This window comes from Microbacterium flavescens, assembly GCF_018588945.1.
GTDB lineage: Bacteria > Actinomycetota > Actinomycetes > Actinomycetales > Microbacteriaceae > Microbacterium > Microbacterium flavescens.
On the sequence record NZ_JAFIWA010000006.1, the window covers coordinates 228,543 to 317,882 of the forward strand.

The 89,340-nt window shown below is 70.2% G+C and carries 86 protein-coding genes and 1 tRNA gene (1 of these 87 cut by a window edge); 44 read left to right on the plus strand and 43 right to left on the minus strand.

Going from position 1 to position 89,340, the window contains the following annotated elements; translation table 11 throughout:
* From JX005_RS13140 to JX005_RS13160, 5 genes are all read right to left on the minus strand, one after another.
* Positions 1 to 3,313 carry the 5' portion of an efflux RND transporter permease subunit gene (locus JX005_RS13140; protein WP_307858586.1) on the minus strand. The gene continues 281 nt to the left of window position 1, outside the view, so 3,313 of the gene's 3,594 nt are visible here — the first part of the coding sequence; the start codon lies at positions 3,311 to 3,313; its stop codon lies off the left edge, out of view.
* 115 nt (positions 3,314 to 3,428) lie between these two features.
* Positions 3,429 to 3,824, minus strand: coding sequence for a fluoride efflux transporter FluC (locus tag JX005_RS13145; protein WP_214468089.1), 396 nt, complete (start codon positions 3,822 to 3,824; stop codon positions 3,429 to 3,431).
* On the minus strand, positions 3,821 to 4,243 hold the full coding sequence (locus tag JX005_RS13150; protein WP_214467995.1) for a fluoride efflux transporter FluC: 423 nt from the start codon (positions 4,241 to 4,243) through the stop codon (positions 3,821 to 3,823). The genes JX005_RS13145 and JX005_RS13150 overlap by 4 nt, the downstream gene beginning before the upstream one ends.
* Positions 4,244 to 4,263: 20 nt before the next feature.
* Positions 4,264 to 5,232, minus strand: a complete 969-nt coding sequence (locus tag JX005_RS13155) for a DNA topoisomerase IB (protein ID WP_214467996.1) — start codon at positions 5,230 to 5,232, stop codon at positions 4,264 to 4,266.
* A 46-nt stretch (positions 5,233 to 5,278) separates the two neighbouring features.
* Positions 5,279 to 5,548: a DUF7218 family protein gene (locus JX005_RS13160; RefSeq protein WP_214467997.1), complete on the minus strand. Its 270-nt coding sequence runs from the start codon at positions 5,546 to 5,548 to the stop codon at positions 5,279 to 5,281.
* Positions 5,549 to 5,784: 236 nt separating this feature from the next.
* On the opposite strand from JX005_RS13160, the gene JX005_RS13165 reads away from it, so the two are divergent.
* The gene (locus tag JX005_RS13165; protein ID WP_191765153.1) at positions 5,785 to 5,949 is read left to right on the plus strand and encodes a hypothetical protein; all 165 of its coding nucleotides are present in this window, start codon (positions 5,785 to 5,787) and stop codon (positions 5,947 to 5,949) included.
* Positions 5,950 to 6,025: 76 nt separating this feature from the next.
* Here JX005_RS13165 and JX005_RS13170 read toward each other — a convergent pair whose 3' ends face one another.
* Positions 6,026 to 6,805, minus strand: a complete 780-nt coding sequence (locus tag JX005_RS13170; RefSeq protein WP_214467998.1) for a MerR family transcriptional regulator — start codon at positions 6,803 to 6,805, stop codon at positions 6,026 to 6,028.
* A 138-nt stretch (positions 6,806 to 6,943) separates the two neighbouring features.
* Between JX005_RS13170 and JX005_RS13175 the strand changes: the two genes are divergently transcribed.
* Together JX005_RS13175 and JX005_RS13180 are read left to right on the plus strand one after the other, a co-directional pair.
* The gene (locus JX005_RS13175) at positions 6,944 to 7,837 is read left to right on the plus strand and encodes a DUF4097 family beta strand repeat-containing protein (RefSeq protein ID WP_214467999.1); all 894 of its coding nucleotides are present in this window, start codon (positions 6,944 to 6,946) and stop codon (positions 7,835 to 7,837) included.
* On the plus strand, positions 7,834 to 8,442 hold the full coding sequence (locus tag JX005_RS13180; RefSeq protein ID WP_214468000.1) for a PadR family transcriptional regulator: 609 nt from the start codon (positions 7,834 to 7,836) through the stop codon (positions 8,440 to 8,442). The genes JX005_RS13175 and JX005_RS13180 overlap by 4 nt, the downstream gene beginning before the upstream one ends.
* A 134-nt stretch (positions 8,443 to 8,576) precedes the next feature.
* Here JX005_RS13180 and JX005_RS13185 read toward each other — a convergent pair whose 3' ends face one another.
* The gene (locus tag JX005_RS13185) at positions 8,577 to 9,119 is read right to left on the minus strand and encodes a universal stress protein (RefSeq protein ID WP_214468001.1); all 543 of its coding nucleotides are present in this window, start codon (positions 9,117 to 9,119) and stop codon (positions 8,577 to 8,579) included.
* Positions 9,120 to 9,278: 159 nt separating this feature from the next.
* On the opposite strand from JX005_RS13185, the gene JX005_RS13190 reads away from it, so the two are divergent.
* Positions 9,279 to 9,455, plus strand: a complete 177-nt coding sequence (locus tag JX005_RS13190) for a DUF3073 domain-containing protein (RefSeq protein WP_214468002.1) — start codon at positions 9,279 to 9,281, stop codon at positions 9,453 to 9,455.
* Positions 9,456 to 9,493: 38 nt separating this feature from the next.
* Here the strand turns inward: JX005_RS13190 and JX005_RS13195 are convergent, their stop codons facing one another.
* From JX005_RS13195 to purM, 3 genes are read right to left on the minus strand one after another with little or no spacing between them, the layout of a single operon-like run.
* Positions 9,494 to 10,723, minus strand: a complete 1,230-nt coding sequence (locus JX005_RS13195) for an MFS transporter (RefSeq protein ID WP_214468003.1) — start codon at positions 10,721 to 10,723, stop codon at positions 9,494 to 9,496.
* A gap of 43 nt (positions 10,724 to 10,766) precedes the next feature.
* Positions 10,767 to 12,227: an amidophosphoribosyltransferase gene (gene purF, locus JX005_RS13200; RefSeq protein ID WP_214468004.1), complete on the minus strand. Its 1,461-nt coding sequence runs from the start codon at positions 12,225 to 12,227 to the stop codon at positions 10,767 to 10,769.
* Positions 12,228 to 12,233: 6 nt separating this feature from the next.
* Positions 12,234 to 13,388 (minus strand): phosphoribosylformylglycinamidine cyclo-ligase, encoded by a 1,155-nt coding sequence (purM, locus tag JX005_RS13205; RefSeq protein ID WP_214468005.1) that lies wholly within the window; start codon positions 13,386 to 13,388, stop codon positions 12,234 to 12,236.
* A 185-nt stretch (positions 13,389 to 13,573) separates the two neighbouring features.
* Between purM and JX005_RS13210 the strand changes: the two genes are divergently transcribed.
* Positions 13,574 to 14,185 (plus strand): zinc-binding alcohol dehydrogenase, encoded by a 612-nt coding sequence (locus JX005_RS13210; RefSeq protein WP_214468006.1) that lies wholly within the window; start codon positions 13,574 to 13,576, stop codon positions 14,183 to 14,185.
* A 12-nt stretch (positions 14,186 to 14,197) separates the two neighbouring features.
* Here the strand turns inward: JX005_RS13210 and JX005_RS13215 are convergent, their stop codons facing one another.
* Both JX005_RS13215 and JX005_RS13220 read right to left on the minus strand, forming a co-directional pair.
* Positions 14,198 to 14,533, minus strand: a complete 336-nt coding sequence (locus tag JX005_RS13215; RefSeq protein ID WP_214468007.1) for a potassium transporter Trk — start codon at positions 14,531 to 14,533, stop codon at positions 14,198 to 14,200.
* A gap of 174 nt (positions 14,534 to 14,707) precedes the next feature.
* On the minus strand, positions 14,708 to 15,073 hold the full coding sequence (locus tag JX005_RS13220) for a sterol carrier family protein (protein ID WP_214468008.1): 366 nt from the start codon (positions 15,071 to 15,073) through the stop codon (positions 14,708 to 14,710).
* A 113-nt stretch (positions 15,074 to 15,186) separates the two neighbouring features.
* On the opposite strand from JX005_RS13220, the gene purD reads away from it, so the two are divergent.
* Positions 15,187 to 16,458: a phosphoribosylamine--glycine ligase gene (gene purD / locus JX005_RS13225; protein ID WP_214468009.1), complete on the plus strand. Its 1,272-nt coding sequence runs from the start codon at positions 15,187 to 15,189 to the stop codon at positions 16,456 to 16,458.
* 270 nt (positions 16,459 to 16,728) lie between these two features.
* Here purD and JX005_RS13230 read toward each other — a convergent pair whose 3' ends face one another.
* Positions 16,729 to 18,291, minus strand: coding sequence for a DHA2 family efflux MFS transporter permease subunit (locus JX005_RS13230; RefSeq protein ID WP_214468010.1), 1,563 nt, complete (start codon positions 18,289 to 18,291; stop codon positions 16,729 to 16,731).
* 83 nt (positions 18,292 to 18,374) lie between these two features.
* Here JX005_RS13230 and JX005_RS13235 point away from each other — a divergent pair, with 83 nt between their 5' ends.
* The 4 genes from JX005_RS13235 to JX005_RS13250 all read left to right on the plus strand — a co-directional run bounded on the left by JX005_RS13235 (position 18,375) and on the right by JX005_RS13250 (position 22,092).
* A complete protein-coding gene (locus JX005_RS13235) occupies positions 18,375 to 18,761 on the plus strand; it encodes a hypothetical protein (RefSeq protein WP_214468011.1) in 387 nt (128 codons plus the stop codon).
* Positions 18,758 to 19,717 (plus strand): phosphoribosylaminoimidazolesuccinocarboxamide synthase, encoded by a 960-nt coding sequence (locus tag JX005_RS13240; protein WP_214468012.1) that lies wholly within the window; start codon positions 18,758 to 18,760, stop codon positions 19,715 to 19,717. Before JX005_RS13235 ends, JX005_RS13240 begins: the two co-directional genes overlap by 4 nt.
* A gap of 98 nt (positions 19,718 to 19,815) precedes the next feature.
* A complete protein-coding gene (locus JX005_RS13245) occupies positions 19,816 to 21,150 on the plus strand; it encodes a uracil-xanthine permease family protein (RefSeq protein ID WP_214468013.1) in 1,335 nt (444 codons plus the stop codon).
* Between the two features lie 51 nt (positions 21,151 to 21,201).
* Positions 21,202 to 22,092: a VOC family protein gene (locus tag JX005_RS13250; RefSeq protein ID WP_372447344.1), complete on the plus strand. Its 891-nt coding sequence runs from the start codon at positions 21,202 to 21,204 to the stop codon at positions 22,090 to 22,092.
* Between the two features lie 186 nt (positions 22,093 to 22,278).
* On the opposite strand, the gene JX005_RS13255 is transcribed toward JX005_RS13250, so the two are convergent.
* From JX005_RS13255 to JX005_RS13275, 5 genes are all read right to left on the minus strand, one after another.
* The gene (locus JX005_RS13255) at positions 22,279 to 23,292 is read right to left on the minus strand and encodes a LacI family DNA-binding transcriptional regulator (protein WP_214468015.1); all 1,014 of its coding nucleotides are present in this window, start codon (positions 23,290 to 23,292) and stop codon (positions 22,279 to 22,281) included.
* A gap of 25 nt (positions 23,293 to 23,317) precedes the next feature.
* On the minus strand, positions 23,318 to 24,787 hold the full coding sequence (locus JX005_RS13260) for a glycoside hydrolase family 1 protein (RefSeq protein ID WP_214468016.1): 1,470 nt from the start codon (positions 24,785 to 24,787) through the stop codon (positions 23,318 to 23,320).
* A gap of 59 nt (positions 24,788 to 24,846) precedes the next feature.
* Complete coding sequence (locus tag JX005_RS13265) at positions 24,847 to 25,764, minus strand: carbohydrate ABC transporter permease (RefSeq protein WP_214468017.1); 918 nt, start codon at positions 25,762 to 25,764, stop codon at positions 24,847 to 24,849.
* Positions 25,761 to 26,783, minus strand: a complete 1,023-nt coding sequence (locus JX005_RS13270; protein WP_214468018.1) for a carbohydrate ABC transporter permease — start codon at positions 26,781 to 26,783, stop codon at positions 25,761 to 25,763. Before JX005_RS13270 ends, JX005_RS13265 begins: the two co-directional genes overlap by 4 nt.
* A gap of 140 nt (positions 26,784 to 26,923) precedes the next feature.
* Entirely contained in the window at positions 26,924 to 28,198 is a 1,275-nt protein-coding gene (locus tag JX005_RS13275) for an ABC transporter substrate-binding protein (protein ID WP_214468019.1), read from the minus strand.
* Positions 28,199 to 28,457: 259 nt separating this feature from the next.
* Between JX005_RS13275 and purS the strand changes: the two genes are divergently transcribed.
* Both purS and purQ read left to right on the plus strand, forming a co-directional pair.
* Complete coding sequence (purS, locus tag JX005_RS13280; RefSeq protein WP_191765111.1) at positions 28,458 to 28,706, plus strand: phosphoribosylformylglycinamidine synthase subunit PurS; 249 nt, start codon at positions 28,458 to 28,460, stop codon at positions 28,704 to 28,706.
* On the plus strand, positions 28,703 to 29,410 hold the full coding sequence (purQ, locus tag JX005_RS13285) for a phosphoribosylformylglycinamidine synthase subunit PurQ (RefSeq protein WP_214468020.1): 708 nt from the start codon (positions 28,703 to 28,705) through the stop codon (positions 29,408 to 29,410). Before purS ends, purQ begins: the two co-directional genes overlap by 4 nt.
* 143 nt (positions 29,411 to 29,553) lie before the next feature.
* Here purQ and JX005_RS13290 read toward each other — a convergent pair whose 3' ends face one another.
* Positions 29,554 to 29,991: a DUF1761 domain-containing protein gene (locus tag JX005_RS13290; RefSeq protein WP_214468021.1), complete on the minus strand. Its 438-nt coding sequence runs from the start codon at positions 29,989 to 29,991 to the stop codon at positions 29,554 to 29,556.
* Between the two features lie 100 nt (positions 29,992 to 30,091).
* Here JX005_RS13290 and JX005_RS13295 point away from each other — a divergent pair, with 100 nt between their 5' ends.
* Positions 30,092 to 31,009 carry a 2-hydroxyacid dehydrogenase gene (locus JX005_RS13295; protein WP_307858587.1) on the plus strand — a complete coding sequence of 306 codons (918 nt, stop codon included), beginning with the start codon at positions 30,092 to 30,094 and terminating at the stop codon, positions 31,007 to 31,009.
* Between the two features lie 195 nt (positions 31,010 to 31,204).
* Here JX005_RS13295 and JX005_RS13300 read toward each other — a convergent pair whose 3' ends face one another.
* Entirely contained in the window at positions 31,205 to 31,648 is a 444-nt protein-coding gene (locus JX005_RS13300; protein WP_214468022.1) for a hypothetical protein, read from the minus strand.
* 35 nt (positions 31,649 to 31,683) lie between these two features.
* Positions 31,684 to 32,199: an adenine phosphoribosyltransferase gene (locus JX005_RS13305; RefSeq protein WP_214468023.1), complete on the minus strand. Its 516-nt coding sequence runs from the start codon at positions 32,197 to 32,199 to the stop codon at positions 31,684 to 31,686.
* A gap of 100 nt (positions 32,200 to 32,299) precedes the next feature.
* On the opposite strand from JX005_RS13305, the gene JX005_RS13310 reads away from it, so the two are divergent.
* The 3 genes from JX005_RS13310 to JX005_RS13320 all read left to right on the plus strand — a co-directional run bounded on the left by JX005_RS13310 (position 32,300) and on the right by JX005_RS13320 (position 36,420).
* Positions 32,300 to 33,982 carry a glycoside hydrolase family 13 protein gene (locus tag JX005_RS13310; RefSeq protein ID WP_214468024.1) on the plus strand — a complete coding sequence of 561 codons (1,683 nt, stop codon included), beginning with the start codon at positions 32,300 to 32,302 and terminating at the stop codon, positions 33,980 to 33,982.
* A gap of 71 nt (positions 33,983 to 34,053) precedes the next feature.
* The gene (locus JX005_RS13315; protein ID WP_214468025.1) at positions 34,054 to 35,073 is read left to right on the plus strand and encodes a LacI family DNA-binding transcriptional regulator; all 1,020 of its coding nucleotides are present in this window, start codon (positions 34,054 to 34,056) and stop codon (positions 35,071 to 35,073) included.
* A 102-nt stretch (positions 35,074 to 35,175) separates the two neighbouring features.
* A complete protein-coding gene (locus JX005_RS13320; RefSeq protein WP_214468026.1) occupies positions 35,176 to 36,420 on the plus strand; it encodes an amidohydrolase in 1,245 nt (414 codons plus the stop codon).
* Here the strand turns inward: JX005_RS13320 and JX005_RS13325 are convergent, their stop codons facing one another.
* Positions 36,421 to 37,515, minus strand: a complete 1,095-nt coding sequence (locus JX005_RS13325; RefSeq protein ID WP_307858588.1) for a VanZ family protein — start codon at positions 37,513 to 37,515, stop codon at positions 36,421 to 36,423.
* Between the two features lie 154 nt (positions 37,516 to 37,669).
* On the opposite strand from JX005_RS13325, the gene JX005_RS13330 reads away from it, so the two are divergent.
* Together JX005_RS13330 and sufU are read left to right on the plus strand one after the other, a co-directional pair.
* Positions 37,670 to 38,950, plus strand: coding sequence for an aminotransferase class V-fold PLP-dependent enzyme (locus JX005_RS13330; RefSeq protein WP_214468028.1), 1,281 nt, complete (start codon positions 37,670 to 37,672; stop codon positions 38,948 to 38,950).
* The gene (gene sufU, locus JX005_RS13335) at positions 38,947 to 39,390 is read left to right on the plus strand and encodes a Fe-S cluster assembly sulfur transfer protein SufU (RefSeq protein WP_214468029.1); all 444 of its coding nucleotides are present in this window, start codon (positions 38,947 to 38,949) and stop codon (positions 39,388 to 39,390) included. Before JX005_RS13330 ends, sufU begins: the two co-directional genes overlap by 4 nt.
* Here the strand turns inward: sufU and JX005_RS13340 are convergent.
* Together JX005_RS13340 and JX005_RS13345 are read right to left on the minus strand one after the other, a co-directional pair.
* Complete coding sequence (locus JX005_RS13340; RefSeq protein ID WP_214468030.1) at positions 39,387 to 39,560, minus strand: hypothetical protein; 174 nt, start codon at positions 39,558 to 39,560, stop codon at positions 39,387 to 39,389. The genes sufU and JX005_RS13340 overlap by 4 nt on opposite strands.
* 64 nt (positions 39,561 to 39,624) lie before the next feature.
* Positions 39,625 to 40,527 (minus strand): TerC family protein, encoded by a 903-nt coding sequence (locus JX005_RS13345; protein ID WP_214468031.1) that lies wholly within the window; start codon positions 40,525 to 40,527, stop codon positions 39,625 to 39,627.
* 237 nt (positions 40,528 to 40,764) lie between these two features.
* Between JX005_RS13345 and JX005_RS13350 the strand changes: the two genes are divergently transcribed.
* Positions 40,765 to 41,844 (plus strand): fatty acid desaturase family protein, encoded by a 1,080-nt coding sequence (locus tag JX005_RS13350; RefSeq protein ID WP_214468032.1) that lies wholly within the window; start codon positions 40,765 to 40,767, stop codon positions 41,842 to 41,844.
* A 73-nt stretch (positions 41,845 to 41,917) separates the two neighbouring features.
* Here JX005_RS13350 and JX005_RS13355 read toward each other — a convergent pair whose 3' ends face one another.
* The 3 genes from JX005_RS13355 to JX005_RS13365 all read right to left on the minus strand — a co-directional run bounded on the left by JX005_RS13355 (position 41,918) and on the right by JX005_RS13365 (position 44,206).
* Positions 41,918 to 42,895: an SRPBCC family protein gene (locus JX005_RS13355; RefSeq protein ID WP_214468033.1), complete on the minus strand. Its 978-nt coding sequence runs from the start codon at positions 42,893 to 42,895 to the stop codon at positions 41,918 to 41,920.
* A gap of 3 nt (positions 42,896 to 42,898) precedes the next feature.
* Complete coding sequence (locus JX005_RS13360; protein WP_214468083.1) at positions 42,899 to 43,267, minus strand: ArsR/SmtB family transcription factor; 369 nt, start codon at positions 43,265 to 43,267, stop codon at positions 42,899 to 42,901.
* Between the two features lie 69 nt (positions 43,268 to 43,336).
* Entirely contained in the window at positions 43,337 to 44,206 is an 870-nt protein-coding gene (locus JX005_RS13365) for a hypothetical protein (RefSeq protein WP_214468034.1), read from the minus strand.
* Positions 44,207 to 44,342: 136 nt separating this feature from the next.
* Between JX005_RS13365 and purL the strand changes: the two genes are divergently transcribed.
* The 4 genes from purL (at position 44,343) to JX005_RS13385 (ending at position 48,746) form a co-directional block, all read left to right on the plus strand.
* Positions 44,343 to 46,691 (plus strand): phosphoribosylformylglycinamidine synthase subunit PurL, encoded by a 2,349-nt coding sequence (purL, locus tag JX005_RS13370; RefSeq protein WP_372447345.1) that lies wholly within the window; start codon positions 44,343 to 44,345, stop codon positions 46,689 to 46,691.
* 10 nt (positions 46,692 to 46,701) lie between these two features.
* Positions 46,702 to 46,839: a hypothetical protein gene (locus tag JX005_RS13375; protein ID WP_214468035.1), complete on the plus strand. Its 138-nt coding sequence runs from the start codon at positions 46,702 to 46,704 to the stop codon at positions 46,837 to 46,839.
* 103 nt (positions 46,840 to 46,942) lie between these two features.
* Positions 46,943 to 47,743 (plus strand): hypothetical protein, encoded by an 801-nt coding sequence (locus JX005_RS13380; RefSeq protein WP_214468036.1) that lies wholly within the window; start codon positions 46,943 to 46,945, stop codon positions 47,741 to 47,743.
* 79 nt (positions 47,744 to 47,822) lie between these two features.
* Positions 47,823 to 48,746 (plus strand): hypothetical protein, encoded by a 924-nt coding sequence (locus tag JX005_RS13385; RefSeq protein WP_214468037.1) that lies wholly within the window; start codon positions 47,823 to 47,825, stop codon positions 48,744 to 48,746.
* Positions 48,747 to 48,817: 71 nt separating this feature from the next.
* Here JX005_RS13385 and JX005_RS13390 read toward each other — a convergent pair whose 3' ends face one another.
* From JX005_RS13390 to JX005_RS13400, 3 genes are all read right to left on the minus strand, one after another.
* Complete coding sequence (locus JX005_RS13390; RefSeq protein ID WP_246533940.1) at positions 48,818 to 49,732, minus strand: glycine betaine ABC transporter substrate-binding protein; 915 nt, start codon at positions 49,730 to 49,732, stop codon at positions 48,818 to 48,820.
* Positions 49,733 to 49,797: 65 nt separating this feature from the next.
* Positions 49,798 to 50,742, minus strand: coding sequence for an ABC transporter permease (locus JX005_RS13395; protein ID WP_214468038.1), 945 nt, complete (start codon positions 50,740 to 50,742; stop codon positions 49,798 to 49,800).
* Positions 50,742 to 52,097, minus strand: coding sequence for a quaternary amine ABC transporter ATP-binding protein (locus tag JX005_RS13400; protein WP_214468039.1), 1,356 nt, complete (start codon positions 52,095 to 52,097; stop codon positions 50,742 to 50,744). Before JX005_RS13400 ends, JX005_RS13395 begins: the two co-directional genes overlap by 1 nt.
* A 341-nt stretch (positions 52,098 to 52,438) precedes the next feature.
* Between JX005_RS13400 and JX005_RS13405 the strand changes: the two genes are divergently transcribed.
* Genes JX005_RS13405 through JX005_RS13415 form a run of 3 tightly spaced genes read left to right on the plus strand, consistent with a single transcriptional unit; the run spans position 52,439 to position 54,437 of the window.
* Positions 52,439 to 52,828, plus strand: a complete 390-nt coding sequence (locus JX005_RS13405; RefSeq protein ID WP_214468040.1) for a GntR family transcriptional regulator — start codon at positions 52,439 to 52,441, stop codon at positions 52,826 to 52,828.
* Complete coding sequence (locus JX005_RS13410) at positions 52,825 to 53,745, plus strand: ABC transporter ATP-binding protein (protein ID WP_214468041.1); 921 nt, start codon at positions 52,825 to 52,827, stop codon at positions 53,743 to 53,745. Before JX005_RS13405 ends, JX005_RS13410 begins: the two co-directional genes overlap by 4 nt.
* Positions 53,742 to 54,437: a hypothetical protein gene (locus JX005_RS13415; RefSeq protein WP_214468042.1), complete on the plus strand. Its 696-nt coding sequence runs from the start codon at positions 53,742 to 53,744 to the stop codon at positions 54,435 to 54,437. The genes JX005_RS13410 and JX005_RS13415 overlap by 4 nt, the downstream gene beginning before the upstream one ends.
* Before the next feature lie 173 nt (positions 54,438 to 54,610).
* Here the strand turns inward: JX005_RS13415 and JX005_RS13420 are convergent, their stop codons facing one another.
* A complete protein-coding gene (locus JX005_RS13420) occupies positions 54,611 to 54,904 on the minus strand; it encodes a chorismate mutase (protein WP_214468043.1) in 294 nt (97 codons plus the stop codon).
* 128 nt (positions 54,905 to 55,032) lie between these two features.
* On the opposite strand from JX005_RS13420, the gene JX005_RS13425 reads away from it, so the two are divergent.
* Complete coding sequence (locus JX005_RS13425) at positions 55,033 to 56,241, plus strand: AI-2E family transporter (RefSeq protein ID WP_214468044.1); 1,209 nt, start codon at positions 55,033 to 55,035, stop codon at positions 56,239 to 56,241.
* 17 nt (positions 56,242 to 56,258) lie between these two features.
* On the opposite strand, the gene JX005_RS13430 is transcribed toward JX005_RS13425, so the two are convergent.
* Positions 56,259 to 57,440, minus strand: a complete 1,182-nt coding sequence (locus JX005_RS13430; RefSeq protein ID WP_214468045.1) for a lactonase family protein — start codon at positions 57,438 to 57,440, stop codon at positions 56,259 to 56,261.
* Positions 57,441 to 57,579: 139 nt separating this feature from the next.
* Complete coding sequence (locus JX005_RS13435) at positions 57,580 to 58,866, minus strand: adenylosuccinate synthase (RefSeq protein ID WP_214468046.1); 1,287 nt, start codon at positions 58,864 to 58,866, stop codon at positions 57,580 to 57,582.
* 78 nt (positions 58,867 to 58,944) lie between these two features.
* Here JX005_RS13435 and JX005_RS13440 point away from each other — a divergent pair, with 78 nt between their 5' ends.
* On the plus strand, positions 58,945 to 59,715 hold the full coding sequence (locus JX005_RS13440) for a Pr6Pr family membrane protein (RefSeq protein ID WP_246533941.1): 771 nt from the start codon (positions 58,945 to 58,947) through the stop codon (positions 59,713 to 59,715).
* 34 nt (positions 59,716 to 59,749) lie between these two features.
* On the opposite strand, the gene JX005_RS13445 is transcribed toward JX005_RS13440, so the two are convergent.
* Positions 59,750 to 60,952: a DUF1214 domain-containing protein gene (locus tag JX005_RS13445; protein ID WP_214468047.1), complete on the minus strand. Its 1,203-nt coding sequence runs from the start codon at positions 60,950 to 60,952 to the stop codon at positions 59,750 to 59,752.
* A 90-nt stretch (positions 60,953 to 61,042) separates the two neighbouring features.
* Between JX005_RS13445 and argG the strand changes: the two genes are divergently transcribed.
* Positions 61,043 to 62,485, plus strand: coding sequence for an argininosuccinate synthase (gene argG, locus JX005_RS13450; RefSeq protein ID WP_214468048.1), 1,443 nt, complete (start codon positions 61,043 to 61,045; stop codon positions 62,483 to 62,485).
* Positions 62,486 to 62,711: 226 nt separating this feature from the next.
* On the plus strand, positions 62,712 to 65,330 hold the full coding sequence (locus tag JX005_RS13455) for a penicillin acylase family protein (RefSeq protein WP_214468049.1): 2,619 nt from the start codon (positions 62,712 to 62,714) through the stop codon (positions 65,328 to 65,330).
* Positions 65,331 to 65,544: 214 nt separating this feature from the next.
* Here JX005_RS13455 and mnhG read toward each other — a convergent pair whose 3' ends face one another.
* The 6 genes from mnhG to JX005_RS13485 are packed head-to-tail and all read right to left on the minus strand — an operon-like array spanning position 65,545 to position 71,821.
* Positions 65,545 to 65,907, minus strand: coding sequence for a monovalent cation/H(+) antiporter subunit G (mnhG, locus tag JX005_RS13460; RefSeq protein WP_214468050.1), 363 nt, complete (start codon positions 65,905 to 65,907; stop codon positions 65,545 to 65,547).
* Entirely contained in the window at positions 65,904 to 66,158 is a 255-nt protein-coding gene (locus JX005_RS13465) for an MrpF/PhaF family protein (RefSeq protein WP_246533942.1), read from the minus strand. The genes mnhG and JX005_RS13465 overlap by 4 nt, the downstream gene beginning before the upstream one ends.
* A gap of 11 nt (positions 66,159 to 66,169) precedes the next feature.
* Positions 66,170 to 66,766, minus strand: coding sequence for a Na+/H+ antiporter subunit E (locus tag JX005_RS13470; RefSeq protein WP_307858590.1), 597 nt, complete (start codon positions 66,764 to 66,766; stop codon positions 66,170 to 66,172).
* Positions 66,763 to 68,361 (minus strand): Na+/H+ antiporter subunit D, encoded by a 1,599-nt coding sequence (locus JX005_RS13475; RefSeq protein ID WP_214468052.1) that lies wholly within the window; start codon positions 68,359 to 68,361, stop codon positions 66,763 to 66,765. Before JX005_RS13475 ends, JX005_RS13470 begins: the two co-directional genes overlap by 4 nt.
* The gene (locus tag JX005_RS13480; RefSeq protein WP_214468053.1) at positions 68,358 to 68,903 is read right to left on the minus strand and encodes a Na(+)/H(+) antiporter subunit C; all 546 of its coding nucleotides are present in this window, start codon (positions 68,901 to 68,903) and stop codon (positions 68,358 to 68,360) included. The genes JX005_RS13475 and JX005_RS13480 overlap by 4 nt, the downstream gene beginning before the upstream one ends.
* Positions 68,900 to 71,821 (minus strand): Na+/H+ antiporter subunit A, encoded by a 2,922-nt coding sequence (locus tag JX005_RS13485; RefSeq protein WP_214468054.1) that lies wholly within the window; start codon positions 71,819 to 71,821, stop codon positions 68,900 to 68,902. Before JX005_RS13485 ends, JX005_RS13480 begins: the two co-directional genes overlap by 4 nt.
* A 183-nt stretch (positions 71,822 to 72,004) precedes the next feature.
* Here JX005_RS13485 and JX005_RS13490 point away from each other — a divergent pair, with 183 nt between their 5' ends.
* Positions 72,005 to 73,552, plus strand: a complete 1,548-nt coding sequence (locus tag JX005_RS13490; protein ID WP_307858591.1) for a hypothetical protein — start codon at positions 72,005 to 72,007, stop codon at positions 73,550 to 73,552.
* Between the two features lie 86 nt (positions 73,553 to 73,638).
* Here the strand turns inward: JX005_RS13490 and JX005_RS13495 are convergent, their stop codons facing one another.
* A complete protein-coding gene (locus JX005_RS13495; protein WP_214468055.1) occupies positions 73,639 to 74,682 on the minus strand; it encodes a LacI family DNA-binding transcriptional regulator in 1,044 nt (347 codons plus the stop codon).
* An 80-nt stretch (positions 74,683 to 74,762) separates the two neighbouring features.
* Between JX005_RS13495 and JX005_RS13500 the strand changes: the two genes are divergently transcribed.
* From JX005_RS13500 to JX005_RS13520, 5 genes are all read left to right on the plus strand, one after another.
* Positions 74,763 to 75,992: an MFS transporter gene (locus JX005_RS13500; protein ID WP_214468056.1), complete on the plus strand. Its 1,230-nt coding sequence runs from the start codon at positions 74,763 to 74,765 to the stop codon at positions 75,990 to 75,992.
* A 34-nt stretch (positions 75,993 to 76,026) separates the two neighbouring features.
* Positions 76,027 to 76,722 carry an endonuclease NucS gene (gene nucS / locus JX005_RS13505; RefSeq protein WP_214468057.1) on the plus strand — a complete coding sequence of 232 codons (696 nt, stop codon included), beginning with the start codon at positions 76,027 to 76,029 and terminating at the stop codon, positions 76,720 to 76,722.
* 192 nt (positions 76,723 to 76,914) lie between these two features.
* The gene (locus tag JX005_RS13510; RefSeq protein ID WP_214468058.1) at positions 76,915 to 77,598 is read left to right on the plus strand and encodes an HAD hydrolase-like protein; all 684 of its coding nucleotides are present in this window, start codon (positions 76,915 to 76,917) and stop codon (positions 77,596 to 77,598) included.
* A complete protein-coding gene (locus JX005_RS13515; protein ID WP_214468059.1) occupies positions 77,591 to 78,856 on the plus strand; it encodes a hypothetical protein in 1,266 nt (421 codons plus the stop codon). The genes JX005_RS13510 and JX005_RS13515 overlap by 8 nt, the downstream gene beginning before the upstream one ends.
* 27 nt (positions 78,857 to 78,883) lie before the next feature.
* Positions 78,884 to 80,959 carry a bifunctional lysylphosphatidylglycerol flippase/synthetase MprF gene (locus JX005_RS13520; protein WP_214468060.1) on the plus strand — a complete coding sequence of 692 codons (2,076 nt, stop codon included), beginning with the start codon at positions 78,884 to 78,886 and terminating at the stop codon, positions 80,957 to 80,959.
* A 130-nt stretch (positions 80,960 to 81,089) separates the two neighbouring features.
* On the opposite strand, the gene JX005_RS13525 is transcribed toward JX005_RS13520, so the two are convergent.
* Positions 81,090 to 81,296 (minus strand): cold-shock protein, encoded by a 207-nt coding sequence (locus JX005_RS13525; RefSeq protein ID WP_191765018.1) that lies wholly within the window; start codon positions 81,294 to 81,296, stop codon positions 81,090 to 81,092.
* A 374-nt stretch (positions 81,297 to 81,670) separates the two neighbouring features.
* Between JX005_RS13525 and JX005_RS13530 the strand changes: the two genes are divergently transcribed.
* Positions 81,671 to 82,309, plus strand: a complete 639-nt coding sequence (locus JX005_RS13530; protein WP_214468061.1) for a GntR family transcriptional regulator — start codon at positions 81,671 to 81,673, stop codon at positions 82,307 to 82,309.
* A 27-nt stretch (positions 82,310 to 82,336) separates the two neighbouring features.
* Positions 82,337 to 82,822 carry a GNAT family N-acetyltransferase gene (locus tag JX005_RS13535; RefSeq protein WP_214468062.1) on the plus strand — a complete coding sequence of 162 codons (486 nt, stop codon included), beginning with the start codon at positions 82,337 to 82,339 and terminating at the stop codon, positions 82,820 to 82,822.
* 53 nt (positions 82,823 to 82,875) lie between these two features.
* Here JX005_RS13535 and JX005_RS13540 read toward each other — a convergent pair.
* Positions 82,876 to 82,959, minus strand: a tRNA-Leu gene (locus JX005_RS13540).
* 156 nt (positions 82,960 to 83,115) lie between these two features.
* Between JX005_RS13540 and JX005_RS13545 the strand changes: the two genes are divergently transcribed.
* The 6 genes from JX005_RS13545 to JX005_RS13570 form a co-directional block, all read left to right on the plus strand.
* Positions 83,116 to 83,862, plus strand: coding sequence for an FHA domain-containing protein (locus tag JX005_RS13545; RefSeq protein WP_214468063.1), 747 nt, complete (start codon positions 83,116 to 83,118; stop codon positions 83,860 to 83,862).
* Positions 83,859 to 84,398, plus strand: coding sequence for an FHA domain-containing protein FhaB/FipA (locus JX005_RS13550; RefSeq protein ID WP_214468064.1), 540 nt, complete (start codon positions 83,859 to 83,861; stop codon positions 84,396 to 84,398). The genes JX005_RS13545 and JX005_RS13550 overlap by 4 nt, the downstream gene beginning before the upstream one ends.
* Positions 84,399 to 84,415: 17 nt before the next feature.
* The gene (locus JX005_RS13555; protein ID WP_214468065.1) at positions 84,416 to 85,654 is read left to right on the plus strand and encodes a PP2C family protein-serine/threonine phosphatase; all 1,239 of its coding nucleotides are present in this window, start codon (positions 84,416 to 84,418) and stop codon (positions 85,652 to 85,654) included.
* Positions 85,651 to 87,051, plus strand: a complete 1,401-nt coding sequence (locus tag JX005_RS13560) for an FtsW/RodA/SpoVE family cell cycle protein (RefSeq protein ID WP_214468066.1) — start codon at positions 85,651 to 85,653, stop codon at positions 87,049 to 87,051. The genes JX005_RS13555 and JX005_RS13560 overlap by 4 nt, the downstream gene beginning before the upstream one ends.
* Position 87,052: 1 nt before the next feature.
* Entirely contained in the window at positions 87,053 to 88,510 is a 1,458-nt protein-coding gene (locus JX005_RS13565) for a peptidoglycan D,D-transpeptidase FtsI family protein (protein ID WP_214468067.1), read from the plus strand.
* Positions 88,507 to 89,340 (plus strand): serine/threonine-protein kinase (locus JX005_RS13570; protein WP_214468068.1); only part of this gene is annotated, 834 nt, incomplete at its 3' end. The genes JX005_RS13565 and JX005_RS13570, both read left to right, overlap by 4 nt.

Here is an 89,340-nt window from a genome sequence, read left to right on the forward strand (position 1 = left end):
CTTCCGGCGCGGCGTCGGCTTCAGTCAGCGCCTCACCCTCCGGCTCGACGTCCGGCACGGCCTCGACCGCCGTCGTATCGGCCGGCGCAGAGCCCGCGGCGAGCGCACGCCGCTCGCGCCGCGTCATGACCGCACCGCCGGCGGCGGCTCCGACGAGCGCGGGGTTCGCGGCATCCGCCCCGCCCGTGGGGCTGGAAGACGGAGCGTACGAGCCGCCCGCGTCGCCCTCGTCTCCGCGACGACGCGCGATGCGGCGCTCCCGGGCGCCCTCGACGAGGTTGTACAGGGTCGGGAGCACGAGCAGCGTCAGCACGGTCGACGACACCAGTCCGCCGATCACGACGATCGCCAGAGGCTGCGAGATGAAGCCGCCCTGACCTGTGATGCCGAGCGCCATCGGGGTGAGCGCGAAGATCGTCGCCAGCGCCGTCATGAGGATCGGGCGCAGACGGCGAGAGCCGCCCGCGATCGTCGCGTCGTGGGCGGTGAGGCCCTTCGTCCGGTACTGGTTGACGAGGTCGACCAGCACGATGGCGTTCGTCACGACGATGCCGATGAGCATGAGCACGCCGATGAGCGAGGCGACGCCGAGCGGCACGCCCGTGATGATCTGCAGCAGGATCGCACCGGTCGCCGCGAACGGCACCGAGATCAGCAGCAGCAGCGGCTGCCGGAGCGACTTGAACGTCGCGACCATCACGATGTAGACGATCAGGATCGCGGCGAGCAGCGCCAGGCCGAGCTGTGAGAAGGCGTCCTGCTGCTGCGAGACGACGCCGCCGAGGGAGGCGTCGGCCGAGGCCGGCAGGTCGGCCTCCTCCAGCGCCGTCGTCACCGTGGCGCTGGCCGTGGTGAGGTCGTCGGTGGAGGGCGTCACCGTCACGGTGGCGGTGCGCTGACCGCCCTCGGTGGTGATCGAGGTCGGGCCTTCGCTCTCCTCCACGGTGGCGACGTCCTGCAGCGGGATCGGGCCGGCGGCACTGGGCACCGGCAGCTGACGCAGGTCATCGAGCGAGGCGGGAGTCTCAGGCGCGGCGAGGTAGACCGTCAGCGACGTGTCGTCGATCTCCACCGCGCCGATCGACTGGGGCTGCATCGTGTTGGAGACGAGTGCGCCGACGGCGACCTCCGAGAGACCGAGCGCCGCGGCCTTGTCCCGGTCGACGATCACGGCGATGTACGGGAGCGATGCTGACAGGTTGCTGGAGACCTGACCGACGCCCTCCTCACCGTCGACGGCGGCGACGACCGCGTCGGTCGCCTCCTGCAGCGTCGCGGAGTCGGGCGCCGTGACGTCGATCTCGATATCGCTCGAGCCGAAGCCGCCGCCCGCCGCGGCGACGGTGATCGTGCCGGCGTCGTCGAGATCGGCCACCGCCTCCTGGACCTCTTCGCGCAGCGCGACCTGGTCTACGTCGGGGTCGGTCGTGATCGAGTACGTGATGCCGCTTCCGCCGCCGGTGAAGGCGTCGCGGAGCGCCGAGCCGCTCGAGCCGATCGACACCTGGACGGTCTCGATCCCCTCGATGCCGACGAGCGCATCCTCGACCTGCTCGGCTGCGGCGCTCTCGGCCTCGAGGCTCGGCGCAGCGCCGATCGACTGGGTCATCGTGAACGTGTTCTGGCCCGAGTCGCCGAGGAAGTTCGTCTTCATGAACGGTGCGGCCGCGATGGTCCCGGCGAGCACCAGCACCGCGAGCAGCAGGGTGATCCACGAGTGCTTGAGCGTCCAGCGCAGGATCGGCAGGTAGCTCTTCTGCAGGCGGCTCGGCGGCGCCGCGGGGTGCTCGGGATCGATCGCCTCGCCGTTCGCGTCGAGCAGGGGCTTTCCGGGGCGGAGGAACCAGTAGGCGAGCACCGGCACGATCGTCAGCGCGACGAACAGCGACGCCACCATGGCGATCGTGACGGTCATCGCGAACGGGCGGAACAGCTCGCCCGTGACGTCGCCGACGAAGGCGATCGGCAGGAACACCGCGACCGTGGTGATCGTCGAGGCCGTGATCGCGGCGGCGACCTCGCGCACGCCCAGCAGGATCGACTGCGTCTTGCCGGCGTCGCCCACGTAATGGCGCTTGATGTTCTCGATGACGACGATCGAGTCGTCGACCACTCGTCCGATGGCGATCGTCAGCGCGCCGAGGGTCAGGATGTTCAGCGAGTATCCGAAGGCCTGGATGCCGATGAACGTGATGAGCACGCTGGTCGGGATCGAGATCGCGGTGACGAGCGTCGCCCGCACCGACAGGAGGAAGACGAGGATGACGAGCACCGCGAAGACCAGGCCCAGGAGCCCCTCCTTCGCGAGGGTGTCGATCGACTCCTGGATGTAGGGCGCCTGGTCGAACACGACGGTGAACGTCGCACCGTCGAGCGATTCCTCGAGCGAGGGCAGCACGTCGAGGACTCCGCGCGAGACGTCGACGGTGTTCGCCGCGGGCAGCTTGGTGACCGCGATCGTCAGCGCGTCTTCGCCGTTGACGCGCGAGATGGTCGTGATGGGATCCTGCTCCTGCGCGACGGTCGCGACGTCGCCGATCGTGACCGTCCCGGCCTGCGTCTGCTCGGGCGTCGACGGAACCAGCGGGAGCGCGGCGATCTCGTCGACCGAGGCGATCTTGCTGCCGGTCTGAACTGTGAGCGTCTCGTCGCCCTCCGTGATCTCGCCACCCGGGAAGAGGACGCCGTTCTGATCGAGGGCGTCGCGGATGGCCTGCGTCGTGAAGCCCGCGGCAGCGAGCTCGGCGTCGTCGGGCGTGATGGTGACGCGCTGGCCTGCGCCGCCGACGATCTCCGCCGCGTTGACGCCCGCGACATCCTCGAGATCGGGGATGACGGATGCCTCGAGCTGCGCCTGGATCGTCTCCTCGTCGTCGTAGCCGGTGACGGCCAGCTGGATGACGGGGAAGTCGTCGATGCTCGCCGAGATCACGTTGGGATCGACGCCGTCGGGCAGCTGCGAGCTGATCCGGTTGATCGCCTGCGTCATCTTCTGCTCGGCCGTGGCGAGGTCGGTCCCGTAGGTGAACGACGCCTGCACGATCGACGCGTTCGTCGTGCTGGTCGCCGTGCTCGACTCGAGGCCGGGCACTCCCTGGATCGCGGTCTCGATCGGGGTCGAGACGTCGTTGTTCACGACCTCCGGCGAAGCGCCCGGGTACGTCGAGACGACGATGAGCGCAGGGAACTCGATCGACGGGATCAGCTCCTGCTTGAGGTTCACGAGCGCGAGGCTGCCGAAGATGGCGGCGACGATCGTGACCAGCGCGATCAGTGCGCGGTTCTTGAGACTGAGGACGGCGAGGTTCGACACGGATGCCTTCGCAGGAATGGGGGCGCAGCCAGGCGCGCCGGAACGTGACGGATACGGGAATGTATCGGCCCAAGTATCTCATCCGGTTCTCTGAGCGCGGCCTGTGGATCGGCTGTCAGGCGCCGCCCACGGCGCTCGCGATCCACAGCCCTGCGCCCACGCCCAGGGCCGCGGCGGCCACCGAGAGCACGAGCGTGCCGAGGAGGTCGGCCGCGGCATCCCTCCACCGTCCGCGCTCGGCGAGCAGCACCGAGTCGACGGACACGGCGCTGAAGGTCGTATAGCCGCCGAGCAGGCCGGTGCCGAGCACCAGCGCCAGCTGCGGTGCCACGAGCGCGCCGAGGCCCGTCAGCACGCCGAGCGCGAGCGAGCCGGTGACGTTGACGACGAGGATTCCGAGCGGGAACCGGCCGGCGCCCCGCGTTCCGATCACGCGGTCGAGCACGTAGCGCAGCCCCGCGCCCGCACCTCCGGCGACCGCGATGACGAGAAGCTCCAGCGCCCGGCTCACTCCGCCTCCCCCGGTTCGGCGGCGGTCGCCGAGCGCCCCGCGAGCGCGCGCCCCGTGAGGAGTCCGGCGACCGCGCCGACAACACCGGCGGTGACGGATGCCGCGGCCAGCGCGAGCGCGAGCCCCGGGGACGCCAGCCATACGGCGGTCTCGACCGCGAACGCGCTGTAGGTGGTGAAGCCGCCGAGCACGCCGGTGCCGAGGAAGGCGCGGGTGTGCGGATGCCGGTCGGCGAGGGCGCCGACGACCACGCCGAGCAGGAACGATCCGATGGCGTTGACGCCGAGGGTGACCCAGGGGACCAGCGCGGCGTCGTCGATGAGCGCAAGCAGTCCGGCACGCGCGAGCACTCCGAGTGCGCCGCCGGCGACGACGTATCCGAGGGCGCGCAGCTCGACGGGGTGCCGTCGCGAGGTCATCCCCTCACGCTAGCGGCGCATCAGCGTCGCCCGCGGATGAGAGCGAGGATCGCCGACTCCGGCGAGACCGACAGATCGAGCACATGGCCGTCGCGGTACCGGGCGAACACCCGGGGATCGATGTACGAGCCGCGCGCGACCGCGGGGGTGTTGCCGAGCGCCTCGGCCGTCGCGCGCACCGCCAGGTTCTCGGCGCGCTTGCGCTGGTTCGGTGTGTCGACGGTGCCGATGCGGGCGAGCGCCTCCGCGGCGAGGATGGTTCCCCGCAGCGTGCGGAAGTCCTTCGCCGTGAACCGTCCGCCGGTGAGCGACCGGACGTAGTCGTTGACCTCACCCGGAGTGAGGGCGACACGGCGGCGTCCGCGCTCCCACGCGAGCAGCGGGGACCGCGGGCGGCCCGCGGCGAGCAGCTCCACCACCGCGGCGAGGTCGCCGTCGTCCACCTCGAGGAACTGGCGCTTGCCGCTCTTGCCGGGGAACGAGAGCGTGACGACGGATGCCTCGACCGAGGCATCCCGCCGCTGCAGGGTCGTGAGCCCGCGGCTGCCGTGCGCCGCCAGGTACCGCTCGGAGCCGATGCGCGGAGCCGCCTGGTCGAGCAGCCGGAACGCCGTCGCGAGCACCCGCTCGCGGTCGAGCGCGCTGCGCCGGAGCGACGTCGTCACCCGTGCGCGAGCGCGCGGCAGGGTCTCGGCGAGCTGCAGGGCCCGCGCGAACTTGCGCTTGTCGCGCCCGGCCGTCCATTCCGGGTGGTAGATGTACTGGCGCCGGCCGGCGTCATCGGTGCCGACGGCCTGGATGTGGCCGTCCGCGTCGACGCAGATCCAGACGTCCTCCCACGCCGGCGGGATCACGAGCGCGCGGATGCGCTCCAGATGCCGGTCGGGGACCGCCGTGCCCTTGGCGTCGACGTACCGGAAGCCGGTGCCCGCGCGCCGCCGAAGGTATCCGGGGTCATGGAAGGGGCGCACGCGCGAGAGCTTCGGCATCCGTCACCTTCCTGTTCGTTGCGGCGGCTGCGCCCCCGTGCGCGTGTCAGTGGTTGCGCAGCATATCGATGAGCTGGGACTTCTTCTTGCCCGAGTAGCCCGTGATGCCGAGCTCCTTGGCCCGTTTGCGCAGATCGTCGACCGTCCAGTCTTCGTACGAGCCGGACTCGCCGCCTCGTTCGCCGACCTTCCTGCGGCCGTCGCGCGCTGCCGCGTTCGAGATGCGCGCCGCCTTCTCCTTGGAGGCCCCGTCGTCGCGAAGCTCCTCGTAGAGCTCCGGATCCTTGAGGCTGTTCGAACCGCGTCCGCGAGGCATGGCTCCTCCTCGATCGTTGGGTGGTGACGCCACGCTAGGGCCCCGCGGGGCCCGGTTCCGGGGGCTTGACAGCATGCTCGCACGCGCCTACGCAGGCCCAGCCCGCGGCTATCACCGTCGGCGACGCGCCGTCAAGCCCCTGACAACGGGTCACTGCGGATGCCAAGGTGATCACGTGCCGATAGGGCATCCGATGCGCAGACCCCGCGCACCGACAAAGGAGAAGGAGAACCTCCATGAACCTCGCCTTGATCATCATCATCGTCGTCGCTGTCGTTCTGGCGATCGTCGGAGGCCTGAACAGCGCGCTGAGCTGGCTGCTGTGGGTCGCCCTGATCGTCGGTGTGATCGCACTCATCGCGTTCCTGTTCCGAGTAATCGGCGGCAGCCGACGCGTGTGACACGACTCTCCGGAGTCATCCCTCTGGAAGCACGGATGCCGCAGCCCATCGGGCCGCGGCATCCGCGTTTCTGCTCCTAGAGGTTCGCCTCGGCGTAGACGCGCAGGGCGTCCCGCACGAACTCGGCGCCGGCAGTGCCGCCGGCGCTGGTCGCGTAGTTCGCGCCGAATCGCGGGTCGGACACATACATCTCACCCAGCCCGATCACGTAGCCGCGGACGTCGCCCCCGGGACCCGCGGCGGGTGTGCCGGGGATGCCGGTGAGCCACTCCACGTGACGCCGGGCGACAGCCTGCGCTTCGTCGCTGTCGGGAGCGATCCCGCTCTCGGCGGCCGCGATCCAGTCGCGACCGAGGTCTGCGACGCGCTGCTGCCACGCCTTCTTGTCGTCGGCGCTCATTCCCCGCCACCAGCGGTCGCTGTCGGCGTAGGCCTTCTTGCCCCAGCGCTCTTCGACCTCCCCCTTGTACTGGGTGTGGTCGAATCCGTCGAACATGTTCTCTGCCATCAGTCGTTCACCTCCTCTCAGTGCTGTGATGGTGCTCTCCACCGACGCGACCTGTCGCGCCAGCCGGTCCTGCTCCTGCCGGAGCCACGCGAGGTGACTCTCCAGGGCGTGCGCCTCGGACGCTTCGCGCCCGAGGACGTCCGCGATCTGCGGCAGCCCGAGACCGAGCTCGCGCAGCAGCAGGATGCGCTGCAGGCGCACGAGCGCGGCCTGGTCGTAGTAGCGGTAGCCGTTGGATCCGATGCGCGACGCGGGAAGAAGCCCGATGTCGCCGTAGTGCCGGAGCGCGCGGCTCGTCGTTCCGGCGATCTTCGCGATCTGCTGGATCGACCACTCGTCTGCGTTCATGTGACCCACGGTAAAGGTTGACGTGGCGTCAAGGTCAAGCGTGAATCCTCCCGGTTCTTGACGATCTCGCGATATATCGTGTTACTCTCCACAGACGCGATATATCGCGATAATCCCTCAACACACCTGGAGAGCACCATGACCCTGGAGAAGTGGATCATTCACCCGGGCGAGACGCGCGTCATCGACCTCGAGACCGTCAGCCGCCTCAAGGTCGGCCTGGTCGGAGGCCAGATCGACGTCATCGCCCACGACGAGCCCGGCGCCCGCATCGAGGTGCACGGCGTCACCATCAAAGACCTCCGCATCGAGGTCGTCGGCGATGCGGTCGAGATCGACCACCCGCAGCTGCGGTGGGACAACTTCCTCGAGGTCTTCCGCAACTTCGGCGACGGCGGGCCGAAGGCCGAGATCAGCGTGGCGGTCCCCCGCTCGGTCGCGCTGACACTCGGTGTCGTGAGCGCGAGCGCGCTCGTCGCGGGACTGCACACGGATGCCCGCCTCAACACCGTCTCCGGCGACATCATCGTCGACGGCCTCACCGGCGATCTCACCGTCAACGCCGTCTCCGGCGACGTGCAGGCCCGCGGTCTGGTCGGCTCGCTCAACGCCAACAGCGTCTCGGGCGACGTCGCGGCTACCGGCTCGCTGCGCAAGGCGACCGTCGACACCGTCTCGGGCTCGATGCTCATCGACTCGACCGGCGACCTCCACGCCGTGAACCTCAACACCGTGAGCGGCTCGTCGACCATCCGGCTCGACGAGGGCTATCCCGCCAACTACGTCATGCGCAGCGTCAGCGGTCGCGTGCAGGTCGACGGCGTGCTGCGCTCCGGAAAGGGCACCGGGCCGACGACGAACTTCTCGGGATCGGTCGGCGAGCTCAGCGGCAACTTCGCCGACGTGCGCGCCAACTCGGTCTCGGGCGACGTCACCGTGCTGCGCCGGGCCGCCTCGCCGGCGGCACCGGCCGGGCCGAGCGCACCGGCCGGCGTGGAGTCGACGGACGAGGCCGGGGAGGAGTGGCGATGAGCCCCGTCTTCTCCCACGGCGACCTGCGCCTGTACCTGCTGAACCTCCTCGACGAGGGCCCGCGGCACGGCTACGACATCATGCAGGCGCTCTCCGACCGCACCGGTGGCACCTACACCCCCAGCGCGGGCACGATCTACCCGCGACTGGCCAAGCTCGAGGAAGAAGGACTCGTGACCAAGTCGATCGACGGCCGCAAGACCGTCTACTCGATCACCGAGGCCGGGCACGCCGAGGTGCAGTCCCGCGCCGGTGACCTCGAAGGCATCGAAGCAGGCCTGGCCGACTCGGTCCGCCTGATCGCCGACGAGGTGCGCGGCAGCGTCCGCGAGGCGATGAAGAGCCTGCGGGCCGATCTGGCGGCGGCGAGCGCCGACGAACGCCAGTCCGCGCCGCAGCCTTCCGAGAGCGACGACCCGCGCGTGCTCAGCCGCGAGCAGCTGCATCGAGCGGATGCCGCGATCAGCGAGTTCCGCGCCCGGCTGCGCAGCGACCTCCGGTCTCACGTCGCGCGTGGCGGCGTGCTGGCCACGACGTTCGTGGACGAGCTCGCGAACGACCTGGATCGCATCGCCCGCGATGTGACGCGGGCTCTGAAGGGCTGACGCCACTTCCCGTCTCGCTGCGCTCGTGAACCGGGCGCAGCGGGACGGGTCGTTGAGCGAGCGCAGCCCACCCCCGGGTCGTTGAGCGAGCGCCAGCCCCCGGGTCGTCGAGCGAGCGCAGCGAGACGAAACGCCTACGCCGTCGGCCAGATCTCCTCGTCGTCGGCCACCGGCTCGCCGAGCGGGACGACGAGGATGCTGCGGTGCTGCCGGTGCGCGAGGCGCGCGGCGACGGAGCCGGTGAAGAACTCGCGGATCGACTCGCCGAGCCCACGCTTGCGGGTGCCGACGACGATCAGCTTCGCGTCGAGCTTCTCGGCGAGCTGCTTGATCGCCATGGCCGGGTCGCCGACGAGCTGCCGGACGCTCCACTCGAGGTCATGTCCGGCGAGGAATGAAGTCGCCGTGTCGGTCACTTTGACAAGATCGCCCTCGCCTGCGGCGATGTTGAGGTCGATGGGCGCGGAGTGCACATACCCGTCGGGGTCTTCGTACGTGACGAAGCGCGTGACGTCGACATGGACCACGACGAGCGGCGCGCCGAGGAGCTTCGCATACCGGGCGCCCTCGCCCAGCACCCGCGTGGACTGGTCGGGGATGACCCCCACGATGACCGCTCCGCGCAGTGCCTCATTCGCTGCGGCGGGGGCCGCCTGGTCCGATGCCTCGTCCGTCATGCGTCGTCGCTCCCTCTTGCGCCGGTCCCACACCCAAGGAGGAGCCCGCCGGGGTGCGGAGGCTCCGTGTTATCCTGAATGCTACTCTTACCGGCCTCGAGCCGGCGTCGTTGCGGCGGGCATCCAGAAGCCCGCGACTCACAAATGAGGGGGTCTCGCATGGGGCGTGGCCGTCAGAAGGCGAAGCACACCAAGATCGCCCGCGAACTCAAGTACGACGTGCACAGCGTCAACTACGGAGCGCTCGAGCGCGAGCTCGGGCACCCGTCCGACGAGCAGTACGTCGACAAGTGGGCGGACCAGTACTCCGACGAGTACGAGGACGAGAAGGCGTAGTCGTCACGCCGTCCTTCGGCGACGCCTGAGCGGAAGTCTCACCACGCGCCGTGACGACTCTCCCAGTCGTCTTCGACGGTGTGCTTGCGCGCCGCGACGACTCCGGCGGGGATCGCCGACGCCATGACCGCGGCGAGGATGACCAGCGGGATGGTCCATGACCCGGTGAGCTCGTGAATCAGACCGATCCCGAACGGGAACAGCGCCGCGATCGCGTAGCCGACGCTCTGCACGAAACCGCTGAGGGCCACCGAGCCCTCGTGGGTCCGGGTGCGGAGCCCGAGCAGCACCAGGATCATCGGGAACAGCAGTGGAGCGAGCCCGAGCAGAGCGACCCACAGCCAGGGCACGGTGGTCGGCGCGAAGAGCAGTCCGGCGATGCCCACGAGTCCGGTCACGACGGAGACGCCGAACAGCGCGCGGGTCGCGTTCCCGCGCGTCACCAGCAGCGGCACGAGCAGCGACACCGGCAGGCCCATGAAGGCGAAGAGCGAGAGCAGCATCCCCGCGACCGCCGGTGTGACGCCGGCGACTTCGATGAGGATCGTCGGCAGCCACACGAACGCCGTGTACGCGAGCGAGCTCGACACCGCGAAGCCGACCATGAGAGCCCACGCGAGCGGCAGCCGCCACATGCGGCTGAGCACGCCGGGCGGGGGCTGCTCGATGTCGTCGTCCGCGGTCGCCGCGCGGCGGCGCGCAGCCAGCCCGATCCAGGGCACCATCGCCAGCACGGCGAAGAAGGCCCACAGTCCCAGCGAGAGGCGCCAGCCCGCAGCGTCCGCCACCGGCACGGCGACGAGGGGCGGCACGAACGTCGCCACGGCCATCGTCGTCGAGAACACCGTCGTGAGCAGGCCGATGCGATCGGGGAAGTACCGCTTCACGAGCGGGGGCAGCAGGATGTTGCCGGTGCCGACGGCCGCGAAGATGAGCGCGGTGCCGGCCAGCAGCAGCCCCGAGTTCGGCGCGAGCGCGCGCGCGATCAGCCCGAGGGTCACCACCGCCATCGCCGCCACGGCGAGGCGTTCGAGGCCGAAGCGGCGCTCCAGCGCCGGGGTGAGGAGCCCGAAGATCGCGTAGCAGACCGGCGGCGCGGTGCCGATGAGCCCGATCACCGCGGACGGCACGTCGTACTCGGCCGAGATGTGGTCGAACAGCGGCGACAGCGAGGCGACCGCCGAGCGCAGCGAGAAGGCGAAGAGGACGATCCCGACGAGGGCGAGTGCGCGTCCCTGCCAGAGCGGGCGGGCAGGAGAAGGACTCACCGGTCAAGCCTAGGGGCGACCGAAGGCCTCGGCTCGCCGCGCGTCACGACTCCTGCGAGCCCTCGACCCAGGCCAGGTACTCCTCCGACACGGTGCCCGTGATGTAGCGGCCGTCGAAGCAGCTCATGTCGAGGTCGTCCACGTCGGAGCCCTCCAGGATCGCCGCCTTCAGATCCTCGACCTCCTGGTAAACCATGTAGTCGGCGCCCAGCTCCTCGGCGATCTCGGGGATCGTTCGGCCGTGGGCCACGAGCTCGTGACGCGACGGCATGTTGATGCCGTAGACGTGCGGGTAGCGCACGGGCGGGGCGGCCGACGCGAATGTGACGCTCTTGGCTCCGGCATCCCGCGCCATCTGGATGATCTCCTTGGACGTCGTCCCGCGCACGATCGAGTCGTCGATGAGGAGCACGTTCTTGCCCTTGAACTCGCTCGACATCGCGTTGAGCTTCTGGCGCACGCTCTTCTTGCGCACCGCATGCCCGGGCATGATGAACGTGCGCCCGACGTAGCGGTTCTTGTAGAAGCCCTCGCGGTACTCGATGCCGAGCTTGCGGGCGACCTGCATGGCCGCCGGCCGCGACGAGTCGGGGATCGGCATGACGACGTCGATCGCATCCTTCGGCGTGTACTTGGCGATCGTGTCGGCCAGGCGCTCGCCCATGCGCAGGCGCGCCTCGTAGACGGAGATGCCGTTCATGACCGAGTCGGGACGGGCGAGGTACACGTACTCGAACGAGCACGGCACGAGCTTCGGGTCGGCCGCGCACTGACGGGTGTGGAGGTGGCCGTCGAGGTCGATGAAGACCGCTTCGCCGGGGTCGACGTCGCGGACGACCTCGAACTCACCGTTCTCGAGCACGAGCGACTCGCTCGTGACGACCCACTCGTAGCTGCCGTCCTCGTTCTTGCGCGTGCCGAGGATGAGCGGCCGGATGCCGAACGGGTCGCGGAAGGCGAGAAGGCCATAGCCGGCGATCAGCGCGATCGCGGCGTACGAGCCCTCGACGCGCTCGTGCACCCGGCTGACGGCCTGGAAGACCTGGTCGGGCTCCAGCTCGACGCCGGAGATCGCGCCCTGCAGCTCGTTGGCCAGCACGTTGACCAGGAGCTCGGTGTCGGACGAGGTGTTGAGGTGCCGGCGGTCCTTGTGGAACAGCTCGTCGGTGAGCTCGCGGGTGTTGGTGAGGTTGCCGTTGTGCACGAGGACGATGCCGTACGGCGCGTTCACGTAGAAGGGCTGCGCCTCCTCCTCGCTCGAGGCCGTGCCCTTCGTCGCGTAGCGCACGTGCCCGAGGCCGAGGTTGCCGAGCAGCGCGCGCATGTCGCGCGTGCGGAACGCCTCGCGCACCTGCCCCTTCTCCTTGTGCACGTGGAAGACGCCGTTGGTCTCGGCCGTCGCGATGCCTGTGGAGTCCTGGCCGCGGTGCTGCAGCAGGAGGAGCGAGTCGTAGATCTCCTGGTTGACGTTGCCCCTGCCGACCATCCCGACGATTCCGCACATGGGGTGTTACTTCGCTCCGTTGTTCTCGCTGTATGCGCCGACGAGGCGCACGGCGCCGCCGTCGACGCCCTTGGCGCCCTGCTCGAACTCGCCCTCCGGCCGGCTGCCACCGCGCACCACGCCGACCTGCCAGGTCGCGATGCCCTCGTGAGAGAGAGCGGATGCCGCGGCCTCCGCCTTCTCGGCGGCCACGACCGCGAGGAAGCCGATGCCGAGGTTCCACGTTCCCTCGGTCGACTGAAGATCGAGGTCGCCGAGGTCGGCGAGCACGCGGAAGACGGGCGGCGGCGACCAGGTCGACCGGTCGACCTCGACCCACGTGCCCTGCGGCAGCACGCGCGCGAGGTTGGCCGCGATGCCGCCGCCCGTGACGTGGCTGAGGGCGTGCACGGCGTCCTTCGTCTCGGCGATGAGGCGCAGGAGCGGCTGGGCGTAGAGGCGGGTGGGCTCGAGCAGCGCCTCGCCCCACGTGATGCCGTCGGTGCCGAGGTCGGCGGCGCGATCGCCGTACTGGATGCCGGCGCCGGCGACGATGTGCCGCACGAGCGAGTAGCCGTTGGAGTGGAGGCCCGAGCTGGCGAGTGCGAGGACGACGTCGCCGTCGCGCACGTGGTCGGCACCGAGGACGCGGCCGGCCTCGACGACGCCCGTCGCCGCACCTGCCACGTCGTAGTCGTTGATGCCGAGCAGGCCGGGGTGCTCAGCGGTCTCGCCGCCGATCAGCGCGGTGCCGGTCTCGTGGCAGCCGGCGGCGATGCCGCGGACGATGTCGGCGATGCGCTCGGGGAAGACCTTGCCGCATGCGATGTAGTCGGTCATGAAGAGCGGCTTCGCACCGACCACGACGATGTCGTCGACGACCATGCCGACGAGGTCGAGGCCGATGGTGTCGTGCTTGTCGATCGCCTGGGCGATCGCGACCTTGGTGCCGACGCCGTCGGTGCTCGTGGCGAGGAGCGGCTTGTCGTACGCCTTGAACGCCGACGCGTCGAACAGGCCGGCGAATCCGCCGACTCCGCCCAGGACCTCGGGCCCGTGGGTACGGCGGACGGCCGACTTCATCAGCTCAACGGCGAGGTCGCCAGCGGCGGTGTCGACTCCGGCGGCGGTATAGGGGTTCACCGGCGTGGAGGAGGGGGCATCGGGCGAAGAGGAGGCCACGTATCCAGCCTACCGGCGCGCTGAGCGAGCGGATGCCGCGTGACGGCCCTCCGTCGAGTGTCCAGGGCACGCCGCGCCGCCGGGTCGGGCGACGGCGCGTCCTGGACTCTCAACCGGAGGGGGAAGGGCGATTCGGCAGGCGGGAGAACGGGCTCGATGGGAGTGGCCGGTTCTAGAATGGCGACATGGGCGGCACCGGTGCTCCGGAATGGCTGATCCGCGAAGACGCGGGTCAGCCCGTCCTTCTTGCGCTCTATCTTCGGCAGGTGCTGGGCATCCGCTCCCCTGACGAGCTGCCGTATCTGCGAGGCATCCCACCGCGCGTCAACGACCGGCCCGAAGACGCCCAGGCGCTCCTCGAACGGCAGTGGCGCGAGTATTGGGCGATGACGGTCGAGCCGCAGGCGCACCCGTCGCCGGTTCCACTCGACCTCGTCGAGGGGTACGACACGCTGCTCGCCCTTCCGTCCCACGGAGCAGAGGCGCTGCGCGCGGCCGTCGCACCGCACTCCGCCGAGGCGCTGGCTTTCTCGCAGTCGGCCCATGCCCGCTACCGCCGGGATGCCAGCCCGGGGTCGGGCACGGCGTACCGGGCGTACGCGAGCGCGATCGCCGAGCACGAACGGCAGATCGGCCGTCGCGCCCACTCGTTCGAGCTCAACGTGCAGGTGCTCCCGCTGAATCAGCGAGGAGTGTGGTGGATCGGCTCGCTCACGATCGCCGTCACCGACGGCCTGCGCGGAGACGTCGCGGCGTTCGACGCCGCCATCCATCCGATCATCGCCGAACTGGCCTGAGGCCGGCCGGGGTCAGAGCGCGCGGTCGTCCTCGTCGGACTGCACCGACTCGTGGTCGACCGTGACCTCCCGCGTGTGCGCGCTCGAGCGCCGGTCGAACCAGAGGGCCACGAGCCCGGCCAGCGCGAGCCCGACGGGGATGCAGATGAGCAGGAGGAAGCCGAAGACCTGTCCCTGCGAGTAGACGAGGCCGGTGTTGGGGCTCTTCTCGGCCGATCCGTCGAACGCGAAGGTGAGGATCATCGCGACGACGACGCCGAGGGCTGCGCCGGCGAGGAGGAACACCGCGATCTTCGGCGCGCGGCGCACGCGCACGGTCTCGATGTGGTCCTCGACGTGATCCGGCATGGATCCATTGTCCCACTCCTGCCGCCCGGCGGCGCCTCTGTCATCGAGCAAGCGCAGCGTCCCCCGGGTCGTTGGGCGAGCGAAGCGTCCCGCGGGTCGTTGAGCGAGCGCAGCCTCCCCCCGGGTCGTTGAGCGAGCGAAGCGAGACGAAACGCCCTCTACGCCCGACCGCGCTCAAGGCCGCAGCGGCAGGAGGTCCGAGATGTCGGCGCGGGTGCCCGAGGCGGCGATGCGGCCCTGGGCCGCGGCATCCGTCCACTGTTCTTGTCCTGTCGCGAGCGCGATCCACGTCGCCGGATCCGTCTCCACGACGTTGGGCGGCGTTCCGCGCGTGTGGCGCGGGCCCTCGACGACCTGCACGGCACCGAAGGGCGGCACGCGCACCTCGACCGAGTTGCCCGGTGCCTTCTCGGCCAGCAGCTGCAGCAGATAGCGGACTGCGGTCGCCAGATCGGTGCGGTTGGGGAGGGATGCCTCGCCCGCCGCGTGCACGGCTTCGAGGGCGGAGCGTCCCTCGTCCGTCGTGATCCTTCGCGGCATGACTCAACGCTACGCCGTGCCCACCCCGAGGGATCCGGCCACGCCGCTTTGTCCGGTTCCCGCGTCTCCCGGATCGCCGAAACGGAACGGATGGCCCTCGGTAGGCTGGTCGGGTGAAGATCCTGGTACTCGGCTCGGGCGCGCGCGAGCACGCCATCATCCTCGCGCTGCGCTCGGAGGACACCGAGCACGAGATCTTCGCCGCCCCCGGCAATGCCGGCATCGCGCAGGACGCCGAGGTCGTCCCGCTCGACGCGAACGACCCCGCCGCGGTCACGGTCTTCGCCAACGAGCGCGCCGTCGACCTCGTGGTGATCGGACCCGAGGCTCCGCTCGTCGCGGGCGTCGCCGACGCCCTGCGCGAGCGCGGCATCCCGGTGTTCGGCCCGGGCAAGGCGGCGGCACAGCTCGAGGGCTCGAAGGCCTTCGCCAAGCGCATCATGGATGCCGCGGGCGTACCCACCGGTCGTGCGCTCCGCGCCACGAACCGCGCCGAGCTCGAGGCCGCGCTCGACGACCTCGGCTCCCCCTACGTCGTGAAGGCCGACGGCCTGGCCGCCGGCAAGGGCGTCATCGTGACCGAGGATCGCGACGCTGCGCTCGCGCACGCCGACGCCTATCTGCCCACCGGCCCGGTGCTCGTCGAGGAGTTCCTCGCCGGCCCCGAGGTGTCGCTGTTCTTCCTGAGCGACGGCGACCACGTGCTGCCACTCAGCCCGGCGCAGGATTACAAGCGCCTGCTCGACGCCGACGCCGGGCCCAACACCGGCGGCATGGGCGCGTACTCGCCGCTGCCGTGGCTGTCGGAGCGCTTCGGGGGCGAGGACGAGTTCGTCGACCTCGTCACGCGCGAGGTCGCCGAGCCGGTGATCCGTCGGCTGGACGCCGAAGGTACGCCGTTCATCGGCCTCCTCTACGCCGGCCTCATCCTGACGGACGCCGGCGTCAAGGTCATCGAGTTCAACGCCCGGTTCGGCGACCCCGAGACGCAGGTCGTGCTGCCCCGGCTGGTCGACCCGCTGTCCGAGCTGCTGCTGGCCGCGGCATCCGGCAATCTCGAAAGCCGCCCGCGGCCGGCGTTCGCCGACGCGGTCGCCGTGACCGTCGTGCTCGCGAGCGAGGGTTACCCCCAGTCGCCCGTGACGGGGCGGCCGTTGACCGGATTGGATGCCGCAGCCGCGGTCGAGGGCGTGCACCTCGCGCACGCGGCCACGGCAGAGACGGGCGGCGAGCTCATCGCGACGGGCGGTCGCGTGCTGAATGTGGTGGGGCTGGGCACGACCTTCGCCGAGGCTCGGGATCGGGTCTACCGCGCCGTCGCCGCCATCGGTCTCGAGGGCGGGCAGCACCGCACCGACATCGCCGCGCGTGTGGTCGAGGACTGACGCGGGCTCAGGTCGCGGGGACGGCGCGTTTCGTCTCGCTGCGCTCGCTCAACGACCGGGGTGACGGGTCGCTTCAACCGCGCCGTTCTGCGGCCTCGCGCTCTTCGTGGCGCAATTCGGCGCGGCTGAGCCGAGGAACTGAACGTCCAACCGCGGCATCCTGCGCCTGCCGGGTCGCGACGCACGCACATCGGCGCGGTTGAACGACCGGGGAGGACGCGTTTCGTCTCGCTGCGCTCGCTCAACGACCGGGCGGGGTTGAACCGGGGGCTACGCCGCTTCCTCGGCGGCCTTCCACTCGGAGGTCGGCATCGGCGACGGGCGGCGCAGGAACAGCACAGCGACCACGCCGATCAGCAGCACGGCCGCCGGCAGCAGGATCGCCTGCGACATCGCGGCCGAGAACGGCTCCGCGACCTGCGGCGGCAGCGCGCCCTCGTCGAAGCCGACCGAGGCATCGGCCGCTCCGGGGAGGTTCGCCTCGAGGCGTGCCTGCATGAAGGCGGCGATCGAAGCCGAGCCGAGCACCGAGCCGATGGTGCGCATCGTGTTGTAGATGCCCGCCCCGGCGCCGGCCTGGCGTGGAGCGAGGTTGCGCGTGGCGGTGGTCGCGAGGGGGCCCCACATGCCCGCGTTGCCGACGCCCATGATGAAGGACGGGATCAGGAACGCCCAAATCGGGGTGTCGAGGTTCATCAGAGCGGAGTAGAGCACGAGCGATCCGGTCACCAGCAGCAGGCCGGGCACGAGCAGCACGCGCGGATCGGTGCGGTCGAGCCAGCGCCCGGCGAGCGGCGAGAGCACCCCGGCGGCCACGGCCATCGGCACCAGCAGCAGCGCCGACTCGGTCGGCGTCAGCCCGCGGCCGAGCTGGATGAAGAACATGAGCGGCAGCGACATGCTCGTCACGGTGAAGCCCACCGTTGCGATCCCGACGTTCGCCACCGAGAAATTGCGGTCGCGGAACAGCTCGAGCGGCACGAGCGCCTCGCTCTTCGTCTTCGCCTGCTGCCAGATGAAGAGGGCGAGCACGATGACGCCGGCGATGATCAGCCCCCACACCGTGATGGGGCCCCAGATGACGCCCCAGTCGTAGGTCTCACCCTCCTGCAGGCCGAACACGATGAGGAAGAGCGCGAGGGCGCTGAGCACGACGCCCACCATGTCGAACTTGTGCGGGTGCGTCTCGAGCCTCGGGACGAGGATCCACGCGAGCACGAAGCCGACGATCCCGACGGGGATGTTGATGAAGAAGATCCACTCCCACCCGAAGCCGTCGACGAGCAGGCCGCCGGCGAGCGGTCCGACGAGCATCGCGACGCCTGAGGTGGCGCCCCACAGTCCCATCGCCGCACCGCGCTGGTTCGGCGGGAAGGTGCGGGTGATGACGGCCATCGTCTGCGGCGTCATCATCGCCGCACCGAGTCCCTGCACCGCGCGGAATGCGATGAGCGCCCCGAGCGTCGGCGACAGTCCGCACGCGAGCGAGGCGAGCGTGAACACGGCGAGGCCGATGAGGTAGATGGTCTTCGGTCCGAACCGGTCGCCCAGGCGGCCGGTGATCAGCAGCGGCACCGCGTAGGCGAGGAGGTACGCCGAGGTCACCCACACGACGTTGTCCAGGTTGTTGGTCTCGGGGTCGAGCGCCGCCTTGATCGCCGGGTTGGCCACCGACACGATCGTCGTGTCGACCAGGATCATGAAGAAGCCGATCACCAGCGCCCAGAGCGCCGGCCAGGCGCTGCGCGGAGCTTTGCCGTCGCCGGCGGGAGAGCCGGACGCGCCCGTCGTGCGGCGTCCTGCCGTCGATGCCCGGATGGTCGGTTCAGTCATTGCCCTGCGGCCTTTCGTTGAGCCAGACAGCGTATACCCCTCGCCGGGGCATGGCGTCGGTGGCCGCGAGTACGGTGACGGTTATGACGGATGCCCCGGCCGTGGCCCACGGGCACACGCTGTTCGACCCCCTCGCCGAGCCGTACCTCGCGAGTGCTGATGTCGACATCGGGCCGATGTTCGGCAGCCGAGGACTCCGCGTGCGCGGCAAGGTCTTCGCGTTCGTCGGGCACCTCGGCGACATGGTCGTCAAGCTGCCCGCCGCGCGGGTGGATGAGCTCGACGGCGGCGGCGGTCTCGAGCGCATGGTGATCCGCGAGCGCGTGATGAAGGAGTGGCTGATCGTGCCGGTGACGGCCGCGAAGCGATGGGAGGCGCTGCTGGCCGAGGCGTTCGCCTTCGTCGACGAGATCACCCCGGGGGCGCCGGGCGGTGAGCCTCCGCCCGAGCCCGCGATAATGGGCAGGTGACGACCCCCCTCGAACTGCCCGGCTGGCGCCATGCGTACTCCGGCAAGGTCCGCGACCTGTACGTCCCCGCCGACGCACCCGACGCCGCCTCGGCCGAGCGCATGCTCGTCGTCGCCAGCGACCGCGTGAGCGCGTTCGACCACGTGCTGTCGCCCGGCATCCCCGACAAGGGCGTGCTGCTGACGACCCTCAGCCTCTGGTGGTTCGACCGTCTCGCCGGCGCGGACGGCGGGCGCGGCATCCCGAACCATCTCGCGTCGTCGCACGTGCTCACGCTCGGCGCGGACGGGGAGGCGAACACCGCCGACGATCTGCAGTCGCTGATTCCGGATGCCGTCATCGGGCGCGCCATGGTCGTGAAGAGCCTCGACATGCAGCCCGTCGAGTGCGTCGTGCGGGGCTACCTCACCGGGTCCGGCTGGACGGAGTACCGCGAGAACGGCACCGTGTGCGGCATCGCGCTGCCGTCCGGGCTGGAGAACGGCGACCGCCTTCCCGAGCCGATCTACACGCCCGCATGGAAGGCGCCGATGGGCGAGCACGACGAGAACATCTCGTACGAGCGCACCGTCGAGCTCGTCGGCGCCGAGCGCGCGGCCGAACTGCGCGACCTCTCGCTCGAGATCTACGCGCGCGCCGCCCGCACCGCCGAGGAGCATGGCCTGATCCTCGCCGACACGAAGTTCGAGTTCGGCATCGACGACGACGGCGTGATGAGCCTCGCCGACGAAGTACTCACGAGCGACTCGTCGCGATACTGGGATGCCGCGGTCTGGGCCTCCGGCACGACCCCCGACGAGCGAATGGCGAGCTTCGACAAGCAGATCGTGCGGGACTGGCTCGCCGCGAACTGGGCACCCCCGCGCGAGGGCGAACCGCCGGCGCTTCCCGACGACGTGATCGAGCGCACGCGCGCCCGCTACCGCGAGCTGCTCGAGCGGCTCACCGCCGCCTGACCCGATTCCAGGTCATCGCGCGAGCGCGACGAGACCAAATCGCCCGCCGCGCGTCGCTAGGGTGAGGGACGCAACATTCCCGAGCGCAAGGAGCGCGCATGCCTCTGTGGACCCTTCACGGCAACGGCCGGACCGTCGAGCCCGGCCAGGTGGTCAAGCCCGACGAGCGACTGAACTGGCCCGCGACCGTCGCGATCGGCGCGCAGCACGTCGTCGCCATGTTCGGCGCGACGTTCCTCGTTCCCGTCATCACGGGCTTCCCGGTCTCGACGACGCTCTTCTTCTCGGGCATCGGCACGCTGCTCTTCCTCCTCGTCACCCGCAACAAGCTGCCCAGCTATCTGGGCTCGTCGTTCGCGTTCATCGCCCCGGTCACCGCCGCCACCGCGTCGCAGGGCATGGGCTCGGCTCTCGCGGGCATCGTCGCGGTCGGCGTCCTGCTGGCCGCGGTCGGCTTCGTCGTCCAGTTCGCGGGCATCGGCTGGATCGACAAGCTCATGCCGCCGGTCGTCGCCGGCGCGATCGTCGCCCTCATCGGGTTCAACCTCGCGCCCGTCGCCTGGGACAACTTCGAGCAGCAGCCGGTGACGGCATCCATCACGCTCGTCGCGGTGATCCTGTTCAGCGTGCTGTTCCGCGGCTTCCTCGGCCGCATCTCGATCTTCCTCGGCGTGATCCTCGGCTACGTCGTCGCCCTCCTCTTCGGCGAGGTCGACTTCACGGCCGCCGACAAGGCGTCCTGGTTCGGGCTTCCCGAGTTCCACGTGGCCGACTTCGCGTCTCCCGGCACGTGGAGCGTCATCGCCATGTTCCTGCCCGTGGTGCTCGTGCTCATCGCCGAGAACGTCGGTCACGTGCGCGGTGTGGCGACGATGACGGATGCCTCGGTGAATCAGCACACCGGCCGCGCGCTGATCGCGGACGGCGCGGCCACGACGCTCGCCGGATTCTTCGGCGGCTCGGGAACGACGACCTACGGCGAGAACATCGGCGTCATGGCGGCGACCCGCGTCTACTCCACCGCCGCTTACTGGGTGGCGGGCGTCGTGGCGATCCTGCTCGCGCTGTCACCGAAGATCGGCGCGATCATCGCCTCGGTGCCGCCGGGCGTGCTCGGCGGCGTGACCACCGCGCTGTACGGACTCATCGGCATCATCGGCATCAAGATCTGGGTCGACAACCGCGTGGACTTCTCGCGCCCCGTCAATCAGTACACCGGCGCGGTCGCCCTCGTGATCGCGATCGCCGGCTTCACGATGCAGTGGGGTGACTTCGAGCTCGGCGCGATCGTGATCGGCGCCGCCGCGGCGCTGCTGATCTACCACCTGGGCAATGCGATCGCTCGCTGGCGCAAGACCGGCGCCGATGACGGCGGTCCGATCCCGGCGGTCGGGCCCTTGGGCGGCGACCCCGAGAACGCCCCGGTGCGGTAGCGGTTCGCCGCAGGAGGAATGGGCGACGGATGCTGCGGGTTGTACATGCGTATGAATGAAATGCCCGCGCACTCCGGCGATCGTCTCGCCGCCGACACGTCGATGGGCGCCGTGACGCTCCTCGTCGGCGACCTCGATGCGATGACGGCGTACTACCGCGACGTCGTCACACTCCAGGTGCTGTCGGCCGACGGCGACACGACGACGCTCGGCCGCGCCGGACGCCCGATCGTGATCCTGCGCCACGAACCCGCGCTGCGCCACGCGACCCCCGGTTCGGCCGGCCTCTTCCACACCGCGATCCTCTTCGAGAGCCAGGCCGCCCTCGCGGCGGCGCTCTACTCGGTCGCGCGCCATGCGCCGGGCACGTTCACCGGGTCGGCCGACCACCTCGTCAGCCAGGCGTTCTACTTCACCGACCCCGAGGGCAACGGCATCGAGCTGTACTGGGACCGCGCGCGGTCCGACTGGTCGTGGACGCACGGGCAGGTCGAGATGGCGACGCTCTATCTCGACCCGAACGAGTTCCTGGGCGAGCATCTCACCGAAGAGGCGGCGCTCGGCGCGACGGCCGGGGACGCGGCATCCGTCGGTCACGTCCATCTCTCCGTGGGGGATGTCGCGACCGCCCGCGCCTTCTACGTGGACGCGCTCGGGTTCGATGCGACCGCGGCGCTGGGCGACCAGGCGCTGTTCGTGAGCGCGGGCGGCTACCACCATCACATGGCGATGAACGTGTGGAACTCGCGCGGCGCGGGTCCCCGCATGCCCGCCCTCGGGCTGGGACGCGTCGACCTCGCGCTGCCCGACGCCGACGCGATGGGCGAGCTCGCCGAGCGCCTGCGCCACCACGGGTTCGCGGTGCGCGACGACGGGCGCGACCTGTCGTTCGACGACCCCTGGGCAAACCTGCTCGTCGCCACGTCGCCCGGGCGGGGTTGAGGCGCGTTTCGTCTCGCTTCCCTCGCTCAACGACCCGGGGTAGGGGCGGCGCTCGCTCAACAACCCGGGGTAGGGGCGGCGCTCGCTCAACAACCCGCTGCGCGGCCCGGGCGTTCGCCTGTCACAAAGCACGGGTCGCACCCGCGAATCGCGACAGCCGAGCACGGTGAGTTCGGCCCAGAACCTCTAGACCGACTCGCGGACCACCAGCTCCGTCTCGAGGATCGTGACGTGGCGCGGATGCCGGCCGGCCAGCAGGTCGAGCAGGACCGTGGCCATGCGCTCTCCCTGCGCGAACGACGGCTGGCGCATCGTCGTCAGCTGGGGCGTCACCGACGTGGCGACCGGCGAGTCGTCGAACCCCATGAGGGCGATGTCGTCGGGCACGCGGATGCCGGCGTTGGCCAGAACCGACAGCGCGCCGCGGGCCATGAGGTCGCTCGCGATGAAGATGGCGTCGGGACGCTCGCCCGCTTCGAGGATGGCGCGCATCGCGTCGGCGCCGCCGTCGGCCGTGAAGTTGCCGTCGACGACCATGCCCTCGGGCAGCTCCCAGGCGTGCAGCGCGTCGCGGTAGCCGCGCAGCCGGTCGACGCCGGCGGGCATCGTCAGCGGTCCGGTGATGGTGGCGATGTTCCGGTGGCCGCGCTCGATGAGGTAGGTCGTGGCGTCGTGGCCGCCGCGGACATTGTCGACGTCGACGTAGTAGTCGCGCTCGCGCTCGCGCACGGGTCGGCCGCCGTAGACGACGGGCACGGCGTTGGCGATGCGGTCGATGAAGGTGTCGCTGGTGTGGTGCGACACGATGATCGCGCCGTCGACCGCTCCGCTGCGCACGTAGCTCGTGGTCTTGTCGCCCGGGTCGTCGTTCGCGATGAAGAGGTTCAGGACGTAGTCCGACCGGCTCAGCCGGGCGTTGATGCCCGAGACGATCGCCGCGAAGAAGGGATCGCCGAAGAACCGGGTGGTGTCTTCGGGCACGACGAGCGCGATGGCGTGCGTCTGCCGGCTCGCAAGTGAGCGGGCGGCGCGGTTCGGCACGTAGTTGAGGTCGGAGATCGCGCGCTTGACCGCCTCGAGCGCCTCCGGGCTCACGGCCGTCGACCCGTTCACGACCCGCGAGACCGTCGATCGGGAGACCCCCGCGGCCGCGGCGACCTCCTCGATCGTCACCGATCCGCGTATCGCGTCCGTCGTCATGCCGCCTGCCCTTCCTTCCGGGATGCTACGACCCGACGGTCGCCGTTTCGCGTTCGAGCGCGCGGGCCGCGATGATGCGGCTGTACTCGCGGCCGCTGTCCTTCACCGAGCGCAGCTGGGTGTCGTAGTCGACGCGGACGATGCCGAACCGCTTCTCATACCCCCACGCCCACTCGAAGTTGTCGAGGAGCGACCAGTAGAAGTATCCCCGTACATCGACCCCGGCATCCACCGCATCGAGGATCGCGCCCAGGTGGGCGCGGACGAAGTCGGCGCGATCGGCGTCGTGCACACGCACCTCCCCGTCTTCCACGACGCGCTCGTCGTCGTAGGCGGCGCCGTTCTCGGTGACGAAGAGCACCGTGTCGGTCGGCTGCGCGTACTCGTCCCAGACCCGGCCGAGCAGGCGGGTGAGACCCTCCGGCTGCACCTCCCAGTGCATGGGCGTGCGGGGCAGGCCGCGCTCGTGCCAGTAGATGCCCTCGTGCGATGGGAACGGTGAGGCGCCCGGCCGATCGGTCGGGGCGTCGCCGCCGATCGGTGCGACCGCGGGCGCGTGCCCGCCGACGAGCTCGCCGTGGTAGTAGTTCACGCCGAGCGTGTCGATCGACGTGGCGATGGTCGCCAGGTCTCCCGGACGCACCGCGGACTCCCAGGCGGCGATGGCCGAGGCATCCACCTTCCTGATGTCCTCCACCACGTCTGCCGGGTACTCGCCCCGGAAGATCGGGTCGAGGAACCAGCGGTTGAACTGGCCGTCGATGCGACGCGCGGCGTCGACGTCGGCGGGGTCGTTCTCGTCGACCGCATCGGCCACGGTGAGGTTCAGCGTGATGCCGAGGTTGAGCGATGCGTCGCGTGCGCGCAGCTCGCGGACCGCCTGCCCGTGGCCGAGCATCAGGTGGTGCGCGGCGAGCACGCCCTCGGTGACGCTGTAGTGACCGGGCGCGTGCAGGCCGGCGGTGTAGCTGAGGAACGACGAGCACCACGGCTCGTTGAGGGTCGTCCAGACGTCGACGCGGTCGCCGAGCGCATCGTGCATGTCGAGCGCGTACTCCGTGAACCGATCCGCGGTGTCGCGGTTCGCCCAGCCGCCCTTGTCCTGAAGGGCCTGCGGCAGATCCCAGTGGTAAAGGGTCAGCCAGGGCAGGATGTCGGCGTCGAGCAGCTCATCGACCAGGCGCTTGTAGAAGTCCACGCCCTGCACGTTGACCGGACCGCCGTCGGGGCGCACCCGCGACCACGACGTGGAGAAGCGGTACGTCTGCAGCCCCATCGACTTCATCAGCGCGACGTCGTCGGTGTACCGGTGGTAGTGGTCGCACGCCACGTCGCCGTTGTCGGCGTTGATGACGGCTCCCGGCACGCGGCAGAACGCATCCCAGATGGAGTCGCGGCGGCCGTCCTCGTGGGCGGCCCCCTCGATCTGGAAGGCGGCGGTGGCCGCACCGAAGAGGAAGTTCGACGGGAAGGCGCGCGCAGTGGTCGCGGTCATGCGGACGGCGTCCTTTCTGGAAGTGAGTGCGAAGTGAGGTGGGGCGGGTCGCCGGGCGGTCAGCCCTTGACGGCGCCGGCCATGATGCCGCTGACGAGCTGCTTGCCGGCGAAGGCGAAGAGGATGAGCAGCGGGATGGTCGACAGAAGGACGCCGGCGAGCACCACCGAGTAGTCGACGAAGTAGTTCGACTGCAGCAGCGAGAGCGCGACCGGGAGCGTCGGGTTCTGTCGATCCAGCACGATGAACGGCCAGAAGAAGTTGTTCCAGGCGCCCACGAACGTGAAGAGGAACAGCATCGCGGCAGCCGGTCGCGCCGCCGTCACGCCGATCACCCAGAACGTGCGGATCATGGATGCACCGTCCACGCGAGCCGCCTCGATGAGCTCGTCGGGCACCGACTGCTGCAGGTACTGCGTCATCCAGAACACGCCGAATGCGCTCGTCAGCGACGGGATGATGATCGCGCCGATCTGCCCGGTCCAGCCGAGGTCGGCGAACAGGATGTACAGCGGGACGACGCCCAGCTGCATCGGAACGGCCATCGTCGCGACCACGAAGACGAGCAGGGCCTTGCTGCCGCGGAAGCGCAGCTTGGCGAATGCCCACCCCGCGAGCGTCGAGGTGACGACGACGGCGGCGGCGATCAGGGTGGAGCTGTAGATCGAGTTCCACAGCGCCGGCCAGAAGTTCACGGCGGGATCGTTCATCACCGACGTGGCGTTGGCGATGAAGTTGCCGCCGGGGATCCACGACATGTTCGGGTCGTTGATGGTCGACGAGTCGCCCGAGCCGATGAGGAACGACCAGTAGTAGGGGAACACCGCCGACAGCAGCACGACGCCGAGGCCGGCGTACACCCAGAACCCGGGCCGGTAGCCGCGGATCTTGGTCGTGCGGTTGTTGCGGCGGCGGGCCGCATCCTGCGGAATGCCCTCTTCGATGATCGCGAGCGGCGGAGGAGTGCTGATGCTCATCGGCGGAATCCCTTCTTGCGCGGCGATACGACTCCGCGGCCGCCCTCGTCACGGACGAGTTTTCGGGTGACGAGGAGGTTGATGAGGCCGATCACGAGGATGATGAGGAACAGGATCCACGCGAGCGCCGCGGCCCGTCCGAAGTTCCACTCGCGCCAGCCGATGTTGTAGAGGAACAGGGTGATCGTCAGCCACTGCTGCGCTGCCCCGCCCTCGCCGGTGTTGTCGTACATCCGCGGCTCGTCGAAGATCTGCAGACCGCCGATGGTCGAGGTGATGATGACGAAGATCAGGGTGGGACGCAGCGAGGGCACCGTGATCGAGATGAACTGGCGGAATGCGCCGGCGCCGTCGACCGTGGCGGCCTCGTAATAGTCGCGGGGAATGGCCTGCATCGCGGCGAGGAGGATCAGCGCGTTGTAGCCCGTCCAGCGGAAGTTGACCATCGTGGCGATGGCGATGTGGCTCCAGAACGGATCCTTGTGCCACGGGATCGCCTGCAGTCCGAGGTCGGTGAGGATGTTGTTCACCAGGCCGTGGTTGTCGCCGAACATGTTGCTGAAGATCAGGGCGACGGCGACGGGTGCCATCACGTAGGGCAGCAGCACGCCCATGCGCCAGAACGTCTTGGCGCGGATGTTGCGGTCGAGCATGGCGGCGATGAACACCGCGAGGATCAGCTGCGGCACCGTCGACAGCAGGAAGATGCTGAAGGTGTTCCGCAGAGCCGTCCAGAACTGCGGGTTCTGCAGGATCCAGATGTACTGGTCGAAGCCGACGAACTCGCCGGAGTTGCGAACGAGGTCCCAGTTCTGGAACGAGATCACCGCGGTGTAGGCGATCGGGAACAGACCCACGATCGCGAAGACGATGAAGAACGGCGAGATGTAGAGGTACGGGGAGAGTTTGAGGTCCCAGCGGCTGATGCGGTGGGAGAAGGAGATGACGCGCGGCTGGCGTACGGGAGTCGGCCGGTCGGCCGGCCCGGATGCCGTGGGGCGGGTTGCGGTCGAGGTCACCGGTGGCTCCGATTCGATGTCAGGGGAGAGGCGGGAGGCTGTGGAGGAGGAGTGCACGCGAGCCGGGTGAGACCCGCGCACACTCCTCCTTCGGTCAGGCCACGGCCGGGCGAGCGACCGTGGTGGCTAGACCACGCCTATCAGAACGCCCCGACCTCGGAGACCCAGGTGTCCCACGAGGTCTGCTGGTCTTCGACACCGTCGAAGACGCGCGTGACCGCGTTCTGGAGCGCGTCGTGGTACTTGAAGTAGCTCGCGTCCTTGAAGGGAGCGACCGTGACGGCCTCGGCACGCGTGCTGAGGATCTCACCGGTCGGAGCGTCGTTGAAGTACTCGTTCGTCGCGTCGGTCAGCGTCGGGTCCTCGTACGCCTCGAGCTGGCTCGGGAAGGTGCCCGCGTTGGTGAACGCCTTGACCTGCTGCTCGGGGGCCGTGAGCCAGTCGGCGAGCGCGAGCGCTGCGTCGACGTTCTTGCCGTTGGCCGGAACGGTCAGGTACGAGCCGCCCCAGTTGCCGCCACCGTTCGGGAAGACATCCGCGATGTCCCACCCGGTGACGTCGGGCGCGTTGCCCGAGATGACGCCCAGCATCCAGCCCGGGCACAGCATCGTGGCGAACTCGCCGTTGGCCATCGAGGCGAACCAGTCGTCCGACCACTGGCCGGGGTAGGCCGAGTTCGGGACCGCACGCTCGGTGACGAGGTCGTACGCGGCCTGGATCTCGGGGTTCTCGGTCGCGATGACCGTGCCGTCGGGCTCGGTGTAGGTGTACTCGATCTGGTTGACGATGCCCTGGAGCACCGAGTTCGCCGAGTCGATCATCGGTTTGCCGGTGGCTTCCTTGTACTGGTCGGCGACGTCGAGGTAGTTCTCCCAGTCGCCGTCGAACAGCTCGGCCACGCCCTCGCGGTCGCTCGGCAGGCCGGCGGCCTCGAATAGGTCGGCGCGGTAGCAGATGCCCTGCGGGCCGATGTCGGTGCCGAAGCCGACCAGACGGCCGTCGGGGTCGGTCGCAGCGGCTTCCTTCCAGTCGAGCCAACGGCCCTTGACGCTGTCGGGCGCCTCGGCCAGGAGGTCGGAGTACTGCATCGCCTCGGCGAACCAGTCGATCTCGACGGCTTCGATGTCGGCGAGACCTTCCTTGCCCAGCTTCTGGAAGTAGTTCGCACGCGCGTCGCCGGACTCGGCGGCACGGTTGTGGACGATCGTCACGTTGGGGTTCTCATCCATGTACTCCTGGAGGAGCTCCTCGGTGTAGCCGAAGTCGTTGAACGTGGCGATGGTGAGCGTGATGGGCTCGTCGGAATCTGCCGACGGCTGGCCGCCGCCGCCGCCGGCGCAGCCGGCGAGGACGATGGCCGAAGCCGAGAAGGCGGCGACTGCCACGGCGCTTCGACGGAAGGCGCGTGAGTTCACTGTCACTCCTTTGTGTTGTCAGGGTCGAATATGTGTTGCAGGGTGTGCGGCTCGAGACGGGTTCCGGGCCACGGTGCCGTGGGAGCGTTCCCACCGGACGGAACCTCACGCTATGGGATCGCTCCCACGGATGTCAAGGGAGCGCTCCCACGATGGGGTCACGGTTGTGTCACGACAGATCACGCGCCTCCGGCGGCGAGCGGATGCCTCGGCCCATAGACTGGAGGAGACCCCTTCCCGCGACATCCGGAGCTCTCGTATGCCCACCATCGTCGTCGACGTCATGCCCAAGGCCGAGCTGCTCGACCCGCAGGGGAAGGCCGTGTCCGGTGCTCTCGCGCGTCTGGGCCAGGACGCTTTCACCTCGGTGCGCATCGGCAAGCGATTCGAGCTCACCGTCGAAGGCGAGGTGACCGACGAGGTCCTCGCCACCGCGCGTCAGGTCGCCGACGAGATCCTCTCCAACTCCGTGATCGAGGACGTGGTCGGCGTCGAGGTCGTCGAGTGACCACGCGCATCGGGGTCATCACCTTCCCCGGCTCCCTCGACGACCGCGACGCACAGCGCGCGATCGAGATCGCCGGCGGCGAGCCCGTCGCCCTCTGGCACGGCTCCCACGACCTCGAGGGTGTGGATGCGCTCGTGCTCCCCGGCGGGTTCAGCTACGGCGACTACCTGCGCGCAGGTGCGATCGCGGCGCGCGCGCCGATCATGGCGGAGGTGAAGGATGCCGCGGCCAAGGGCATGCCGGTGCTCGGCATCTGCAACGGCTTCCAGATGCTCGTCGAGGCGCACCTGCTTCCGGGCGGCCTCATCCGCAACGCCCACCAGCAGTTCATCCGGCGCGACCAGCGTCTGCGCGTCGAGAACGCCGACACCGCCTGGACGAGCGGCTTCGACGCAGGCCAGGAGATCGTCATCCCGCTCAAGAACGCGGACGGCGGCTACATCGCGTCGGAGACCGAACTCGACCGGCTCGAGGGCGAGGGTCTCGTCGCCTTCCGCTACGTCGGCGTGAACCCCAACGGATCGCTGCGTGACATCGGCGGCATCGCCAACGAGCGCGGCAACGTCGTCGGGCTCATGCCCCACCCGGAGCACGCGGTCGAAGAGGGCTTCGGGCCCGACACGGCTGCCGCCATGCGCTCGGGCGTCGACGGCCTGCCGTTCTTCACCTCGGCGATCGCCGCCGTGGTCGCCGCCGCGGCCTGACCCGCGGCATCCGCTCAACCCCGCCACGTCGTTGAGCGAGCGAAACCTCACTCACCGGGTCGTTGAGCGAGCGCAGCCTCACCCACCGGGGCGTTGAGCGAGCGCAGCGAGACGAAACGCGCTGACCCGCGGCATCCCTCGTCTCAGACGGTGCCGGCCGGCGGCCAGACGCCGATGATGATGGCCATGACCACAAACGTCACCAGCTCGTGGGCGATGTTCATGACGGTGAGCGAGGACGGGCGGCCCTCGAACTGGTCGTGCGTGATGAACCGCGCCGCCGTGAAGCCTGCCCACAGGATCACCGCCGTGCCGAGCGACGACAGCAGGAACCCTCCGCCGTAGAAGTGCCACGAGATGGCGGTGGCACCGGCGAGCACCCACGCCGACACGAAGCTCACGAACACCGTGACGATGATCGGCATCCACGCCTGCAGCGCGGTCTGCTCGCGGTGGAGGTCGACGTTCGCGAGCTTTGCCCAGCGGGTGCCGAACACCTTCGGCGTGTACCAGATCGAGCCGACGATCATCGTCGACAGCGTGGCCAGAAGCACGGCCCAGTAGTTGATCTCGGGAACCATCTTCGCCTCCTCGGCAGCGGCCGGGCAGTCGCCGCCGCTGGTCGCGAGCGTAGCGCCGCGCACCGACCCCGGCCCGCCAGCGCGCCGATACCGTAGAACGGTGACTCTGACCGTGAGCGTTCCTACCGACAGGCTGGCCGACGACCTGGGTGCGCTGCCCGCCGACGTCGACCTGGTCGTGTGGCCGATGGACGGGCCGCCGCCCCGCGAGAGCTTCGACATCGTCGTTCCGCCGTACATGAAGATGGAGAAGGTGCTGCAGCGCCTCGAAGGCGTGCGCACGCGTCTCGTGCAGAGCCAGTCGATCGGCTACGAAGGCGTCGACGAGATCCTCCCCGAGGGCCTGACGTTCGCCAACGCGGCGTCTGTGCACGAGACGTCGACGGCGGAGCTCGCGGTCGGTCTCGCCATCGCGGCGCAGCGCCACATCGACAGGTTCGCCGTCGACACCGCCGCCGGCCGCTGGGAGCCCGCGTTCACGCAGAGCCTCGCCGACCGGCGAGTGCTGCTGTTGGGCTACGGCGGCGTGGGCAAGGCGGTCGCCGCCCGGCTCGCACCTTTCGAAGTCGAGCTCACCGTGGTCGCGAGTCGAGCACGTGACGAAGAGGGGATGCCGGTGCACGGCGTCGATGAACTGCCGAGCCTCCTCGGCACGGCCGAGATCGTGATCCTCACCCTGCCGGGCGGCGACGAGACGCGGGGCATGGTCGACGACGCCTTCCTGTCCGCGCTCCCCGACGGCGCGCTCGTCGTCAACGTCGGGCGCGGGTCGCTCGTCGACACCGATGCGCTCGTCGACCACGTGCGGCGTGGTCGGGTTCGGGCCGCGATCGACGTCGTCGATCCGGAGCCGCTGCCGGCGGGGCATCCGCTCTGGTCGCTTCCGGGTGTGCTCATCACCCCGCACGTCGGCGGCGCCTCGTCGGCGATGGGACCGCGCATCGCCCGGCTGGTGCGCACCCAGATCGATCGAATGCTGGCGGGCGAGGAACCGCTCAACGTCGTGCTCGGGGGGTGACGCGTTTCGTCTCGCTTCGCTCGCTCAACGACCCGTGCGTGGGAGAACCCCCCGCGTTCCGCGCCGCAGCTGGTGCGCCCGTCGCGCCCCCCGGGTCGTTGAGCGAGGAGCGAAGCGACGAGACGAAACGCCTCTCGTCAGCGCAGACCGTTTCGTCTCGCTTCGCTCGCTCAACGACCCGGGGGACGCGCTCGCTCAGCGAGCGGGGGACGTCTCCACGCCCGTCAGAACCAGCACGCCGCGCTCGTCGGCGCCGCAGAATCGGCCGAACGAGCCGAAATACGAGTCCCGTGAGCCGCCGTCCGGCAGGTCCGCGAGCGCGACCTCTGCGCCTACACCGACGAGGAGCGCTCCCTCGCCGACGCGGTCACCCGAGGCGAGCACCACTTCGGCTCCGTCCTGGCGCGCTCCGTCGGGCCACACGATCCACGCCCCCTCTGCCGCAGCGTCATCCGTCTGAGCGAGGGTGAAGCATCCGTTCGCCTCGACAGCCAGCGCCCCTTCGACGGACGACCCTTCGGCCACAATCGCGGCGGCATCGGATTCCGAGAGCGTCGGCAGGCCGAACCCGCCTTCCGCGTCCGCACCGCCGGGTGCACAGCCGGCGAGCGCCGCGGCCACGACGACGATCATCGTCACGCCCGCCGCCCGCCCGCCGAGTCGCATCGCCGACCTCAGGCCGTGAACACCGTGTGGACGTCGCCGACCAGACCGCGGCCGCCCAGCGCCTCGAGCTCCATCAGCACGGCGGTGCCGACCACCACACCACCGAGACGCTCGACGAGCGAACGCGCGGCGACGAGGGTTCCGCCGGTCGCGAGCACGTCGTCGACGAGCAGCACGCGCATGCCGTCGCGGATGTCATCGTGCGCCTCGATCGTCGCGGTCCCGTACTCGAGCGCATAGTCGACGGATGCCGCGGGCCGCGGCAGCTTGCCGGCCTTGCGGATGGGCACCAGACCCGCGCCCGCCTCCATCGCCGCAGCGCCTGCCAGCAGGAACCCGCGGGCTTCGACTCCGGCGACGACGTCGAAATCGCCGTCGAAGGGAGCGATGAGCGCGTGGATCACGGTGCGGAGGGCCGTGGCATCCGCCAGCAGCGGTGTGATGTCGCGGAAGAGCACCCCCGGCTCGGGATAGTCGGGGATCGTGCGGATGAGCGACTCGGCACGGGAAAGGGCTTCAGACACCGCCTCACGATACCGCCCGAAGCCGCCGCCCGCCGGGCCCCGCGCTATGAATCCGCCCTGTTCGCGCGGCGGATGTAAGCGCTTGCAGTATCCTGTCCGAATGACCTCTCCGCAGACCGCCGAGCGCGCCGACGCGCACACCGACATCACCGGCAGCGAGTGGTGGCGCACCGCCGTCATCTACCAGATCTACCCGCGCTCGTTCTCCGACAGCTCGGGCGACGGCGTCGGCGACCTCCCCGGCATCACCTCGCGCCTCGATGACCTGCGCGATCTCGGCGTCGACGCCATCTGGCTGAGCCCGTTCCAGCGGTCCCCGCAGAAGGACGCCGGCTATGACGTCTCCGACTACTGCGACGTCGACCCGCTGTTCGGCACCCTGGGCGACTTCGACGACATGCTCGAAGCGGCGCATGCCCGCGGCATCCGACTCATCGTCGATCTGGTCCCCAACCACTCGTCCGACCAGCACGAGTGGTTCCAGCAGGCGCTGGCCGCCGCGCCGGGAAGCCGCGAGCGGGCGCGCTACATGTTCCGCGACGGCAAGGGCGTCGAGGGCGAGCTGCCCCCGAACAACTGGGAGTCCGTCTTCGGCGGCCCCGCGTGGACGCGCATCGTCGAGGCGGACGGCGCGCCCGGACAGTGGTACCTCCACCTCTTCGACTCTTCGCAGCCCGACTTCGACTGGTCCAATGACGAGGTGCGCGAGGAGTTCCGCCGCATCCTGCGCTTCTGGCTCGACCGCGGGGTCGACGGCTTCCGCGTGGACGTCGCCCACGGCCTGGTCAAGGCCGACGGGCTGCCCGACTACACGCCCGACCCCGAAGCCGGCTCGATGGGCGGCGAAGAGGCGAACGTCCCGTACTGGGGCCAGGAGGGCGTGCACGAGGTCTACCGCGACTGGCACACGCTGCTCGCCGAGTACGACGGCGACCGTGCACTGTGCGCCGAGGCGTGGCTGCCCACGCCCGAGAAGACGGCGCTGTGGGTGCGTCCCGACGAGATGCATCAGGCGTTCAACTTCGCCTACCTGGAGACCCCGTGGGATGCCCCGGCCCTGCGCTCCGTGATCGCCGAGTCGGTCGCCGCCTACGCCGCCGTCGGCGCCCCGGCGACCTGGGTGCTCTCGAACCACGACGTCGTCCGCCACGCGTCGCGCCTCGCCCTCACCGCCGAGAACCCGCAGGGTCACGGCATCGGACCGGACTCCCCCGGTAAGCCGATCCCCGAGGTCGGCCTGCGCCGCGCCCGCGCCGCGACCACCCTGATGCTCGGCCTCCCCGGCTCCGCCTACCTCTACCAGGGCGAGGAGCTCGGCCTGCCCGAGGCCATCGACATCCCCGGCGACGCCCGTCAGGACCCGACCTGGTTCCGCACGAACGGCGAGCGCTACGGCCGTGACGGCTGCCGCGTGCCGATCCCGTGGACAGCGGATGCCCCGGCCTACGGCTTCAGCCCGACCGGAGACGCCTGGCTGCCCCAGCCCGCCGAGTGGGCGACGCTCGCCCGCGACGTCCAGACGGGCGACCCCGACTCGACCCTGTCGCTCTACCGCTCGCTCATCGCCGCCCGCCGCGCCCGCGGCCTCGGCGCGGGATCGCTCGAGTGGATCGAGGGTCTGGGCACGGAGGTCGTGGCGTTCCGCAACGGCAGCGTCACGGTCATCGGCAACACGGGCGCCACGCCGGTGGCGCTGCCGGAGGGTATCGTGATCGCATCGAGCGGTCCGCTTCTGGGGAACGAGCTGCCGGCCGACACGACGGTCTGGCTCGCCGACGACTGAGGCGCGTCCGGCACGGTGTCGGACGGTGATGCGGTGGGACGCCGTCCCGATCCGCGGGGAGAGGTGACGACGTGGTCAGCATCGACGAGGTGGCGCGGCATGCCGGCGTCTCGACGGCGACCGTCTCGCGCGCGCTGAGCGGGCGCGGGCACGTCTCCGACACGACCAAGGCGCGGGTCGAGGCCGCCGCGAAGAGCCTCGGCTACGTCGTCTCGGCCTCGGCGTCGAGCCTGGCCTCGGGCCGCACGCGCAACATCGGCGTGCTCGTGCCGTTCCTCGACCGGTGGTTCTTCTCCACGGTGCTCAGCGGCATCGCTTCGGCGCTGATGCGCCGGGGGTACGACATCACCCTCTACAGCCTCACCGCGGACCGCGCGGAGAGGCGGGACGTCTTCGACACGTTCCTGCGACGTCAGCGCGTCGACGGCGTGATCGCGATCTCGATCGAGATCGGCGACGAGGAGTCGCAGCAGCTGCTGGCCCTCGACCTGCCGGTGATCGCCATCGGCGGCCCGAACCCGCGACTCACCACGCTGACCGTGGACGACGTGGCCGTGGCGCGCCTGGCGACCGAGCACCTGCTCGCACTCGGCCACCGCGACATCGCGCACATCGGGGCGAGCCCCGAGTTCGACATCGACTTCCACATCCCGACGCACCGCCGGCAGGGGTTCGAGCAGGCGCTCTCCGACGCCGGCATCGAGGTCAAGCCGTCGCTCTTCGAGCCCGCCGACTTCACGATCGAGGGCGGGTTCCGCGCGGCGAAGCAGCTGCTGGGCAAGCCCGGAGGGCGTCCGACCGCGATCTTCGCGGCATCCGACGAGATGGCGATTGGAGCGCTGCTCGCCGCGCGCGAACTCGGGTACCGCGTGCCCGAAGACCTCTCGGTCGTCGGCATTGACGGTCACGAGCTGGGCGAGTTCTTCCGTCTCACCACCGTCGACCAGTTCCCGATGGGGCAGGGCGAGCGCGCGGCCGACGCGATCCTCGCCGAGCTCGAGGCGAAGGACACCGCGCCGCCCGTGCACGAGCCCGGCGAACTGCCATACGAGCTCATCGTGCGCGGCTCGACCGCCCGCCTGCCCGCCTGACCCGTTTCACACCGGGTCGTTGAGCGAGCGCCCTTCCCCCCGGGTCGTTGAGCGAGCGAAGCGAGACGAAACGCCTCAATCCCCCCGGATAGGCTCGACCGCATGACCATCGACCTCGACGCCCTCTACATCGACCTGCACCGGCACCCTGAGCTGTCGTTCCAGGAGACGCGGACGGCCGGGGTCATCACGCGGCACCTCGCCGACCTCGGCATCGAGTTCGAGGAGGGCGTCGGCAAGACCGGCGTCGCCGCCATCATCCGCAACCCGTCGACGGAGGCAGGCGACGAACCCGTCGTGTGGCTGCGGGCCGACATGGACGCCCTCCCCGTGCCCGAGCAGACGGGCCTCGAGTACGCCAGCACCGCGCGCGGCACCGACCCGGCGGGCACCGACGTGCCGGTCATGCACGCGTGCGGGCACGACATGCACGTCTCCGCGCTGCTGGGAGCGCTCGAGCGGCTCGTCGCGACGAAGGACCAGTGGAGCGGCACGATCGTCGCCGTCTTCCAGCCCGCGGAGGAGTACGGCGCTGGATCGCAGGCGATGATCGCCGACGGCGTGCTCGACCGGTTCCCGAAGCCCGACGTCGTGCTCGGCCAGCACGTCACCCCCCTCCCGGCGGGCACCATCGGCGTGCGCAGCGGCACCCAGATGGCGGCGTCGGACGGCCTCACCGTGACCCTGCTCGGGCGCGGCGGGCACGGCTCGCGGCCGCACTCGACGATCGACCCCGTCGTCATGGCCGCCGCCACCGTGATGCGCCTGCAGACGATCGTCTCGCGCGAGGTAGACCCGCGCGACGTCGCCGTGGTCACGGTCGGATCCATCCACGCCGGCCTGAAGAACAACATCATCCCCGCCGAGGCCAGGCTCGAGTTGAGCCTGCGCTACCCCGACGACGATGCCCGAGCCCGCGTGCTGGAGAAGGTCGAACGGGTCGTGCGGGCCGAGGCTCAGGCATCCGGAGCAGACGAGCCGCCCGTGATCGTCATCGACCACTCTCTTCCGCCGACGATCAACGACGTCGACGCCACCGCGCGTCTGCGGCTCGCCTTCGACACGGCCTTCGGCGACGGCACCGTGATCGACCCCGGAATGTTCACCGGCAGTGAAGACGTCTCCTGGTTCGCCCGCGAGTCCGGCGCGCCCCTCGTCTTCTGGTTCTGGGGAGGAGTCGACCCCGACGCCTACGCCGCGGCCGTCACCGCGGGCACCGTCGAGCGTGACATCCCCACCAATCACTCGCCCTTCTTCGCTCCGGTCCTGCAGCCGACGCTCGACAACGGGGTGGCGAACCTCGTCGTCGCGGCGCGCGAGTTCCTGGGGACGCGCTCGGCGGACTGATCAGCGCCCGCGGGCGGAGCGCGGCCGGACCGGCTCGTCCGGGTCGAGCGGCTCGCGCGCGTCGGCGACGTACTGGCCGGAGACCAGGCCGGGCAGTCCGCGGCCGTCGGGCGTGGTGAACACCAGGACCAGCGAGCCGAGCGCGAACAGCCAGCCGACGAAGTCCCACGCTCCGGGCAGCGCGAACAGCAGGAGGAAGCCGCCGATCCCGCCGGCGAAGCGGAGGGTGCGCGCGAGCCACACCGGCAGCGGCCCACCCTGGAACCTCAGCTGCACGGCCAGGTCGCCCACCGTGCGCCCGGTCGCCAGCACGACGATGAGCGAGACGGCGATGGTGACCGCGGAGGACACGACCCCGGCCGCGCCGCCGTCGCGCACCTCGGCCGTCGCGCCGAGCATGAAGAGCGCGAGCTGGAACAGAACGCCCACGGCGAGCGCGACGAGCCACGAACCCACGACGTCGCACACCATCGCCAGCAGGCGCCGGAAGCGCGTGACGGCGCGCGGCCGGTCCGCGTCGGCCGCGCGCGCCATGCCGCGATGGGCGGGGGGCACGGCGAGGGAGAGGAGCGATCCGATCACGGCGCCCAGCGAGTTGGTGAGCAGGTCGTCGACGTCGAAGACGCGGTAGGCGCAGGGATACAGTCCCCACGCGCCCGTCAGCTGCGTCAGCTCGATGAACCCCGACAGTCCGAGGCCGACGAGCGCGGCGACGAGGATGCCTCGACCGCCGATCACCCTCACGAAGAAGCCGAGGGGGATGAAGAGGAGAACGTTCAGCAGCACCTGGAGCGCGGCCGGGTCGGTCAGCACGGTGGTCGGCCTCATCGCAGCGCCGCGCAGATCGGCCACGAAGGCGAAGAGGTCGAGGTTCACCCCGGCGCAGCGGACCGCGTCCGGGTCGGGGAGGGGCAGGAGCGTATAGGTCCAGATCGCCATGAAATACACGAGCGCCGCCGCCCACAGCACGAATCGGCCCGCGCTGAGTCCGCCCCGCCGGCGATAGCTGATCGCGACGAACGGCACGAAGAGCACCACGCCCGCCGCGATGCCGAGCGCGATCGCGAATCCGCCGAGCAGCAGCCGATCGTCCACCCCTCCGATGATTCCAGAGCCGCCCCCACCACATGGTTGAGTGTCCAGGACCCGCCGTGCTGCGACGGAGTCGCGCGGCGGGTCCTGGACACTCAACCTCCGGGCGGACGGGCCGGACCTCCCGGGGCGCGCGCGACGCGCGTAGCCTGGGAGGGTGACAACCCCCGCCGTGCTCGACCTCGCGGCCATCCGCGCCGACTTCCCTCTCCTCACCGAGCGGGTCGGCGATGCACCCCTCATCTACCTGGACTCCGCCGCGACCAGCCAGAAGCCTCAGGCCGTCATCGATGCCGAGGTCGACTTCCTGACGCACTCGAACGCGGGGGTTCATCGCGGCGCCCACACCCTCGCCGCCGAGGCGACCGAGCTCTTCGAGGACGCCCGCGTCACGGTCGCCCGGTTCGTCGGCGCGGCCCCCGAGCAGCTGGTCTGGACCAACGGGGCGACGGCCGGACTCAACCTCGTCGCCTACGCGATCGGCAACGCGACCGTCGGTCGCGGCGCGCCTGCCAGCGCCCGCTTCGCCCTGCGCCCGGGCGACGAGCTCGTCATCACCGAGAGCGAGCATCACGCGAACCTCATCCCGTGGCAGGAGCTCGCTGCACGGACCGGCGCCGTCCTCCGTCACATCCCCGTTCGAGAAGACGGGACGATCGATCTGGATGCCGCGGCATCCGTCATCTCGAATCGCACGCGCGTCGTCGCCTTCCCCCACGTCTCCAACGTGCTGGGGATCGTGAACCCGGTCGCCGAACTCGTCGCCCTCGCGCAGGCGGTCGGCGCGCTGACCGTGCTCGACGCATGCCAGTCCGCCCCGCACCTGCCCCTCGACCTGCCGGCGCTCGACATCGACCTCGCGGTGTTCTCGGGTCACAAGATGCTCGGCCCCTACGCCATCGGCGGCCTCTACGGCCGCGCCGACGTGCTGGCCGACCTGCCGCCGTTCCTCACGGGCGGCTCGATGATCACCGTCGTCACCCTCGACGAGGCCGAGTACCTGCCGCCGCCGCAGCGGTTCGAGGCCGGCACACAGCCCGCGTCGCAGGCGATCGGGCTCGCCGCCGCCGTGCGCTACCTCGATGCCGTCGGCATGCCCGCCGTGCACGCTCACGAGCGCGAGCTCGAGGCGCGCATGGGCGAGGGGCTTCGGCAGCTCCCGGGCATCCGCCTGCTGGGCGACGCCGAGGGGGTCGAGCGTGTCGGCCTCTGGGCGTTCGACGTCGACGGCGTGCACCCGCACGACGTGAGCCAGTTCCTCGACGACCGCGGCATCGCGGTGCGCGTCGGGCACCACTGCGCCCAGCCGCTGCACCGCCGCTTCGGACTGACCGCGTCGGTGCGCGCCTCGGCTGCGCTCTACAACACCGTCGACGAGGTCGACGTGTTCCTCGACGCCGTCGCCGGCGTGCGCGGCTTCTTCGGAGTGGGCTCGTGAGCGGGCTCGAATCGCTCTACCAGGAGCTCATCCTCGATCACTCCAAGCGCCGGGTCGGGTTCGGCCTCGCCGACGAGGAGGGTCGCAGCGCGACATCCCACCAGCACAATCCGCTCTGCGGCGACGACCTCACGGTGCGGGTCCGGCTGTCCGAGGACGGCGACGCGATCCGCGACGTCACGTGGGAGGGCGCGGGCTGCTCCATCTCGCGGGCGTCGGCCTCGATGCTGGCAGAGCTGGCGGAAGGGATGCCGCGGGCCGAGGCATCCGCTCTCATCGACGGATTCCGCGAGGCGCTCCGCTCGCGGGGCACGATCGAGCTCGATGAGGATGTGTACCTCGACGCCGCCGCACTGTCGGGTGTCTCGAAGTACGTCGCGCGCGTCAAGTGCGCGATGCTCGCCTGGGTCGCGCTCGAGGACGACCTGGCCCGGGCTTAGGCCGGCGGGAGCGGATCAGGACGCGGCTGAGTGCTCACCCACCGGGTGTGCGCCTTCAGCGCGTGCAGCACCGCGAGCCGCACCGTGAAGTACAGCACCAGCGCGATCACCGCCAGCACGAGCACGTACAAGATGATGACGAAGTACCAGCCGGTGAGTCCCTGCATCATGCTTCGACCGTAGGACACGGCGCCTCACGGCTCCGTTCACTGTCCACAGGCGCCGGGGCGGCGGTCAGCCCAGGCCCTGGCGCTCCTCCGCGCTGAGCGCGGCATCCCCCGCCACCGGCTTGCGCGACAGCCCGACGGAGCCGCCCGTCGCGCCACCCGACAGCGCCGCCGACACCGCGACGGACTCGTCGATGTCGGGGTAGGTCGGGCGCAGCTGAACCGCGTGCTGCTGCCTCTTCTCGCGCTTGGCCCTGCGGGCGGCCGCCCACAGGTTCAGGCCCTCGACCAGCACGGCGAACGCCATCGGCATGTAGATGAGTGCCTTGTCGACATGGACGCCGAAGCCCTCGGCGATGAGGAAGACGCCGATGAGCAGCAGGAACGACAGCGCCAGCATCTTCACCGTGGGGTGCTTGTTGACGAAGAGGAAGATGAAGCGCGACGCGAAGAGCATGATGCCGAACGACAGCACGACCACCGTGATGATCACGATCATGTTCTCGGTCATGCCGACCGCGGTGATGACGGAATCGAGCGAGAAGACGATGTCGAGCAGCAGGATCTGCGCGATCACCGATCCGAAGGTGACCTGAGCCACCTTCTTGCCCGAGCCGTGCTCCTCCTCGGCCCCCTCGAGTTTGTGGTGGATCTCGGTCACCGCCTTGTAGACGAGGAACAGGCCTCCCGCGATGAGGATGATGTCCTTCCACGAGAAGCCCAGTTCGCCGATGAAGAAGACGTCCTCCTTCAGCGTGATGATCCAGCCTGCGAAGAAGACCAGCACGACGCGGATGAGCATGGCGAGCGTGAGGCCGAGGTTCCGGGCCTTCGCCTGCTGCTCCTTGGGGAGCTTCGACGCGAGGATCGAGATGAAGATGACGTTGTCGACGCCGAGCACCACCTCCAGCACGAAGAGCGTCAGGAAGACGGCGATGAGGTCCGGGGTGAAATCGAGGGAGAAGTCCACGGGCCAATCGTAGGCGGCAGACCGGGCGAGGCCCTGTCAAGGGGGTGTTCCTGTACGGCGCGTCCGAACAGACTGGCAATCGCCACCGCATACCGGTCGGGCCATATGCACCCCCGTAGTGTTGGCAGCAGCGATCGGCATCCGCCCGTGGCTCCACGTCGACCAGAAGGTCGGCACCCGACCCAGAGCAGGTGCATCATCGCAACCATCACCGCAGTCGCTCCGACAGAAGGTCGAATGGGCGCCGTGCGCCAGACCTACGCCGGGGCCGAGACCTTCCCGCCCGTCGCCCGCGCCTACACCGAGGTGTCGCAGGTCGTGCGTGAGACCGGCCTCCTCCAGCGGGCCCGCTGGTTCTATGCCCTCGTGGGCACGGCTCTCGTGCTGGCGTTCGGCGGGGCTGTCACCGGGTTCATCCTGCTCGGCGACTCGTGGTTCCAGCTGCTCATCGCCGGAGCGCTCGGCATCCTCTTCACGCAGGTGGCATTCCTGGCCCACGAGGCCGCCCACCGGCAGATCCTCGAGTCGGGCCCCGCGAACGACCGACTCGGCCGCTTCCTGGCCGCCGGTGTGGTCGGCATCAGCCTCTCCTGGTGGAACAACAAGCACAATCGCCACCACGCCAACCCCAACCGCGTGGGCAAGGACCCCGACATCGAGGTCGACACCATCCGCTTCCTCGACGAGGATGCCGCGAAGGTCGGCCGGCTGGGCGCGCTCATCACGCGCAAGCAGGGGTGGCTGTTCTTCCCCCTCCTCACGCTCGAGGGCGCGAACCTGCACGCGCTCGGCCTCAAGCACCTCTTCTCCCGCGGCGAGGTCAAGGGCCGCTGGATCGAGCTCGGGCTCATCGCGATGCGCTTCACGCTGTACCTGACGCCGCTCTTCCTCTTCCTCCCCGTGGGCATGGCGTTCGCCTTCCTCGGCGTGCAGCTCGCCGTCTTCGGCGTCTACATGGGCGCGTCGTTCGCCCCGAACCACAAGGGCATGCCGATCATCGCCCCCGACGCCAAGCTCGACTTCTTCTCGAAGCAGGTGCGCACGTCGCGCAACATCCGCGGCGGGTGGTGGGCCACCGCGCTCATGGGCGGACTGAACTACCAGGTCGAGCACCACCTCTTCCCCAGCATGGCCCGGCCCTACCTCTCCAAGGCCCGCGAGATCGTGATCGAGCAGTGCCGCACCCGCGGCGTGCCGTACACCGAGACGAGCCTCATCGAGTCGTACGGCATCGTCATCGCGTACCTCAACCGCGTCGGTCTCGCCGCGCGCGACCCGTTCGACTGCCCGATGGTGAACAGGTTCCGCACCGTCTGACGCGAAGCCGGACACGAAGAAGGGGACGGATGCTGCAGCATCCGTCCCCTCTTCCGTCCCGGCGAGGAGCGTCTCAGACCGCTGCGAGCACGCCCTCCAGACGGGCGTAACTGGCCTCCATGCCCTCGGTCATGCCGGTGGCGAGGACCATGTCGCGCGTCTCCTTGTCGGGGTACTCGATGAGCAGCGTGATCAGGGTCGCGCCGTCCTCCTCGTAGAGGCTCAGGTCGTTGAGCGTCGACGGGTAGTCGGTGCCCGTCATGTGCTCGGTGGTCACGGCACGACGCGGCGCCTCCGACAGGAGGGTCTCGCCGTCGAAGCCGAAGCGCTCGCCCTCCACGCCCACCGGCTCCCACTCGTACCGGTAGCGGCCGCCGACCGCGGGGTCGACCTCGCAGACGTCGAGGCGCCATCCGTCGGGTCCGAGCATCCACTGCTTGAGCAGCTCGGGCTCGTGGTGGGCCCGCCAGACCAGATCGATCGGTCCCTCGATGAGCCGCGTGATGCGCACATGCGTGTCGTCGAGGATCTCGGTCTGCGTGCCCTTGCCGGCGGCGTAGGAGCGGAGTCCTTCGAGCACCCGGTCGAGCTGGTTGAGGGCGAGCGTCGAGCCCTCGACGGCACCGAACGCGACGACCTGCTCGAGCGCGTCGGCCGACGCGAAGTGCGACACGTTGACCATGCGTGAGCCGGTGTCGGTGGGTTCGAACGTGAAGACGACCCGCATCGCCGGCATCCCGTCGAGCGGTGCGCCGTCTTCGTTGGCGAAGTTGTCGAGCACGGTGAATCCGCGCGGCTGGTCGATATCGATGAACTCCCACGAGCCGAACGACTTCTCACCGCGAGGGCTCGTCATCGCGTAGACGGCGCGGCCTCCGACGGTGAAGTCGAAGCGCGGGAACGAGGCTGGCCACCCGGGCGGGCCCCAGAACCGCTCCAGCTGGCCGGGGTCGGTGAAGGCGTTCCAGAGGCGCTCGACGGGGGCCGCGAACTCCGCGGTCAGCGTCATCGTGAGCGCTTCGGCGTCGGTGGTGACGTCGGTGACAGGCATCGGTCATTCTCCTTCGTTGGGTCGAGCTTCGGTCGGTGGTTCGTCGGACAGGAGCGCATCGAGCCGATCGATGCGCGAGCGCCAGAGCTCTTCGTAGCGCGCGAGGAGTGCGCGGGCGCGGGCGATCATCGCGGGGTCGGCCCGGACGAGACGCTCGCGCCCTTCGGCGCGCTTGACGATGAGACCAGCCGCCTCGAGGACGGCGACGTGCTTCTGCACCGCCGCGAACGACATGTCGTACTCGCCGGCGAGCGTCGAGACCGAGTACTCGCCCTCGATCGCACGCCGCAGGATGTCGCGCCGCGTCGCCGCGGCGAGCGCGTGGAACACACGGTCGATCTGTTCATCGCTGAGTTCTGTATCTACAACCATGTGGTTGTACGTTACGCCGGGCTGCGGCATCCGTCAACCCCTTCTCTGCCCGAGGGGTCGGCGGTGGAATCAGCCCTGCGTCAGCCGCCCCAGTTCAGTGCCGACGTCGTCGAGCAGCACGAGCTCGTCGCCGTCGAGGGCAGCACGTCGGGCGCCGGCCACCCAGCCGGGCACCTCGGCGCCGTCGCAGCCGATCAAAGTCATGTTCGCGGCCGTGGCCGCGAACAGGCCTCCGTCGCCGAGCAGCCAACCGCCTCGCGCTCCGTTGCAGCCATCGGAGGCGCGGTATCCGTCAGGGGTGTCGAACTCGACGAAGGGCCGCGTCTCGTCGTCTGCGGTCTCGAAGCCGACCGGGATCCATCGCAGGGCCAGCGCTTCGACCGTCGCCGGCGTGAGCGAGCCGGGCAGCCCGACGGGTGGCTGGAAGTGCGCTCGCGTGGTCGCGTCCACAACCGGCGGCCGCGTGTACAGCTCATCGGAGGTGGGGATCGGCGTCGGAGCCCCGCCGATCGTCAGCGTTGCCGTCACGCCGCCGTCGGCATCGCGCAGCAGCCAACCCTCGGCGGTCGGCTCGAAGCCGACCGTCGATGCGAGCCACGGCGCGTCGGGAATCGCCGCGTTCTCGGCACACTCGCCGCTCGCGCCGGAGATCGACGTCGTCAGCCGACCGGGCAGGGCCGCCCAGTGCCACGAGATGAAGCCGCAGTCGCGCCACAGCTGCATCTCCCTGGCGTCGATCCGCAGCCACGTGTCGGCACCTTCGCCCTCAGCACCCGTGACTCGCCACAAGCCGATCAGGTCGAGCGGGTCCGCTGCCGGCGCCGCGGACGGAGACGCGCCCGCCCCGGCACCCGCGGGCGTCGCCGCACCGGTGCCCTGAGCCGTACAGCCGGTGAGCACGAGCGCAAGAGCTACGATGCCCGACGCGATGATCCGCATGCGCGACACACTAGCCGTCCGCCCCGCGCTCCACCTATGCGCGGCGTGGCCTGCTCCGACGCAGGAGGCGACCGGATGCCTCGGCCGAACTAGACTGGACGCGTCCGGCATCCCCGATTTACTGGAGCTCAGCCGCGTGACCACCCCCTCTCCGACGCCCGCACCCGCACGCCCGGCTGCAGACACCGTCGACAACGCCGCCGCCACGCCGGAGAAGGAGCAGCCGTACGCGGCGCTCGGCCTCAAGCCCGATGAGTACGACAGGATCCGCGAGATCCTCGGCCGCCGTCCCACGTCGGGCGAGCTGGCGATGTACTCGGTGATGTGGTCGGAGCACTGCTCCTACAAGTCGTCGAAGATCTACCTCCGCAAGTTCGGCGAGAAGGTCTCCGACGAGATGAAGACCCGCCTCATGGTGGGAATGGGCCAGAACGCCGGCGTCGTCGACATCGGCGAGGGCTGGGCCGTCACCTTCAAGGTCGAGTCCCACAACCACCCGAGCTACATCGAGCCTTTCCAGGGCGCCGCGACCGGCGTCGGCGGAATCGTGCGCGACATCATCTCGATGGGTGCGCGCCCCGTCGCCGTCATGGACCAGCTGCGCTTCGGCGCCATCGACAACCCCGACACCGCGCGCGTGGTCCACGGCGTCGTCTCCGGCATCTCGTTCTACGGCAACTGCCTGGGCCTGCCGAACATCGGCGGCGAGACGGTGTTCGACGCCGTCTACCAGGGCAACCCGCTCGTCAACGCGCTCGCGGTCGGCGTCCTCCGCCACGAAGACCTGAAGCTCGCCAACGCGACCGGCGCCGGCAACAAGGTCGTGCTGTTCGGAGCCCGCACGGGCGGCGACGGCATCGGCGGAGCATCCATCCTCGCGTCCGACACCTTCGCCGACGGCGGCCCGACCAAGCGCCCCGCGGTGCAGGTCGGCGACCCGTTCGCCGAGAAGGTGCTCATCGAGTGCTGCCTCGAGCTCTACCGCGACGAGCTCGTCGAGGCCATCCAGGACCTCGGTGCGGCCGGCATCTCGTGCGCGACGTCCGAGCTCGCCGCGAACGGCGGGTCGGGCATGCGCGTCGACCTCGAGAACGTGCTGCTGCGCGACCCCACGCTCACGCCGGAGGAGATCCTCATGAGCGAGAGCCAGGAGCGCATGATGGCGATCGTCGCTCCCGAGAAGCTCGACGCGTTCCTCGCCGTCGTGGGCAAGTGGGATGTCGAGACCAGCGTGCTCGGCGAGGTGACCGGCGACGGCCGCCTGCAGATCTTCTGGCACGGCGAGGAGATCGTGAACGTCGACCCCTCGACGGTCGCCGTCGACGGTCCCGTCTACGAGCGGCCCGTCGCCTACCCGACGTGGATCGACGCGCTGCGCGACGACTCGGCCTCGGCGCTCACCCGCGAGGTCGACCCCGACACGCTGCGCCGCCAGTTCATCCAGCTCGTCGCGAGCCCGAACCTCGCCGACACCTCGTGGATCACGAACCAGTACGACTACTACGTCATGGGCAACACGGCGCTGTCGTTCCCCGACGACGCCGGCATGATCCGCGTCGACGAGCACTCGGGCCTGGGGTTCGCGATCGCGACCGACTGCAACGGCCGCTACTGCCAGCTCGACCCGTACCAGGGCGCGAAGCTCGCCCTCGCCGAGGCGTACCGCAACGTCGCCGTCACCGGCGCCGTGCCAACCGCCGTCACCGACTGCCTCAACTTCGGCTCGCCCGAGAACCCCGAGGTGATGTGGCAGTTCTCGCAGACCGTCGACGGCCTGTCCGACGCGTGCCTCGAGCTCGGCGTGCCCGTCACGGGCGGCAACGTCTCGTTCTACAACCAGACCGGCGACCAGCCGATCTTCCCGACGCCCGTGGTCGGCGTGCTCGGCATCATCGATGACGTCGCCCGCCGCATCCCGTCGGGCTGGCAGGACGCCGGCGAGAACATCTACCTCCTCGGTGTGACGGCCACCGAGCTCTCGGGCTCGCAGTGGGCCGGCACGATCCACGACCACCTCGGCGGCCGCCCGCCGGCGGTCGACCTCGCGCAGGAGAAGAAGCTCGCCGAGCTCATCCACGCCGCGTCGCAGCAGTCGCTCGTCTCGAGCGCGCACGACCTCTCGTCGGGCGGACTCGCGCAGGCTCTCGCCGAAGCCGTCATGCGGTTCGGCGTCGGCGCGCGCGTGTGGCTCAACGAGATCCAGGAGCGGGATGGAGTGGATGCCGCGACCGCCCTGTTCTCGGAGTCGACGGGTCGCGTCATCGTGAGCGTGCCGCGCGAGGACGACGTCAAGTTCCGCGGACTGTGCGAGGGCCGGGGCTACCCGGTGCTGCGCATCGGCGTGACCGACGCGGCGGCCGACGGGGACGCGGCGGCCCTCGAGGTGCAGGGCCTGTTCACCGTGCCGCTCGACGAGCTGCGCGACGCCTCGATGTCGACGCTGCCCGCCGCCTTCGGTCCGCTCATCACCGAGCACACCGCTTAGGATCGAAACCATGGCGCCGGACGACGACGAGTACAGCGGTTTCAACGACACGCGGCAGAAGCGCGTCAAGATCACCGCGTGGGTGACCATCGTCGCCCTCATCCTCGTCGGCGGCGGCGCCACCGTCTTCGCCCTGCTCTTCGGCTGATCTCGATACACGGCGGCGGGCTCCGCCCGTCGTCGCACTCGATCCGGCGGAGAGTTCCCTGCGAGCCCGACCCAACAGACGGCGCCGCGGCTACCATGGCAGGGTGGACCCTCTCATCCTGCTCGTGCAGGGCTGGTGGTGGGCCGCTCCGGCCGCCGCGGGCGTCGGAGCCGCTTCCTACATGGGCCTGACGACGGGTCGCCGCCGAGCGCGACGACTCGAGCTCGATGCCGCGCGCCACGAGGAGGCGCAGGCCTATCGCGCCCTCGTCAACGCACGCGCCCAGGTGCGCGTCGCGCAGGCCGATGTGCTGGCGGCCCGCTCGCGGACGACCGGCATGGTGCCGCTCGAGGCCAAGCGCGCACTTCATTCCGCGCGAGACGCCGAGAAGTCGGCGTCGTATGCGCTGCGGGCGAGCCGCGCCCGCGTGAAGGCGTCCTACGCCCAGTACCGCTCCACCCCGGCGACCGAGCCGCTGCCGATCGCGAGGCTGCAGTCCGCACATGACGCCGTCAACGCGCGCTGGCTCTCCTACGAGACCGATGTCGACAAGGCGCTGGCCTTCCCGCAGCTGACCGACTCGCGGCATCCCACCACCGTCACGTTCCTCCGCGCCCAGCGCGAAGCCCAGTTCCTGCGCCCGTCGGCTGACCGGCGCATCACGCCGGCCGAGTTCGTGCGGTACCGCGACGCCGTCGCCGCCATGGATACGGCTCTGACCGCGGCAGAGCGACAGGCGGGCGTGCCCGGCGTGGCTCCCGCACCGCAGAGCGGAGTGGCGGGCATGCTCGGCTCGGTCGCCGACATGATCGACGCCGCGATCCCCATGATCGAGGGGCTGAGGTCGGCCGTCGTCCTTCCCCGCCGGTTCTCGGCCAAGCCGCCCGACTCCGCGCCGCGCTGACGCTCGCGCGCCGCGTTCCGAGGCTGGGCGCCTGCCCAGAGCCCGACACGAGCGTCGGCGCGCCCGTTAGCATGACAGGGTGGAGCAGATCTTCGACTTCCTCCGCGACTACTGGTGGCTCGCCGTTCCCGCCTTCATCGGGCTGAGTGCCGTCGGCAGTGCGTGGGAGAGAGGCGCGCGCCGGCGGCACAAGCGCCGGCTGGAGGTGCTTCACGCGAAGGCCGAGCTCAAGGCGGCCGCCCGCGGTCAGGCGGTGGCCGCGGCATCCCTCCCGGCCGTCACCTCACCCACGGCGACCACGGTCGGCGGTCCGGCGTCATCGCGCGAGACCCAGGCGACGCAGCTGGAGCGCCTGTTCGCGACGCACGACTCCGTCACGCACCGCTGGCTCGAGTACGAGCTCGACGTCGCCAAGACCATCGCGTTCCCCGCGATGAGCGACGGGCGTCAGCCGCTCACGGCGGCGTTCCTGCGCGCGAAGCGCATCGCCGATGGGCTGCGCCCCGCTTCGTCGAAGGCGCGCCTCACGAAGGAGCAGCTCTCCGAGTACCGCAACGCCGTCGCCGACTTCGAGGTGGCCTTCGACGTCGCCGAGCGCGACGCCCGCCGCATCAAGGACTCCGGCTTCAGCGAGGTCGAGCGCAAGCGGCTCGACACCGCGCAGCAGCTGCTGACGGTCGCGATCGACCAGGCCGCGACCCCGGCCGAGCGTCAACTCGCCTACCGGCGCGTCCGTCAGGAGCTCGACGGCCTCATCTCGCTCTCCGACCAGGCGATCGAGGTGCTCGAGTCGAAGGTCTCGCTCGAGCTGCCGTCGTCTGCGCCGGCCGATAAGGCGACGGATGCCGCGCCCCCGCGTCCCTCCACAACCCCGCCTCCGCCACCGTCGTCCACCGCGCCGCAGCCTCAGCCCGAGCCCCAGCCCGCGCCGTGGCCCATCCCGGCCCGGTCGACGGGCGATCCGGCGCCCGGCCGGGTCATCCACCCCAAGCCGCACCACTGACACCCGGGCCGACCGCGCCGAGGAACGCCGAAGGCGGCCGGCGTGTGCCGACCGCCCTTGGTGTGCCCAGGTCAGGACGTCAGCGAGTCGACGTACTCCTGGTTGTCGGCGATCCACTGCTCGAGGATGGGGCCGTAGTCGTCGCCGTCATAGGCGTTGAACATGGCGTCCTCCAGCGAGTAGAGGAGGTCGCTGGGCATCTCGAAGTCCGAGATCCATTCCTTGACCTCGGGGAAGTCGTCGCCGAACGCGATCGAGCCCACCGAGTGGATGCCCTCGGCTTCGCCGAGGAGGCCCTGCGGGTCTTCGAGATCCTTGATCGGGAACGCGTTGTACGCCCAGTGCGGACGCCACAGCGTCACGACGACGTTCTCACCCGCGTCGGTCGCCGACTGCAGTTCGGCGAGCATCGCGGGAGTCGACGACTCGATGAGCGTCATGTCTTCGAGGCCGTAGCCGGGCACGACCTCGTCACCGGTGATGCGCATCAGGCCCGAGCCGGGCTCGATGCCGATGATCTGGTTGCCGAAGAGGTCGGCGTTCTCCGCCAGCTCCTCGAGCGAGTCGATCGGGGCGTCCTCGTTGACCGCGATCGTCAGCGCTGCTTCGTCGTTCCAGACGCCGAGGTCGATGAGGTCATCGCCGTACTGCTCCATGTAGTCGGCGTGCGTGATCGGCAGCCACGTATCGAGCACGAGGTCGAAGTCGCCCTGGGCGAGACCGGCGTACACGGGCGCCACGTCGGCGTGCGTGAGCTCGACGTCATAGCCCTTCTCCGTGAGGATCGCCTCCCACAGGTACGACGCGGCGATGCCCTCGTCCCAGCCGTTGAAGACGGCGATCTCGATGGGCCGATCACCGTCGCCCTCCATCGATCCGGCGCCGGAGCCGGCGTCGTCCGCGTTGGTCGCGCACCCGGTCAGGGCCAGGGCGGCAACGCCCGCCAGCGCGATCCCCGAGACGAGGTTCTTTCTCTTGGTCATCATGATGACGTCCTCTCCATCCGCGCTGCTGTCCGCGGATCGGTCGTTGTCTGTCAGACGCGTGAGTCTCACGCATCTCCGGCGGGCTGATGAACCCGCCCGGCTTGTGGATGATCGGATGCCTCGGCCGAGGCATCCGCTCTCGTCGTCGCGATCGACGGCCGCACAGCACGACGTGAGCGCGAGCGGTCCGGGTCGGCGAACGCGGACGTGATCCGGTCGAGGATCATCGCGATGACCACGATCGAGATCCCGGCCTCGAAGCCCAGCCCCACGTTGATGCGGCCGATCGCGCGGGTGATCTCGCCGCCGAGGCCTCCTGCGCCGACGATGCCCGCGATGACGACCATCGACAGGCTGAGCATGATCACCTGGTTGACCCCGGCCATGATGCTCGGCCGCGCGAGCGGCAGCTGGATCTGGCGGAGGATGCGCCCGGGTGTGGCACCGAAGGCGTGGCCGGCCTCGACCACCTCCTTGTCGACGCCGCGGATGCCCAGCTCGGTCAGGCGCACACCCGGTGCGAGCGCGAACAGGATCGTCGCGATCATGCCGGGCACGGCGCCGACCCCGAAGAAGATGATCGCGGGGATGAGGTAGACGAAGGCCGGCATCGTCTGCAGGAAGTCGAGCAGGGGGCGCACGACGCGGGAGACATGATCGCTGCGGGCGGCTGCGATGCCGAGCGGGATGCTGATCGCCGTGGCGATGAGCGACGCGACCAGCACGAGCGCGAGGGTGTCCATGGAGTTGTCCCATTGGTCCACCGCCACGATGAGCACCATCCCGAGGGCCGTGCCCAACGCGAGCTTCCAGCCCTTCACCCAGAAGGCGAGCGCCGCGAGGATCGCGATGATGACCCAGAAGGGCGGGGTGACCAGCACCCAGTCGAGGGCGTCGTAGACCGCGCCGAGCACGGTGGCGATGCCGTCGAACAACCAGCCGAACACGTCGCCCAGGAAGCGGACGAACGTCTCGATGACGTCGCCGAGGGGAAGCCGGAAGTTCTCCATCACAGTCGTCCTTCCGTTGCGCCCGCAGCCGCGACCGCGGTCGCTGCCGCCGGCTCGCCGACCGCGGCGAGGGTCTGCGCGAACTCGGCCGCCGGCACAGTGACCGGAGCCTCGATGATCGGGATCGGGGTGGTCTGCGGATCGACGTTGCCGAGTGCGGCGAGGAGCGTCACGCGAGGAATCGTTCCGAGCAGCCGGTTGTCCTCGTCGACGACCGCGATCGGGATCGGGCTCTCGACCGAGCGCTCGACGATGTCGGTGAGCGCGTCGTCGGGCCTCACCACCGGCTGCGTGCGGCTGACGAGCGAACGGAGGTCCGTGGCGCCGGCCTTCACCGCGCGCACGACGGCGCGGTCGGTGACGGTCCCCAGGTAGCGGCGGTTCTCGAGGACCGCGACCGAGCCGACCTGCAGGTCGCGCATTACTCGCAGCGCACCGCGCACGCCGGCGCTGACCGGTGTCGTGGCGGCGGGCGGCGCCATGACCGAGCCGGCCGTGAGCACGCGGGCCCGGTCGACGTCCTGCACGAACTGGGCGACGTAGTCGTTGGCGGGATCGGTGAGGATCTCCTCCGGCGTGCCGGTCTGCACGATGCGGCCGTCGCGCATGACCGCGATGCGGTCGCCCAGGAACATCGCCTCGTTGAGGTCGTGGGTGATGAACACGATGGTGCGGCCGAGCTCGCTCTGCAGCTCGACCAGCTGCTCCTGCATCTCACGCCGGATGAGGGGGTCGAGCGCGGAGAACGCCTCGTCCATCAGGAGGATGTCGGTGCCGGCCGTGAGCGCACGCGCGAGGCCCACCCGCTGCCGCATGCCGCCCGACAGCTCGTCGGGCATCGCCTCGACGCGGTCGCCGAGGCCGACCTTGTCGAGGATCTGACGTGCCCGCGCGCGCCGCTCGGTCTTGCCGACACCCTGGATCTCGAGCGCGTAGGCGGCGTTGTCGAGCACGGACAGGTGCGGCAGCAGCGCGAAGTGCTGGAACACCATCGAGATGGATGCACGGCGTATCCGCCGCAGCTCGGCCGGTGACGCCGAGGTCACGCTCTGACCCTGGACCCGCACGTCGCCGGACGTCGGCGGAAGGAGCCCGTTGAGCGTGCGGATCACGGTCGACTTGCCGGAGCCGCTGAGGCCCATGATGACGAAGATCTCGCCGGGTTGAACGGTGAAGGAGGCATCGATCACCGCGGCGGTGCCGGCGGATGCCACCTCTTCGCGGGTCGCGCCGGCGCGGAGGCGATCGACGATGGCGTGGGGATTGCGGCCGAAGACCTTGAACAGGTTCTTCGCCTCGATGGCAGGCGGAACTGTCACTGTGCACCTCGGCAGAACCCGTGCAGGGATCTGCATCGGTTACGCCCGGGTGGCGACCACGGGACCCGGCGAGGGCCGGCTCGGCAGCGGATTTCGGATCCGCGCATAGGCCGCCGACCGTACGCTCCCGGCGCCGCGCCCCAGCGCTGCGCCGCGACCGCGGACTGGTCGGGGTGGTCCATGACGGACCTCATCGAACGTTTCATGCGGCGGAATGGATGGCAAATTCGACATCGCCGGATCAGGTCGCTACCCGTGCGCGTGATATCACGGGGCGGGCGTCCCGTCACTTTCGGGGTTCTGATGCTTGTGTCTTGACGTCGGGGGAGTTCTATGGTTACTTAGTCGAGTAACTAACCGACAAGGCGAGGTTCTCCGTGATCGAAGAAGGCCGTGCTCTGTTCCTCCAGATCGCCGAAAGCGTGGAGGACTCCATCGTCGACGGCAGCCTCCCCGAAGAGGGACGCGCCCCGTCGACGAACGAGCTCGCCGGCTTCTACCGCATCAACCCCGCCACGGCAGCGAAAGGCGTCGCCATGCTCGTCGACAAAGGAGTGATCTACAAGCGTCGCGGGATCGGCATGTTCGTCGCGCCCGGCGCTCGCGAGCGGCTCCTCGCGGAGCGGCGCGCCGCCTTCGCCGACCGCTACGTCGATCCGCTGCTCGCCGAGGCGCGCAAGCTCGGGCTCGGCGCCGAAGACCTCACCGACCTGATCCGCGACCGCGCTGCGGTTCCCGCGACCACCCCCGAAGGAGATGCACGATGACACACGTGATCGAGGTGAACGGCCTCACCAAGCGCTACCGCGACACGCTCGCGGTCGACGATGTGAGCTTCACCATCGAGAAGGACACCATCTACGGGCTGCTGGGCCGCAACGGCGCCGGCAAGACGACGGTGATGTCGATCCTCACGGCGCAGAACTTCCCCACCCGAGGCGATGTGAGCGTGTTCGGCGTTCACCCGTACGAGAACGCCAAGGTGCTCTCGCGCATGTGCTTCGTGCGCGAGAGCCAGAAGTACCCCGACGACGCGATGCCGCGGCACGCGTTCGAGACGGCACGGCTGTTCTTCCCGAACTGGGACCAGGAGCTGGCCGAGCGGCTCATCAGCGACTTCCAGCTGCCGGTGAAGCGGCGCATAAAGAAGCTCTCCCGCGGACAGCTGTCCGCCGTCGGAGTCATCATCGGTCTCGCGTCGCGCGCGGAGATCACCTTCTTCGACGAGCCGTACCTGGGTCTCGACGCCGTGGCGCGGCAGATCTTCTACGACCGGCTCCTCGAGGACTACGCCGAGCATCCCCGCACGATCATCCTCTCGAGTCACCTGATCGACGAGGTGTCGAACCTCATCGAGCGTGTGCTCGTGATCGACCGCGGCCGCATCATCATGGATGAGTCGACCGACGCGGTCCGCGACCGCGCCGCGAACATCGTCGGCGACGCCGCCGCCGTGGACGCGTTCGTCGGCGCTCGCGAGGTGATCCACCGCGAGAGCCTCGGACACGTCGCGTCGGTCACCGTGCTCGGCGCACTCACCCCGGAGGACCGCGAGCGTCTCGCCGACGCGGGCCTCGACGTCGCGCCGGTCTCGCTCCAGCAGCTGATCGTGCGCACCACCCAGTACGCGGCCGAGACCTCGGGCGCGTCATCCGCCACTGCCGATGAGGGAGCACTCCGATGAGCCGCACTCTGAACGTCGTCCGCATGCAGCTGATCAACCGGCAGACCTACATCTGGGTGCCGCTCATCGTGCTCGGAGGAGCGCTGCTGCTCACGCTCGCGATCTACTGGGTGATCCAGAACGCCGGCGCCGACGGACCCATGTACGGCGGCGGCGCCCAGGCTCCGCTGTGGTACTTCGGGGTCGTGGGTGTCCAGGCGCTCACGCTCACCTTCCCGTTCTCGCAGGCGATGAGCGTGACGCGCCGCGAGTTCTACATCGGCACCCTCCTCACCGCCGTGCTCACCGGCGCCATCCTGGCGCTGCTGTTCGTGGTGGGCGGATTCATCGAGCAGGCCACCGGTGGCTGGGGCATGAACGGCTACTTCTTCTACCTGCCGTGGACCTGGGAAGCGGGCGCACTCGGCGCCGGGGTGTTCTTCTTCACCGTTTCGATGCTGTTCTTCGTCGTGGGCTTCTGGGCAGCGACGATCTTCAAGCGCTTCGGGTCGATCGTGCTGACGACGGTGCTCATCGCCATCGGTGCGCTGCTGGTGTTGTGGATGTTCCTCGTCGGACAGGCGAACGCCTGGGCGCAGGTCTTCGGCTGGATCGGCGGCCAGGGTGCGCTCGGTCTCGCGCTGTGGGGTCTGCTCGTGGGCGCCGTCCTCGCTGGGATCTCGTACCTGACCCTGCGCCGCGCCGTCCCGTAACCCGCACCCTTCGCCCTTCGCCCTTCGCCCCTCGCCCCACGTCCCTTCACGTTGAGTGTCCAGGACACGCCGCCGCGGGAACCGCGGGCACGGCGGGTCCTGGACACTCAACAGGTGTGTGAGGGGCGCGGGGCCCGGGCGCGGGGCCCGGGCGCGCCTGCCGCGGGCACGGGTCAGCGCGAGTCGGCGGCCTCGGTGTGGTGGCGGATGACCTCGGCCACGACGAAGTTGAACCACTTCTCGGCGAAGGCCGGGTCGAGCTCCGCCTCCTCGGCCAGGCGGCGGAGGCGGGCGACCTGCTGCTCCTCGCGCGCCGGGTCGGAAGCAGGCATGCCGTGCTCGGCCTTGAGGTGCCCGACCTGCTTCGTCGCCTTGAACCGCTCGGCGAGGAGGTAGACGAGGGACGCGTCGATGTTGTCGATGCTGCTGCGCAGCCGGCGCAGCGTGGTCTTCGGGTCCTCGGTCATGGCGGCCTCCTCCGCAACGACGATACCCGAGCGCCCGGCCGCAGCCGCCGCCCGCCCCGGTCGCCCGCCCGGGGTGATTTCCGGTGCGGTCCGTCGTCGCGCGTGAGGCCCACCCCTAGAGTGGCCCCATGAACGACGCCTCCTCCTCGCTGGGCGCAAGCGAAACCGAGATCATCGCACCCCTCGCCGCCGATCCGGCGGCCGGCACGAACGCCGCCCACGCGACGGGCGACGCGGTCCCCGACGGCGTCGCCGTGTTCTCGGGGGAGGCACCGGCGTCGAAGACGTTCTGGGCGAACCTCAACCACCCGTTCGGCATGGGGCTGTCGCTCACGCTCGGCGGCCTCGTCGCCGTCGTGCTGGGCCTGGCCTTCTGGAACCTGTCGACGATCATCATCTACGTCGTCTTCGCGCTCTTCGCGGCACTCGGGCTGGATCCGGTCGTGCGGTGGTTCGAGCGGCACCGGGTCTCCCGGCCCTGGGCGATCGTGATCGTGTACTCCACCTTCGCCGCGCTCTTCGCCGGTGTGCTGCTGCTGGTGGTGCCGGCGCTCGTGAAGCAGCTCACGGCCTTCTTCGGCGACCTGCCCAAGAGCATCGACGCGTTCCAGAACTCCGACTTCTACGGCTGGCTGAGCGACACGTTCGGCACGCAGGTCGGCGCGATCTTGCAGCAGGTCGAGACCTTCCTGACCAACCCCGCGAACATCGCGGCCATCACCGGCGGCGTGTTCAAGTTCGGCGTCACCGTCGCGACGACGATCTCCGGCCTGCTGATCGTCCTCGTGCTGAGCCTGTACTTCCTCGCCTCGCTCCCGGCCATGAAAGTCTCGCTGAACCGTTTCGCCCCCGCGCGCAACCGCGCCAAGGCGGCCGACCTGACGGAGCAGATCACCGACTCCATCGGCGGCTACCTCATGGGCATGGTGATCCTGGCGTTCTGCAACTCGATCGTCGCGTTCTTCCTGCACCTCTTCCTCGGGCTGCCGTTCCCCGCGCTGATGGCGGTCCTGGCGTTCGCGATCACGCTGATCCCGCTCATCGGCTCGGTCCTGTACTGGATCACCGCCACCGTTCTCGCCCTCTTCACCGGCTGGCTCCCGGCGCTGCTCTTCGCGGTCATCTACCTCGTCTACATCCAGATCGAGGCGTACGTCCTGACGCCGAAGGTCATGAACCGCGCGGTGTCGGTGCCGGGCGCGCTCGTCGTGATCGGCGCGCTGGTCGGCGGCACGCTGCTCGGACTGCTGGGCGCGCTCGTCGCCATCCCGATCACCGCGTCGATCCTGCTGATCATCAAGCAGGTCTTCATCCCGCGGCAGGACGCGAAGCTCTAGCCGGAGCCGCGCGAGCGTCAGGTCGTCGGCAGCAGGAAGGTCGGCGACGGCGCCGCCGTGCGGTGGCGCACGCGACCCGGCACGCCGGTGCGGAGGTCCAGAGTCAGCGAGGCGACCTCGTCGGAGCGCTGGCCGGCGACCAGCAGCGTGTCGCGCACCACGAGGTGATGCCGCGGCCAGTCGACTCCGGCGTCGACGAGTGCCACCGGGCTGAGCGTCTCGCCCGAGCCCCGCACACGCAGGGTCGCGAGGGTGTTGCTGCCGCGCACGCCCGCGTAGAGGAATTCGCCGTCGCGCGAGGAAGTCAGCTCCGCCGCGCTGTCGCCCGGAAGGACGCCGCCGGCCCCGAGCGCGGTCCCGCCGACGACCTGCCACGTGCCGTCGACGGACGCGGCGAGCGCGAACACCTCGCACGAGAGCTCGGTCACGACGTACAGGTGGCCGCTCGGGTGCAGGATCACGTGCCGCGGGCCGCTGCCCTTCGGCAGGACGACCTGGTGCGCCGGCCGCAGCCCGGTCGGCGTGGTGCGCCAGAACCGCACGAGGTCGAGCCCCAGATCGGTCGTCACGACGACGCCGCCGGGCAGGTAGGTGGCCTGGTGGGCGCGGGACGGACGAGCGGATGCCGCGCCCTCCGCGCCCTCGTCGGCTGAGCCCGACGCGCCGTCATGGTCGGGAACCAGGTGCGCGTACTCCTCGCCGGCGGCCTCCCGCAGAGCGCGCGCGGCCGCCGCGAGGTCGAGGTCGGGACCGGCCGGCGACCCCGCGACCTCGGGGCCGTACGGATCGACGGCCGAAGCAGCGACGACCGGCGCGGAGGGCCGGCCCGCGGCATCCAGCGACATCCGCACCACCCGGCCATCTCCCCAGCAGGCGGCCAGCAGCGATCCGCCGTCCGGTGCGACCGCGACATGGCACGTCGCCTCGCCGGCGGGCACGGCTTCGCCGAGAGGGACGAAGGATGCCTCGCCCGTCCGCCGGAACGCCTGCACGGCGCCGCTCGCCTCGAGCGCCGCGTACACGACGTCGAGCGAAGGGTGCGCGGCGAGCCACGAGGGGGAGTCCGCAGCGGCGACGTCACCCGTGAATGCCAGGGGACCGCCCGCGGAAGCGTCGTCGGCAGAGCCGGCCAGCAGCATCCCGATCCCGGTCGCCGCGCCCTCCATGTCGGCGGTGTAGCCGCCCAGCAGGAACCTCATGCACCACTCCTACGGTCCGAGAACAGGTGTTCCGGCGAGAACAGGACGTTCTCGCGGTCGATGGTCCTGTCTGCGCCAGAACTCCTGTTCCGGGCAGGGCGACAGGTGCGCCGAAGGTCGTCCGGCATCCGGTGCACGATCAGTCGATGAGGTCGTGCCGCACGATGACGGCGTCGCGGGCGGCGCCGACGCCGATCACCGAGATGCGCGTGCCGCTCATCGCCTCGAGCGCGAGCACGTACTCCTGCGCCTCGACGGGGAGTTCCTCGAAGCTGCGGGCGCCGGAGATGTCCTGCTTCCAGCCGGGGAAGAACTCGAGGATCGGCTTGGCGTGGTGGAAGTCGGACTGGTTCACCGGGACCTCGTCGAACCGCTCGCCGTCGACGTCGTACGCGACGCAGACCGGAATGCGGTCGAGGCCGGTGAGGATGTCGAGCTTGGTGAGCACGAGGTCGGTGATGCCGTTGATGCGGGTCGCGTAACGGGTGATGGGCGCGTCGTACCAGCCGACGCGGCGCGGGCGGCCGGTGGTGGTGCCGAACTCGAAACCGCGCGAGCGCAGGAAGTCGCCGCTCTCGTCGAACAGCTCGGTGGGGAACGGACCGGCGCCCACGCGAGTCGTGTACGCCTTGACGATCCCGACGATCCGGTCCAGACGGTTGGGGCCGACTCCTGCTCCGGTCGCCGCGCCGCCCGCCGTCGCCGACGACGACGTGACGAAGGGGTACGTGCCGTGATCGACGTCGAGCATCGTGGCCTGGCCGCCCTCGAACACGACGACGTCGCCGGCGTCGAGGGCCCCGTTGAGCAGCAGCCCGGTGTCGGCGACCATCGGGCGCACGCGCTCGGCGTAGGAGAGGAGGTCTTCGACGACCTCGTCGACGGTGATCGCGCGGCGGTTGAAGATCTTCACCAGGAGGTGGTTCTTCTGGTCGAGCGCGCCGTCGACCTTCTGCCGCAGGATGTTCTCGTCGAAGAGGTCCTGCACGCGGATGCCGACGCGGTTGATCTTGTCGGCGTAGGCGGGACCGATGCCGCGGCCGGTCGTGCCGATCTGGCGCTTGCCGAGGAAGCGCTCGGTGACCTTGTCGAGCGTGCGGTGGTACTGCGTGATGATGTGGGCGTTGGCGCTCACGCGCAGGCGCGAGGTGTCGACGCCGCGGGCGTGCAGCGCCTCGAGCTCGGCGAACAGCACCTCGAGGTCGATCACGACGCCGTTGCCGATCACGGCATTCACCCCGGGCGACAGGATGCCGCTGGGAAGGAGGTGGAGGGCGTACTTCTCGTCGCCGATGACGACGGTGTGGCCGGCGTTGTTGCCGCCGTTGAACTTGACGACCCAGTCGGTGCGCTCGCCCAGGAGGTCGGTGGCCTTGCCCTTGCCCTCGTCTCCCCACTGGACTCCGACGATCACGATGCCTGGCATGGGCTACTCCCCCGTTATCGGACGGTTACACCCCATCCTATCCGGGCCGCACTGTCGACCCACCGCTAGGGTGGCGCCATGCGATCGAAGGCGTGGGCGCAGACCTGGTCCGTCATGCGGCTCGCGATGGCGGCCGTCCTCGTCGCGGCGATCCTCGCTCAGCTGCTGACGTCGCTGTCCACGGCGGCCGAGCTGGGTCGTGACGTCGGCACGACGTTCGCGAACTTCTTCAGCTTCTTCACGATCCTCTCGAACAGTCTCGCGGCAGTCGTCCTGCTCTGGGCGGCGCTGTGGTTCTTCACCCGGGGCCGTCACGCCGACGCCGAACCGCCCGCCCTCGCGCTGTCGCTCGCGTGCGTGACGACGTACATGATCATCACCGGCATCGTCTACAACCTGCTGCTGCGGCAGATCGTGCTCGATCAGGGCAGCGCGCCCGTCCCGTGGTCGAACGAGGTGCTGCATCTCATCGGGCCGCTGTTCCTGCTCGCCGACCTCTTCGTCGGGCCCCTGCGGCGCGCGCTGCCGTGGCGCGCCGTGTGGGCGATCGTCGCCCTTCCGATCTTGTGGGTCGCGTACACCATGCTGCGCGGTCCGCTCGTGACGAATCCCGGCACCGGCACGCCCTACTGGTACCCGTACCCGTTCCTCGACCCGAACAATGCCGGCGGCTGGGCCGCCGTGGCGTTCTGGGTCGTCGTCATCGCGGCCGCCTTCCTCGTCTTCGCCTCGCTCGTCGTGTGGTGGGGCCGTCGCGTCGGCCGCGAGCGCGAGCTGGACCACATCACCGGCGACCACGTCGAGGACGAGTGGGATGACGCGCGGCAGGCAGAGGTCGAGGAGCGCTGACGCGGAGAGCGGATGCCCCGCCCCGCCGCGACCGCTACGCGACCGGTGTCGACCCGGTGTCGGCGGTGCTCGGCGATCCGTCGGCGGGCGATCCGTCGGCGGCGTTCGCGGGCGGGGCCACGTCGTCGGAGACCTCGACGTCGGGCCCCTCGTACGCGGCCTCCTCCTCGGCGCTCCCGCCGGAGCCTTCGCCCGCGTCGGGCTGCGAGACCTCGTCGGTCACCTCGGCGTCGGCCGCGGCATCCGTCCCCTCCTCAGCCGGATGGGCGGCGGCGAACTCGGCCTCGCGGTCGCGGCGGCGGACCAGGTCGGGGACGTGCCACTCGCCCTCGGCGACGGCCGGGCGCGGGCGGTAGAGGCGGATCAGGTAGTTCCAGCCCTCGGGCAGCGGGATGCTGTTCGGCTCGGTCGCCGCCCCGGGGGGCGTGAAGTGCACCGTGACCGCGCCGTCCTCGTCGCGGTGCCCCGTGACGCTGTTGACCGTGTAGCGGCCCTCGTCGTTCGGCTCGAAGTATCCCTGGGCGTTGTAGACCGAGACCGACCAGAAGGCGTCGACCGGTACGTCGTGCATCGTGAGGTCGTAGAAGCCGACGGGCAATTGCGGATCGACGCCGACGTACGACGCCTCCGACACGGGCAGTCCGCCCCATCCCGCGGCCGTGCCGATGAGGTGGCGCACGGCGTCGACCTCCTCGCGGGAGCCGAAGGTGCGCTCGAACGAGCGGAGTCCGGCGGCGAGCGACAGGAGCGCGGTGCGGGTGGCATCGAGCGACGCCGCGTCGTACTCGTCGCCGACGAACTCGACGGCCGAGCCGGCCTCGAGCTGGACGGCATCCTGCACCTCCGCGACGCGCGCGACGTCGTCGGCGTCATCGGGGTCGACCAGGGTGCGGACGGCGACGAGCACGTAGTCCGCGCCCGGCGCGTGCTCGGCGAGGTCGTAGGTGCCCGCGCCGTGTAGGACCGCGCGCACGTAGTGGTCGCGGTCGACGATCATCACCGACAGATAGCGGTCGCCGGCATCCGGGACGACCAGCGTCGCACCCTCGGCGAGGTCGACGATCGCGAAGCTGTACAGCGTGTCGCGGTTCAGGCGGATCACCGTCTGCGCGTCGATCGACGCGGGCTCTCGGTTGTGGCGGAAGGTGTTCACGCCGCCGGCGTCGCGCTGGATGTCCGCGAACATGCGGTCGGTTTCCGCGCGCGCGAAATTGTCGGCGTTCACGTGAGTGCTCATGTCTCCACTTTGGCCCACGGTTCGCGCTCGCGCCATTCCACCCCGTCACACCGGAAATGTGCGATCATGCCCCGAACTAGACTGGAGACCATGTCGAAGGTCCTCCAGTCCCTGCCCGTCGGCGAGCGCGTCGGCATCGCCTTCTCCGGGGGACTGGACACCTCCGTCGCCGTCGCGTGGATGCGCGACAAGGGCGCCGTCCCGTGCACGTACACCGGTGACCTCGGCCAGCCCGACGAGGACGACATCGCGTCGATCCCCGACCGCGCGCTCACCTACGGCGCGGAGCTCTCGCGCCTGGTCGACTGCAAACCTGCCCTCGTCGAGGAGGGCTTCGGCGCCCTCGCGTGCGGTGCCTTCCACATCCGCTCCGGTGGTCGCACCTACTTCAACACCACCCCCATCGGCCGCGCGGTGACCGGAACCCTCCTGGTCCGCGCCATGAAGGACGACGGCGTCGACATCTGGGGCGACGGCTCGACCTACAAGGGCAACGACATCGAGCGGTTCTACCGCTACGGCCTGCTGGCCAATCCCGCGCTGCGCATCTACAAGCCGTGGCTCGACGCCGACTTCGTGACCGAGCTCGGCGGCCGCAAGGAGATGAGCGAGTGGCTCATCGAGCACGGCTTCCCCTACCGCGATTCGGCGGAGAAGGCCTACTCGACCGACGCGAACATCTGGGGCGCCACCCACGAGGCCAAGACCCTGGAGCACCTGGACGTATCGCTCGAGACCGTCGAGCCCATCATGGGAGTTCGCTTCTGGGACCCGTCGGTCGAGATCGAGACCGAAGACGTCACCGTGACGTTCGACGCCGGACGCCCGGTCGCCCTCAACGGCGTCGAGTACGCCGATCCCGTCGCCCTCGTCTTCGAGGCGAACCGCATCGGCGGACGCCACGGTCTGGGCATGAGCGACCAGATCGAGAACCGCATCATCGAGGCGAAGTCGCGCGGCATCTACGAGGCCCCGGGCATGGCGCTGCTGTTCACCGCGTACGAGCGTCTGCTCAACGGCATCCTCAACGAGGACACCCTCGCGACGTACCACGAGCAGGGCCGCCGCCTCGGCCGCCTCATGTACGAGGGCCGCTGGCTCGAGCCGCAGTCGCTCATGCTGCGGGAGTCGATCCAGAAGTGGGTCGGCTCGACGATCACCGGCTCGGTCACCTTGCGTCTGCGCCGTGGCGAGGACTACACGATCCTCGACACGACCGGTCCCTCGCTGTCGTACCACCCGGAGAAGCTCTCGATGGAGCGCGTGGGCGACGCCGCCTTCGGACCCACCGACCGCATCGGCCAGCTCACGATGCGCAACCTCGACATCGCCGACTCCCGCAGCCGGCTCGAGCACTACGCCGCGGCAGGCATCATCGGCGGCGCCGCCGGCGACCTGGTGGGCCGCGTGACCGCCGGCGAGGCAGACGAGATCACCGAGCGCGCGGAGTCGCAGGATGCCGCGGCCGAGGCCATCGAAGAGGCAATCGAAGCGGCATCCGAGTCGGCGATGTACGACGCCGGGACCGACTGAGCCCTCCGCTCGGTCGCACCTGCACAACGCCGTCGCTCGCCTGTCGCGATTCGTGGGTGCGACCCGCGATTCGTGACAGGCGAGCACTGCGCGCGGCGAGGAATTCGGCGCGTGACCTGGCCCGCGTTACGATGCAGATCTGTGCCGCGTCGACCCGAACGCGCGACACTGAGGTTCGCGCTGCATGAGATCGCGTTCCGTCCCGCGTCTATCCGAAAGATCTTCGATGCTGAAGTCCGCCCCCGAGCACGCCGACCCCGACACCGCTGAGGCGCCCCGCCGCCGTTCCGCGGGCCGCACGATCGGCATCACGGTGTACAGCATCGTCGCGGGCGTCGTCGTCCTCGCACTCATCGCGACCGGCTTCGTCGTCTTCACGATCCAGCGCTCGTTCCCCCAGCTGGACGGCCAGGTCGCCGTCGCAGGGCTGAGCGACGAGGTCACCGTCCAACGCGACGTGCTCGGCATCCCGACCATCACGGCCACGACGTCCGCCGACCTCTTCTATGCGCAGGGGTACGTCCACGCGCAGGACCGCTTCTGGGAGATGGACTTCCGTCGGCACGTGACCAGCGGCCGGCTGTCGGAGCTGTTCGGCGAGTCGCAGCTGTCGACCGACATGTTCCTGCGGACCCTCGGCTGGCGCGAGGTCGCCGAGCAGGAGGTCGAGGCGCTCGACGACACGGCCCGCGGGTACTACGAGGCCTACGCCGACGGTGTGAACGCCTACCTCGCCGACCACCAGGGCGCCGATGCCTCCTTCGAGTACGCGGTGCTCGGGCTGCAGAACGACGGCTACGAGATCGAGCCGTGGACGCCGGCCGACTCGGTCGCCTGGTTGAAAGCGATGGCCTGGGACCTCCGCTCCAACCTCGAGGAGGAGACCGAGCGCGCCGTGACCGCGCCTGACTTCACCCTCGATCAGCTGCAGGAGCTGTACCCCGCGTACCCCTTCGACCGCAATCCCGTCATCGTCCCGTCGATCACGTCGGTGCCCGCCGTGGGCAGCGTCTCAGACGAGGTGCCCGACGCCGACGCGAAGGCCGCCACGGCGTCGATCGAATGGTCGGAGGTCGACGGCGTCATCGAAGCCGTGAGCGAGCTCGTGGGCGGCGCCGGCGAGGGCATCGGCTCGAACTCCTGGGTCGTCTCGGGAGATCTCACCGAGAGCGGCAAGCCGCTGCTCGCCAACGACCCGCACCTCGGCGCCTCGCTGCCGAGCGTGTGGCACCAGGTCGGCCTCAAGTGCCGCGTCGTGTCGGAGGAGTGCGCGTTCGATGTCGCCGGCTTCGGCTTCTCGGGCGTTCCCGGCGTGATCATCGGGCACAACGACCGCATCGCGTGGGGATTCACCAACCTGACCACCGACGTCACGGACCTCTACCTCGAGAAGGTCGAGGGCGACAGCTACTGGCGTGACGGAGCACTCGTTCCGCTCGACGTGCGCACCGAGACGCTCGAGGTGGCGGGCGGCGACGACGTCGAGCTCGAGATCCGCTCGACCGTCCACGGCCCGCTCATCTCAGGACTCACCGATGCCTATACGGCCATCGCCGACAACCCGTACACGGGCACCGGAGGTGCGGTGGCGCAGCCGTCGGAGGCCCCGGCGGGCGAGTACGCGGTGAGCCTGCAGTGGACGGCGCTCACCCCGTCGACGACGCCCTCGGCGATCTTCGCGCTCAACCGCTCCCAGGACTTCGACGACTTCCGCGCCGCGGCGTCGCTCTTCACGGTGCCGGCGCAGAACCTCGTCTACGCCGACGTCGAGGGCAACATCGGCTACCAGACGCCGGGTGCCCTGCCCGTCCGCGGTGCCGGCGACGGCTCGATGCCGCAGCCCGGGTGGGACTCCGCCTACGACTGGCAGGGCTTCATCCCGTTCGAGGAGCTGCCCGTCTCGTACAACCCCGACGAGGGCTACATCGTGACGGCGAACAACGCGGTGGTCGGCGACGACTACCCCTACTTCCTGACGCGTGACTGGGACTACGGCTGGCGCGCGGCACGCATCGTCGATCTCCTCCAGCGCGCGTCCGCGAACGCCCCGCTCGACGCCGAAGACATGCGCGAGATCCAGGCCGACAACGGCTTCTTCCTGGGCATGCGCCTCTCGGGCGCCTACAGCGAGCTCGAGACGGGAGACGAGGGGACGGATGCCGCGCTCGATCTCCTGCGGACGTGGGATGCCCAGAACGACGCGTCGTCCGCGGCCGCGGCCTATGCGAACGTGCTGTGGAGCGAGCTGGCCCACAACCTGTTCGTCGAGGGCCGGGAGCACCCGGTGCCGCTGTCCGACCAGGCTCGTCTGTTCCTGGTGGTCGACGGCCTGCTGCGCGACCCGTCGTCGGAGTGGTGGACGAACGAGGAGCTGGGCGTCACGTCGCAGCAGCAGATGCTCGAGCGCTCGGCCGTCGACGCCTACGAGCGCCTCGTGGAACTGCAGGGCGAGAATCCGTCGAAGTGGGACTGGGGCTCGCTCCACGCGCTGCCCCTGACGAGCGGCACGTTCGGCACGTCGGGGATCGCGCCGATCGAGTGGCTCTTCAACCGCGGGCCGTTCCCGGTCGGCGGCGGCTCGTCGGTCGTCAACGCCACCGGCTGGGTCATGGACGAGGGCTTCGCGACCGTGACCGTGCCGTCGATGCGCATGGTGATCGACCTCGCCGACTTCGACGACTCGCGCTGGAACCAGCTGACCGGCACGAGCGGCCACACCTTCCACCCGAACTACATCGACCAGACGGCGGCGTGGCAGGAGGCGCAGCTCACCCCGTGGGCGTACTCGCGGGATGCCGTGACGGAGGCCGCGACGAACACTCTGACGCTCGTCCCCGCGGGCTGAGCCAACGCGTTTCGTCTCGGTCGCTGCGCTCCCTCGCTCAACGACCCGGAAAGCGGCGCCGCCCGGCACCTCCGGGTCGTTGAGCGAGCGCAGCGAAACGAAACGCGCCGCCCTACCCCCCGGGTCGTTGAGCGAGCGCAGCGAGACGAAACGCGCCGCCCTACCCCCCGGGTCGTTGAGCGAGCGAAGCGAGACGAAACGCGTCTCCGCCGCATCAGCCCCCGGCGGCGGGCGGGGTGCGGCGCGAGTCGGCGAGCTCGTCGACCAGCAGCGACGTCTCGTCGATCGTGCCGTTGCGGTAGGCCTGCCGGCCCACCATGTGGGCCGAGAGCGGCGCGGTGGCCAGCTGGATGAGCACGATCGGCACGAGGAACGCGACGACCGGCCACGACCGCAGCGACACGGCGACGGCCAGGCAGATGAGGATCAGGCCGAGCACCTGCGGCTTGGTCGCGGCGTGCAGGCGCGTCGGCACGTCGCGCCACCGCAGCAGGCCGATCGCGGCGGTGAGGCACAGGATCGCACCCGCGAGGATGAGGATCAGCGCGGAGAGGTCCAGCCAGGCATCGAGGGTCATCGTTGCGCGTTGTCCCTTCGTGCGACGAACCGGGCGATCGAGATCGACCCGAACACCCCGACCGCGGCGATGATCAGCAGCACCGGCAGCGACCGGGTGTGGTGGTTGATGGCCATCTCCGCACCGAGCACGCACATCACCTCGGTGAGGAGGACGTCGGATGCCACGGCCCGATCCAGGATCGACGGACCGATGATGATGCGCCACAGCGTGATCAGCGCGGCGGCGGCGAACGCGATGTAGATCGCCATCAGAAGAAGGTTCACGATCCACCTCCGGCGCGGGTTGCGGCATCCGCTCGCACTGCCGCCACCTGTGCACGCGAGCCCACGGCCATCACGATGCGACGCTCCCACCTGCGCACGGCCTCGCGCTGATGTTCGACGTCGGCGGCGGTGCGCACGCCGATGATGTGGAGGTAGAGGATGCGGCGGTCGCGGTCGGTGTCGACGATGAGCGAGCCCGGGATGAGGGAAGCAGTGACCCCGGTGTGGGTCATGATCAGGTCGTCGTCGGTCACGAGCGGAACGGCGATGATCGCCGCGCCCGGCTGCCGCCGGAAGTCGAGCACCTGGGCCGCGACGATGAGCGAGCCGCGCACGAGGGCGACGAGGAACTCGAACACGAAGATCGCGCCGAACAGCAGGTTCACCCTTCCGGAGAGTTCCACCGGGGGCAGCCGGAAGATGCGGGTCACGAACACCGCGGCGATCAGGCCGGTGAGGAACGCCACCCACGTGAACTGCCCCCACAGCAGCATCCACAGCGCGATGAGCCAGACGAAGAACGGCAGCTGACGCCACAGCTGGGTGAAGAGCAGGCGCTTGCCGCTGCGCGGAGTGGCATCGGGGGCGCTCACGGCTGCACCTCCTCTCCGAGTCCGCCTGTGCTGACCTCGTGCTGCTCCTCGAGCTGCACGAGAGTGACCGGCTCGAGGAGGGCCGCGCCGATGCGTGCGCACGCGTCGTAGAGCGGTCCGGCGAAGATCGTCAGCGCGACGGTGACGGCGACCATACCCGCGGTCGATGCCGTCATGATCCTCGGGATCACCCGGCGCGCGGTGTCGACGCCACCGGGGGACGCCCCCAGGTAGGAGATTCGCGCCTCGGTCTCGGCCGAGTCGTCCTCCTCGCGCCAGAAGGCGAGGTTCCACGCGCGCATGAGCGCGTAGAGGGTGAGGAGCGAGGTCAGGATGCCGCCCACGATGAGCACCATCATGATCGGGGTGCCGACCTCGGCCGCCGCGTCGAAGAGGGCGAACTTGCCGATGAACCCCGAGAAAGGCGGCAGGCCGCCGAGGTTGACGGCGGGGATGAAGTAGAGCACGGCGATGACGGGGGATGCCTTCATGAGGCCCTTGACCCGCAGGATCGAGGTGCTGCCGGCCCGACGCTCGACGAGCCCGACGGCCAGGAACAGAGTCGTCTGCACCACGATGTGGTGGATCATGTAGTAGATCGTCGCGCCGATCGCGGCGGGTGTCGCGATCGCGAGCCCGAAGATCATGTAGCCGATATGGCTCACGAGCGTGAACGACAGGATGCGCTTGAGCTCGGCCTGCGCGACCGCGCCGAGCACGCCGACGATCATCGTGGCCAGGGCCACCCACAGCAGCAGCTGGTTGACGTCGTTGTCGAGGAACAGCTCGGTCTCGGTGCGGATGATCGCGTACACGCCGACCTTCGTCAGCAGGCCGGCGAACACCGCCGTGACCGGCGCGGGCGCCGTCGGGTACGAGTCGGGCAGCCAGAACGACAGCGGGAACACCGCGGCCTTGATGCTGAACGCCAGCAGCAGCATCAGATGCAGGACGAGCTGGGTCTCCTGCGGCAGCTCGCCCATGCGCTGCGAGATCTGCACCATGTTCACGGTGCCGAGGGCACCGTAGATCATGGCGATCGAAGACAGGAAGAGGATCGACGAGACCAGCGAGACGACGATGTAGACCACGCCCGTGCGGATGCGCGACTCGGTCGAGCCGAGGGTGATGAGCACGTACGAGGCCACGAGCAGGATCTCGAAGCCGACGTAGAGGTTGAAGAGGTCGCCCGCGATGAACGCGTTGAAGATGCCCGCCGCCAGGATCAGGTACGACGGGTGGAAGATCGAGACCGGCGTCTCGTCATCGCCGTCGGCGGCGCCCTGCCCGACCGAGAAGAGGAGCACGGCGAGCAGCACGACGCTCGAGACGAGCACGAGCAGCGCCGCGAGCCGATCGACGTAGAGCACGATGCCGAACGGGATCGGCCACCCGCCGACGGAGACCGCGATGGCGTCTCCGGTCGAGTCCACCACGTAGAGCAGGATCGCCGAGATGACCGTGGTGAGTGTGAGGGCGGCGACCGAGACGATCACCTGCGTGTGGCGGTGACGACCCGCGATCAGCGCGATGGCCGCGCCGAGCAGGGGCAGCGTCACGAGCAGCGGGACCAGGGCGGGGGCGAGGGCGATCATGCGTCGTCGCCGTCCTCCCGCGGCCGCCGCGGGCGGTCCACGGGCGCGTCGTCGCGCAGTCCGGCGAAGTCGCGCGGGCTGAGCACCGTGATCGGCGAGGTGTCGAGGCCCACGAAGTCCGTCGTGGCGTCGTCGTCCTCGTCCTCGATCTCGATCTCCTCGTCCATCGTCTCGTCGACGTCGGCGGTGCGCTCGCGCACCGCGCGGTCGGCCTCGTCGTCCTCGACCGTGTCGGCCTGGCCCAGCTGCCACGAGCGGTAGATCAGGGCGAGGAGGAAGGCCGACACCGCGAACGTGATGACGATCGCCGTGAGCGTCAGCGCCTGCGGAAGCGGGTCGGACATCTCGTCGGGGTCGGCGGCCGCGCCGAAGAAGGGCGCGACGCCGGGGACGCCCATCACGATGAGCAGCAGCAGGTTGGCGGCGTTGCCCAGCAGCAGGAAGCCGATGAGCACACGGGTGAGGCTGCGTTCGAGCATCGCGTACACACCGCACGCGAAGAGCACCGCCATGACGATGATCAGGACTCCGGAGACTCTCACGAGACGGTGACCTCCGGTCGGTGGCCCGCGCTCGCCTCGAGCGCCTGCCGGTCGACCTCGGCGCCCAGGCTGCGCAGCACGTCGAGCACGAGGCCGATCACGACGAGGTAGACGCCGATGTCGAAGAGCGTCGAGGTGACGAACTCCACGTGCCCGAGGATGGGCAGGTCGGCGTCGAAGAAGAAGCTGGTGAGCGGTGCGGCGCCGAAGAACAGGGGCACGATCGCGCACGCGACGGCGATGGACATGCCGACGCCGAGGAGGCGGCCGGCGTCGGTGGGCGCTGCGGCGCCGAGTTCGTAGCGGCCGCCCGCCACGTAGCGCATGACGAGCGCCATCCCGGCCACGAGGCCGCCGGCGAAGCCGCCGCCGGGCAGATTGTGGCCGGCGAACAGCAGGTACAGCGACACGATGATGATCGTGTGGAACAGGATCCGCACGATCACCTCGAGCATGATCGAGCGGTTCTCAGGGTTGACGCGCTGGCCCCCGATGAGCCACGCCATCCGGCCGCCGCCGGCGCCGCGGGGCTTGATGCCGTCGGCGGTCTCGACGAGAGGCCGGCGGGTGCCCGCGGCGGTCGCGGGGAGCGGCGCGATGGCGCGCGAGAGCGTGTCGGCGCGGTGCGTGACGAAGACGAGGGATGCCACGCCCGTCGCCGCGAGGATGAGCACCGACAGCTCGCCCATCGTGTCCCAGCCGCGCAGGTCTACCAGCGCCACGTTCACGACGTTCTTGCCGTGCCCGAGTTCGTAGGCGAGCTCGGGGAAGCGTTCGGAGATGGGCTTGGTGCTGCGTGCCGAGGTGGCCACGACTGCGACGACCGCCATCGTCGCGCCCACGGCGGCGCCGAGCACGGCACGTGCCACGGGCCACACCGAGGCGTTGTGCTCGCCGAGCCGGGCCGGGATGCGGCGCAGCACGAGCGCGAAGGCGACCAGCGTCACCGTCTCGACGAGGATCTGGGTGAGCGCGAGGTCGGGTGCGCCGCTCGTTGCGAAGAGCATGACCATGCCCAGACCCGTCGCGGAGACCAGCACGACGCCGGTGTAGCGCTTGCGCGCGCGAACGGCCACGAGGGCCGCCACGATCATGATGGGGGCGACGATGAGCTGCGTCGGCGTGTGGAACAGGTCGAGGTCCGCGCGCCAGTCCGGGCTCGCGAGCAGGGCGGTTCCCTCCGCCGCCACGAAGACGACGAAGATGGTGCCGACGTAGACCGGCAGCGAACCGCGCTGGGTGAAGCTCGTGGTGACCACCGACAGCCGGGCGACACCGCGCAGCACGCCGTTGTAGACGTCGGCCGCAGAGAAGGGCAGCATGCGCTTCGACCACCCGGCGCGGGCCGTGAACCAGAAGATCACGGCGCCGACCACGATGGTGGCGAGCGAGATCCACAGCGCCGGCTCGAACCCGTGCCACAGCGCGAGGTGGGCCGGATGCTCGGCGGCGCCGGCCGGCGCGCGGCCGGCGTAGCCGGCGAAGGCGACGTCGAGCTGCGGCGCGAGGAACCCGGCGATGACGGTCAGGCCCGACAGCAGCACCGGAGCACCCAGGAAGCCGATGGGCGGATCGGGCCACGCCGTCGCCGGCAGGGCCTGGCGCGAGGCATCCCGCTTCGTCCAGAACGCGCCCCACAGAAAACGGAAGCCGTACGCGGCTGTCAGGACCGACCCGAGCACGACACCGACGAAGGCGACGATGCCCCACGGCGAACCGGCGAGCGCCTCGTCGAGGAACGCGGTGAGGACGCCTTCTTTGGCGACGAACCCGATCGTGGGGAAGATGCCGACCATCGAAGCGATGGCGATGAACGAGAACGTCGCCATGACCGGTGCCTGGCGTCCGACGCCGCTGAGCTCGGCGATGTCGCGCGTAGAGAGCTGGCGGTCGATCACGCCTACCACGAGGAAGAGCGCCGACTTGAACAGGGCATGGCTGAGCAGCAGGGCGAGCCCGGCGAGCGCGGTGTCGCGGCTGCCGTACCCGAGCACGACCGCGAGGAACCCGAGCTGGCTGACCGTGCCGAAGGCGAGGATGCGCTTGAGGTCGGTCTCGCGCAGCGCCTGGAATCCGCCGAGCAGCATCGTGAACACGCCGAGCGAGATGACGATCGGGCGCCACGTCGGTGCAGCGGCGAATACCGGGGCGAGGAGGGCGATGAGGTAGATGCCGGCCTTCACCATCGCCGCGGCGTGCAGGTACGCGCTGACCGGGGTCGGCGCGGCCATCGCGCCGGGGAGCCAGAAGTGGAAGGGGAAGATCGCCGACTTGCTCAAGGCCCCCACGAGCAGCAGCACGAGCGCCGCGTCGACGACCGGGCCGGTCGGCGCCTCGGAGAGGATGGTGGAGATGCTCGAAGTGCCGGCGTCGACGACCATCAGCACGACGCCGATGAGCATGACGAGTCCGCCGAGCGACGTCACCAGCAGGGCCTGCAGCGCGGCGCGGCGGCTGGCCGCGCGGCGGTTGTAGTAGCCGATGAGCAGGTACGACAGGACGCTCGTGATCTCCCAGAACATCACGAGAACGACGAGGTCGTCGGTGAGCACGAGGCCGTACATCGCGCCCGCGAACGCGAGCAGCACGGCGGAGAACTGGCCGAGGTTGTCGGTCTTCCCCCGGAAGTACCAGCGGCAGTAGATCATGACGAGAGCGCCGACGCCCGTGACGATGAGCGCCATGAGCCAGCCGAGGGTGTCCATGCGCATCGACAGCTCGATGCCGAGCGGCGTGATCCACGCGTACGACTCGAACGGCGGATCCCCTGCGAAGACGGCCGGGCTCAGTGCCACCGCCTGAGCGAAGGCGACGATCGGCAGCACCGCCGCGACGTAGAAGGCGCGGGCGCCGATGCGGGCGGTCAGCCACGGAAGGATCAGCGGCATGAGCGCGAACGCGCCGAGGATGAGGAGCATGGGGGCCTCCTCATGGTCGTCGGCCGGGGGCTCCCGCGCGCAGCTCGGGCGATCAGGGTGTCGGAACGAGTCTAACGGGGCCGAGAGGCGGCCGTGGTCGCGCCCGCTCGCCGAACCCGCCCCCTCGCCACCCATCGGAACCGATCGAGCGGATGCCGCGACCCGCCGTGCCAGAGTGGACCCGTGGCCGCCGAACCCGCCGTGACGCGCACGCCGCGCTGGGCGCGGGAAGCGCTCGGCGCCCTGGTCGCACTGGCGATCGCCGTGGCCGTCACGGCCGTGGTCGCGGCAGGACCGCGGTCGGAGTTGCTCTTCCGCGACGGCGACTCGCTCGTCACGACCCTCGTGGCGCGATCGCTCGCCGTCGGCCAGCCGCAGGACTGGGCGATGTCGACGGTGCTCTTCCTGCCCGAGAGCGCCGGGGTGGTGCTGCTCTCGCGGGCCGGGCTGGGGGTGGCCGGCACCCTCGCGGCTGCGGCGGTCGTCAACCTGCTCGGACTGTACGCGGCGCTGCGGATCGCCGCCGGATCAGCCGGCGCGCGCCGCGCACCGGTCGCCGGCGCGCTGCTCGCGCTGTCGGGTTTCGGGCTCGTCGCGGTGACCGAGTCGTCGCCGAGCCGCGATGCGCTCGAGCCGGCGTCGCTCCTTCTGACCACGACGTACTACAGCGCGACCGTCATCGCCTCGGTGATCGCCGTCGGCACGGTGAGACGCGCGCTCGATCGGCCGGGTCGCCGGTGGCCCGGATGGGTGCTGGGGGCCGTGGCCGCGGCATCCGTCCTCACCAATCCGCTCTTCGCCGCCTGGGCCGTCGTCCCTCTCGTGGTGGTGCTCGCCGTCGTGGCCGTAGGCGGCGCAGGACCCGAGCGGCGCTCCGCGCTGTGGCTGGGGGCGGCGCTCGTGGGCGGCTCTCTCACGGGGTTCGTCCTGCGGCTGCCGCTCGGCCGGCTCATCGCGAACACCGGCACCGACTACGCCGACCCGTCGCGCTGGCTCGAGTCGGCCGCCTACTACGAGGCGCTCGTCGGCGAGCGCGCGAGCACCGTGGCGGGAGCGCTGGGCGTGGTGCTCGGCCTCGCGCTGTGGGTGTGGTGCATCGTCGCGTCGATCCTGCTCACGCGCCGGCGCGACCTCGGCGCCGCCGTGGTCGCGGCGTGCGGGTGGCTCATGCCCCTGCTCGTGGTGGTCGGCGCGGTCGTCCTCGGCACGCACGCCGCCCGGTACCTCGAGCCCATCGCGTTCGCGCCGATCCTCGGACTCGTGGTCCTGCCCGCGCTGATCCCGCGCCTCGGAGTTCGACGCGTCGCCCTTCCGGTGCTCGCCGGCGCGACGGCGGTCGCCGTCGTGGTCGCGTCGGCCGTCGGCATCCCGCGCATCGCCTCAGCCGCGACCGCGCCCGACCCGGATCTCGACTGCGTCGTGGAGTGGACGGATGCCTCGGCCCGCACCGGCGCGGGCCAGTTCTGGACGATCCGGCTCGCGAAGGCGCACCTCGACGACCCGCGCCGCCTCGTGCAGGTGGACCACGAGCTGCGCGGCTACGCCTGGCTCGTGAACCGCGACGACTTCGCGATCGGCGACGTCTCGTTCCTCGTGATCGACGCCCAGTCCGTGCCGTTCGCCCTGCCCGACGGAGCCTCGATCGACGACGCGGAGCTGATCGACTGCGGCAGATACACGATCGCCGACTTCGGCGACCGCGCACTCGAGCTCGGGCCTCAGCGCTCGTGAGCCGCGAGACAGCGGATCCGCGATGAAACGCCGTCATACGCACGCCGTCTCGTCGAAAACACGATGTCGCGTGAGGACCGGCAGGGTCAGACGGGCGCGGGACCGGTCGTATTGCCCTCGCGGAAGTCGCACGTGAAGCGGATCGACGCGGCGGTGTCGCCGTCGAGCATCGCGGTGACGGCCCGGCCCGCCGCGCGGCCCTTGTCGGCCGCCGGCTGCACGAGGGTCGTCAGCTCGTAGGGCGCGAGCCCGTCGACCACGATGCCGTCGAAGCCGGTGACGCTGACGTCGCCCGGAACGCTCAGCCCGGCCTCCTCGGCGGCGCGGATGACACCTGCGGCCAGAAGGTCGCTCTGCGCGATGACCGCGGTCGGACGGTCGGCCGGATCGGCGAAGAGCAGACGGCCTGCCGCGAGTCCCTCGTCGATGAAGCTTCCGCCGGCGGCGTAGGCCGCGGCATCCGGGAACACATCCCTCGCTCCGGCGAGCCGCTCGCGCGTGACGTCGATCGTGATCGCGGTGCCGTCGAGGATCCAGCCCGCCTCCCAGCCGGCGCGGGCCGGCAGCGCGACGATCGACACCTTGCGGTGCCCGAGCGCGCGCAGGTGGCTCGCGGCCTGCCGCTGGGCCTCGCGGTTGTCCAGCCCGATCCGGGGGACGTCGTCTCCGGCATCCCCCTCGATGACGACGACCGGGATGCCGCGTGCCCGCACCGCCGCGAGCGACTGACGCAGGTGGCCGCTGCAGCCGACGAGCACCGCCGCGTCGAGCGGCGCGGTGGTCAGCGACGAGCCGCCGTCGGGCTCGCGGTCGCGCAGCAGGAGAAGCCCGGCGCCCAGCGGGGCGACGCCGTCGGAGAGTCCGTCCATCATGAGCGTCTTCACCGGGTCGAGGAAGGCGGTGCCGAGGTGCTCCTCGAAGACGACCCCGACGATGCCCGAACGGCCGCGGCGCAGGGATGCCGCGCGCGGGTCGGGGCCGGTGTAGCCGAGCGCCGAGGCGGCGTCGAGCACCCTGCGGCGCGTGGCGTCGGATACCGGCGTCTTACCGCTGAACACCACCGACGCGGTCGACGGCGAGACTCCTGCCTCGCGTGCGACGTCGGAGATGGTGGCTCGGCGCGTGCTCATGTCCGTTCGATGGTACCTGGCTGTCATCACGGGCGTCGAATCGATTCGACAGGAGGATCGACGCCCGCTACCGTTGTCGGGTGGATCAGGTTCTCTCGCGCGCCCAGCTCGTCAACTGGCGCACCGCCGTCTTCACGATCTTCTTCGTGACGGGCCTCGGCTTCGCGTCGTGGGCCGCTCGTCTTCCTGCGGTCAAGCGCGATCTGGGGATCAACGACCTCGAGATCGGCATCCTGCTCTTCATCTCGGGCGCCGCCGCCATCGTCGGCCTCTCGCTCGCGAACGTCCTCGTGGTGCGGTGGGGCGCCCGCCGCGGCATGCTGCTCACGATCATCGCGTTCTCCGTCGGCGTCGCCGTCGTCGGCTTCGGCGTGCAGTTCCTCGAGTCGTACGCGGTCACCGCGATCGGGCTCGCGCTCATGGGCATGGGCATGAGCGCCACCGACGTCATGATGAACGTAGAGGCGGCGGCCGTCGAGCAGTCGTTCGGGCGCACGCTGATGCCGCTGTTCCACGCGTTCTTCAGCCTCGGCACGGTCGCCGGCGCAGGATTCGGCGTGCTCATGGCGGCGTGGAACGTCGGTGTCGCGTGGCACCTGTGGATCGTCGGCGCGCTCGTGCTCGCCGCCGGGCTCGTGGCCCTCCGTGCGGTGCCGGTGCGCGAGACGATGCACGACGACCCGGCGACTCCGACCAGTCGTCGCGAGCGGCTCATCGAGCAGCTCGCGGTCTGGCGCGATCCGCGCACCTATGCGATCGGCGCCATCATGCTCGGCATGGCGTTCGCCGAGGGCAGCGCCAACGACTGGCTGACGATCGCGATGGTCGACGGCCACGGCCAGACCGAGGCGGTCGGCGCCATCGCCCTCACCGTCTTCTCCGTGTCCATGACCGTGTTCCGCGTCCTCGGCGGTCCGATCGTCGACCGCATCGGCCGAGTCTGGACCCTCCGAGTGCTCGCGGTCGCCGCCGGCGCGGGCCTGGTCATGTTCATCCTGGCGCCGAATGTCCCCCTCGCCTTCGTCGGCGTCGCCCTGTGGGGCGCCGGCGCCTCCCTCGGCTTCCCGCTGGGGATGTCGGCCGCCGCCGACGATCCGGCGAAGGCCGCGGCATCCGTCTCCGCCGCCGCGACCATCGGCTACCTCGCGTTCCTGTGCGGCCCGCCCGTGCTCGGCTGGATCAGCCACCAGATCGGGATCCTGCCCACCCTCTGGATCATCGTGGCCCTCATCGCGCTGTCGGGCTTCGCCTCGGGCGCGGCCAAGCCCATCGCGGGCTCGAAGGTCGGCGTCGGCCAGTCGCACCACTGATCGGGGCCGGCTCGACGCGGGCTAGGCTCGTCGGGTGCGTCTCGTCATCGCCCGCTGCTCCGTCGACTACACCGGTCGGCTCACCGCGCATCTCCCGCTCGCGACGCGTCTGCTCGTGCACAAGGGCGACGGCAGCCTGCTCGTGCACTCCGACGGCGGCTCGTACAAGCCGCTGAACTGGATGAGCCCGCCGTGCCGTCTCGACGTCGAGATTCCGGATGCCGAGTCCGCCGCCGCGGGTGTGCTCGAGCACTGGCGGGTGACGCACGCCAAGACCGGCGATGCCCTGCTCGTGCGCATCTACGAGGTGCTCCACGACACGTCGCACGAGCTCGGGATCGACCCGGGACTTCAGAAGGACGGCGTGGAGGCCGACCTGCAGCGCCTCCTCGCCGAGCAGGTGGACGTGATAGGGGACAACCTCACGCTCGTCCGCCGCGAGTTCCCCACCGCGATCGGTCCGGTCGACCTGCTGCTGCGCGACCCGGCCGGCGGCACGATCGCCGTCGAGGTCAAGCGCCGCGGCGACATCGACGGCGTCGAGCAGCTCACGCGCTACCTCGAGCTGCTCGGCCGTGACCCCCACCTCGCCCCGGTCACCGGCGTGTTCGCTGCGCAGGAGATCAAGCCGCAGGCGAAGGTGCTGGCCGCCGATCGCGGCATCCGCTGCGTCACCCTCGACTACGAGGGCATGAAGGGCATCGAGTCCGGCGCCCCCCGCCTCTTCTGACCCGCCCCTGGTCGCCGGGCACCGGCCCCGGCCACGGCCGTCCCCCCGGCCCCGCCCGCCGCTCCCGCCGGCCCCCGACTTTCCGCGAGACCGCATCGGGGCACCGAGACCACGGCTACGGGATGCGGTTTCGGGGTGCGGATGCCGTCTCGCGGACGAGGGCACCCCGCGGGTCGCCATAGGGTGGGAGGCATGCCGACCCGATCGCCCTGGACCTGCGTTCTGTGGGACGTCGACGGCACGATCGTCGATGCGTCCGACGGCATCCTGCGCCGGCTGACGACCACGCTCGAGCACTTCGGCAAGCGCCCGCCGACGCGGGCGGAGCTCGTGCACTGGATCGGCCCGCCGATGTACGAGTCCTTCCAGGTCAACGTCGGCATGACGCCCGCCGAGGCGACCGAGGCGGTCGCGTTCTACCGCGTGCTCGGCAAGGCCGACGGCTACACGACGGGCGCGAAGCTCTTCGACGGCATCGACGATCTGATTCGGGATGTCGCGACCGCCGGCATCCCGCAGGCGACGGCGAGCTCCAAGCCCGAGGTGCAGGTCGTCGCCCTCATGGACCACTTCGATCTCTCGACCTCGCTCACCGCCATCGTCGGCGCGACTCCCGACGAGAAGACGCTCAGCGCCAAGTCGGACATCGTCGCCGAGGCCCTCCGCAGGCTGGATGCCGCCGGCGTCGACACGAGCCGCCCGGTGCTCGTGGGCGACCGCCACCACGACGTCGAGGGCGGCGCCGCCCATGGCGTCCCGGTGATCTTCGTGCGCTGGGGCTTCAGCTGGCCGCACGAGGCCGACGGCGCACAGGCCGCGGTCGACGACGTCGCCCAGCTGCGCGCGCTGCTGCTCTTCGAGGACTCCGATGGCTGAGACCGTCGAGCCGATCCTCGCGTGGCTGGTGCCGGCGGTGGTCGTGTTCGGCGTGACGGCCATCCTGGTCGCCGTCCTGGCGTGGTCGATCCGGCGCGCCCGGCGGTCACCGCGTGCGCGGGCGGCCGCCGAGGCGGAGCGCATCCGCGCCGGCGCAACGCTCGTCCGCCTCGACGACGAGGTGTCGGAGCTCGAGCTCGAGGTCGGGCTGTCCGGAGCGCTGTACGGCGGCGGGGCTCCGGTCTCGCTGCGCCGCGCCCGCATGAACGCACAGCACGTCCGCGACGAGTGCTTCGACGAGTACCGCGGCCTGTCGGCGTCGGCGTCCTCACCCGCCGACATCCGCCGCGCGGCTGAGCGCATCGACCGTCGCTCGACCGAGGCGCTGAAGTCGATCGCGGCCGCGCGCGCCGAGCACGCCGCCTGGGTCGACGCGAACGTGTCCGCGGCGAACCAGGTCGCCGCCGCGCACGAGCGTCTCGCGCAGCTGCGCGCGTCGATGGGCGATCCGTCGGCGCTGGTCGCCGAACTGTCGTCGCGCTTCGCCGAGGAGGAGTGGCGGGATGCCTCGCGCGCAGCGCACGACGCCCTCGCCGAGGCCGCAGAGGCGCAACGCCTGCTCGAGACGGCCGCGGCGCATGCCGCCGACCCGTCGCGGAGCGTCCTCGCCGAACTCGGTGCGGCGGAGCGTGCGCTGCGTCAGGCCGAGGCGGACGCCCGCATCCTGGAGGAGTCGCACCGGCTCGTGCTCCAGGCATCGCAGGCCGTGCCGGGCGAGGTCGAGGCCGCGCGCACCGCACTGCGACAGGCCGCCGTGACGCGCGAGCACCTCGACCCCGACGACGCCGAGCGGCTCGGCGCGGAGCTGCGCGCGATCGAGTCGGAGCTGTCGCGCGCCGAGGACGAGGGCGCGCGACACCCGTCGCGCACGGTCGATCGCATCGCGCGCCTGCGCGACCGGCTCGACCTCGCACTCGGCGACGCCCGCACCGCGCAGCAGCGCCTCCGCGGCGCGCGCACCGCACTGCCCGGAACCCTTGCCGCCGCGCGCAACGCGATCGCGCAGGCCGAGGCATCCGTCTCCCATTCGCGCGGCGGAGCAGACGCCCGCGCCCGGCTCATCTCGGCCCAGCACGAGCTCGCGCAGGCTCGGCAGGTGGGCGACCCGGTCTCGGCGCTGGATGCCGCTCGCCGCGCACTGCGGCACGCCGAGGACGCGAAGGCCCTCGCCGACTACGCCCGGCTCGGCGGACGCTGATCCCGACGCCGTCGCTATCGTGAGGGAATGACCGACGCCGCGACGCGCTCGAGCCGTCCCGTCCTCGCCGTGCTGGCACGGATCCCCGTCACGCTGTCGCTCATCGGCGCCCTCCTCGTCGTGGGCATCGTGTGGGGCGGGCTGTGGCGCCCCTTCGTCGACGATCCGCTCTTCGACACCGTCGCCTACGGGCTCCCGGCGCTTGCCGAGGGACGATGGTGGACCCCCTTCACGGGCACGTTCTTCGTCGACCACCCCCTCGTCTACGCCTTCGTGATCCCGAGCTTCGCCGGGCTCGCCTACCTCGAGCACCGCCGCGGGTCGGTTGCCGCCCTCGGCTACTTCGGCATCGGGCAGCTCTTCGCGATCTTCGCGAGCGCGCTGTTCCTGTGGGTCGCATCGGCTCTGCCGTGGCCGTGGGCGCAGATGGAGGCGACGATGCTCGACGTCGGGCCGTCCGGCGGCACGCTCGCCGGGATCGCGGCGGCCGCCGGCCTGCTCGTGTCGCCGTGGCGCGTGCGGGCGTGGTTCATCGTGCTCGGGTTCTCGTTCGTGACGCTGTTCTTCTGGGGATCGCTCGCCGACCTCGAGCACGCATTCGCGGTGCTGCTGGTGCTCTTCGTCGACCGGTCGCTGCGGATCCAGCGCACGACTGTGCGCGAGCAGCGGCTGATCGCGTTCGTCGCGGCGCTGGTGATCCTCGCCGTCGAGCTGCTGACCCTGCTGCTTCCGACCGACGGTCCGTTCGGCCACACCCGGGCGGCCGGAGGGTCGTTCCTCGACATCGCCCTCGACGTCGTCGTGGTCGGGCTCCTCGCGAACGGGCTGCGCCGCGGGCGACGGTGGGCGTGGATCTGGACGATCGTGCTCGCTGTCGTGAACGTGCTCACCGGAGCGCTCATCGTCGTGCTCGCCGTCGTGCTCGGCGCCGATCGGCTCGACGACCGGATCGGCGACTTCAACGTCGCGATCGCCCAGTCCGCACTGTGGCTCCTGCTGCTCGTCTACCTGGTCTGGGTGCGCCGCGCGTTCGGCGCCCGCCGCAAGGACGTCCTCGGCGAGCAGCCCGTGCCGACCGTCGACGACGCCAAGGCCGCCCTGCGGGCCCACGGCGGCGGCACGCTGTCGTGGATGACCACGTGGGAGGGCAACAGCTACGCCCGGACCTCCTCCGGCGGCATCGTGACGTACCAGCGCCGCGCCGGGGTCGCCATCGTCCTGGCAGATCCGCTCGGGGACGAGGCATCCCGAGGGGAGTCCGTCGTCGCATTCATCCGCGCGGCGGAGCTCGCCGGACTCGTGCCCTGCTTCTTCAGTGCGAGCGAGGCGACGCGTGCCGCCGTGCCGGCGGGCTGGCGCAGCATCGTGGTGGCGGACGACACGATCGTCGACCTCCCCGGACTCGAGTTCACCGGAAAGCAGTGGAGCGCCGTGCGCACCTCGCTCAACCGCGCGGGCCGCGAGGAGATGACGTTCCGCATGACGCGGCTCGCCGACGAGCCGTGGGGCATCCGCCAGCAGCTCCGGGCGATCTCGGAGATGTGGGTGGGCGACAAGGGGCTGCCCGAGATGGGGTTCACACTCGGCACGCTCGATCAGGCGGAGGACCCCGAGGTGCGCCTTGCGCTGGCCGTCTCCCCGCGGGGCGACGTGGACGGATTCCTCTCGTGGCTGCCGGTGTACGGCGGCGACGGCGTCGTGCGGGGGTGGACGCTCGACCTCATGCGCCGGCGCGAGGGCGGATTCGGGCCCGTGATGGAGTACCTCATCGCCTCGTCGGCCCGCCTCTTCTCCGACGAGGGAGCGGAGATCATGTCGCTGTCGGGTGCGCCGCTGGCTCATGATTACCCGCCGGATGCCGGAGCCATCGCCTCGCTGTCGGACTGGCTGGCCGGCATGCTCGAGCCGGTCTACGGCTTCCAGTCGCTGCACCGGTTCAAGAGCAAGTTCCACCCGCGCTACGAGACCATGTACCTTCTGTTCCGCGACGAGGCCGACCTGACGCGCATCGGCGCCGGGCTCACCCGGGCCTTCCTCCCCGACGCGACCCTGCGTCAGTTCGCCGGCGCGGGCAGGGAGCTCGTGCGGGGCGACCGCGACTGACCACTGGGCAGAAGGAAAGCGCCCGGCAATGGCCGGGCGCGGCTGGGCCGCGGCATCCGCTCTCCGTCAGATCGACGGGGGAGATGCCGCGGCGCAGCTCCGTTGATGCCGGACCCGAGGGTCCGAAGGATCAGATGGGGCGGATGTTCTCCGCCTGCAGGCCCTTGGGGCCCTGGGCGATCTCGAACTCGACCCGCTGGTTCTCCTCGAGGGAGCGGTATCCGCTCGCCGCGATGGCGGTGTAGTGCGCGAAGACGTCTGCGCCACCCTCATCGGGAGCGATGAAGCCGAAGCCCTTCTCCGAGTTGAACCACTTGACGGTGCCCTGCGTGCTCATTACTTGCCGTTCTTCGATGGTGCCCGCGCTGATGCGACGAGTCCCCTCCAAAGTAATGGTGCAGGGGGGCGGCTTCGCTAGGGGTTTCAGCGGGCGTGACAGAAATGTTGCAGAGGGCGCGCGTCGAAACACCGCAGTCCCATCGGACGCCCGGGCTGAGCAGTGCTCGAAGCCCGGGCGTCGACGGATCCCCCCGGATAGGCCACGCCGAAGCGTGACAGGCTCATCGTACCGATATATCGGGCGTTCGGCGAGGTCGGGACGGGGTCTCGCGATGAGCGTGGGTCGTGTGATAGAACGCTTCCGAACCCGCTTCCACGATCGTTCGCAGACCGATACATGCGCGTGAATCGGCAGTCGTACACTGGTCGCACATGTCCGTCCCCCTCGCCCCCCTCGTCCCCCGCGGCACCGTTCTCGGTGACGAGGTCTACACGCGCCTGGGCGAGGCGATCCTCGACGGAAGCCTCGCTCCCGGCGAGCGCCTCCGCGACCACGATCTGGCCGAGTGGCTGGGCGTCTCGCGCACGCCGGTGCGCGAAGCACTGCAGCGGCTGGAGCGGGTCGGTCTCGTCGAGGTCTCGCCCCATCGCTACACGCGCGTGTCGGTGCCCAACAGCAAGGCGGAGGCCGACACCCTCGAGTTCGTCGCCTACCTGATGGGCAACGCGGCGCGGATGGCGACGGTCCACGGCTCCGACGAGCAGCTCGACGGAGCGATCGCCGAGCTCGACGCGGTGATCGCGGCATCCCGCGCCGACGACTACGCCGAGCTGATGCGCGCGAGCGGTCCGTTCTTCGCCCTGCTGACGAAGGCGACCGGCAACGTCGCGATCCTCCGGTTCATGCGCGAGGCCGAGGTCGCCATCCGCCGCAACCTCGCGACGTGGCGGCCGATCATCGAGTGCCCCATCGGCCGCACCTCGGCGTACGAGGAGTTCCGGGATGCCCTCGTCCAGCGTGACGGCGCGCGCGCCGAGGCCCTCCTGCGCGAGCTTCACGGCCTGACCTGAGTCGGCCGCGCTCGCTACGGTGGGCGTGTGAACCACATCGAGCTGCGCGATCTCGACGACGACGACCTCGACGCCGTGTTCGAGATGATGCGCGATCCCGAGGGCATCGCCATGGCGGCGTTCACCGCGTCCGACCCCGACGACCGCGCAGCGTTCGACGCCTGGATCGCCCGTCAGCGCGAGAACGCCGACGTGCTGCTCCAGGTCGTCACCGAGAACGGCGGCTTCGCCGGCACGGCGGCCGCCTTCACCGTCGACGGCGACCGCGAGATCAGCTTCTGGATCGCCCCGCACGCCCGCGGCCGCGGCGTGGCGACGGCCGCGGTGCGTCTGCTCGTCTCGCGCGAGCCCGCCCGCCCGCTGTTCGCGCGCGCCGCGGCCCACAACGCCGGCTCGATCGCAGTGCTGCGAAAGCTCGGCTTCACCGAGGTGTCACGCAACGTCGACTTCGCACCCGGCCTCGGCCGCGAGGTGGAGGAGATCGTCTTCACGCTCGTGCCGACGCTGGAGTAGGCATCCGGGGAAAGAAGAAAGGCCCCCCTTTCGGGGAGCCTTTCCGCGCTCTGTGCGCGAGGGGGGAGTTGAACCCCCACGCCCTTTCGGGCACTGGCACCTGAAGCCAGCGCGTCTGCCTATTCCGCCACTCGCGCGAGCCGCGGCATCCGGAAACGCCGCGAAACTCAACTTCCCGAGGATATCACGCACGAAGCGCCGACCCGAACCGGGACTCCCAGGGCCGGGTTGGTGGGCATCCCAGCGTGTGCAACTAGCATGTACCAACCGGCACCCCCCGTCCGAGGAGCCCCGTGGGACTACTTGACAGCTTCGAGAAAGGTCTCGAGCGCGCAGTGAACAGCGCGTTCGCCAAGACCTTCCGCAGCGGTATCCAACCCGTCGAGATCGCCTCCGCACTGCGCAGCGAGCTCGACAAGAAGGCTGCCGTCGTGAGCCGCGACCGCATCCTCGCGCCCAACACGTTCACGGTGCATCTGTCGCCCACCGACGACGAGAAGATGGGCGCCCTCGGGACCGCCCTGGGGCACGAGCTCGACACGCTCGTGCACAAGCACGCCAAGTCGCAGGGGTACTCGTTCGCGGGTCCCGTATCGATCTCGCTGCTGCGCGACGACCAGATCTCCACGGGCACGCTGCGGGTCGAGTCGTCGACCGCGCAGGGCGGCCGGGTGTCGTGGCGCGGAGTCGTCGACATCGCGGGGAAGCGGCATCCGCTCGTCAAGGGCCGCACGGTGATCGGGCGCGGCAGCGACGCGGACATCACCGTCGCCGACGCCGGCACCAGCCGGAAGCACGTCGAGATCCTCTGGGACGGCGAGCGCGCCATGGTCCGCGACCTCAAGTCGACGAACGGCACGCTGCTCGACGGCCGGAAGGTCGCCGAAGCCGCGCTGCCGCCGGACTCGACCGTCACGATCGGCCGGACCGACATCGTGTTCCACGTCGTCGCACAGGCCGCGCCGCCGCCCAAGCCGACGATGACCGCCGAAGATGCCACACGCGCTTACGACCTGCGCGACGGAGGACCCCTGTCGTGAGCGAACTCACCCTCCTGCTCCTGCGGATCGGCTTCCTCGTCCTGCTGTGGGCCTTCGTGTTCGCGGTGATCTACTCGCTGCGCGCCGACCTCTTCGGGGTCAAGGTCCGCAAGATGCCCGAGGTCGCTCCCGCCGGAGCGCCGGCCCCCGCTGCGGCGGCGCGCACGGGCGGAGCCACCGCGGCGGTCGCCCCCTCACCCGCAGCCGTGCCCTCCGGCCCCAAGGGCGGGCCGGCCACGGCCGCCTCCGTGTCGCGCATCGTGATCACCAGCGGGCCCAAGGCGGGCATCGAGCTGCCCCTCGGCAACGAGCCCCTGACGATCGGGCGCTCGAGCGAGTCGGCCCTCGTCATCCGCGACGACTACACCTCCAGCCACCACGCGCGGCTCGTGCTGTGGGGCGACCAGTGGATGATCCAGGACCTCGATTCGACCAACGGCACCTGGCATGACGGCGCCCGCGTCACCGCCCCCGCACCCGTGACGATCGGCGCGCCCATCAAGGTCGGCGCCACGACCTTCGAGCTGCGGAAGTAGCGGCGGTACCACCACCTATGGTCTTCCAGGGCTCGAGCGCCGCCATCTCGCACACCGGCAAGGTGCGCTCCAACAACCAGGACTCCGGCTATGCCGGCTCGAACCTGTTCGTGGTGGCCGATGGCATGGGCGGCCATGCCGGCGGTGACGTGGCGTCGAGCCTGGCCATCGCCCGCCTGCAGGGCCTCGATCGTCCGTACGCCTCGACGGGCGAGGCCGAACGCGAGCTGCGCGATGCGATCGGGGATGCCGCGACCCAGCTGATCGACACCGTGAACGAGCGCCCGGAACTCGCCGGCATGGGCACCACGGTCAGCGCGCTCGTGATGGTCGACGACTACGCCGTCATCGCGCACATCGGCGACTCGCGCATCTACCTCTTCCGTGACGGCGCACTCACGCAGATCACGACCGACCACACCTTCGTGCAGCGCCTGGTCGACTCCGGCCGCATCACGCCCGAGGAGGCGCGCTACCACCCGCGTCGCTCGGTGCTCATGCGCGTGCTCGGAGACATGGATCCCGATCCCGAGCTCGACACCTTCATCATGCCGACGCAGCCGGGCGACCGGTGGCTGCTGTGCTCGGACGGGCTCTCCGGCGTCGTCGACGACCCGCACACGTCGAAGACCCTCGCGCTCGGGCTGGCCCCCGGCCGGACCGCCGACAGCCTTCTCAAGCAGGCGCTCGACGGCGGCGCCCCCGACAACGTCACGATCGTGATCGTGGACGTCGGGGGGCAGCATCCGCTCTTCTCCGGCACTCCCACCGTCGTCGGCTCGGCGTCCAACCCGGTCGGGGTCGACGTGCCCGCCGCGCGGCCCGGCCGCACGAGCTGGCTGCACCCCAACCGCCAGGCGGCCAACGAGCCCACGCACTTCGAGCCTGCGGCCGAGTTCCTCGAGGAGCTGATCGAGGAGGACCGCAGGCGCGTCCGCCGGCGGCGCATCGGCTGGTTCGTCGGTGTGATGCTCGTGCTCGCGATCATCGCCGGCGCGCTGTGGATCGGCTACCAGTGGACCCAGACCCGCTACTACGTCGGCGCTGACGAGGACACGGTCGTGATCTTCCAGGGCGTGCAGCAGGGCATCGGCCCCCTTTCGCTCTCGACTCCGTACGAGGACACCCAGATCCCCCTCGACTCGCTGTCCGAGTTCGCGCGGGCCACCGTCGAGCAGACCATCTCGGCGAGCTCGCTCTCAGACGCGCGCCGTATCGTGCAGACGATCAGCGAAACCGCGGGAGGAGGCGGATGAGCGGCCCGACGAACACCGCGACCGAGGCGGTCTCCGCCGATACCGCGGTCGTGCGCGCCCTGCGCCGCATCCGCGTGCCCCAGACGCAGCGCAACCGGGAGCTGGCCCTGCTGGTGTTCGCGTTCGCGATCAACGGCTCGGCCGTCGCCCTGGTCCAGCTGGGCGCCGTCGACGCGATCGACTGGACCTTCCTCGTCTACTGCGGCGGCCTCACGGCCCTCGTCGTCGCACTGCACATCGTGCTGCGTCTGCGCGCGCGCGACGCCGACCCCTTCGTCGTGCCGATCGCCACGCTGCTGACGGGCCTGGGCCTCGCGATGATCTACCGGATCGACCTGGCCCGCGACCGGCACGGGTGGGAGGCGTTCTCGACGCGCCAGCTCGCCTGGGCCGCCATCGCGCTGATCGGCGCCGTGCTGGTGGTCCTGCTGCTGCGCAACTACCGGGTGCTGTTCCGCTACACCTACATCTTCGGCTTCGTCGGCGTGGGCCTCCTGATCCTGCCGATCATTCCGGGCCTCGGCACCGATGCCAACGCTGACGTGTGGGTGTCCCTCGGCTTCTTCTCGTTCCAGCCCGGTGAGCTCGCCAAGATCTCGCTCGCGATCTTCTTCGCGGGCTACCTGGTGCGCACGCGCGAGAGCCTGACGTCCGTCGGCACGCGCTTCCTCGGCATGACGTGGCCCCGGGCTCGAGAACTCGGTCCCCTCCTCGTGCTCTGGCTGATCTCGCTCGGCATCATCGTCATGCAGCGCGACCTCGGCACCGGCCTGCTGATCTTCGGCATGTTCGTCGCGATGCTCTACGTCGCGACGGGCAAGACGAGCTGGGTCCTCATCGGTGTGGCGCTCGCCGCAGCCGGTGCGTTCCTCGCGTCGCAGGTGCTGTCCTACGTGAACGGGCGCTTCACGAACTGGCTGGATGCCTTCAACCCCGCGGTCATCGACGCCAACGGCGGCAGCTACCAGCTCGTCCAGGGCATCTTCGGCCTCGCGCAGGGCGGGCTCATCGGCACGGGTCTCGGCCAGGGCCGTCCGTACCTCACCCCGGTCGCCGAGAGCGACTACATCCTCCCCGCGCTGGGCGAGGAGCTGGGCCTCATCGGCGTGTTCGCGATCCTCTGCCTGTACATGGTCTTCATCAGCCGCGGCATCCGCATCGGTCTCGCCGGTCAGGACGACTTCGGCAAGCTCCTCGCCACCGGGCTGTCGTTCACGATCGCCCTGCAGGTGTTCATCATGGTCGGCGGCGTGACGCGCGTCATTCCGCTCACGGGTCTGACCACGCCGTTCCTCGCAGCGGGCGGCTCGTCGCTCGTGGCCAACTGGATCATCGTGGCGCTGCTGCTGCGCATCTCGGATGCCGTCCGCAGTCGTCCCCGGGTGGTGATCGGCTGACATGACCAAAGAGTTGAGACGCCTCAGCATCCTGATGCTGATCATGTTCCTCGCGCTGTTCGGCTCGACGAGCTGGATCCAGGTCGTCAACGCCGAAGAGCTGGCCCAGAACCCGCGCAACACGCGCGCGCTGTACGACTCGTACGAGGTGCAGCGCGGCTCGATCATCGCCAGCGGCGCGGCGATCGCCTCGTCCGTCCCGTCCAACGACGTCTACAGCTGGCAGCGGGTGTACACCGACGCCGACATGTGGGCGCCGGTGACGGGCTACATCAACCCCGCCCTCGGGTCGTCGACCTGGATCGAACAGGCGATGAACTCGTACCTCAGCGGCACGGCAGGTTCGCAGTTCCTGTCGCGGATCGAGCGGATCTTCACCGGCCAGCCGCCGCGCGGGTCCAACGTCGTGCTGTCGCTCGACGCCGCCGTACAGCGCGCCGCGTACGAGGCGCTCGGCGACCTCGAAGGCGGCGTCCTTGCGATCGAGCCGTCCACCGGGCGCGTGCTGGCGATGGTGACGAGCCCCAGCTTCGACACCAACCTGCTCGCCGCGCACAACACCGCCGAGGTCAATGCGACCTACGATGCGCTGGTCGCCGACGCCGGCAAGCCGCTGTCGAACCGCGCGCTCGCAGGAGATCTGAACCCTCCGGGCTCCACGTTCAAGCTCGTCGTCGCGTCCGCCGCACTGGCGTCGGGCGACTACACGCCGCAGTCGACCTTCCCGAACCCCGCGACCTACCAGCTGCCGGAGTCGAGCAGCGTCGTGCACAACGCCAGCGGCGGCACCTGCGGACCCGGTGCGACGGTGACGCTGGCCGACGCGCTCCGCCTGAGCTGCAACATCCCGTTCGCCGAGCTCGCGGTCGAACTCGGCGACACCGCGATCCGCGAAGAGGCCGAGAAGTACGGGTTCAACCTGTCGTTCGAGCTGCCGGTCGTGTCCACGCCGTCGAGCTACCCGCGGGGGCTGGACGACGCGCAGACCGCACTGTCGGGATTCGGCCAGGGTCAGGTGACGGCGACTCCTCTGCAGATGGCGATGGTCTCGGCCGGCATCGCCAACCGCGGCTCGGTGATGAACCCCCGGATGGTCGACCGCGTGATCGGACCCGACCTCTCGGTGCAGGAGACCTACGAAAGCACGGAGTTCGCTCGAGCCCTCGACGAGGACATCGCGGACGAACTCATCGCGATGATGGTCGCCAATGTCAGTGATGGCGCGGCGTCGGGTGCAAGAATAGAGGGCGTCGACGTGGCCGGGAAGACCGGTACCGCGGAGAACGGGCCGGACGATCCATACACGCTGTGGTTCACCGGGTTCGCGCCCGCGGAGAGCCCGCAGGTCGCCGTTGCGGTCGTCGTGGAAGACGGCGGCGGGCAAGGTCAGGCAGGGAGCGGCAACACCATCGCCGCGCCTATTGCGAAGAAGGTCATGGAGGCGGTGCTGGGCAGATGAGACCGACGCAGGGCGTGACCTTCGGCGGCCGCTACGAGCTTGATTCGCGAATCGCGATCGGCGGCATGGGTGAGGTCTGGGAGGCGACCGACCACGTCATCGGACGGACGGTCGCCATCAAGATCCTCAAAGACGAGTACATGGGCGATCCCGGATTCCTCGAGCGCTTCCGCGCCGAGGCACGGCACGCGGCCCTGGTGAACCACGAGGGCATCGCGAGCGTCTTCGACTACGGCGAGGAGAACGGCAGCGCCTTCCTCGTGATGGAGCTGGTTCCAGGCGAAGCCCTGTCGACCATCCTCGAGCGCGACGGCTCTCTCTCCACCGACAAGACCCTCGACATCGTCGCGCAGACGTCCGCCGCGCTTCAGGCCGCACACGCGGCCGGCCTCGTGCACCGCGACATCAAGCCGGGCAACCTGCTGATCACGCCCGACGGCCGCGTGAAGATCACCGACTTCGGCATCGCCCGCATCGCCGACCAGGTGCCGCTGACGGCGACCGGCCAGGTCATGGGCACGGTGCAGTACCTCTCACCCGAGCAGGCGTCGGGTCACCCGGCGTCGCCCGCGACCGACACGTACTCGCTCGGCATCGTGGCGTACGAGTGCCTGGCGGGGAAGCGCCCGTTCACGGGCGAGTCGCAGGTCGCCATCGCGATGGCGCAGATCAACGAGCAGCCTCCGCCGCTCCCGCCCACGGTGGCGGTCCCGGTGCAGAACCTCGTGATGGCGATGATCGCCAAGAAGCCCGAAGAGCGTCCTGCGTCGGCGGCCGCCGTCGCCCGGGCCGCGACGGCGCTTCGTCGAGGGGATGTCGCGGCAGCCGCC

Excerpts from the sequence above, each read along its gene's own strand:
- JX005_RS13150 (WP_214467995.1), bottom strand. The coding sequence starts at position 4,243 with ATGACCTCGCGACGGCACCCCGTCGAGCTGCGCGCCCTCGGATACGTC.
- JX005_RS13155 (WP_214467996.1), bottom strand. The coding sequence starts at position 5,232 with ATGCCGAAGCTCTCGCGCGTGCGCCCCTTCCATGACCCCGGATACCTT.
- JX005_RS13160 (WP_214467997.1), bottom strand. The coding sequence starts at position 5,548 with ATGCCTCGCGGACGCGGTTCGAACAGCCTCAAGGATCCGGAGCTCTAC.
- JX005_RS13165 (WP_191765153.1), top strand. The coding sequence starts at position 5,785 with ATGAACCTCGCCTTGATCATCATCATCGTCGTCGCTGTCGTTCTGGCG.
- JX005_RS13170 (WP_214467998.1), bottom strand. The coding sequence starts at position 6,805 with ATGAACGCAGACGAGTGGTCGATCCAGCAGATCGCGAAGATCGCCGGA.
- JX005_RS13175 (WP_214467999.1), top strand. The coding sequence starts at position 6,944 with ATGACCCTGGAGAAGTGGATCATTCACCCGGGCGAGACGCGCGTCATC.
- JX005_RS13180 (WP_214468000.1), top strand. The coding sequence starts at position 7,834 with ATGAGCCCCGTCTTCTCCCACGGCGACCTGCGCCTGTACCTGCTGAAC.
- JX005_RS13185 (WP_214468001.1), bottom strand. The coding sequence starts at position 9,119 with ATGACGGACGAGGCATCGGACCAGGCGGCCCCCGCCGCAGCGAATGAG.
- JX005_RS13190 (WP_214468002.1), top strand. The coding sequence starts at position 9,279 with ATGGGGCGTGGCCGTCAGAAGGCGAAGCACACCAAGATCGCCCGCGAA.
- purF (WP_214468004.1), bottom strand. The coding sequence starts at position 12,227 with ATGTGCGGAATCGTCGGGATGGTCGGCAGGGGCAACGTCAACCAGGAG.
- JX005_RS13210 (WP_214468006.1), top strand. The coding sequence starts at position 13,574 with ATGGGCGGCACCGGTGCTCCGGAATGGCTGATCCGCGAAGACGCGGGT.
- JX005_RS13215 (WP_214468007.1), bottom strand. The coding sequence starts at position 14,533 with ATGCCGGATCACGTCGAGGACCACATCGAGACCGTGCGCGTGCGCCGC.
- JX005_RS13220 (WP_214468008.1), bottom strand. The coding sequence starts at position 15,073 with ATGCCGCGAAGGATCACGACGGACGAGGGACGCTCCGCCCTCGAAGCC.
- JX005_RS13230 (WP_214468010.1), bottom strand. The coding sequence starts at position 18,291 with ATGACTGAACCGACCATCCGGGCATCGACGGCAGGACGCCGCACGACG.
- JX005_RS13235 (WP_214468011.1), top strand. The coding sequence starts at position 18,375 with ATGACGGATGCCCCGGCCGTGGCCCACGGGCACACGCTGTTCGACCCC.
- JX005_RS13245 (WP_214468013.1), top strand. The coding sequence starts at position 19,816 with ATGCCTCTGTGGACCCTTCACGGCAACGGCCGGACCGTCGAGCCCGGC.
- JX005_RS13250 (WP_372447344.1), top strand. The coding sequence starts at position 21,202 with ATGAATGAAATGCCCGCGCACTCCGGCGATCGTCTCGCCGCCGACACG.
- JX005_RS13255 (WP_214468015.1), bottom strand. The coding sequence starts at position 23,292 with ATGACGACGGACGCGATACGCGGATCGGTGACGATCGAGGAGGTCGCC.
- JX005_RS13260 (WP_214468016.1), bottom strand. The coding sequence starts at position 24,787 with ATGACCGCGACCACTGCGCGCGCCTTCCCGTCGAACTTCCTCTTCGGT.
- JX005_RS13265 (WP_214468017.1), bottom strand. The coding sequence starts at position 25,764 with ATGAGCATCAGCACTCCTCCGCCGCTCGCGATCATCGAAGAGGGCATT.
- purS (WP_191765111.1), top strand. The coding sequence starts at position 28,458 with ATGCCCACCATCGTCGTCGACGTCATGCCCAAGGCCGAGCTGCTCGAC.
- JX005_RS13290 (WP_214468021.1), bottom strand. The coding sequence starts at position 29,991 with ATGGTTCCCGAGATCAACTACTGGGCCGTGCTTCTGGCCACGCTGTCG.
- JX005_RS13310 (WP_214468024.1), top strand. The coding sequence starts at position 32,300 with ATGACCTCTCCGCAGACCGCCGAGCGCGCCGACGCGCACACCGACATC.
- JX005_RS13320 (WP_214468026.1), top strand. The coding sequence starts at position 35,176 with ATGACCATCGACCTCGACGCCCTCTACATCGACCTGCACCGGCACCCT.
- JX005_RS13340 (WP_214468030.1), bottom strand. The coding sequence starts at position 39,560 with ATGATGCAGGGACTCACCGGCTGGTACTTCGTCATCATCTTGTACGTG.
- JX005_RS13350 (WP_214468032.1), top strand. The coding sequence starts at position 40,765 with ATGGGCGCCGTGCGCCAGACCTACGCCGGGGCCGAGACCTTCCCGCCC.
- JX005_RS13355 (WP_214468033.1), bottom strand. The coding sequence starts at position 42,895 with ATGCCTGTCACCGACGTCACCACCGACGCCGAAGCGCTCACGATGACG.
- JX005_RS13360 (WP_214468083.1), bottom strand. The coding sequence starts at position 43,267 with ATGGTTGTAGATACAGAACTCAGCGATGAACAGATCGACCGTGTGTTC.
- JX005_RS13365 (WP_214468034.1), bottom strand. The coding sequence starts at position 44,206 with ATGCGGATCATCGCGTCGGGCATCGTAGCTCTTGCGCTCGTGCTCACC.
- JX005_RS13375 (WP_214468035.1), top strand. The coding sequence starts at position 46,702 with ATGGCGCCGGACGACGACGAGTACAGCGGTTTCAACGACACGCGGCAG.
- JX005_RS13390 (WP_246533940.1), bottom strand. The coding sequence starts at position 49,732 with ATGATGACCAAGAGAAAGAACCTCGTCTCGGGGATCGCGCTGGCGGGC.
- JX005_RS13395 (WP_214468038.1), bottom strand. The coding sequence starts at position 50,742 with ATGGAGAACTTCCGGCTTCCCCTCGGCGACGTCATCGAGACGTTCGTC.
- JX005_RS13400 (WP_214468039.1), bottom strand. The coding sequence starts at position 52,097 with ATGCAGATCCCTGCACGGGTTCTGCCGAGGTGCACAGTGACAGTTCCG.
- JX005_RS13410 (WP_214468041.1), top strand. The coding sequence starts at position 52,825 with ATGACACACGTGATCGAGGTGAACGGCCTCACCAAGCGCTACCGCGAC.
- JX005_RS13415 (WP_214468042.1), top strand. The coding sequence starts at position 53,742 with ATGAGCCGCACTCTGAACGTCGTCCGCATGCAGCTGATCAACCGGCAG.
- JX005_RS13420 (WP_214468043.1), bottom strand. The coding sequence starts at position 54,904 with ATGACCGAGGACCCGAAGACCACGCTGCGCCGGCTGCGCAGCAGCATC.
- JX005_RS13425 (WP_214468044.1), top strand. The coding sequence starts at position 55,033 with ATGAACGACGCCTCCTCCTCGCTGGGCGCAAGCGAAACCGAGATCATC.
- JX005_RS13430 (WP_214468045.1), bottom strand. The coding sequence starts at position 57,440 with ATGAGGTTCCTGCTGGGCGGCTACACCGCCGACATGGAGGGCGCGGCG.
- JX005_RS13435 (WP_214468046.1), bottom strand. The coding sequence starts at position 58,866 with ATGCCAGGCATCGTGATCGTCGGAGTCCAGTGGGGAGACGAGGGCAAG.
- JX005_RS13440 (WP_246533941.1), top strand. The coding sequence starts at position 58,945 with ATGCGATCGAAGGCGTGGGCGCAGACCTGGTCCGTCATGCGGCTCGCG.
- JX005_RS13445 (WP_214468047.1), bottom strand. The coding sequence starts at position 60,952 with ATGAGCACTCACGTGAACGCCGACAATTTCGCGCGCGCGGAAACCGAC.
- argG (WP_214468048.1), top strand. The coding sequence starts at position 61,043 with ATGTCGAAGGTCCTCCAGTCCCTGCCCGTCGGCGAGCGCGTCGGCATC.
- JX005_RS13455 (WP_214468049.1), top strand. The coding sequence starts at position 62,712 with ATGCTGAAGTCCGCCCCCGAGCACGCCGACCCCGACACCGCTGAGGCG.
- mnhG (WP_214468050.1), bottom strand. The coding sequence starts at position 65,907 with ATGACCCTCGATGCCTGGCTGGACCTCTCCGCGCTGATCCTCATCCTC.
- JX005_RS13465 (WP_246533942.1), bottom strand. The coding sequence starts at position 66,158 with ATGGCGATCTACATCGCGTTCGCCGCCGCCGCGCTGATCACGCTGTGG.
- JX005_RS13475 (WP_214468052.1), bottom strand. The coding sequence starts at position 68,361 with ATGATCGCCCTCGCCCCCGCCCTGGTCCCGCTGCTCGTGACGCTGCCC.
- JX005_RS13485 (WP_214468054.1), bottom strand. The coding sequence starts at position 71,821 with ATGCTCCTCATCCTCGGCGCGTTCGCGCTCATGCCGCTGATCCTTCCG.
- JX005_RS13495 (WP_214468055.1), bottom strand. The coding sequence starts at position 74,682 with ATGAGCACGCGCCGAGCCACCATCTCCGACGTCGCACGCGAGGCAGGA.
- JX005_RS13510 (WP_214468058.1), top strand. The coding sequence starts at position 76,915 with ATGCCGACCCGATCGCCCTGGACCTGCGTTCTGTGGGACGTCGACGGC.
- JX005_RS13515 (WP_214468059.1), top strand. The coding sequence starts at position 77,591 with ATGGCTGAGACCGTCGAGCCGATCCTCGCGTGGCTGGTGCCGGCGGTG.
- JX005_RS13520 (WP_214468060.1), top strand. The coding sequence starts at position 78,884 with ATGACCGACGCCGCGACGCGCTCGAGCCGTCCCGTCCTCGCCGTGCTG.
- JX005_RS13525 (WP_191765018.1), bottom strand. The coding sequence starts at position 81,296 with ATGAGCACGCAGGGCACCGTCAAGTGGTTCAACTCGGAGAAGGGCTTC.
- JX005_RS13530 (WP_214468061.1), top strand. The coding sequence starts at position 81,671 with ATGTCCGTCCCCCTCGCCCCCCTCGTCCCCCGCGGCACCGTTCTCGGT.
- JX005_RS13555 (WP_214468065.1), top strand. The coding sequence starts at position 84,416 with ATGGTCTTCCAGGGCTCGAGCGCCGCCATCTCGCACACCGGCAAGGTG.
- JX005_RS13560 (WP_214468066.1), top strand. The coding sequence starts at position 85,651 with ATGAGCGGCCCGACGAACACCGCGACCGAGGCGGTCTCCGCCGATACC.
- JX005_RS13565 (WP_214468067.1), top strand. The coding sequence starts at position 87,053 with ATGACCAAAGAGTTGAGACGCCTCAGCATCCTGATGCTGATCATGTTC.